Genomic DNA, 112,041 nt, shown 5'->3' with positions numbered 1-112,041 from the left:
CGGCCAGAAGGGCATGGACCAGGTCGGCACGCTGCGTTGGGACGGTGCGGTTGCCCAGGCCCGCATGGAAAACCTGCTGTCGTCGAACTACACCGATGCCAAGGTCGATGGCGTGCTCTCGCCCTATGACGGCCTCTCGATCGGCATCATCTCGGCGCTGAAGGGCGTCGGCTACGGCTCGGGCGACATGCCGATGCCGGTTGTCACCGGTCAGGACGCGGAACTGCCGTCGGTCAAGTCGATCCTCGCCGGCGAACAGTATTCGTCGATCTTCAAGGATACGCGCGAACTGGCAAAGGTCACCGTCGGCATGGTCAATGCGATCATGGACGGCAAGGAGCCGGAAGTGAACGACACCAAGACCTATGAAAACGGCGTCAAGGTCGTTCCGTCCTACCTCTTGAAGCCGGTTGCCGTCGACAAGTCCAACGTCAAGGACGTGCTCGTCAGCTCGGGCTACTACACCGAAGACCAGATCAACAACTGATCTTTTTGAGCATGGGGGCCCGCGCGACGGCGCGGACCCCTTTTATCCAGATGACGGAGCCGGTACTCTCTCGCAGACTGCCGCTGGAATGACTGAACATGGACAATATCATTCTTGAAATGCGTGGCATCACCAAGACGTTTCCGGGCGTCAAGGCGCTGGACAATGTCAGCTTCAAGGTCCGCGAAGGTGAAATTCACGCACTCGTCGGCGAAAACGGCGCCGGCAAGTCGACGCTGATGAAGGTGCTGAGCGGCGTCTATCCCGCCGGCACCTATGACGGCGAGATCTACTATGACGGCGAAGCCCGCCGCTTCTCGACGATTTCCGACAGCGAAGACCTCGGCATCATCATCATCCACCAAGAACTGGCGCTGGTGCCGCTGCTTTCGATCGCCGAGAACATCTTCCTCGGCAACGAGATCGCCAGCAACGGCGTGATCCACTGGCCGCAGACCTTCGCCCGCACGCAGGAGCTCCTGAAGAAGGTGGGCTTGAGCGAATCCCCGGCAACGCTCATCACCGACATCGGCGTCGGCAAGCAACAGCTGGTCGAGATCGCCAAGGCGCTATCGAAGAAGGTGCGGCTGCTGATCCTCGACGAGCCGACCGCCTCGCTCAACGAAACCGATTCCGATGCGCTGCTGAAGCTCCTGATGGAGTTTCGCACGCAGGGCATGACCTCGATCATCATTTCGCACAAGCTGAATGAGATCCGGCAGGTCGCCGACCAGATCACCATCCTGCGCGACGGCGGCACGGTCGAGACGCTCGACTGTCACAGCGAAGACATCGGCGAAGACCGCATCATCAAGGGCATGGTCGGCCGTGCGATGGAAGACCGTTATCCGCCGCGCGAGCCGAATATCGGCGAGACGTTGCTGGAGGTGAAGAACTGGAATGTCTTCCACCAGCATCATCGCGACCGGCAGTTCCTGCATGACGTCAATTTCACCGTGCGCGCCGGCGAGGTCGTCGGCATCGCCGGGCTGATGGGCGCAGGGCGCACCGAAACGGCGATGAGCCTCTTCGGCAAGTCTTGGGGCCACAAGATCACCGGTGAGGTGACGATGCGCGGCAAGCCTGTCGATGTCAGCACCATTCCGCGGGCGATCGATGCGGGTCTCGCTTACGTTACCGAGGACCGCAAGCAACTCGGCCTCGTGCTGATCAACAACATCAAGGAGAACACGACGCTCTCCAACCTGAAGGCGGTTGCCTCGAACGGGGTCATCGACGACCGCAAGGAAGCGAAGGTCGCCTCCGACTATCGCTCGAAGCTGCGCATCCGTTCGCACTCGATCTATCAGGAAACGGTCAACCTTTCGGGCGGCAACCAGCAGAAGGTCGTGCTGTCCAAATGGCTGTTCACCAATCCGGAAGTTCTCATACTCGACGAGCCGACACGCGGTATCGATATCGGCGCGAAATATGAGATCTACTCCATCATCAACCAACTTGCCGCCGAGGGTAAAGGCATTCTGATGATATCATCGGAAATGCCGGAGCTGCTTGGAACCTGTGATCGCATCTACGTCATGAATGAGGGCCGCATCGTCGCCGAGCTCTCGAAGGCGGAGGCGAGCCAGGAATCCATCATGCGTGCCATCATGCGTTCAGGGGAGAAACACTAATGGTCGCCGATACGAGCACCCAAACCAACAAGCCCTCGATCGGGGACTATCTCAAGAACAATATCCGCGAATACGGCCTGCTCGTCGCGCTTGTCGTGATCATGCTGTTCTTCCAGTTCGTGACCGACGGCGTGCTGTTCAAGCCGGTCAACATCACCAACCTGGTGCTGCAGAACTCGTTCATCGTCATCATGGCGCTTGGCATGCTGCTGATCATCGTCGCCGGCCATATCGATCTGTCGGTCGGGTCGATCGTCGCCTTCATCGGGGCGATTTCGGCGATCATGCTGGTCAAGTGGGGTCTGCCGGCCTTTGTCGTCATCCCGGCCTGTCTGATCGTCGGCGGCATCATGGGGGCGGCCCAGGGCTATTGGGTTGCCTACCAGAAGATCCCGTCTTTCATCGTCACGCTTGCCGGCATGCTGGTTTTCCGCGGGCTCACCTATGTCGTGCTCGGCGGCCGCCCGATCGGCCCGTTCCCGAAGGAGTTCCAGCTGCTGTCGACCGGCTTCGTTCCGGATTTCCTCTATTTCCTCAATCCGGCACCCGAGACCATTCAGAACATGGTGGCACTCATCGCGGTCATCGCGCTCGTCGGCTACGCTATCTACGCGGGGCTTCGCGACCGCAAGATCAACGAGCAGCACGGCACGGAGAACGAGCCATTCGTCTTCTTCGCGGTGCAGATGGCGGTGATCGCTGCCGTGGCGCTGTTCATCGGTTTCCAGCTTGCGACCTATCGCGGCCTGCCGAACGTGCTGATTGCCATGGCCGTTCTCATCGCACTCTACACCTTCATCACCACGCGCTCGACGATCGGCCGCCGCATCTATGCCATGGGCGGCAACGTCAAGGCGACCAAGCTCTCGGGCATCAATACCGAGCGGCTGACCTTTTACACCTTCGTCAACATGGGCGTGCTGGCGGCACTTGCCGGCATGATCATCACCGCCCGCCTCAACTCGGCAACGCCGAAGGCCGGTGTCGGCTTCGAGCTTGACGTCATCGCGGCCTGCTTCATTGGCGGCGCCTCGGCATCCGGCGGTGTCGGCAAGATCATCGGCGCGGTGATCGGCGCCTTCATCATGGGCGTGATGAACAACGGCATGTCGATCATGGGCATCGGCATCGACTACCAGCAGCTGATCAAGGGTCTCGTCCTGCTCGCTGCCGTCTTCTTCGATGTCTACAACAAGAACAAGGGTTGAGCCGAAAGCCATAAGACCCGACGCGAACCAGTAACATTCACCGGCAGCCGCGGTTGCCAGGATCGGCGGATTGGCCCGCTGGAATTGGGTGGTGAAAGTCACCCACGGGGACGCTTTTGCCTTGAGAAGGCGAAAACTGCGACCCGAACGACGACAGGAAGGACAGGATCGTGCTGATTTCGCAGATCAGGAACGAAGACGGATCGATAACGGTTGCGGTGCGTTTGCCCGGCGAAACCGCGCATGCGATCAAGGGCGCTGCAAGCGTCTATTCCCTGGCGATGGAAGCGGCCAATGCCGGGCGCAGCCTGAAGGAGACGATCGAGGCCAAGGGTCTCGGGGCGACCGTCGATCTCGACAAGGCCTATGCGGAGGGACGCTTCCTGCCGCCGATCACCCATCCGGATCCGGCGCATCTGCACCTGACCGGCACGGGCCTCACCCATCTCGGCTCCGCCGCGACCCGCGACGCCATGCACAAGAAGACGAGCGAGGCGGCCGAGGAAACGCTGACCGACTCGATGAAGATGTTCCGCATGGGGCTCGAAGGCGGCAAGCCGAAGGCCGGCGAGATCGGCGTGCAGCCGGAATGGTTCTACAAGGGTAACGGCACCAGCGCCGTGGCCCCCGGTGCTCCGCTCGTCTCGCCCTCCTTCGCGGAGGATGGGGGTGAAGAGCCGGAAATGGCCGGCATCTACGTGATCTCCGACAAGGGCGTGCCGTTCCGCATCGGTTTTGCCGTCGCCAACGAGTTCTCCGACCACAAGACCGAGAGGGTCAACTATCTCTGGCTGGCGCATTCGAAGCTGCGGCAGGCGAGCTTCGGTCCGGAAATCCGCGTCGGCGCAGCACCGGAAGATATCCGCGGCATGTCCCGGATCCTGCGTGGCGGCAAGGTGCTGTGGGAGAAACCGTTCCTGTCTGGCGAAGCCAACATGTCGCACAGTTTCGCCAATCTCGAGCATCATCATTTCAAGTACGAACTGTTCCGCCAGCCGGGTGATATCCACGTTCACATGTTCGGGACGGCGACGCTTTCCTTCGGCGACGGCATTCGCACCGAGGAAGGTGACGTGTTCGAGATCGAGGCGTCGGGCTTCGGCCTTCCGCTCCGCAACGCCCTTGCCATCGCCGCGGAAGAACAGGTCGCCATAAGCCAGCTCTGACACATCTCCTAAGCGCGACCGTTCACGAGGAACGGTCAAGCGCCTTTATCAAGGAGGCTCGAAGCCTATGACATTGCACCAGAACCTGATTGCCGGCGAGTGGGTCGGCGGTGACGGGGTTGCCAACATCAACCCGTCGAACACCAATGACGTGGTGGGCGAATATGCCCGCGCCTCGGCTGACGATGCGCGGGCAGCGATCGCGGCGGCCAAGGCGGCGTTTCCCGCCTGGTCGCGCTCCGGCATCCTCGAGCGCCATGCGATCCTGAGGAAGACCGCCGACGAGATCCTCGCCCGCAAGGACGAGCTCGGAAAGCTTCTGTCGCGCGAGGAAGGCAAGACGCTGGTCGAAGGCATCGGCGAGACCGTGCGCGCCGGCCAGATCTTCGACTTCTTCGCCGGCGAGTGCCTGCGCCTGGCAGGCGAAGTCCTGCCGTCCGCCCGGCCCAATATCGGCGTCGAGATCACCCGCGAGCCGGTCGGCGTCGTCGGCATCATCACGCCCTGGAACTTCCCGATCGCCATTCCCGCCTGGAAGATCGCCCCGGCGCTCTGCTACGGCAACACCGTCGTCTTCAAGCCGGCCGAGTTGGTGCCCGGCAGTTCCTGGGCGATCGTCGACATCCTCCATCGCGCCGGCCTGCCGAAGGGGGTCTTGAACCTCGTCATGGGCAAGGGCTCGGTCGTCGGCCAGGCGATGCTCGACAGCCCCGATATCAGCGCCATCACCTTCACCGGCTCGGTCGGCACCGGCAAGCGGGTCGCTGCCGCCTCCGTCGAGCACAATCGCAAGTACCAGCTGGAGATGGGCGGCAAGAACCCCTTCGTCGTGCTCGACGACGCCGATCTGTCGGTGGCGGTCGAGGCGGCGGTCAATTCCGCCTTCTTCTCCACCGGCCAGCGCTGCACCGCGTCCTCGCGCATCATCGTCACCGAAGGCATTCACGATCGTTTCGTGGCGGCGATGGGCGAACGGATGAAGGGGCTGACGATCGACGATGCGTTGAAGGCCGGCACCCATATCGGCCCGGTGGTCGACGAGAGCCAGCTCAACCAGGACACCGACTACATCGCCATCGGCAAGCAGGAAGGCGCGAAGCTGGCCTTCGGCGGCGAGCTTCTGAAGCGCGACACGCCCGGCTTCTATTTGCAGCCGGCGCTGTTCACCGAGGCGACGAACGCGATGCGGATCAGCCGGGAAGAGATCTTTGGGCCGGTCGCCGCCGTCATCCGCGTCAGGGATTACGACGAAGCGCTCGCCGTTGCCAACGACACGCCCTTCGGCCTGTCCTCCGGCATCGCCACCACCAGCCTCAAGCATGCGACCCATTTCAAGCGCAACGCCGAAGCCGGCATGGTGATGGTCAACCTGCCGACCGCCGGCGTCGACTTCCACGTGCCCTTCGGCGGCCGCAAGGGCTCGTCCTACGGCTCGCGCGAGCAGGGACGCTATGCCGCCGAGTTCTACACCACCGTCAAGACGGCCTACTCCCTGGCTTAAGGGAAGCCGTGCAGGGCCCGCGTGATCTGCGCGGGCTGCTCAAGGAAGGAAAAGATGAAGAAGAAAGCTGAGTGGCCACGCCGGCTCCGTTCCCAGGAGTGGTTCGGCGGTACGGGCAAGAATGCCATCATGCATCGCTCCTGGATGAAGAACCAGGGCCTGCCCGCCGATACGTTCGACGGGCGGCCGATCATCGGCATCTGTAATACCTGGTCGGAGCTGACGCCGTGCAACGCGCATCTGCGTGACCTTGCCGAGCGGGTGAAGCGTGGAGTCTACGAGGCGGGCGGCTTCCCGGTCGAGTTTCCGGTCTTCTCCGTCGGCGAAAGCACGCTGCGCCCGACGGCGATGATGTTCCGCAATCTTGCGGCGATGGACGTGGAAGAGGCGATCCGCGGCAATCCGGTCGATGGCGTCGTGCTGCTCGGCGGCTGTGACAAGACCACACCGAGCCTGCTGATGGGGGCTGCCAGCGTCGATATCCCGGTCATCCTCGTCTCCGGCGGCCCGATGCTGAACGGCAAGTGGCGCGGCAAGGACGTCGGTTCCGGCACGGCGATCTGGCAATTCTCGGAAATGGTGAAATCCGGCGAGATGTCGCTGGCGGAGTTCATGGATGCGGAGCAGGGCATGGCCCGCTCGGCCGGAAGCTGCATGACAATGGGCACCGCTTCCACCATGGCCTCGATGGCGGAAGCATTGGGAATGACGCTGCCCGGCAATGCGGCAATCCCCGCGGTCGACGCACGTCGGCGGGTGATCTCGCAGCTTTCCGGCCGCCGCATCGTCGAGATGGTCAAGGAGGACCTGAAGCCCTCCGACATCCTGACGAAGCAAGCCTTCGAAAATGCCATCCGCGTCAACGGCGCCGTCGGCGGCTCGACCAACGCCGTGCTCCACCTCCTGGCGCTTGCCGGCCGCATCGGCGTCGACCTGACGCTCGACGACTGGGATCGCCTCGGCCGCGACGTGCCGACGATCGTCAACCTGCAGCCGTCGGGCAAATACCTGATGGAGGAGTTCTACTACGCCGGTGGCCTTCCGGTCGTGATCAAGGCCGTCGGCGAAATGGGCCTCTTGCACAAGGAGGCGCTGACCGTCACTGGCGATACGATCTGGAACGACGTCAAGGATGCGGTGAACTACAACGACGACGTCATCGTGTCGCGCGACAAGGCGCTGACCAAGTCCGGCGGCATCGCGGTGCTGCGCGGCAATCTGGCGCCGAAGGGCTGTGTCCTGAAGCCGTCCGCCGCTTCGCCGCACCTGATGCAGCACAAGGGCCGTGCCGTCGTGTTCGAGAGCATTGAGGACTATCACGCCCGCATCAATCGCGATGATCTCGATATCGACGAGACCTGCATCATGGTGCTGAAGTATTGCGGCCCGAAGGGTTATCCCGGCATGGCCGAGGTCGGCAATATGGGCCTGCCGCCGAAAGTCCTGAAGAAGGGCATCACCGATATGATCCGCATTTCCGATGCGCGCATGTCCGGCACGGCCTATGGCACGGTCATCCTGCACACCGCACCGGAAGCGGCCGATGGCGGTCCGCTGGCGCTCGTGCAGAATGGCGACATGATCGCCGTCGACGTGCCGGCTCGCACCATCCACCTCGAGGTTTCGGATGAGGAACTGGCTCGCCGTCGCGCAGCCTGGGTGTCGCCGGTGAAGCCGCTTGCCGGCGGCTATGGCGGCCTCTACGTCAAGACGGTCATGCAGGCCGATACCGGCGCGGACCTGGACTTCCTCGTCGGTCCGCGCGGCGCGGAAATTCCGATGAACCGCGACAGTCACTGATTTTTCTGGCTGCTGGAATGCAATGCCGCACCGCTTGTCGGTGCGGCATTTCCATTTGTCATCCAACCGGTCGAAAGGGTGCGCAATCTTTGCGCGCCTTCGATGGCGCGCCATCGCGAAAGTTACTGGCCCTATGACTGGCTTTGACTCTGGCTTTGCTGCTGTTCGACCGTCACCGATACTTTGAGCGTCTCCTTGGCTTCGCCATGGATCAGGCCCGATATGGGCGCGGCGTCGCGGTAGCAGAGGCCAGAAGCGATCCGGACATAGCGGTCGTCGGGGCAAATCTTGTTGGCGGCGTCGAAGCCGACCCAGCCCAGTCCGTTCAGATGAATTTCCGCCCAGGCGTGGCTCGCCGTCTGGTCGGGCTGACCCTCCATCATCAGATAGCCCGAGATGTAGCGGGCCGGCAGGTCGAGCGAGCGCGCAGCCGCGATCAGGATATGGGCGTGGTCCTGGCAGACGCCGCTACCGCTTTCCAGCGCATCCTCGGCCGTCGTCTCCGCATGGGTCTCGCCGGGCTTGTACTCCACCGCCTCGTGGATCGTCGCCATCAGCGCATGCATGCGGGCAAGATCGGTTTCGCCCTCGGCGGATTTCGCCAGTTCCCGGATCAATTTGCCGGCCTTGGTCAGAGGCGTCTCGCGGGCATAGAGCCACAGCGGCACGTAGGACTGATGCGGACCGAAGACGCCGGCGCGGTCCTCCGTATGCACCTCGCCAGAGGCCGTGATGCGGATCGCCTCGCGGTCGCCGTCGACGCTGACCAGGTGAACCCGATTGCCGAAGTGATCGTCGTAGCTCACTTCGATCGCGGCGCCATCGACGAGCGTCTGCCAGCCGAGCACGGTCTGGCCAGGCTGGGTCAGCGGCGTCAACCGCAGGCGCTGCAGTGCATATTGCACGGGCTCGTCATAGTGGTATTCGGTCGTGTGGCTGATCTTCAGGTGCATGCCATCCTCCCGAACTCAATAGAACCGGTAGCCGTCGGAGATTTCCTGTCCCAGACGGTTGTTGTGGCTGATGAAGTCTTCGAGATATTCGTGCAGACCCTGGTCCATGATGTCCTTGATGGACTGGCTGCGCAGCGATGCGAGCGTGCGGTCGGCCGTGTCGTGGGCGGCGTGGCGCTCGCCATATTCCCGCTCGAGATAGCCGAGGTTGCTGGCGATCTTTTCGTAGCAATAGGCAAGCGAGCGCGGCATGCGGCCATTGGAAATCAGGAAGTCGGCGATGTTGGCTGGCCGGAGCTCTGCATCATAGACCCAGCCATAGGCGCGGTGCGCCGAGACCGACCGCAGGATCGATTCCCACTGCACATTGTCCATGGACGAGCCGACGGCGGCGACCGCCGGCAGGAGTACGTAGTATTTCACGTCGAGGATCCGGGCGGTGTTGTCGGCCCGCTCGATGAAGGTGCCGATGCGTGAGAAGTTGAAGATCTCGTTTCGGAGCATCGTGCCGTGGAAGGCGCCGCGAATAAGGCCGGCTTGCCGCTTGATCGTGTCGATGATCTCCGGCATGTCGGTCGGGCGCGCCCTCTTGGAAAGCATCGCCTTCATCTCGAGGTAGCATTCGTTGGTCGCTTCCCAGGTTTCGCGGGTGAGCGCGGTGCGCACCATGCGGGCGTTGTGGCGGCCTGCCTCGATGCAGGACATCACGCTCGACGGATTGGCGCGGTCGCGCAGCAGGAAGTCGATCGCGTCGATGCTCGTCAGCTTGTCGTGCACCTCGTCATAGTTTTCACGCACGCCGGCGCTTTGCAGCACGCCGTCCCAATCGTCTTCGCTCGCTTCGCTGCGCGTCAGCGACATGCGCAGGCCGGCGTCGATCAGCCGGGCGCCGTTTTCCGCGCGCTCGATGTAGCGGAACATCCAGTAGAGGCCGTTTGCAGTTCTTCCCAGCATCTCTCAGTCCTCCAGCACCCAGGTGTCCTTGGTCCCGCCGCCCTGGCTGGAATTCACGACCAGCGAACCGGCCTTCAGCGCCACGCGCGTCAGGCCGCCGGGGATGATCTGCACCTTGTCGGAGACGAGGACATAGGGGCGAAGGTCGACGTGCCGGGGCGCAATGCCCTTGTTGACGAGGATCGGCACGGTGGAAAGGGAAAGCGTCGGCTGGGCGATGTAGTTGTTGGGGCGGCTCTTCAGCTTTTCCGCGAAGACGGCGCGCTCCTTCCTGGTCGCCGTCGGCCCGACCAGCATGCCGTAGCCGCCGGAACCGTGCACTTCCTTGATCACCAGCTCTTCCAGGTGTTCGAGCACGTATTTCAGGCTCTGCGGCTCGGAACAGCGCCAGGTGGGCACGTTTTCCAGGAGCGGCTTGCGGCCGGTATAGAACTCGACGATCTCGGGCATGTAGGAATAGATCGCCTTGTCGTCGGAAATCCCGGTGCCTGGGGCATTGGCGATCGTGATGTTGCCGGCGCGGTAGACGTCCATGATGCCGGGAATGCCGAGTGCTGAATCCGGGCGGAAGGTCAGCGGATCGAGGAAGTCGTCGTCGACGCGGCGGTAGAGCACGTCGATCGCCTCGTAGCCGCGGGTCGTACGCATCTTCACCTTGCCGTCGATGACGCGCAGATCCGAGCCCTCGACGAGTTCCACGCCCATCATGTCGGCGAGGAAGGCGTGTTCGTAGAAGGCGGAGTTGTAGATGCCGGGCGTCAGCACCGCGACGCGCGGCTTGCCGCTGCAGCCGGGAGGGGCGAGCGAAGCGAGGCTCTGGCGCAGCAGGTAGGGGTAGTTCTCGACCGGGCGCACGCGGTTCTGATGGAAGAGTTCCGGGAACATCTGCATCATCGTTTCGCGGTTTTCCAGCATGTAGCTGACGCCGGACGGTGTGCGCGCATTGTCCTCCAGCACATAGAACTGGTCTTCGCCGGTGCGCACGATGTCGGTGCCGACGATGTGGGTGTAGACGCCGCCCGGCGGCCTAAAGCCGATCATCTGCGGCAGGAAGGCTTCGTTCCTCTCGATCAGTTCGCGCGGGATGCGGCCGGCGCGGATGATTTCCTGCTTGTGGTAGATGTCGTCGAGGAAGGCGTTGAGGGCGATGACCCGCTGTTCGATGCCCTGGGCCAGCTTGCGCCATTCGCGGCCGGAGATGATGCGGGGGATGAGATCGAAGGGGATGAGCTTTTCGGAGCTGTCTGCGTGTCCGTAGACCGCGAAGGTGATGCCGGTTTTGCGGAATATGTTCTCGGCTTCCTTGGATTTCGCTATGAGCCGATTTCTGTCCTGGCTGGCATACCATTCATGATAGGTCGAATATGGCTGGCGCGGACTGCTGTCCGCATTCATCATTTCGTCAAATGCCAAAGGCGTGGTCCCCTTATTTTTGACCATTTGAGTACAACGCTGGTTGCAATGCAAGAAGCGTGCTCAGTCGCCTGAAAAGAAAATTGACGCCTGTTTGCGGGGGAAACTGCCCAACAACCGGGCAGCGGGATGCAGCCGCCGAAAAGCTGCGGCGGCTGCACGGCTACAAAATGTGCACATGCCCTAAAATTGGACTTGGGTTTCGAGGCTAACCGAGACCCAGGCAGGCGATTGCGAGCGCCGACAGAATGCAGAGCACGAGGAGCGAGAGCAGGGCAGCGGCACTGGCGCGCGGGCCGGCATTGGCGAGCGTGCGGATGTCGACCTCGAGGCCGAGTGCGGCCATGGCGATGACGGTCAGCCAGGTGGAGGCCTTCACGGCGCCTGTCGCGAGCGGATCGGAGATTACGCCGCTGTTGCGGGCGATGGCGACGGCCAGGAAACCGAGGATGAACCAGGGAACGAAGTGGGCGACGGTGGCGAGGCGCGAACCCGTTTCACGGCGCTCGCCCGGCATGGATCCAGACTCGGCATCGCGGCCGCCGATCAGCGAGAAACAGAAGACGACGGGGCCGAGCATCAGCACACGCACGAGCTTGACGAGCGTGCCGACCTGGACCGAGAGCGAACTGAAAGGGCTGGCAGCGGCCAGCACCTGCGGTACGGCGTAGACCGTCATGCCGGCAAAGACGCCGTAGCCCTGCGGCGTCATGCCGAGCCAGCCGCCGACGAAGGGCAGAGACAGGACGACGGCGATGCCGAGGATGGCGGTAAACGAGATGGCGGCTGCCACCTCTTCGCCGCGGGCGCCGATCGCTGGGGCAACGGCCGCGATGGCGGAGTTGCCGCAGATGGCGTTGCCGCAGGCGATCAGTGTCGCCAGGCGTTTCGGCAGGCCGAGCAGCCTTGCGATCAGGTAGCCGGTCGAGATCGACAGCAACACCATGGAGACGACGGTAGCGAGCAGCGTCGGCCCGCTCGCGGCGATCGCGTCGAAGCTCAGCATGGCGCCGATCAAGACGATCGCGGTCTCCAGCAGAACCTTGGCGGAGAAATGGATGCCGGAGAGGAAGCGGGCGCTGGGCGTCCAGATGGTGCGGACGATGGCGCCAAGAAGAATGGCAAGAACAAGGGCCTCCAGCCAGGCCCGACCTGTCCAGCGCCACTCGATCCATTCGAGGCCGATGGCCGCGAGCGCGACGAGACAGCAGAGGAATAGTCCCGGAAGAATACACGTCAGGCGGGAAATGGAGGACGAAAAAGTGAAGCGAAATGTAGGATGCAATCTCGACATGGCGCGCAACCTACGCCGATCCATGAATCAGTCTAACGGATTATTCTTGTCATTCTGATCGATTTTTGAGATTGATCTGCCATGACACTCGATCAGCTTAGAATCTTCGTCGCGGTCGCCGAGCGCCTGCACATGACCAAAGCCGCCGAGGCGATGAACGTCACCCAGTCAGCGGCAAGTGCTGCAATCGCCGCGCTCGAAACCCAGCACGACGTGCGGTTGTTCGATCGGGTCGGCCGCGGCTTGGCGCTGACGGATGCCGGCAAGGCGTTCCTGCCGGAGGCGAGGGCGGTCCTCGCCCGGGCGACGGCAGCGACTGCCTGTCTCAACGATCTCTCGCAGCTTCGCCGCGGCGAACTCTCGATTGCCGCAAGCCAGACGGTTGCGAGCTACTGGCTGCCGGCGCGCCTCGCCCGCTTCACTCACGACTATCCGCAGGTCGACGTGAAGCTGACCGTGCGCAATACGGCCGTCGTCGCCGAAGCAGTGGAGGAGGGGACCGCACAGCTCGGCTTCGTCGAGGGCCGCGTCGATGGCGCCAAGCTCGACCATCGCCGCGTCGCGATCGATCGCATCGCGGTCTACGCTTCACCCGCGCATCCGCTCGTCGGTGCCCCGGTCAATCTGGCGATGCTGCTTGCGGCGCGTTGGGTACTGCGTGAAGAGGGGTCTGGTACGCGGGCAATGTTCCTGCAATCGATGGCTGATCATGGAGCGGACCTCGAGGGGGTGAAGATCGAGCTCGAATTGCCTTCCAACGAAGCGGTGTTGACGGCTGTCGAAAGCGGTCCATTCGTGACGGCCGTCTCCCGGCTTGCCGCCCAGCCCTTCGTCGACAGCGGCCGGCTGGTCGAGCTGCCATTCGGACTGGCGGAGCGCAGCTTCGAACTGCTGACGCATCGTGAAAGGCAGTTCAGCCGCGCGGCGCGCGCCTTCGTGGAACTGCTTTGAAGCAAGCCCGTTCACATCGACGATTGCCATTCGACGTAACCGGTCGATAATTGAGAGATCCTCGACTCGAAGAGGTGATCATGGCATTCGAAATCGTGGAAAGACCCGCGCAGCGGATTGCCGGCGCCTTCTGGGAAGGCACGTTCGTCGAGGCTGCCGATGGCGCCGTGCGCCGGCTGATTACCGAGGTGCAAGGGCATCATCGACGCCTTCACCCCAGGGATCATGCGGCCTTGGTCGGTCTTTCCTGGAACGATCGCCCGGACGGCTTTCGTTACCTCGTCGGCTATGTCTCGGACAAGGCCGAAACAACGATTCACCCCGGGCACGTCGACCTGCCGGCCATGCGCTTCGCCACTGCCCTGCATCATCCGGACAGCGGCGACGCTTTCGTGCACTATCAGAAGATGTTCGATTGGATTGCGGCCGAGGGCTACGCAGTCGATACCGCCCTGCTGCACTATCGCGAGGAGTACGAACCCGGATTCGTCTCGCTGTCGCTTTCCTCGCTGCGGCTGATGGTTCCGATTGGCTGATGCTTGCCATCAGAAAAATTGTTTTGACCATCAACAGGGTCGCGGCTACCTGCTTGAGTGCTCAAATCACAGGGATTTGAGCCGAAATCAACGGCAGATCAAAGTGTTACAGCGGCTTGGAGCTATTCCGGAGGGCGCGTTGCACTGCTCTGCCGTCTGCCACCGTCATCCTGATAGGCCCATCATGCTCGCCCGCCTGGCTCCCGCCATCTTCGTTCTGCTCTGGTCGACCGGCTGGGTCGTCGCGAAATATGCGGCCGCTTACGCCGATCCGCTGACCTTTCTGGTGCTGCGCTATACGCTGGCGATCGCGCTCTTCATCCTGTTCTGTGTCGCGACCGGCGCCCGATGGCCGAAATCCCTGGCGACAGTGGGTCACGCCGTGGTGTCGGGCATGTTCCTGCATGGGCTTTATCTCGGGGCGGTCTGGTGGGCGATCGGCGAGGGCGTGCCCGCCGGCATTTCCGGCATCATTGCCGGCCTGCAGCCGCTGATGACGGCGGTCGCCGCCGCCTTCGTCATCGACGAAAAACTGACGACCCAACAGAAGCTTGGGCTGGTGCTCGGCTTCTTCGGCATAGTGCTCGCCGTGCTGCCGAAGGTGCTGGCGATCGATACCGGCGCGACGCCGATCCATCTCCTGCCCGTCATCGTCAACGTGCTCGGCATGGGCGCCGTCACCTACGGCACGCTCTACCAGAAGCGCCATCTGCAGAGCGGCGATATCCGCACCATCGCGGCGCTGCAATATCTCGGAGCGCTGATCGTCACAGTCCCGCTGGCGCTGCTGCTGGAGGACCTGCATGTCACCTGGAATCTTCAGGTCGTTGCGGCGCTCGCCTGGTCGGTGCTGGGGCTTTCGATGGGGGCGATCGCGCTGCTGCTCTATCTCATTCGGCGTGGCCAGGTGTCGCGCGCGGCGTCGCTGATCTATCTCGTGCCGCCGCTTGCGGCCGTGCAGGCGGCCATTTTCTTCGGCGAGGCGCTGACCCTGCCGATGATCATCGGAACGGTGATCGCCGTTGCCGGGGTCTATCTCACCAACCGCAAACAGCGGGCATAAAGCATGTCGCCCAAAATGTGCGGCGGTTTTGCGATAACCACACGCGAATAACCAAAAACTGAAACGGCGGGCCGAAACAACCCGCCGTCCGTATCGATGATCTTCGGAGATCAGCCCTGGTGGCCGCGGCTGCCACCGGCGCCGCGGCGCATGCCCTGGCCACCGTCGCGGCGCTCGCCGCCAGCGCGGTTTTCGTTGCGGCCGCCATGGTTGCGGTCGCGCCGTTCGCCCTGCTTCTGGCCGGGGCGACCATGGTGCTTCTTGCCTTCGTGGTTGCGGTTACCCTCGCCACGGCCGTCGTTCTGCGGATGGCCATGGTCGCGGCGCTCCTGCTTCTGCGGGCGGCGTTCGTCGCGCAGCAGGTCATCGCCGGTGAAGCCGCTGGTGACGGCAATTGGTTCGCCGGCCGGGCGTTCACGACGCGGGCGACCGCCGTTCTGATGCTGGCCGCCGCCGTTGCCCTTGCGATGGCCATTGCCACGGCCGCTGCGGCCCTTGGCGGCGCGAGCCTGGTCGGCCGGCGCTTCGCCGCTGGCAACGGCGATCGAGATGCCCATCAGCTTCTCGATGTCACGCAGCAGGCGGATTTCGTCCGGGGCGCAGAAGGCGATCGCGATGCCGTCGCGGCCGGCGCGGGCGGTGCGGCCGATGCGGTGAACATAGGCGTCGGGCACTTCCGGCAGGTCGTAGTTGTAGACGTGGGTGACGCCGGGAATGTCGATGCCGCGGGCGGCGACGTCGGTTGCGACCAGCACGCGGATTTCGCCGTCACGGAACGCCTTCAGCGCGCGCTCGCGCTGGCCCTGGCTCTTGTTGCCGTGGATCGAAGCGGCCTTGAAGCCGACGTGGTCGAGATGCTTCATCAGCTTCTCGGCGCCATGCTTGGTGCGGCTGAAGATCAGCGACAGGCCGTCCGGATTATCGGTCAGCGACTGCTTGAGGATCTGCGTCTTCAGGTCCTTGCCGGGCACGAAGTGCACATACTGCTCGACCTTGTCGGCGGCCTTGCCCGGAGGCGTGACCTCGACCTTGACCGGGTTGGTCAGATATTCACCCGCGAGATCCGCGATCTGCTTCGGCATGGTGGCCGAGAACAGCAGCGTCTGGCGGTTCTTCGGCACGAGCTTGGAGATCTTGCGCAGGTCGTGGATGAAGCCGAGGTCGAGCATCTGGTCGGCTTCGTCGAGCACGAGGTAGCGCCCTTGCGTCAGCGTCACAGCCTTGCGGGCGACGAGGTCGAGCAGGCGGCCCGGTGTTGCGACCAGGATATCGACGCCGCGGGCGAGCTGTTCGGTCTGCTTGTTGATGGAGACGCCACCGACGACGACGCCGATCTTCAGCGGAGACTTCCTGACGAAGAGCTTGAGGTTGGCAGCGATCTGGTTGACCAGTTCGCGGGTCGGAGCGAGCACGAGGGCGCGGATGTTGCGAGGATCGGGGCGCCTTCCTTCGGCAACGAGCTTTTCGATCATCGGCAGGCCGAAGGCGGCCGTCTTGCCGGTGCCGGTCTGGGCGAGACCGATGAGATCGTTGCCCTTCAGCACCTGCGGAATGGCCTGCGCCTGGATCGGCGTCGGTTTTTCGAAGCCGTTGGCGGACAGGGTGTCCAGAATGTGCTGGGAGAGGCCGAGATCTTTAAAGGTGGACAAATGCATATACCTTTTGGGGGCGCCAAACGCATTCGCCGGAACCGCATCCTTGCTGTTCCGGTGTCGTTCGGCGTCAAGAACCCCGCGTGAATTGGGAACTTGTGGGTTAAAGAAAGTCGTCAAGCGCCTATGCTATGCCGCCTAGTGCGGCGATGGGTGCGCTATACCTTCTTCACGGCTTTCAGAGGTTGCCGAGGGCGCGCTCACGCGGCGGCCGGAAGGTGACGCTGGGCACCATGTCGTTGGTTTGGACGAAAAAGTCAAGCTGCATCTTTTCGCAGGTGCGAAATGAGATCTACTCCAGCGCGAGTTCAAAACCGGCTTCCGCCGCTTCCTGTCCGTTGACGAGGATGACGATGCGGTGCGTGCCGGCATAGTAGCGGCGCGTCGTGATCGGCCGGATCGCATGGCGTTTCTCGATCTCGATCGAGCCGCCGGGCGCGAGCGTCGCCGATGTCCATTTGAAGACTTTGGGTGACGTCGAGCCATTCGCCTTGCGATGATGCACCGCGTAGTCGATCATCACCTTTTGGCTGGTTTTGGCCTGATGGCTGATCGCAAGGCGCAGGCCGAGGCTTTCGCCGCGCACGATTTCGGAGCGGTCGAGAGAGAGATGGGCATGGATGCGGCTCGGAGCGGCGAAGCCGAAATTCGAAAGCGCGGCCGAATGCCCCTGTTTCAGGAGCGTGCGCGAGGCGTGGCGCAGAAGCTGGCGGCGCTCCGGCGACGCATCGCCGATATGCTCGGCGACGAAGGCAGCCACCATGTCCGGGTGGTCCTTGGCGATGTCGTTGAGGCTGTTGGCGACCGACCGGCGCACATAGTCTTCGGGGTCGTCGAGGAGCGCCGTCAGGATCGGCAGGATCGGTTTCGGATCGCGGATGAGTTTCGGCAGACGCATTGCCCAGGGCAGGCGCGGCCGCGTACCTTCGCTCGCCAGCCGCCGGACGTGATGGTTGGCGTCGCCGGACCAGGTCCGGATCGTTGCCAGTGCGCGATCCTGGTCGTGATCGATGAAGACGCGAATGCCGAACTCGCCGGTGAAATGCGGCGTTAGGGCGCGCAGCAGCGATAGCGACAGGTCAAAGTCCCCGAGACCGCGCAGGGCGACAAACTGGCTGACGGGCAGGAGCGCCCAGCCGTCGATACCGGGAACGCCATCCCGGGGCAGGCAAGCCGCGAGAATCTCGGCGGCTTCGGCAAACGGCTGCGGCAAGGTCTCGACGAGCGCGTCGCGGATCTTGAGCGAACGCTGCATCAGTTCCAGCGCTTCGAGACCGTCGCCTGCGAGCCGCAGGAATTTTTCCCGATCGAAGGCGTTGGTGTCGCGGGCGATCCGGTCGGCAATGTCCATGACGACCCCGGGGTGCAGCAGGTTCTTCAGCGGCTCGGCCATTGTCAGGCAGTCCTTCCCTCGTTTCTCTGGCCCCTCGTCTCTCTGGCCGCTCAGATCTTCTGGCCGTCGGTAAAATGCTGCACCAGCATGACCGCACTGATCGTTGCCGCATAAGGCGCAAACTCCGGATCGACCCGAACGCGCTCGCCGGCCGATCGGGCGGCCTCCAGCGTCTCCCATTCGACCAGATCTGCAAACATTCCCGACGTCTCGCACGAATCGACCGCGCGCCAGGAGATGAAGCCAGGATAGCGGGAAACGGCTTGCATCGCCCGGTGGCGCGTGGCTGTCGCCGCGGGTTTGTCGAGGACGATGCAAACGGCAAGCTCGAGGATGTGATCGCTGGTCATGTTCATGCTCCATGTCTGTTGGAGCTTGATTTAGCACAGGGCAACTGACAGCCTTATGGCCATAGTCGATGGTCGCATGCTTGTGCGTGTCGGGCGGCCGCTGTAGCCCTTCAAACGTGCGGCAAGATGGCGAAGGAGGCCACGCATGAGACCTGCCGACCGGCTCTTTCGCATCATCCAGCTCATGCGCGCCACCGGGCGGGCGATGACGGCGCGTGAGATCGCCGAGAAGATGGAGGTCGCTCAACGGACGATCTACCGCGACATGGAGCATCTGATCGCCTCGGGCGCTCCGATCGATGGCGAGCGCGGCGTCGGTTATCTGCTGCGCGGGGCCTTCGACGCGCCGCCGCTCGCCTTCACCTTCGAGCAGCTCGAAGCGCTCGCCTTCGGTGCCCGGGCCGTGCAGATGCTGGGCGACGGGCGGCTTGCCCAGTCGGCGCGCGAGGCGATGGAGAAGATCGCCCACGGTCTGCCTCCCGAACACCGCCAGCGGCTGACGGCGGCACCGCTTCGCGCCTTCCGCTCGGCACTCCAGCCGGAACCGCCGGCATTGCTCGGCGATCTCCGTCAGGCGATCGCCGAGAGGCGCAAGCTTCGGCTCGCCTATGACAGCCTCAAGGACGAGCACTCCGAGCGTACCGTCTGGCCGCTCGGCCTCAGCGTCTTCGGTCATAACTGGCTGCTGACCGGCTGGTGCGAGCTGAGGTCGGACTTCCGGGATTTCCGGGTCGACCGGATCAGTTCGCTTGAGGTCGAGCGCGAGCGCTACGAGGCGATGCCCGAGCGCAGCTTCGAAGCCTATCTTGCACGGATGTAGATGCAACCGCGGGCGCAAACAATTGGCGCGGAAGCGTGCCGCCGATGGAACCGAACCGAGCCTCGTGCGTTTCTTTAAAGGGCCTTTTCGGCCCAACACGATCCACAGCTTTCACTGGGAGACAATCGTGCAGAACCGGACATGGATATTGGTCGCGGACGGCAACACCGCGCGCATCGTCAAGGGCGTTAATCTCTTGAAAGAGTGCCGCCAGCGACCGGACGAGGAGACTTTTCACACCGAACCCAAGCGCGTGCAGGACATCATGGCCGACAAGCCGGGTCGGTCGCACACTTCGGTCGGATACGGCCGATCCGCAATGGAATACAAGAGCGATCCCGTTCGCGAGGAGCAGCAACGCTTCGTTGCCGACGTGGCTGAAAAACTGGAGAGCTACGCCGCCGACCATGCTTTCGACAGCCTGGTGATCTGCGCGGCTCCAAAGACGCTCGGCGATCTCAGGAAGCACCTCTCTGCGCACGTCCGGGAGCGGACGGTCGCCGAGATCGACCGCAATTGCGTCGCTGCAACCACCGAGCAACTGATCGCGACAGCGCGGGCCGCAGTGTTCCCCTAAGCCCGGCGAGGCTGCGCTTTCGCAACGTTCACTGCATCTCTTGGGGGCGTCCCGTCAGAAGTCCGTCGGGACGCCGCCTTCCGCCTTGCGCTTGGCGACGAAGGCATCGAGCTCCTCCTCGATCGCCGGGTCGAGGGGCGGACGCTCGTATTCGTTGAGCTTCTGCTTGAAGATCCGGTTGGCGTGGTCGTAGGTTGTCGGCCGTCCGGCTTCGGTCCAGGTCTCGAAATTGCGCCAGTCGGAAAGGATGGGCGAATAGAAGGCCGTTTCGTAGCGCTGCAGCGTGTGTAACGTACCGAAGTAGTGGCCACCGGGGCCGACGTCGCGCACGGCGTCGAGGCCGAGCGCATCCTCGCTGACATCGAGCGGCGCCAGATATTCCGCCACCATCTGCAGCATGTCGACGTCGAGGATGAACTTCTCGAAGGAGGCCGTGAGTCCGCCTTCGGTCCAGCCGGCGGCATGCATGACGAAATTGCCGCCCCCTTGCGTCAGCGCCCAGAGCGACATCGCCGACTCGTAGGCCGCCTGGGCATCGAGCGTATTGGCGGCATTGGTGTTCGAGGTGCGGTAGGGAATGTTGTATTTGCGCGCGAGCTGGCCGCCGGCGACCACCGCCTTCATATATTCGGGCGTGCCGAAGGCCGGCGCGCCGGTCTTCATGTCGACATTCGAGGTAAAGCCGCCATACATCACGGGCGCCCCGCGCCGGACCATTTGGGTGAAGGCGATGCCGCAGAGCGCTTCGGCATTCTGTTGCACCAGGGCGCCTGCGATCGTCACGGGGGCCATGGCGCCGGCCAGCGTAAAGGGCGTGACCACCACCACCTGATTGCGCGAGGACATCTCGATGATCCCTTGCAGCATCGGTCCGTCGAGGCGCAGCGGCGAGGAGGTGTTGATGATGGTGAAGAGCGACGGCTCGCGTTCCATCTGCTCCATGGAAATGCCGCGGCCGATGCGGGCGATCTCGATGCCGTCGGTGTTGCGCTGCCGCCCGAGCGAATAGACGTGGAAGACCTTGTCCGTCAGCTTCACCATGTCGGAGAGGCAGTCGAGGTGGCGCACGGATGCGTGCAGGTCCACGGGCTCGACGGGATAGCCGCCGGTCGTGTGGACGATGTCGTAGGACTGGGCGAGCTTCACCAGCTTGCGAAAGTCTTCGTGGTTGCCGGTGCGGCGACCGCCGTCACGATCGGCGACGAAAGGCGCGCTGGCGATCTGGGCGAAGACGAGATTGTTGCCGCCGATCGCGACGTTGCGCGCCGGGTTGCGGGCATGCATGGTGAAGGAGGAGGGGGCTGACGCGACCATCTCCATGATCAGGCCGCGGTCGAAGCGCACCCGGTCGGTGCCGGGCATCACGTCAGCGCCGGCAGCCTTCATCCGGTCACGCGCTTCCGGCAGGATGATGTCCATGCCGATCTCTTCGAGGATGGTCAGCGACGCGTCATGGATCGCCTCGAGCGCATCTTCCGAAAGGACCGTAGATTTGCTCAACATATTGACGAGATTGAGATATTTTCCGCCTGTTGACTTGCGGGCCCGTTCGGCCCCGCGGCCGCCCGGCCTGCGTCGCCGCTCCAGCGGCGTCGAAGCCGCATCGCCGGTTGCTGCATCGGGAAACTGATCGTTGTTCATGATGGTCCCACCGCGTTGCCGATGGGTGTGTGTCGCAGATTCTCGGTGGCGATGGCCCGCCATTTGCGACAGTTCAGTTCTCTCGTGGAGTAAATCGTTCCCGCTGACGCATTTTCGCAGTCCAATGGCGCAACCGTTCAAGACGGGTCGAAATCGGGGGGTAAGGCGATTTAGGGGCGGTCGCCCCGCAGCATCTCGCGCTTGCCGGCAAAACCCTTGCGCTTTTCAACGACGAAGCCGGCGGCCTGGAGATTGCGGCGGACGAAGCCGGCGGCCGCGTAAGTCGCGAAGCTGCCGCCTGATGCCGTCTTTTCGAAGACGAGCCGCATCAGCTCTTCCGACCACATGTCGGGATTGCGCGAGGGGGCGAAGCCGTCGAGATACCAGGCGTTGAACCGGTCTTCAGCCCGGGCAACGCCCTCGAGCGCCGGGCCGCAGACGACGGTGAGGGTGACACCGTCGCCAAAGTCGATGTGGACGTCACCGTCGGGGCTTGCCGGCCAGCGGGAGACCAGGGCCTGCCGTTCCGCGTCGATCTCCGGCCAATGGCTCAACGCGCGGGAAATCTCGTCGGCGGCCATGGGAAATCGCTCGAACGAGACGAAATGCAGGCGGTCGCCGGCGCTCGCGGTCATTTTCCACTGGCGCCATGTCTCGCAGAAATTGAGCCCGGTGCCGAAGCCCAGTTCGCCGATGCGGAACGTGCCCGCGCCGACCCAGCGATGCGGCAGGCCGTTGCCGGAAAGGAAGACGTGGCCGCATTCCAGCCGGCCATCGGTACGGCAATAAAAGTGATCGCCAAACTCCCGGGAATAGGGCATATCGCCCTCGTGCCAATCGAGGTTTTGGTGCGCCGGGGGCTCGAACGGGTCTGCGGGTCCTGTCATGGCGAAGGCGATAATCCGCCGGCCGGAGAAGGTCAATCGATGAGCGAGCTTTTGGTCGTCGGCGGCGGCATCATGGGGCTGTGGGCCGCCCTTTCCGCGGCGCGCAAGGGCATGGAGGTGCGGCTCGTCGAGCAGCAGGCGATCGGCGCCGGCGCGAGCGGCGGCCTGCTGGGCGCGCTCATGCCGCATATGCCCGACCGCTGGAACGCCAAGAAGCAATTCCAGTTCGATGCGCTGGTGTCGCTCGAGGAGGAGATCGCGCAGCTCGAAGCAGAAGCCGGGATGTCGACCGGCTATCGGCGCACCGGGCGGCTGATGCCGCTCGCCAAGCCGCATCTGCGCGACATCGCGCTCCGGCACGAGCAGGACGCGCGAAAGCAATGGCGCGCGGGCGACCGGCAATTCTTCTGGCATGTCCAGGAGAATGGACCGGGGGGTTGGCCGACCGGGGAGGCAACGACGCACGGCGTCGTTTTCGATACGCTGGCCGCGCGGGTGTCACCGCGTCGAACGCTGTCGACCCTGCGCGCCGCCCTGTTGCAGTTCTCCAATGTTCAGATCGAGGAAGGCTCAGGCGTGCGTGCCATTCTCCCGGCGCACGGCCGGATCGAGCTCGACGATGGCGGTCGACACAGCTTCGACCATTGCATCATCGCTGCCGGCATCGGCAGTTTCCCGTTGATCGATGCGGTGTCAGGCCCGCTGAAAACGACGAGCGGCACGGCCGTCAAGGGACAGGCCGCGCTCTTGCGGGCAGAGGTGGACCCCGCCTTGCCGGTCATCTTCACCGACGGAGTCTATATCATCGCCCACGACGACGGCCATGTGGCGGTGGGCAGCACCAGCGAAAACAGCTTTGCCGATCCATTGTCCACGGACGAACAGCTCGACGATCTGTTGCGGCGCGCCATCCTCCTAGCGCCGCGTCTGGCGGATGCCCAGGTGGTCGAGCGCTGGGCAGGGCTCAGGCCAAAGTCAGCGGGGCGCGAACCCATCGTCGGCCGGCATCCTGATCATTCGAACATTTCCGTGCTGACCGGCGGCTTCAAGGTCAGCTTCGGCATCGCGCACCGCCTCGCGCGATTTGTCGTCGACGAGATCGCCGGCATTCCGACGATCGACATTCCCGAATCCTTCCTGAGCCGGAATCACTTGGAGGCGCTGCGCGAGGAGCATCTATAGGGCTGGATCGAGGAGGGGCTCCGCCCGCCGGCGGACGCCCGTTCGGACAATCGAAAATCCGACCTTACATCCAGTAGGGCACGCCGTAGTAGTCGGAGACGCGGCGGCCGTTTTCCCCGTTCCAGTCGTATTCCTCGTCGCCGCGATACTTCGGTGCGCGCTCCACCTGATCACGCGTCACGTCGGTGCGGTAGCCGCCGAGGTTTTCGTCATAGGTCAGCTTCGCCCAGGGCAGCGGATAGTGATCTTCGCCGATGCCGAGAAAGCCGCCGAAACCGAGCACGGCATAGGCCACGCGACCGCTGCGCTTTTCGATGATCACGCGCTCGATCGAGCCGATGTGCTTGTTGTCGGCGCCATAAACCTTCGTGCCTTCAACCTTGTCGCTCGCGATCAGGTCATGGGTTTCCTTGATTCCGGCGTCCTGCAGGCTTGCGTTGTAGTCGCTCACGCTTCTTCTCCATCCTTGATTGTTACCTTGAAGGAACGGCCCCTGGGCCGGATGGTTCCGATGTCTCGACGCAAACCGGTGGCGTCGGGCTGTTTTGCCCGGCCCACTTCGTCATTCTGTCACGCAAATCACCTAAGACGCGGCCAATGGATCATCATGAAGTAATCTCATGAGTTTGGGCGGGATGCGGGCGGAAATCGTACGTGTTTTCCTCATCCGCTCAAGGACAACCGGAGCCACCGATGCGCTACGCCATTTGTTTCACACCGCCGATGGCCGACCCGCTTTCCGCGGTTGCCGCAAGCTGGCTGGGGCGCAACGTCTATTCCGGCGAGCCGACGGAGCTGCCGTCGGTTGCCGGCCTGAGCTCTGCCGACATTGCCTACCACACGGCCGTGCCGCGCCGCTTCGGTTTCCATGCGATGATGATGTCGCCGTTCCGGCTGCACCCGGACATGACGGAATCGCAGCTCCTGAAGGCGCTCATGCACTTTGCCGGCGCGCAGACGCCGTTCGAAACCGACCGGCTGGAAGTCGCCCGCATCGGCCGGTGCCTCGGCCTGATGCCGCAGGTGCCGAGCACTGCCATGCACCTGCTGGCAGCCAATGTCGTGCAGGAGTTCAATGCCTTTCGCGCACCGCTCAGCGAAGACGAGATCGAGCGTTCCGATCCGGACCGGCTGACCGCGCCGCAATTCTCCAATCTGCACCGCTGGGGCGCTCCTCACGTCATGGACGAGTATCGCTTCCATATGCTGCTCACCGGCCCGCTCGCCCCGGACGCGCTGCGTCAGGTCGAGGCGCCGCTTCGCGACCTGTTCGAACCGCACCTGGCGACACCGCTTGCCATCGGCAGCCTCGCTCTCTTCGTCGAGCCGGAGACCGGCGCACCCCTGCGCGTGCATTCGCAGCACCCGCTCGGCAAGATCTCCACCAATGCGCGCACCGAACGCGCCAAACGTGTTGCCGCCGATCCCTCCCTTGGTCCAGGATCGATCCGGCCCTTGCCGCTCATCGTTGCGGCATTGATGGCGCAGCGTTAACAAGAGCGCGGTTCCCCATCTTCCTCTCCCTCCGACATCGCTGCCCGGCGCTCCCCACGGGTGGATTTCGGTATCGACAATCCGGCCGGCGGTGATACCGTTCTGGAAAAATCGAAGGGTGATTTCATGTCTGAGACGAAGTATCCACGCGACCTCGTTGGCTACGGCCGCAATCCGCCGAAGGCAAACTGGCCGGGCGATGCGCGCATTGCCGTGCAGTTCGTGCTGAACTACGAGGAGGGCGGCGAAAGCTGCATTCTCGATGGCGACCCGGCGTCTGAATGTCTGCTGTCCGAGATCGTCGGCGCACAGCCCTGGCACGGCCAGCGTAACCTCAACATGGAATCGATCTACGAATATGGCGCCCGTTCCGGCTTTTGGCGGCTGTGGCGCATGTTCACGAGCCGCAACGTGCCGCTGACCGTCTATGGCGTGACGCTTGCCATGGCGCGCAACCCGGAGGCGGTTGCGGCGATGAAAGAGGCCGGTTGGGAGATCGCCAGCCACGGCCTGCGCTGGCTGGAATACAAGGACTTCCCGGAAGAGGTCGAACGCGAGCATATCCGCGAGGTCGTGCGGCTGCATACGGAATTGACCGGCGAGCGCCCGCTCGGCATCTACCAGGGCAAGCCCTCGGCCAATACGCTGAAACTGGTGCTGGAAGAGGGTGGCTTTCTCTATTCCTGCGATTCCTACGCCGACGAGTTGCCCTATTGGGTGCCGGGTCTGCCGGCGGACAAGCCGCACCTGATCATTCCATATACGCTCGATGCCAACGACATGCGCTTTGCCACCAATCAGGGCTTCAACTCCGGCGACCAGTTCTTCACCTACCTCAAGGACACCTTCGACGTGCTCTACGAAGAGGGCCGCCAGGGCGATGCCAAGATGATGAACATCGGCCTGCATTGCCGGCTTGTCGGTCGCCCCGGCCGGGCCGCCGCGCTCGCCCGCTTCATCGATTACGTCATGTCGCACGACAAGGTCTGGGTGCCCAGGCGCATCGACATCGCCCGCCATTGGTACCAGCACCACAAGCCGGAAGGGGCGCTTTGATGTCCGACCGCGACGCCTTCGTCGCTCGATTCGGGGGGGTGTTCGAGCATTCGCCCTGGGTGGCCGAACGCGCCTTCGATCGCGCCGCGACGACGGGTCTGACGGCGGGCAACGTGCATTCGGCGCTCTGCCAGGCCTTTCGTGCGGCGCTGCCGCGCGAAAAGCTGGAGGTCTTGCGCGCCCATCCCGATCTTGCCGGCAAGCTGGCGATCGCGGGCAAGCTGACGGCGGACTCGACGGCGGAGCAAGCGTCTGCCGGCCTCGACCGGCTGACGCCCGAGGAGCATCAGCGCTTCACCGCGCTCAACGACGCCTATACACAGAAATTCGGATTTCCCTTCATCATCGCGGTGAAGGGGCTCACCAAGGGGCAGATTCTCGCCGCCTTCGAAAGCCGCATTGACAATTCGCCCGAAGAGGAATTTGAAACCGCTTGCGCGCAGGTGGAAAAAATCGCCCGCCTGCGGCTGCAGTCGATGCTTCCTGGAGACGAATATGCCTGACAAAACCGTTCGATACGCGCTCTCGCGCACTGGGGAGGCCGTCGAACTGGAACTGATATCCGCAAGCGCGGCCCCCTCTCATGAGGCCAAGGTCTGATGTCGCGCCTGCTTGAGATCGAGCCGCTGACGCGCGACGCCTTTGCACCCTTCGGAACCATCATCGAAGCGGATCCGGCGACGATGCGCCACATCAACGGCGGTAACACGGAACGCTTTCACGGGCTGGCGCGCGCCGATGTGGTCGGCGACGGCGCCAGTGTCATCATCAACATCTTCCGTGGCCAGCCGCGCGCGTTTCCCTATGCCGTGACCATGATGGAGCGCCATCCGCTCGGCAGCCAGAGCTTCTCGCCGCTCGACGACCGCCCCTGGCTCGTCGTTGTCGCCGAAGACGAGGACGGGCGCCCGGGCAGGCCGAGGGTATTCCAGGCGAGCGGTCGGCAGGGCGTCAACTATGGTCGCAATGTCTGGCATCATCCGCTGATGTCGGTCGGCGCCGTCAGCGATTTCCTAATCGTCGATCGCGAAGGGCCGGGCAACAATCTGGAAGAATATTTCTACGACGAGCCTTTTGTCATTCCGAGCCCAGTCTAGCGGGTTGGACGCCCGCATGCCGCGCCAGCAGAAAGAGGATGCCATGAGCAGCACCGGCCGCCTGACGACCCATGTTCTCGACACCGCACTCGGCAAGCCGGCCGAAGGTCTGCGCATCGATCTCTATTGGCTCGAAGGCGAGGAACGGCAACTGATCCGCACCGTTCACACCAACAGCGATGGGCGCGTGGACGGGCCGATGGTCGAAGGTGTCGGTTTCATGGCCGGCAATTACGAATTGGTCTTCCATGCGGGTGACTATCTGCGTCGCACCGGCGTGACGCTGCCGGAGCCGGCCTTCCTCGACCGCATCCCCTTGCGCTTCGGCATCGCCGATCCGGCCAGCCACTATCACGTGCCGCTGTTGCTCTCGCCCTATGGGTACTCGACCTATCGGGGAAGTTGAGGGCTTAACGCGCTTCCTGGCCGCTCGTCCGTTGCTTGGCGAGAGGCTCATCCCACTCTCCCTCATCCTCGCCCTTGTGGCGGGGATCCAGCGACCCGACGTCCGTCGGGTCGAAGAACCTCTTCAGCCCAAGGACTTGGGCTGGCTGGATCCCTGTGACAAGCACAGGGAAGAGGGAGGTCTGGGAAGTGGCTAGGGCACAGCGACCTGACGTCGCGCCCGCGTCTCAATCCGCCAGAATGCTGCGGTCGACGTCGTTGATATCGCGCTTGCCGCAGAGCGCCATGGTGATGTCCATCTCCTTGCGGATGATTTCCAGCGCCTTGGTCACGCCCTCCTTGCCCATGGCGCCGAGGCCGTAGAGGAAGGGGCGGCCGATATAGGTGCCCTTGGCGCCCATGGCGACGGCCCTCAGGACGTCCTGGCCGGAGCGGATGCCGCCGTCGATATGCACCTCGATCTGGTGACCGACCGCATCGACGATGCGCGGCAGCATGCTGATCGAGGAATGGGCGCCGTCGAGCTGGCGGCCGCCATGGTTGGAAACGATGATCGCGTCGGCGCCGGTCGCGGCCGCCATCTTGGCGTCTTCGGGGTCAAGAATACCCTTGAGGATCAGCGGCCCGCCCCAACGCTCCTTGATCCAGGCGACATCCTTCCAGGAGAGTTGCGGATCGAACTGTTCCGCCGTCCAGGCGCCGAGCGAAGAAAGGTCAGTGACGCTCTTTGCGTGGCCGACGATGTTGCGGAAGGTGCGGCGCTTGGTGCCGAGCATCTTCATGCACCAGCCGGGGCGCGTCGCCATCTGCCAGAGATGCTTGGGCGTCATTTTGGGCGGTGCCGAAAGGCCGTTGCGCAGGTCCTTGTGACGCTGGCCGAGGATCTGCAAGTCGAGCGTCAGCACCAGCGCCGAGCATTTCGCTGCCTTGGCGCGGTCGATCAGGTTCAGCACGAATTCGCGCTCGCGCATCACGTAGAGCTGGAACCAGAAGGGCTTGGTGGTGACCGAGGCGACGTCCTCGATCGAGCAGATGCTCATGGTCGAGAGCGTGAAGGGGACGCCGAAGGCTTCGGCCGCCTGGGCTGCCAGCATCTCTCCGTCGGCATGCTGCATGCCGGTGAGGCCGGTCGGGGCGAGCGCCACCGGCATCGAGACCTTCTGGCCGATCATCGTCGTTTCCAGCGACCGGTTGCTCATGTCGACCAGCACCCGCTGGCGCAGTTTCACCTTGGCGAAATCCTCCTCGTTGGCGCGATAGGTGCCTTCGGTCCAGGCGCCGCTGTCGGCATAGTCGAAGAAGAGCTTCGGCACGCGGCGCTTGGCAAGAGCCTTGAGGTCGTTGATTTCGAGGATTTGCGTCATGGAAACGGCCTTCATCAATGGACGACTGCCGAGCCATTATCATGTTTGCCGGAGGCTTGTTAATAGCCAGATCGCGGAGAGGTCAATTTTCTTGACCTCTCCGCACTTGGCGCGTCACGCGGCGGCGAGTGCCGATTTCGCCGGCTTGCCGGCGACATAGGTTTCGACGATCGCGCGGTCGTCGCCCATGGTCTGCAGCAGGAAGAGTTCGTCAGCCAGTGAATTGACCACTTCGGCCCGGAGCGCCATCGCCGGCGTCGCCGCCATGTCGAGCACGACGAAATCGGCGTCGGTTCCAGCTTCGAGCGTGCCGATCCTGTCGACGAGCGAGAGTGCCTCGGCGTTGCCGCGGGTCATCATGAAGAAGCTGTCGAAGGGGTTCAGCCGCTCGCCCTGCAACTGCAGGATCTTGTAGGCCTCGTCGAGCGTCTTCAGCATGGAATAGCTGGTGCCGCCGCCAATGTCGGAGGCGACCGAGGTGCGAACCGGCTTGTCGCGGCGGGTGAGTGCGCGCAGCGGAAAGAGACCGGAGCCGAGGAAGAGGTTGGAGGTCGGGCAGAAGACGGCGACGGAACCGGTTTCGCTCATCGCATCCGCCTCGCGCTCCGAGAGATGGATGCAATGGCCGAAGAGGCTTTTCGGCCCGAGCAGGCCATAGCGCGCGTAGACGTCGGTATAGTCCTTGGCTTCGGGATAGAGATCGCAGGTAAAGGTGATCTCGTCGCGGTTTTCCGAAAGATGGGTCTGGACGTGCAGGTCGGGGAACTCGTGCACGAGCGACCTGGCAACCTCCATCTGTTCCGGCGTCGAGGTGATGGCGAAACGCGGCGTGATCGCCACGTGGTTACGGCCCTTGCCGTGCCAGTCGCGGATCACCGCGCGGGTTTCGTCGTAGCTCATCTCAGGCGTATCGAGCAGCCCTTGCGGCGCGTTGCGGTCCATCATCACCTTGCCGGCGACCATGCGCATGTCGCGGCGGAGCGCCTCGGCGAAGAAGGCATCGGCGGAGGCCTTGTGCACCGAGCAATAGGCGGTTGCCGTCGTCGTTCCGTGCCGCACCATCTCATCGAAGAAGCGCGTCGCAATGCGTTCGGCATGGGCGGTTTCGACGAAGCGGCATTCCTCCGGGAAGGTGTAGGTGTTCAGCCACTCCAGCAGATTGGCGGCATAGGAGGCCATCACCTGCATTTGCGGGAAATGCAGGTGCGTGTCGATGAAACCGGGAACGATCAGGTGCGGGCGGTGATCGATTTCCGCCACGCCTTCCGGAGCGCCCGCCTTGATCGCGGCGTAGCCGCCGCTGGCAATGATCTGCCCACCTTCGACGAGCAGCGCGCCGTCGCTCTCGTAGTTATAGGCGGCGCTGTCGTCGATCGCCGTTGGCGCGCGATGGAAGCTTAAGAGTCGGCCGCGGATGAGGGTGGTTGTCATTGTGTCGTGCCTTCCTCGACGGCGCTTTCGAACCAAGCTGTCAGAAGCTGGCGCTCGTCCGTCGTCATGTCTGTTGCATTCCCGGGCGGCATCGCATGGCTGCGCCCGGCCTGGATATAGATTTCACGGGCATGGGCGGCAATCTCCGCATCGCTTTCCAGCACCACGCCGTTCGGTGCGCGGGTGATGCCCTCGTAAACCGGTTCGGCAGCATGGCACATGGAACAGCGGGTCGAGACCGTATCCTTGACGGCGGCGAAGTGGGCATTCTGAGCGAACAAGGCAAAAGCCGGCGCAACTTCCACCTTTTCCGCACCGGTCAGAACCTTCGGAACGGTCGAGAGCCACATGATCAGGATGAAGATGAGCGCGGTGACGAGCCAAGTCCAGGTCGGTTTGCCCTTGCGGGCGTGGGTGGTGTTGAACCAGTGGCGGATGGTGACGCCCATCAGGAAGACGAGCGCCGCGATGATCCAGTTGAACGCAGTCGCAAACGCCAGCGGATAGTGGTTCGACAGCATGAAGAAGATGACGGGAAGCGTCAGGTAGTTGTTGTGGAGCGAACGCTGCTTGGCTTGCGCTCCGAGCCTCGGATCCGGCGTGCGGCCGGCGATCAAATCCGCGACGACGATCTTCTGGTTGGGGATGATGATGAAGAACACGTTGGCCGACATGATCGTCGCGGTGAAGGCGCCAAGATGCAGGAAGGCGGCGCGGCCCGTGAAGATCTGGGTATAGCCCCAGGCCATGGCGACGAGCGCCACATAGAGCAGCGCCATCAGTCCCCAGGTGTTCCGGCCGACCGGCGATTTGCACAGGAGATCGTAGAACAGCCAGCCGACGCCGAGCGAGGCGAGCGAGATCAGGATCGCGGTCGTTGCGGAAATGTCGAGCACGTGGCGGTCGATCAGGAACAGATCGGCGCCGCCGTAATAGACGACACAGAGCATGGCGAAGCCCGAAAGCCACGTCATGTAGGATTCCCATTTGAACCAGGTGAGATGCTCGGGCATCGAGGCCGGCGCCACCAGGTATTTCTGGATGTGGTAGAAGCCGCCGCCATGGACCTGCCACTCCTCGCCATAGGCGCCAACGGGCAGGTGATCGCGCTTCATCAGGCCGAGGTCGAGCGCGATGAAATAGAAGGATGAGCCGATCCAGGCGATGGCCGTGATCACGTGCAGCCAGCGCACGGCAAAGGCCAGCCATTCCCAGGCAATGGCGAACTCGTACATTCAGATCCCCTTTTGTCTCCGCTCTAGATCACGTTTATGATTTTGGGTCGGATCGACCCAAAATCATAAACGTGATCGATTCTAATAAGTTAGAGCGAGATGCGGGCGGAAAACCGCACACACTTTTCCTAATCCCGCTCCAGCACTTTGATCCCAGAGCATCTTTCGGCTTTCAAGTCATTCCGACCTGAAAGGCGGATGCTCCAGCACCTTGCGCAAAAACAACGGAGGGGAAAAGGGGCTTGTGAACCCCTCAAGCCCTATTTGCTTGCAGGAACTGCGGCGGGCAGAGCTCGCCGAGGATCCAGTCGCGGAAGATCCGGATCTTCGGCGTGTTGCGGCGGGCGTGCGGATAGGCGAGCCAGTAGTCGCAACCGTCGCTGCAGCGCAGATCGAACGGCTGGTAGAGGCGGCCGAGCGCCACATCGTCCGGATAGAATTCCGGCGTCAGGATCGCGACCCCTTGGCCTGCGACGGCAGCGCGCGCCTCGAAGGATTGCGCGCCGAGCCGGCTGTGCGGCCGCCCTTCGAGATCCGGATCGTCGACCCCGGCCGCCTTGAACCACATCCGCCACCAGGGATCGCCGGCATCGATGATCCTGAGTTTCAGCAGGTCGCGCGGCTCGTGCACGCCGCCGATGGTTTCGGCAAGTGCCGGGCTCAGCATCGGGCTGAATTCCACGCGCATCAGCGGGTGTGTGTCGAGGCCGGGCCAGACGCCGGCGCCTGAGCGGATCGCGAGATCGGCCGGCTCCCGGGTGAAGTCGGTGAGCGAGTCGCTCGTCGTCAGCCGGACGGCAATATTGGGATGGGCGAGTTGGAAGCTGCCGATGTTGCGCGCAAGCCATTGCGAGGCGAAGGTCGGCGTCGAGCTGATCAGCAGCGCGCTGTCGATATCGCCGCGGGCGTTGGATACGGCTTCCTGCAGCATTTCGAAGGCTTCGGTCACACGCGGGGCCATGCGTTGGCCGACTTCCGTCAGCGAGATCTGGCGCGGGCGGCGCAGGAACAGCGGCTCGCCGACATTCTCCTCGATCAACTTGACCTGGTAGCTGACGGCCGTCTGGGTCATGCCCAGCTCTTCACCGGCCTTGGTGAAGCTGCCGAGTCTCGCGACCGCTTCGAAGACCCGCAGCGCATTCAGAGGAAACTGCTTCGACATCTTCATGGATAAGTTCTCTTGATGCATGCAGACGGATGTTCGATTGGATTTCGATCCTCCTCCACGGCATCCTCCAAGTCAACTTCCCAAGATGAACAGGTGCTGAGATGACTTGCGATACTTTCGAACGTACTGAAAGAAAACCATTTCTTTCCCTCGAGCCGGTCGCCCGGCTCACGGCCGCCCTGTTCGGCGGCCTCGTTGCCCCCAAGCCGATGCTGGATGTCAACGCGCTCTCCGATCACATGAAGAGAGACATGGGTTTCATGGATGTTCACAGCCCCCGCGGCGACGACGAGGAGGCGATGGCCAATGCTCGCCGACTGCTCAGCATCAATGAACTTCCGCGGCTCTAGAGGCCGTGCGTTCTGTTTCCAGAGCGTCTTTCCGCTTCCGGCGATTCCACTTGCAAGCGGGATGCCCGAAACACCGGATTGATGGCCGTCAGGCGCGCCGAAGGCGTTCGACGGCCATCAGCACACGCTCCGGTGTTGCCGGCGCGTCGAGCCGCGGGCATTCGCGGTAATCCGCGACACTGGCCACCGCCATCGACAGGGCTTCCAGTACCGAGATTGGCAGCATGAAAGGCGGCTCGCCCACCGCCTTGGAGCGACCAATGGTTTTCTCGACGTTGCTCGACCATTCGGCAAGCCTGACATTGAAGATCTTCGGCCGGTCGGAAGCGAGCGGGATCTTGTAGGTGGAGGGGGCGTGGGTGCGCAGCCGACCCTTGTCGTCCCACCACAGTTCTTCCGTCGTCAGCCAGCCCATACCCTGCACGAAACCGCCCTCGATCTGGCCGAGATCGATCGCCGGGTTGAGCGAGCGGCCGACATCGTGCAGCACGTCGACGCGATCGACCATGTACTCGCCGGTCAGCGTGTCGATCGAGACCTCCGAAACCGCGGCGCCATAGGCGAAATAGTAGAAGGGCGTGCCGCGGCCGGTGGCGCGATCCCAATGGATCTTCGGCGTCTTGTAGTAGCCGGCGGCCGAAAGCTGGATGCGGCCCATATAGGCCTGCTTGATGAAATCGGGGAAGGGCACCAGCTCCTCGCCGATCTTCACGTGGTTGGCCACGAAGCTGACATTGTCCGGCGTCGTCTGCCAGCGCTCGCAGGCGAAGCTCATCAGCCGCTCCTTGATCTGGCGTGCGGCGTCGAAGGCGGCCATGCCGTTGAGGTCGGAGCCGGAGGAAGCGGCGGTCGCCGACGTATTCGGCACCTTGCCCGTTGTCGTCGCGGTGATGCGGACGCGATCGAGATCGACCTGGAAACTGTCGGCGATCACCTGCGCCACCTTGATGTAGAGGCCCTGGCCCATCTCGGTGCCGCCATGGTTCAGGTGGATCGAACCGTCCTGATAGATATGCACCAGAGCGCCTGCTTGGTTGAAGGCGGTCATGGTGAAGGAGATGCCGAACTTCACCGGCGTCAACGCAATGCCCTTGCGGATGACGCGGCTCGTCCGGTTGAAGTCGAGGATTGCCCGGCGGCGCGCCTGATAGTCCGCACTCTCCTCGAGTTCGGCGACGATCTGCGCGATGATGTTGTCTTCGACCTGCTGGTGGTAGGGAGTGGTGTCGCGGCCGGAGCCCTTCTCGCCATAAAAGTTCAGCTTGCGGATCTCGAGCGGGTCCTTGCCGAGCTGATAGGCGATCTCTTCGATGATGCGCTCGCCGCCGAGCATGCCCTGCGGCCCACCGAAGCCGCGATAGGCAGTGTTCGACACCGTGTTGGTCTTCAGCGGTTGCGACGTGAGCTTCACATGCGGGTAGAAATAGGAGCTGTCCGCGTGGAACAGGGCCCGGTCGGTGACCGGTCCGGAGAGGTCAGACGAGTAGCCGCAGCGCGCCGCATAATTGGCATGGACGGCGTGGATGCGGCCCTCGTCGTCGTAGCCGACGTCATAGTCGACCAGGAAGTCGTGACGCTTGCCGGTTGCCGTCATGTCCTCGTCGCGGTCCGGGCGGAACTTGACGGCGCGTTTGAGCTTCTTCGCCGCAACGGCTGCAAGCACTGCAAACTGGTTCCCTTGTGTTTCCTTGCCGCCGAAGCCGCCGCCCATGCGGCGCACGTTCACCGTCACCGCGTTCGAGGGCACGCCGAGCACGTGCGAGACCATGTGCTGGATTTCGCTCGGATGCTGGGTCGAGGACCAGACGGTAACCTCGTCGTCCTCGCCGGGAATGGCGAGCGCGATATGGCCTTCGAGGTAGAAATGCTCCTGGCCGCCGATCCGCATGCTGCCTTTGAGCCGGTGTGGGGCCTTTTCCAACTCCGCCTCGGCGTCGCCGCGCTGCAGGATCAGCGGCTGCGTCACCAGGTCGCCGCCATGGGCGACAGCGTCGAGAATGTCGGTGACGTGCGGCAGGTCGCGGTAGGTGATCTTCGCCAGCCGCGCGGCCCGGCGGGCAATGTCGCGGGTCTCTGCAATCACGGCAAAGGCCGGCTGACCGTGGAACTGCACCAGCCCATCGGCGAGCACCGGCTCGTCGTGCCGGTGGCTGGGGCTGATGTCGTTGGAATGCGGCATGTCCTTGGCGGTCAACACCAAGACGACGCCGGGTACGGCGACGACGGCCGAGAGGTCCATGGCTATGATTTCCGCGTGCGCCCGGTCGGTCATGCCGAGCGCGCCATGCAGAGTGCCTGCCGGTTCGGGCATATCGTCGATATAATCGGCCGTGCCGGCCACATGCTTGTGGGCGCTGTCATGGCGCTGCGGCGCATGCATCTCGCCGCGGATCGCCTTGCGTTCCTCGAAGGTGGATTTGTCCATGGCTATCTCTCTCCCGTGGCGTAACGCACCAGTTGCGCAGGCTCGCCGCCGCTTTCCAGGAAGAAGCGCATCAACAGGTTCTTCGCCGCCAGCATGCGATAGTCGCTGGTGGCACGCCAGTCGGTGAGCGGCTGGTAGTCGGTCTCGAAGGCCGGCTGTGCCGCATGGATCGTTTCCTCGGTCCATGGCTTGCCGATCAGCGCCGATTCCACGGTCGTGGCGCGCTTCGGCGTGGCGGCCATGCCGCCGAAGGCGACACGGGCAGAGCGGACAACGCCATCTTCCACCGATAGGCGGAAGGCGCCGAGCAGGGCGGAGATGTCCTCGTCCCGGCGCTTGGAGACCTTGTAGGCGGCAAAGAGATCCCCGGCCGGCAAGCGCGGCACGAAAATGCTTTCGACGAATTCGCCCGGTTGGCGATCCTGCTTGCCATAGGCGATGAAGAAGAATTCGAGCGGCAGCGTGCGCCGGCCCTTGGTCGAGCGCAGCGTCACGGTGGCATCGAGCACGATCAAGGGCGGCGGGCTGTCGCCGATCGGCGAGCCGTTGGCGATGTTGCCGCCGATCGTGCCCATGTTGCGCACCTGCTCGCCGCCGATCCGGTTGATCAACGGGCCGAAGCCGGGATGGATCTTGGCGAGGGCCGAAAAGGCGGCGGTATAGGTGACGCCGGCACCGATCGTCAGGCCGGCTTCGGTCTCTTCGATGCGCTGCAGTTCGGCGATGCCATTGATGAAGATGACCGGGTTGATCGGCCGCATCTGCTTGGTCACCCAGAGGCCGACATCGGTGCAGCCGGCAGCGACCGTTGCCCCCGGATTGTCGGCGAGTGCGGCGGCCAGGCCGTCGCTGTCCGCCGGCACGATCAGACAGTTTTCGCCCTGGCGAATGGTGATGGTTTCGGCGGGTATCAGCGCCTTGAGCCTCGCGGTGACTGCTTCGCGCTCCCTGGTGATCGGATCGAAGACGGCGGAGGGCCGCGCCTTCGCGGCCGCTTCCGCGGCGCGCACGATCGGCTCGTAGCCAGTGCAGCGACAGAGATTGCCTTGCAGCGTCTTTTCGATATCGGAACGGCTCGGGTCGTCGTTCGCAAGCCAGAGGCCATAGAGCGACATGACGAAGCCGGGCGTGCAGAAGCCGCATTGCGAGCCGTGGAAATCGACCATCGCCTGCTGCACCGGATGCAGCGTGCCGTCCTTGCCGGCGAGATGCTCGACCGTGACCACATGCGTCGCCTGCAGCGAGCCGAGGAAGCGGATGCAGGCGTTGACGCTTTCATAGACGAGCGCATCGCCCGCGAGCCGCCCGACCAGCACGGTGCAGGCGCCGCAGTCACCCTCGGCGCAGCCTTCCTTGGTGCCGGTCAGCCGGCGCTCGAGCCGCAAATAGTCGAGCAGGGTCGTGGTCGGCGCGATATCCGAAAGCGAGACCTCGCGGTCGTTGAGGATGAAGCTGATCGTTCCATTCGACTGGGCCATGCCATTCATTCCCTGCGGCTGCATTACCTGAAATCACTTTGATTTTAGGTGGTTATGCAGAAAAGCAAAGGGCCGAAGAAACTTTTGCCTGCTCCAGGGGCGTGCCTATTGCGCCGTCCAGCCGCCGTCCATGGAAACATGGGTGCCGGTGATCTGGGCCGCGTCGTCGCCGGCGAGATAGACGGCGAGGGAGGCGACCTGTTCGACGGTGATGAACTTCTTGGTCGGCTGGCCCTTCAGCATCACGTCGTTGATCACCTGCTGCTCGGTGATGCCGCGGGTGCGCGCCTGATCCGGGATCTGCTTTTCGACGAGCGGCGTCAGCACGTAGCCGGGGCAGATCGAATTTACGGTGATGCCGTTTTCCGCGACTTCGAGCGCCACGGTCTTCGTCAGGCCGAGGACGCCGTGCTTGGCCGCGACATAGGCCGCCTTGAACGGCGAGGCGACGAGGCCATGGGCGGAGGCGATGTTGATGATGCGGCCCCAGCCTTTCGCCTTCATGCCGGGAATGGCGGCGCGGATCGTATGGAAGGAAGAGGAGAGGTTGATCGCAATGATGCGGTCCCATTGCTCGATCGGGAAATCCTCGACTTTCTCCACATATTGAATGCCGGCATTGTTGACGAGGATATCGACGCTGCCGAAGCGCTCGGCGGCCGTCGCGATCAGATCGGCGATCTCGGCCGGCTTCGTCATGTCGGCGCCATGATAGACGACTGTCCCGCTCGTCAGTGCGCCGACGTCGTCGGTCGCTTGTCTGATTTCATCGGGGCTGCCGAAGCCGTTCAACACGATGTTGGCGCCGCCCTTGGCGAAGGCCTTGGCGATCGCAAGCCCGATGCCGCTCGTAGAACCGGTGATGACCGCTGTTTTCGTCATTGCTGCTCTCTCCCTTTGCGGCGCCGCGGACTGCCCTTTGTTGCGGCGCAACAGCGCCAGCCTACGCGTAAAACCGCGGCGCTGACAATTGTGTTTTTTGCCCTCGGCCCCCAGACTTCGTGGCAAGATTGGCGAAGTGGATTGTTTGCGTTTTGTTTTCGTTTGACATTCGTTTTGCCATCGTATTGAAGTTTTCGAAATGACGTCCCGCCCTTGAGGAAGGGCGACGAATACATTTGGGTGCGGCCGGGGAGGGGCATATGGGCGGATATATTCTCGCGATCGATCAGGGTACGACCTCGAGCCGTGCGATCATCTTCGACGGTCGGCAGCGGGTCGTCGGTGCCGGGCAGAAGGAATTCAAGCAGCACTTCCCGAAATCCGGCTGGGTCGAGCACGATCCCGAGGAAATCTGGCAGACGGTCCTTTCGACGGTCCAGGAAGCGATCGCCAAGGCAGGTATAACCGCTGGCGACCTCTCGGGCATCGGCATCACCAACCAGCGCGAGACCGTCGTCGTCTGGGATCGCGAAACCGGCAACCCTATCCACAATGCGATCGTCTGGCAGGACCGCCGCACCGCCGCCTATTGCGACAAGCTCAAGAAGCAGGGGCTTGAAAAGACCTTCGCCAAGAAGACCGGCCTGTTGCTCGATCCCTATTTTTCCGGCACCAAGCTCAACTGGCTGCTGACCAATGTCGAGGGCGCGCAGGCGCGCGCGACCAGGGGCGAGCTCTGCTTCGGCACGATCGACACCTTCCTCATCTGGCGGCTGACCGGTGGCAAATCCTTCGCGACCGACGCCACCAATGCTTCGCGCACGCTTCTCTACAATATCGCCGAGAACGCCTGGGATGACGAGCTGCTGAAGATCCTCGAAGTGCCGCGCGCCATGCTGCCGGAGGTCAAGGACTGCGCTGCCGATTTCGGCGTCACCGATCCGGCGATCTTCGGCGCCGCTATTCCGATCCTCGGCGTTGCCGGCGACCAGCAGGCGGCGACGATCGGCCAGGCCTGCTTCAAGCCGGGCATGCTGAAATCCACCTATGGCACCGGTTGCTTCGCACTGCTCAACACCGGCAAGGACATGGTGCGCTCGAAGAACCGGCTGCTCACCACCATTGCCTACCGGCTCGACGGCGAGACGACCTATGCGCTGGAAGGTTCGATCTTCGTCGCCGGTGCTGCCGTGCAATGGCTGCGCGACGGTCTGAAGGTCATCAAGGCCGCACCCGATACCGGTACGCTCGCTGAAAGCGCCGATCCGACGCAGGAGGTCTATCTGGTCCCGGCCTTCACCGGTCTCGGCGCGCCGCACTGGGATCCGGATGCGCGCGGTGCGATCTTCGGCATGACCCGAAACACCGGCCCGGCCGAGTTTGCCCGCGCTGCGCTCGAGGCCGTCTGCTACCAGACGCGCGACCTGCTGGAGGCGATGCACAAGGACTGGCGCAGCAACGGCAAGGAAACGGTGCTGCGCGTCGATGGCGGCATGGTTGCGTCCGACTGGACGATGCAGCGGTTGTCCGATCTGCTCGACGCACCGGTCGATCGCCCCGTCATCCTCGAAACGACCGCGCTCGGCGTCGCCTGGCTCGCCGGCGGCCGCGCCGGCGTCTGGCCGAAACAGGAAGCGTTCGCCCAGTCCTGGGCGCGCGACCGTCGCTTTGAGCCGGCCATGGACGAGAAGACGCGCAAAGCCAAGCTTAGGGGATGGCGCAACGCCGTGAAGCGCACGCTGAACTAACAGCGCGGGCGAGACGCGGTTTTCAGCCGTAACATCCGGTTCTTCCGCCAATCATCCGACACAGGCTCCATTCATGTTCATCCGGGAAACACAGCGTTTCCCGGATGAACATTTGCTGCTCCTGCGCGCGGCAACTATCTGTTGTCACAACAGAAACAGGACGGGCATCATGGAACTCGGGCTTTACACTTTCGCGGATGTCGATCCGACTGCTGAAGAAAAGGGCAAAGAGGGGCAGCGCCGCCTCAAGAACCTTCTCGAAGAAATCGAGCTCGCCGATCAGGTCGGGCTCGACGTTTTCGGGCTCGGCGAACATCATCGCCCTGATTATGCGGCCTCCGTACCATCTGTCATTCTGGCTGCCGCCGCCGCCAAGACGAGGAATATCCGGCTGACCAGCGCCGTCACGGTGCTGAGTTCGGACGATCCCGTGCGCGTCTTCCAGCAGTTCTCGACCCTGGACCTGATCTCCAGTGGTCGCGCCGAGATCATGGCGGGGCGCGGGTCCTTCATCGAATCCTTCCCACTCTTCGGCCAGTCGCTCGACGACTACGACCAGCTTTTTGCCGAGAAGCTCGATCTCCTGATCGCGCTGCGCGACAGCGAGAAGGTCACGTGGTCGGGAGAGATGCGGCCGGCGATCCATGATCGCGGCGTCTACCCGCGGCCGCTGCAGGACCCGTTGCCGCTCTGGATCGCCGTTGGCGGCACGCCGCAATCGGTGGCGCGCGCCGGCGCGCTCGGCCTGCCGGTAGCGCTTGCGATCATCGGCGGCGAACCGCGCCGTTTCGCGCCACTCTTCGACCTCTACCGCGAGGCCGCGCGCCGCGCCGGCCAGGATCCGGCCAAACTGAAGACCAGCATCAACGTGCACGGCTTCATCGCCGACACGACCGATCTGGCTGCCGACCAGTTCTACGGGCCGCAGGCGGAAGTGATGAACCGCATCGGCCGCGAGCGCGGCTGGGGACCGACGAACCGGGCGCATTTCGACCAAGCGCGCGGCCCGAGCGGCAACCTCTTCCTCGGCGATCCGGAGACGGTGGCGGCGAAGATCGTCGAGAACTGGAAAGTCTTCCGCAACGATCGCTTCCTGCTGCAGATGGCGATCGGACCGATGCCGCACGACCAGATCATGCGCGGCATCGAACTCTACGGCACCAAGGTGGCACCGCTGGTGCGCCAGGCAATGGCGGAAGAGAAGGCGGCGGCGCCGGCCGTCTGACCTGCAACGCGGGGTTTCAGGACTCGATTGCCGGCCGTCCCGTTCGGCGCTGGCGTAACGTATGGCGACACGCTACATGTGGGCGCGAAAGCGAGACACGGATGACCCTGAACAACGAAGAAGATCTGCTGCGGCTGAAGGAAATCGGCCGCATCTGCGCCAATGCGCTGCAGGCAATGGGCGAGGCGCTCGAGCCCGGCATCACCACGGCGGAACTGGATGCGATCGGCCGCAAGGTGCTGGAAGAGGCCGGCGCACGCTCGGCGCCAGAGCTTTGCTACAATTTCCCCGGCGCCACCTGCATCAGCGTTAACGAGGAAATCGCCCACGGCATTCCCGGCAGCCGGGTGATCCAGGCGGGCGATCTCGTCAACATCGACGTCTCGGCCAAGAAGGATGGCATCTTCGCCGACACGGGCGCTTCCTTCCCGGTGCCGCCGGTCAGCGTCGCCATCGACAGGCTCTGCCGCGATGGCAAGCGGGCGATGTGGGTCGGCCTCAAACAAGTGCGTCCCGACCAGCCGCTGGCGGCCATCGGCAACGCGATCGGCGACTTCGCCCGCAAGAACCGCTATTCGCTCGTCACCAATCTCGCCAGCCACGGCATCGGCCGCTCGCTGCATGAAGAGCCGACCGAGATCGCCACCTGGCCGGACCCGCGCGAGCGCCGCCGGATGACCGACGGTATGGTCTTCACCGTCGAGCCCTTCCTGTCCATGGGTGCGCAATGGGCCGAAGGCGGCAATGACGACTGGACGCTCTACAGCGACCCGCGTGCGCCGACGGTGCAATACGAGCACACCGTCGTGGTCACGCGCGGCGGGCCGCTGGTGGTGACGCTGCCCGGCTAAAGCAACGCCAGGAAAAGTGCGAAGCGGTTTTCCGTCCGGCGTTGCGTCTTACAAGGGCAACGCCAGGAAAAGTGCGAAGCGGTTTTCCGTCCGGCGTTGCGTCTACAAGGACAACGCCAGGAAAAGTGCGAAGCGGTTTTCCGTCCGGCGTTGCGTCTTACAAGGACAACGCCAGGAAAAGTGCGGTTTCCCGTCCGGCGTTGCGGGCAGGTTTCGGGGGCGCCGGTCCCTGTAACCCATTGAAGTCGTTCGATCGTTCGATTTCTTCAATAGGTCCTTCAATTATTGTCATTTGTGAGGGCCCTTGTTGCAGTGCAATAAAAGGGCATGACCACGCTCGACAGACCGCTCCAGACCAGCATCTCCGCCACGGCCACTGCAGGCGCTATCGCCATGGCTGTCGCCATGGGCTTTGGCCGTTTCTCCTACACGCCGATCCTGCCGGCGATGATGGCCGATCTCGGCCTCTCACCGGGTGACGCCGGCCTCATCGCCTCGGCCAACTTCGTCGGCTATCTGGCCGGTGCCATTCTCGCTGCCTATGGCTGGGCGCATGGGCATGAGCGGCGGATCGGGCTGGCGGCGCTCATCGCCACGACAGCTCTGCTTGCGGCGATGGGGCTCTCGTCCTCCGTCGCCGTGCTGGCGCTCATCCGCTTCCTAGCCGGCCTTGCCAGCGCCTTTGCCATGATCTTCATCTCCGGCATCGTGCTTGGCCATGGCCTGCTTGCGCGGTCGGAGCATGTGTCCGCCGTCCACTTTGGCGGCGTCGGCCTCGGCATCGCATTTTCCTCGCTCTGCGTCTGGGCAAACCCGCTTGCGGGGCATGCTGACTTGACGACTTCGATGGGCGATTGGTTCACCGGTGCCCTCGTTGGGCTGGTCGGGACCATTTTTGTCGCAGCGCTGCTGCCCGGCGTTCCTTCGTCCGGTGGGGGCACGGTGCGCGAGAAGCCGCTTGCCTGGACACGACCGCTCACGGTGGTGACGTTCACCTATGCACTGTTCGGCTTCGGCTATGTCATCACCGCCACCTTCCTTGTCGCCATGGCGCGGGATCCCAGCGGCGGCCACAGCATCGAGTTTCTCGCCTGGCTGCTGACCGGCCTTGCCGCAGCGCTCTCCGTCCATCTCTGGCGCTTTGCCGTCCCGCGGCTCGGTCTGGCCGGTGTCTACGCGGTCGGCCTTTTGGTCGAGGCAGTAGGCCTGGTGCTGACGGTTGGACTGCCCTTGCCCTATGCGCCGCTTGCCGGCGGGCTGATGCTTGGGGCTACCTTCATGATGATAACCGCCTATGGCCTCCAGATCGGCCGACGGCTCGCGCCGGAAAGCCCGCGCAAGGCGCTCGCCCTGATGACCGCCGCCTTCGGTATCGGCCAGATCATCGGCCCGCTGGTTGCCGGCTGGCTTGCGGAGCGCACCGGCAGCTTCGCCGCGCCGACCTTGATTGCGGCCGTCGTCCTCTTCCTATGCAGCGGCGTCATCCTTGTCGAACTGAAGCGGATTTCAGGGGCGTTGAAGTATTGACCAGCGCCAACGGCGGCCAAAAATCCGTCGCCTGATGCTCGCGTTCGCGATGATGAAATAACAGTAAGGTTTGTATTACCGGATTGTTGACGAAGCCGCTTTGCCGTAGTTTCGGCGCATCGGTGGGCGTATCTCGCGTCAACCTACAACAGTCGATCACGATGGTGGCTGCAAGCCATCGTGAAAAAAAAACGAAAGTGCCGTACCTTGCTCGAATCCTTCTTTCCGAAGCCGAAGCTGTTCTTCCCTTCCGTTGTTCTGTGGTCGCTATTTCTGGTCGCCTTCTGGTACACCGCCGGCGAGCAAATGGGAGCGGTGTTCGGTCTGCCGCCCTTGGCAGGCGAGGCGCCCATCGGTCTTGGGCATTTCTTCACGACGGCGTCAGTTTGGTTCTACATATATTTCACTTCGAGCATGGCGCTGTTCTGCCTGTTCTGGCAGTTTTACGCCGCCGATAATCCGTGGCGGAAATGGTCCGTCTGGGGATCGGCATTTATCGTTTTTACTGTCTATTTCTCCGTCGACATCAGTGTTGCGCTCAACAACTGGCGCCGCCCTACGTTCGATAGGATCGTCGAGGCGCTGAAAGCACCGAACACGGTACAGGCCTCGGAAATATACGGTTACGCGCTCATATTCTTCGAACTGGCCAGCGTTTATATCGTTTCGGCGGTGCTGATCAGCTTTTTCACCAGCCACTACCTGTTCCGCTGGCGAAACGCGATGAACGACTACTACTATGCGAAGTGGTCAAAGGTCCGCCATATCGAGGGTGCCTCCCAGCGTATCCAGGAAGATACGATGCGCTTCGCAACCACCGTCGAAGGGTTGGGCGTCCGGCTGATCGATTCGCTCATGACTTTGATCGCCTTTTTGCCGGTGCTGCACGCACTTTCGGCCAACGTCAAGGAACTGCCGATCGTCGGCGCCGTGCCCTATCCCCTCGTGTTGGCGGCGATTTTCTGGTCGCTTTTCGGCACGGTGCTGCTTGCCGTGGTCGGCGTAAAGCTGCCGGGGCTCGAATTCCGCAACCAGCGCGTCGAGGCTGCTTACCGCAAGGAACTCGTCTACGGCGAAGATCACCCGGACCGTGCGCTCCCCCCGACCGTCACGGAACTATTCAGTAATGTGCGGAAGAACTATTTCCGCCTCTATTTTCATTATATGTATTTCAACGTTGCGCGATATTTCTATCTGCAGACGGATAACATCTTTCCGCTTTTCCTGATGGTTCCGGCAATTGTGGGAGCGACAATCACCTATGGGCTTTTTCAGCAGATCCAGGGTGCGTTCTCGCAGGTGACGAGCTCGTTCCAGTACCTCGTCAATTCTTGGCCGACCGTCATCGAGCTGATTTCCATCTATAAGCGCCTGCGCGCCTTCGAAGCGGCAATCGAAGAGGAGCCGCTGCCGCAGATCGATCAGCAGTTCATCGAGGCCGGCGGAAGGGAAGAGTTGGCGCTCTGACTCGTGCTCGGAGCGTGTCGCGTGACAGCGAGTCGCGCGGCGCGCTCAGTCCCGCGCTGCATATCGGCTGAGGCTATGGAACCGAGTGAGCGATATGTCCCAAGTTAGAAGGCGGAGCGATCCGCCTTCTTTTTTGCCTGCTCGATCATCGGCAAGGCCTGGGCATAACTGACACAGGCAACGTCGGACTTTCCACAGACTTCCGTCAGCAAACGATCGAGGGCGCGCCAATAGGCGCCGCCGTTCATCTCGACGAAATGGAAGCCGAGCTGCAGGGGAATTCGGTCGCCGCCATATTCGCGGTCGAAGGCTTTCCTGTAGGCCTCGTAGGTGCGCTCCTCGAAGCGCGCGCTGTCCTTCTTGTTCTCGATACCCATGGAGTGGCGGACGAAGAGATTGTAGTCCATGCCGATGACCGGGCGCTGTGACGGTCCCTCGGGGATCAGCGGCAAGCCGAAGCGCGGCAACCCGTCCTTGGCCGTCGGCCAGCCCGGTCCCTTGGTCACCAGGCTGGCGTCATAGGTGAAGCCCGTTTCCTTCAGGGCCGGCAGCAGACCGTCGCTCAGCGAGAGATAGGGAGCACGGAAACCCTTGACGTCGGCCTTGGCGAACTCGGCCCAGCCCTCGGGCTCCGCCTCTGGCCTCTCCGCCTTCTTCCAGGCGTCGCGGAGCGCAGTGTTGAAGGTCGCGAATTCGCTCTGCCAGTCGGCCTTGCTCCAGCCCTTGCCGTCGAAATGGCCGCAGGCGTGGCTGGCGATATCGTGGCCATCGAGATGGGCCTGCCAGATATGACCGGCGCGAACCGCAATCTCCTCGCGGCTCTGGGCGAAGCCGACATTCGAGCGGCCGGGCTTCTGGCCCGGCGGCCTATAGATCTCCTTGCCGTCGGCCCTGGTCATCAGGAAGGTGCAGGAGAGAAAATAGGTGAAATGCGCGCCGGTGTGCTTCGCCATCGCCAGGCTCTTTTCCCAAAGCGCATTGTCATGGGCGCCGTCGAAAGAGACGATGACGAGCTGCAGGTCAGCGGTGGGGACGGTGGCCGGCGTCGCCGGTTCGGAGCGCGCAAGCGCAGGTACCATGGCAAGGGAAAAGGCGAGAGATATACGAATCATGATCAACTGCAGCGAGGAAATTTTCGTCGCAGATGGTTCGAAATTGCGGCAATCCTTTGATCGGGCTGGAAAAAGGACGCCATCAAGGCTACTCCATAGCCACCCGGGCCAGAATCGGTCCAAGGGCGAATGGCATAAAAAATCAAAGAGCTACAGCGACTCAAGCGCGCCTGCCCGGCACGCGGACGCTGTCTTGGTCCGATATCTCGAACAAAGCGGTGGCCCCATGGCGATACTCGTTCTCGGCATCATCATCTTTCTCGGCATGCATCTCATCCGCGTGGTTGCGCCCGGTTTGCGGGCTAGCGTCATCGAGAGCCGCGGCAAGGGAACCTGGATGGGGATTTATGCGCTCCTCAGTCTCATCGGCCTCTGTCTGATCATCTATGGCTTCGGCCAGGCCCGCAGTGAAACGGGCATGCTCTACGATCCGCCGGTGTTCCTGCGCCACATTGCGCTTCTGCTGATGCTTTTCGCATTTGTCTCCCTGGCTGCAGGCTTCCTGCCGGCGGGCCGCATTGCGGTGGCGTTGAAGCATCCGCAGATCCTGTCGATCAAGCTCTGGGCCTTCGCGCATCTGCTCGCCAACGGCGAGACATCTTCCGTCCTGCTGTTCGGTTCGTTTCTCGCCTGGGGCGTGATCCTGCGCATCTCGCTGAAGCGCCGCGAGCGGGCAGGGGAGCGCGTGCTGCCGGTGTTCAAGTCATCGACGAACGACGTGTTGGCAATCGTCATCGGCCTCGTCGGCTATGTGCTGTTTACCTGGAAGTTTCACGAGTGGTTGATCGGCGTCGCGCCGGTGGTGATGGGCTAAATCACGTCGGCCCCCTTACAAGCGCCGCAAAATCGGGTAGAAGGCGCAAAATCCATGAGAGCGCGGTGCGTGGGCAAGAACGCATCGCGCGTGCTCGAACAGTTTGAGATCGTGCGCTGTTCCCGTCGATGACGGTCGGGATGGCGCATCAGTGGGCAGGCAAGGCCGGGGCAGTAGATGGCGAACCAAGACGACAGCTTTATCCGCGAGGTCAATGAGGAACTGCGTTCCGACCAGATGAAGAATATCTGGGCGCGTTTCGGCGGTGTCATCGTCGGGATCGCCGTGCTCATTGTCCTCGGAACCATCGGCAAGGTCGGATTCGACTACTGGCAGGAGGGGGCCTCGTCGAAGTCGGGCGACGCCTTCCTGCAGGCGCTCAATCTCGCCAAGGAAAACAAGACGGACGAGGCGCTTGCTGCCTTGAACGCGCTGGAGAAGGACGGCTACGGCGCCTATCCGGTGCTGGCGCGCCTGCGCGCGGCGACGCTTCAGGCCCAGAAGGGCGACACCGATGCGGCGGTAAAGGCATTCTCGGCGATTGGCAGGGACGGCAGCGTACCGGCGGCCATCCAGGACGCGGCGCGGCTGCGTGCCGCCTATCTGCTGGTTGACGTCGGCAGCTACGACCAGGTTTCGGCCGAAGTCGAGCAACTCGCGACGCCGCAGAACAACATGCGTCATTCGGCGCGCGAAGCGCTCGGGCTTGCGGCCTACAAGGCCGGTGATTACGCCAAGGCAAAGACCTGGTTTCAGCAGATCGTCGACGATCAGCAGAGCCCGCGCAACGTCGCCGGCCGCGCCCAGATGCTGCTCGACGTGATCACCGCCAGCGGCAAGGCCTGACGTTTCGCCCATCCGCCATGTGGACGGGCACAGGGTGCACGACCCTTTCGAATCAGCGCATGATCCCAAAATCGATCTCGATCTTGGGGTTGTGCGCTAAAGCATTTAAAGCAGTTCCAGCAAAAGTGCGCAGCGGTTTTGCGCCTGGAATTGCACGAGGAATCAGACGGAGCGGTTCCCCTGAGGAACGCTCCGGCGCCGCCTCAATGCGGCGGAGAACGAAATTACGAGCGCGGCCCGCCCAAATCGGCTGCCGCGCTCCAAGCGGAAACGGATAGATCCATGAGCTTCACCGTCGCCATCATCGGGCGTCCCAATGTCGGCAAGTCCACCTTGTTCAACCGTCTGGTCGGCAAGAAGCTGGCGCTTGTCGACGATACGCCAGGCGTTACCCGCGACCGTCGGCCGGGCGACGCCAAGCTGATCGACCTCAAGTTCCGCATCATCGACACCGCCGGGCTCGAACAGTCGCCGCCCGACAGCCTGCAGGGGCGCATGTGGGCGCAGACGGAAGCCGCGATCGACGAGGCCGATCTCACGCTGTTCCTGATCGACGCCAAGGCCGGCTTGACGCCGGCCGACGAGACATTGGCCGAGATGCTGCGCCGTCGTGGCAAGCCCGTCATTGTCGTCGCCAACAAGTCCGAGGCGCGCGGCTCCGACGGCGGATATTACGACGCTTTCACGCTAGGCCTCGGCGATCCTTGCCCGATTTCGGCCGAGCATGGCGAAGGCATGCTCGACCTGCGCGACGCCATTGTCGCCGCGCTCGGGGAAGAGAGAGCCTTCCCGCCCAGGGAAGACGTGGCGGAGACCGACGTCGATATCCGTCCAGCCGGTGCCGGGGAGGGGGCCGAGGACGAGGAGGCCGAGCCGGCCTATGACGAGACGAAGCCCTTGCGCGTGGCGATCGTCGGCCGTCCGAATGCCGGCAAGTCGACGCTGATCAACCGCTTCCTCGGCGAGGACAGGCTTTTGACCGGGCCGGAAGCCGGCATTACCCGCGATTCCATTTCGGTCGAATGGGAATGGCGCGGCCGCACCATCAAGATGTTCGACACGGCCGGCATGCGCCGCAAGGCCAAGGTGCAGGAGAAGCTGGAAAAGCTCTCGGTCGCCGATGCGCTGCGCGCGATCCGCTTTGCCGAAACGGTCGTCATCGTCTTCGACGCGACCATCCCTTTCGAAAAGCAGGATCTGCAGATCGTCGATCTCGTGCTGCGCGAGGGCAGGGCGGCAGTGCTCGCCTTCAACAAGTGGGACCTAGTCGAGGACTGGCAGGCGGTGCTTGCCGACCTTCGTGAAAAGACCGAGCGGCTGCTGCCGCAGGCACGCGGCATCCGCGCCGTGCCGATTTCCGGCCACACCGGCTATGGCCTCGATCGGCTGATGCAGGCGATCATCGAGACGGACAGGACCTGGAACCGCCGCATCTCCACCGCGCGGCTCAACCGCTGGCTGGAATCGCAGCAGATCCAGCATCCGCCACCGGCCGTGTCCGGCCGCCGCCTGAAGCTCAAATACATGACGCAGGTGAAGGCCCGCCCGCCGGGCTTCATGATCTCCTGCACGCGCCCCGACGCGCTGCCGGAATCTTACGTGCGCTACCTGATCAACGGTCTGCGCAACGATTTCGACCTGCCGGGCGTGCCGATCCGCATGCATTTCCGCTCGGGTGACAACCCCTACGAATCGAAGGCGAAAAAGCGGCGTTAAAGCAGTTCCAGGAAAAGTGCGAAGCGGTTTTCCGTTCGGAACTGCGGAAGACAGGCAAGCAGTTCCAGGAAAAGTGCGAAGCGGTTTTCCGTCCGGAATTGCGTGACCAAAGCAAAGCTGAAAGCGATCCTGCCGCTCAAGCGACAGGCAGCTTTTCCTTGGGGACGAGCGCCCCATGATGGCCGATAACACCGGCGGCAACGCTTGCTGCAAAGGCGGCGGCCTCGGCCGATTGAGCACCGGCGACCAGGCGGGCGACGAAGGCACCGTTGAAACTGTCGCCGGCGCTGGTCGTGTCGACGACATGTTCGACCGGCATTGCGGGCACGTGCTGGAGGGGGGCATCCCCGAAGGCGAGCGTCACGCCCTTCTCGCCATCTTTCACGACGACATTGGCGGCGCCGAGGCCCTTGTAACGCGCGATCGTCGCTTCGATCGAGGCGTCGCCGAAATGGGTGACCTCGTCGTCGAAACTCGGCATGACGAGGCTTGCCGCGCGGGCGCCATCGGTCAGCGTCCGGCGCATGCGTTCGGCGTCGTCCCAAAGCCGCGGGCGAATATTGGGGTCGAAGACCACCAGCTTGCCGGCGGCTTTCGCGCGACGCAGCTCCGAAAGCAGCGTCTCCCCCGCATCGGGAGCAAGGATCGCCAGGGTGATGCCGGAATAGAGGATGAGGTCGGAGGTCTCGATCGCGCGCCGCAGATGATCGGCATCGTCGGCCAGCAGCTTGGCGGCCGAGTGCGAGCGCCAGTAGGAGAAGCTGCGCTCGCCGTCCTTCAGGTGGATCATGTAGAGCCCGGCCGAACGGTTCTCGATCCGGCGCACGGCAGAAGTGTCGATCCCTTTTTCCGCCATGAAGGCTAGCATCTCGTCCGAGACGGTATCGGTGCCCACGGCGGAGCAATAGGCGACGGTCCAGTCGGCGGGCATGAACAGCCGCGCATAGTAGGCGGCGTTGAAGGTGTCGCCGGCATAGCCTTTGCGCAGCAGCCCGCCTTCCGCCTGCATGAGCTCGACCATGCACTCCCCGATCGCAAGCATCTTCCCGGCCAACGGCTTTCCTCCTCGCAAGATTTCGCCTGAGACGGGATAAGGGGCTCCGCCGCTCTCGGCAAGAGATTGTTTCCGGTGGCGTACGTGACGATGGAAGACGGCGTTTACTGATCCGCCGAGCAACGCTACACCTTTGCGGGCGGACCGTCTTCAAGGGGGCATTCATGACGTCTCGGCAGGTATCGGGTGACGATTGGTGGCGCGGCGCGGTGATCTACCAGGTCTATCCGCGCTCCTTCCAGGATACCGACGACGACGGCATCGGCGATCTGAAGGGCGTCACCCGACGGCTGGCGCATATCGCCTCGCTCGGCGTCGACGCGATCTGGCTGTCGCCGTTCTTCACCTCACCGCAGGCCGACATGGGCTACGACGTATCGGACTATTGCGACGTCGACCCGATGTTCGGGACGCTCGCCGATTTCGACGAGATGCTTGGCGAGGCCCATCGTCTCGGCCTCAAGGTCATCATCGATCAGGTTATCTCGCATACGTCCGATCGCCATCCCTGGTTCATCGAAAGCCGCTCGGACCGGACGAATCCGAAGGCCGATTGGTATGTCTGGGCCGATCCGAAGCCGGACGGCACGGCGCCCAACAACTGGCTGTCGATCTTCGGCGGGCCGGCCTGGGAATGGGACGGGGTGCGCAAGCAATACTACATGCACAACTTCCTCGGCTCGCAGCCAGACCTCAACTTCCACAATCCCGCAGTCCAGGATGCCGTGCTCGATGCCGCCCGCTTCTGGCTCGATCGCGGCGTCGACGGCTTCCGCCTCGATACCGTCAACTTCTATTTTCACGACCGGCATCTCAGGGACAACCCGCCGCTCGTTCCCGATCCGGACGCAACCAGCAACGATGCGCCTGACGTAAACCCCTACGGCATGCAGGACCATCTCCACGACAAGAGCCAGCCCGAAAACATCGCCTTCCTCCAGCGCTTCCGGGCGCTGCTCGACCGTTACGAGGGGCGCATGACCGTCGGCGAAGTCGGTGATGGCGCCCGCTCGCTGAAGACCGTAGCCGCCTATACCGGCGGCGGCGACAAGCTCAACATGTGCTACACCTTCGATCTGCTCGGTCCGGACTTTACAGCGCGGCATATCCGCCGCTGCGTCGAGAATTTCCAGAAGGTGGTCACCGACGGCTGGGTCTGCTGGGCCTTTTCCAACCATGACGTGACGCGCCATGTCAGCCGCTTCGCCCGGAACGAGGCCGAGCGGGAGAGGGTGGCGCGGCTGGCGATCACGCTGCTTTCCAGCCTGCGCGGGTCGATCTGTCTCTATCAGGGCGAAGAACTGGGGCTTCCGGAGGCGGCGCTTGCCTTCGAGGACCTGCGCGATCCCTATGGCATCCGCTTCTGGCCGTCCTACAAGGGCCGCGACGGGTGCCGCACGCCGATGGTCTGGGAAGAGGCTGCGGCCAATGCCGGCTTCTCCGCTGGCAAGCCCTGGCTGCCGGTGCCGGCTGAACACCGCCGCTTGGCCGTGGACGCGATGGCCGCGGGCGTGGATACGACCCTCGACCACTACCGGGCGACGCTCGCTTTCCGCAATGCACAACCGGTATTGCGTGATGGCGCGATGCGTTTCCTCGACACGAACAGCGACCTCTTGGCCTTCGTTCGCGAAAAGGACGGCGAGCGCCTGCTCTTCGTCTTCAACCTCACTCGCGAGCCGCAGGTGTTCCTGCCGCCCGCTCCGGTGCACCCCCTGGATTTGCCCGGATATCCGGCGCGCCTCGAAGCCGGTAGCATTCAGCTCTCCGGATTGTCGGCCTTCTCAGGGAAATTCTGATGCGCGTCTTGTTGATGGATGGTGAAACCATCGGCCGCTGGATCGAGATGCGTCTGGCACTCTGGCCAGATACGCCGGAAGCGGAGCATCGCGCCGAGGTCGAATCCTCCCTTGCCGAACGCGATCGCTATGCGTCGTTCCTATGCGAGGACGAGGCGGGGGTCGCCGCGGGCTTTGCCGAGGCGTCGATCCGCAGGGACTATGTCAACGGCTGCCAAACCTCGCCCGTGGCCTTTCTCGAAGGGATTTACGTGTTGCCTCGGTATCGCCGCCGTGGCGTGGCGCGTGCGCTGATCACCGCGGTGGAACGCTGGGCGACGAGCCAGGGATGCCAGGAGCTTGCCTCCGACACGGCGACCGACAATCTCAGGAGCCAGAGCCTGCACATGGCGCTCGGCTTCGAAGAGACGGAGCGGGTCGTCTATTTCCGCAAGGAGCTGGCGCCCGCCGCGGCGGACAATTGAGCGCTCCAGCGGCCAGAGGCGGGCCTCAGCCGATCAGCATGAACTTGTCGACGTCGACCAGCCCGCGGTCGGAGATCTTCAGGTGCGGGATGACCGGCAGCGGCAGGAAGGCGAGCTGCAGGAAGGGCTCTTCCAGCGTGGCTCCGAGCGCGAAGGCGGCGTGTCTCAGGTGGTGCAGGGTATCGCGCACGGACTCGTAGGGCTCCAGGCTCATCAGGCCCGCGACCGGCAGCGCGATCTCGCCGGTCACCTTGCCGTCTTCGACGACGACGAAACCGCCCTTGATTTCGCCGAGCCGGTTGGCGGCGATCGCCATGTCCTCGTCGTTGACGCCGACGACGCAGATATTGTGGCTGTCATGGCCGACGGTCGAGGCGATTGCGCCCTTCTTCAGCCCGAAACCCTGGACGAAGCCGTTGGCGTGATTGCCGTTGACGCCGTGGCGTTCGATGACGGCCACCTTGATGATGTCGCGACCGAGGTCGATGCCGGTCTGGTTGCCGACGGCCGGCAGGCGGTAGCGGCGGTGTTCGGTGATGATCTTGCCGGGGAGCACGCCGATGACCGAACTGTCGCCATCGGTCACGGGGATGCCGAAGGCGCTGGCATGAACCTGGCCGGCCTTGACGCTGTCGAGCCCAACGGGCGCAACCGGATTGCGAGTGGCAAAGAGCGCGTCCGTGACGCGCCTTCCGCCTGAGAACACCATCTCGGCTTTGCAGTTTTCCAGGCTGTCGACGACCACGAGATCCGCGCGCCAGCCGGGGGCGACAAGGCCGCGGTCGGAGAGCCCGAAGGCGCGGGCGGCCGAGATCGAGGCGGCGCGATAGATCGCCAGCGGCTCGACGCCGGCGGCGATGGCCGTGCGGATCATGTGGTCGAGATGGCCCTGCTCGGCGATATCGAGCGGATTGCGATCGTCGGTGCAGAGTGCCAGATGCGGTGACAGGCGTTCGGTGATGATCGGCATCAGCGCATTGAGGTCCTTCGAGACCGAACCCTCGCGCACGAGGATGTGCATGCCCTTGCGGATCTTCTCCATGGCTTCTTCGGCACTGGTGCATTCGTGGTCGGTGCGGATGCCGGCGGCGAGATAGCCGTTCAGATCCTTGCCGGAGAGCAACGGCGCGTGGCCATCGATATGGCCGTTCTGGAAGGCGTCAAGCTTGGCGAGACAGACGGGATCCTTGTGGACGACGCCGGGGAAGTTCATGAACTCGGCGAGGCCGATGACCTTGGGATGATGGCGGAAGGGCAGGAGCCTTTCGATCGGCAGGTCGGCGCCCGACGTTTCCAGGTGCGTTGCCGGCACGCAGGAGGAGAGCTGGACACGGATATCCATGATCGTTTCCTGGGCCGAATCCAGGAAGAACTGAATGCCCTCGGTGCCGAGCACGTTGGCAATTTCGTGCGGATCGCAGACGACGGTGGTGATGCCGAGCGGCAGGACGCAGCGGTCGAACTCGTGCGGCGTGACGAGCGAGGATTCGATGTGCAGATGCGTGTCGATGAAGCCGGGTACGACGATGCGGCCGGTGATGTCGATCTCCTCGCGCCCCTCGTAGCTCCCGAAGGTGCCGACGATGCGGTCGCCGGAGATCGCAATGTCGGAGGCGACCAGCTCGCCGGTCACGAGATCGAAGAAGCGCCCGCCCTTCAAAACGATATCGGCCGGTTCGCGTCCGACGCCCTGATCGATATAGCGTTCCAGCGCTTCGGACATGGGGCAACTCCAGTTCTTGTGTGCATCGAGCCACCGGTCTGGCTTCCGTAGCGACCGTGCTTCGGCTCCGCGTGGCAGATAAGAGTAACCCTCTCCCCGTCGCCGGGGAAAGGGTCATTGATGGTCGGCGCGAGGCCGGATCAGATGTTGTTGTTGAGAACGGCGCGCAGCTTGCCGAACAGCTCGTCGATCTGGGTCTTGCTGATGATCAGCGGCGGCGACAGCGCGATGATATCGCCGGTGGTGCGGATCAGCAGGCCGCTCTCATAGGCCTTCAGGAAGGCGGAGAAGGCGCGCTTGGTCGGCTCGCCCGCGATCGGCTGGAGCTCGATCGCACCGATCAGGCCGAGATTGCGGATGTCGATGACATTTGGGCAATCTCTCAGCGAGTGCAGCCCGTCTTCCCAGTAGGGGGCGAGCTCGGCAGCGCGCGTCAGCAAGCCTTCTTCCTTGTAGGTATCGAGCGTGCCGAGGGCGGCGGCCGAGGCGATCGGGTTACCGGAATAGGTGTAACCGTGGAAGAACTCGATCATGTGCTCCGGACCGTTCATGAAGGCATCATGGATCTCGGAGGTGACGAAGACCGCGCCCATCGGGATGACGCCGTTGGTCAGGCCCTTGGCAGTGGTGATGATGTCGGGCTTCACGTCGAAATACTGTGCGGCAAAAGGCGTGCCGAGGCGGCCGAAACCGGTGATGACTTCATCGAAGATCAACAGGATGCCGTGCTTGGTGCAGATGTCGCGGAGCTTCTGCAGGTAGCCCTTCGGTGGGATCAGCACGCCGGTGGAGCCGGCCACCGGCTCGACGATCACGGCGGCGATGGTGGAGGCGTCATGCAGGGTCACGATGCGCTCGAGCTCGGTGGCGATGTCGCCGCCATGTTCCGGCTCGCCGCGGGTAAAGGAATTCTGCGCCGGCAGATGGGTGTGCGGCATGTGGTCGACGCCGGTCAGCAGCGTACCGAACATCTTGCGGTTGGAGACGATGCCGCCGACCGAGACGCCACCGAAGTTGACGCCGTGATAGCCGCGCTCGCGGCCGATCAGCCGGAAGCGCGAGCCGTCGCCCTTGGCGCGGTGATAGGCGAGCGCCACCTTCAGCGCCGTATCGACCGATTCCGAGCCGGAATTGGTGTAGAGGACGTGGTTCATGCCTTCAGGCGCGATGTCGACCAGGCGGTTCGCAAGCTCGAAGGCCTTGGGATGGCCGAGCTGGAAGGCCGGCGCATAATCGAGCTCGCCCGCCTGTTCGCGAATCGCCTCGGTAATCTTCGGGCGACAATGGCCGGCGTTTACGCACCACAGACCCGCCGTCCCGTCCAGAACCGTACGACCGTCATGGGTCGTGTAGTACATATCCTTGGCGCCGACGAACAGGCGCGGTTCCTTCTTGAACTGCCGGTTCGCGGTGAACGGCATCCAGAAGGCGCGCAGATCGTTCGGGGTGTTGAGACGGTTCGACATTCCAGTTCTCCTCGGTCCGTTTTTCGTCAGGCGCTCGCCGCCCGCATTTTTTACCCTTTGGTCAAACTATCAGCGCCCCGGGAGGCGTCAAGCCTTGGAAGCCCCCCACAGAGAGCCTTCGGGGTGGCGAATTTTTGTCTCGGGGCTGGATATTTTCTCTAGCTTAACTTGTTTGCGTCAACGCTGCGTTGCCATGCCTTGCCGGGTCCATGGCCGCCTGTGAATGGGTCTTCGCGCCTGCGGCCCGGCTGAGCCACTTGGGAGCTTGGACGTGTCTCGGTTCGGGATAGTACACGCGGCAATTGCCGCGCTCTTCCTGCCTGCCCCGGCTGCTGCTGCCGAACTGATCGCCGACGGTCGCTTCGAAAAGGGGCAGGACGCGTTCTGGGCGAGCGACGGATTGACGCTCGAGCGAGAGAGCGGGCAGCTCTGTGTCGAGACCCGGGGCGGAGGAGAGGTCTGGAGCCAGATCATCGGCGTCAATGGATTGAAGCTGGTGCCGGGACATGTCTATCGCCTCTCGGCTAAAGTTATCGCCCAGCCGGCGCGCGCGATCCTGGCAAGAGTTCAGCGAGCTGCAGATCCCTGGACTGCCGTTGCCGAATTTACGATGCCGGGGTCACCCGGTGGCACCTCGTTCCCGGTCGACTTTGAGGCAAGAGTACCGGAAGAGGCGCAGTTTGTGATGCCGCTCGGGGGTGGAGTGGCCGGCCGCCTCTGTCTTGACGACGTATCGTTGGTCGTGACCGGCGCCGTCCTGCCGATGGCAAGGCGAGCGACCAAGGGACCTGCCATTCGCGTCAACCAGTTCGGCTACTTCATCAGCGGACCGAAGCGCGCGACCGTCGTTGCCAATACGAAGCGGCCGATGGATTTCCAGTTGCTCGATGCCAAGGGCGACGTCGTCGGCAAGGGCCGGACACAACCAAGCGGATTCGATCCGATGGCGGGCGTCGAAACCCAGGTCGCGGATTTCTCATTCTTCGCAACGGCTGGAGACGGCTATCGTCTGGTGGCCGGCGACTGGGCGAGCGATCGTTTTTCGATCGGCGATGATCTCTATCACCGCCTGCGCGTCGATGCCCTGTCCTGGTTCTATCCGCAGCGAAGCGGCGTCGAGATCAAGGCGGCGATTGCCGGCAAGGCCTACGCCCGCTCTGCCGGCCATATAGGCGTGGCGCCGAACCAGGGCGACAAGGCGGTCGCATGCCTCAATGGCAAGCGAGCCGAAGCGCTCTACGGCGGCTGGTCCTGTTCCTATCGGCTGGACGTTTCCGGCGGCTGGTACGACGCCGGCGACCACGGCAAATACGCCGTGACCGGCGCTTTGTCGGCGGCGCAACTGCTTGCCGCCTACGAGCGCGGCCGCGTCTATGCCACGGGGTCCCCGGTGACCCACGACGGTCTCTCGCGCATTCCCGAAAACGGCAACGGCATGCCCGACATTCTCGACGAGGCGCGGTGGGAGCTCGAGTTCCTGTTGCGCATGATGGTGCCGGATGGCCAGCCGCTCGCGGGAATGGTGCACCACAAGGTCCATGACATCGCCTGGACCGCGGTGCCGATGCTGCCCGGCGACGACCCGCAGCCGCGGGCGCTTCACCGTCCGTCGACTGCCGCAACGCTCGACGTCGCAGCCGTCGCGGCTCAGGGCGCCCGGCTTTTCGCCGGTCCGGATCCGACGTTCTCGGCGCGGTTGCTTGCGGCCGCACGCAAGGCCTGGGTGGCGGCCAATGCCAATCCGACACTCTTCGCGCCAAGATCGGACGGACTTGCCGGCGGCGGCGACTACGACGACGACAGCATTTCTGACGAGTTCTTCTGGGCGGCGGCCGAGCTCTATCTGACGACCGGTGACGACGCCTATCTCGACGTGCTGCGGGCGTCGCCGCTTTGGGCGGCCGATACGCTTTCTCCCGGCGGCGCCTTCGACTGGCGCAACGTCGCAGGCTTTGCACGGCTGCAACTGGCCCTTTATGGCACCCGGTTGCCGGACGGCGACCGTGACGCGATCAGGAACTCGGTGCTTTCGGCAGCGCGCCACTTCCTGTCGCTGCAACAGACAGAGCCTTTCGGTGTCGTCTACCGACCCGAGGACCGGCGTTACGGCTGGGGATCGAACCAGCTGATGCTGCAGAACATCATCGTGCTCGCGGCCGCTTTCGATCTCTCCGGCGAGAAGGCCTTTCTCGACGGTGCGCGCGAGGGCATGGATTACATTCTCGGCCGCAATGCGTTGGCCCTAGCCTATATCACCGGCTACGGCACGCGCGCGGCCAAGAACCAGCACAGTCGCTGGTACGCGCACCAGCGCGACCCGCAGCTGCCGAACCCGCCGGCTGGCTCTCTCGCCGGCGGCCCCAACTCCACCCTTGTCGATGACGTCGCACGGCAGCGCTTGAAGGGCTGCGCGCCGCAGACCTGCTATGCCGATGATATCGAAGCCTATGGATCCAATGAAATCGCCATCAACTGGAATGCGCCGCTCGTCTATGTCGCGTCGTTCCTCGCCGATGCGCGCTAGGAGAGTGAAAGCGTGACCGGAATAGCCTTCGTCGGAACCGGCTTCGTCGCCGACTATTACATGACGACGCTTGCCAATCATCCGCAGCTCCGGCTCGTCGGCGTCTGGGATCGCGATGCGGAGCGTCTCGATGCCTTTGTGCGCTACTGGAAAGTTTCGGCCTATGCTTCGCTGAATGCGGCGCTCGCCGATCCCGCCGTCTCGATCATCGTCAATCTGACGACGCCGGAAAGCCATTACAGCATCAACTACGCCGCTCTCTCCGCCGGCAAGCATGTCTATTGCGAGAAGCCGCTGGCAATGACGGTCGAGGAGGCGAGCGAACTGGTGGAGCTTGCCCGCGAGCGTGCACTCGTGCTTGCCGGCGCGCCTGCCAATGGCCTCAGCGATGCGCAGGCGCTCTGTGCGGACCTGCTTGCAGCCGGGACCATAGGCAAGCCGCGGCTGGTCTATGCCGAGATGGAGGATGGCCCGGTCTTCAAGGCGAACTGGCGCGCCTGGCGCAGCCGCTCAGGCGCCCGTTGGCCGGGCGTGCACGAATTCGAGGTTGGCTGCACGCTCGAGCATGCAGGCTATGCCGCAAGCTGGCTCGTCTCGCTCTTCGGACCGGTCGCCGAGGTCAGCGCCGTTTCCGCTCTGACCTTTCCGGACAAGGGCCCCGGAACCGAGACGCTGGCGCTCGGTCCTGATTTCTCGGTGGGGTGTCTCACCTTCCACTCCGGCGTGACGGCGCGCGTCACCTGCGGCCTGGCGGCGCCACGCGACCGGTCGTTGACGATCATCGGCGACAAGGGAACTATCGTCGTTCGCGACCTCTGGGACAATCGTTCGCCCGTTCATGTGGAGGCCTTCGGCGCCAGGCGCTCGCTTGTGCATCGCGGGCTCGACTGGCTGGAATGGAAAATGGGGCGCAAATTGCCTGTCCGGCTCTATCCCGGAACGAAGGTGCGCTACGCCAAGGCGTCGTCCGGGCCCGCCCTTCCGGCCTTTCCGTCGCAGATCGATTTCGTGCGGGGGATCGCAGTCCAGGCCGACGCGATCAAGTGCGGCGAAACACCGTTTTTCTCCGGCGCGACGGCGCGGCATCTGACCGAGGTCGTGCTCGCGCTCAACAGCGGCTGGAGGGACTATCGTCCGCTCGATCTCTAGGGCGCCGTGCGTTCCGGTGAACGCACAAAGGACGCTCCGAAACTTTTCCGAAGGGCGGTCGCCGGCGTGTCGGGCAGAAGGTTCAGGCCAGGGGTGCCTTGGCGCGGATCGTCTCGATGATTTCCAGAGCTTTGATGCTGTGCGAAAGCGGCATCAGCGGATGCTCACGCCGACCCTGCAGAATGGCCGCGCTGGCGGCCTCGATCTCGAATTGCAGGCCGTTGCCGGGAAATGCATGGTCGAAGCGTTCGAGACCGGGTAGCGGGATCCGCCGAGCGACCTTGAAAAGGGTTTGCCCTGTCGATGCCAGCAGCCTGCGCGCCGGGGCGGTGGTGCCGACGAACAGGCGGTTTGCCTTCAGGAACGGCGCGTCAATGGCAAGTGTGCCGCGGTCGCCTTTGATGACGAAGCGATTGTCGCCGCTTCGATCAAATCCGCAGCGGAGTTCGGCATCGAAAGCGGTGTAATCCAGACGAACGTCTGCCGAGACATCAACGCCGGTCGGCGCGCTTCTCCAGGTACCGACAATCGACTTCGGGTGGCCGAAGAGGTTCAGGCAGAGCGCGATCGGATAGATGCCGAGATCGAGCAGCGAACCACCGCCCAGCGTCGGATCGAAGAAGCGGCTGCCGGCATCGAACGGCTTTTCATAGGCGAGTTCCGCCCGGACGCGCCTGATGGTGCCAAGCCTCTCTTCGCGAAGGAGCATGCGAAGCTCGGCGATCGCCGGCAGGAAGCAGGTCCACAGCGCTTCCATCGCGAAGGCGCCGCTGGCAGCGGCAGCTTCCGCGAGGACGCGCGCATCAGCGACGCATGTGGTCAGCGGCTTCTCGACCAGCACGGCCTTGCCGGCAGCAAGGGCCAAGGCGGCATGCTCGCGGTGCACCGCATTGGGTGAGGCGATGTAGATGGCATCGATGTCCGGTGCTTCCGCCAGGGCCTGGATATCGTGATAGCTGCGGATGCCGCCATAATGCGTGGCGAAAGCATGCGCCCTCTCGGCACTGCGGGAGGAAACGGCGGCAAGCGTGGCATTACCCGCGAACCGCAAATCCGCTGCGAAGCTGTTCGCGATTGTGCCGGTACCGGCAATGCCCCAACGGACCCTGTCACGCATACCCTAATGTCCGCTTTTCAGGCTGATCTGTCGGGCGCATGGTGCCGTGGAAGTCTCAAGGCCCGGTAAACGGCGGAGGTGAGGCAAGCCGCCCGTCACGGGCTCGTTGCGATTCCTTGGAAAAGAATAAGCCCCGCGCGATTTCTCGTGTGGGGCTGTTCGAACGGGTCCGCAGAGCGAACCGAATATCAGGCCGACTTGCGGACCATAGTCTTTTCTGCGGTGGCGTTGGGTTCGTCGCCGTAGATTTCGTTGAGCGTGCCTAGAATCCGCATCACTGCGTCGGATGAGCTCGAATAATAGATGGTCTGCGCATCGCGGCGGGTGCTGACGAGATTCTGGGCACGGAGCTTCGAGAGATGCTGGGAGAGAGCCGACTGGCTCAGCCCAACCTTGTTGGCCAATGCGCCGACCGCCATCTCTTCCTTGACGAGGGAATCGAGAATGAGAAGGCGCTTAGGGTTTGCCATGGCCGAGAGGAAACCGGCTGCTACCTCGGCTTCATCGTGTTTTTCAGGCGAAAGTGGCTGCATTGCGTGCTCCATGCGAAAATTACATCACACGTAGTTATGGTTGACGAAGCACGATAATTAGTCGTGACGCATAAAAGGGCAACCACCCACTGCAAGAAATGGGGGTAGGTCTTTTGCGATTAACCGTAAAGTTCACGCAAAATTGCCCGTAAATTGGAACTGTCTTCGATTGGCACGGAAAATTCAAGGCGCTTCAGCCGATCGCCATCGGCGAGATCGATGCCGGCAGCGTCGATCCCAACGATCTTCCAGTTGCCTTGCGGAGCGTTGCAGAGTTTGACGGCATAGTGCTGCACGGCGTCCGAATGATCCGCATTCATATGCTCGATCGCGCTTGCTTCCTTGGCGGCGAGCGAGGCTATGGCGGGCGTGTCGATCAGCAGATCTTCCGCCGTCAGGACATAGGCGCGACCGAAACCGCCGTTGAGGCTGGCGCGCAATGGTTTCAGCCGGAAGAAGCCGAAGTCGGGAAAATCCACGTAGAGCTTCGACTTCGGGTGACGGCGAACGAATCGCTCACGGATGCGGGCGTGGGTTTCGCTGTCGCGGCCGACCTGTTCGGCGGCGCACTGCACGGTGAGACGCGGATGTGCCAGTGGATCGCCTTTGCCGGGCTCGCCCGTCAGCAACGAGGCGCGGTTGTCGGCAAGCAGTGCCTGGGTGTGGGTCGAGAGCCTGGAGATCAGGATCACCGGCACGCCGTCGACATCCGTGCCGACGAGAACGCGGCTGACGAAGGGAAAGCCGCCGCTTTCCGGTTCGATCGCGGCGAGCGAACCGCTGCGGGCGCCCCGCAGAAGGGTGCGGGCGAGGGTGCGGGCCTCGTCATCGGTGTCGCGCAGTACGTTCGGCTTGTCGCTCATGTCTTCAACCTCCCTGTCATGCTATCACGGCGTCGCGCGTCGTATCAGACGCGCAGAGGTCGCAGCGGCACTTTGAAGGACTGCATGTTGCTTCGGTCGGTTACGACTTAGGGAAACATGCAGGAACAAAAAGCCCGGAGCGGAGCCCCGGGCCTTTATTGGCTTGCTGAGCGGTTTCGTCAACTTTTGCTGCGGTGGCGCGTCAATCCCTGAACGATATCCTGGGCATCGATGGTGCCGACCACCGAACCGTTGTCGACGACGCCGATGCTGCCCGGCTGGCGGGACATGGCGTCGAGAATATCGACGAGTGGGGTCGTCGGCTTGGCGGTGGCGGTAACGCCGGCAACCGTTGCGCCGCGCTGTACGCCGGTCTGCATCACGTCCTTGGCGGTCAGCATGGTGATCGGGTTCATGTGCTGAACGAAATCCGCGACATACTGGTTGGCCGGATTCTTGACGATATCCTGCGGCGTGCCGCACTGGATGATGCGCCCGCCTTCCATGATCGCAATGCGGTTGCCGATGCGGAAGGCCTCGTCGAGATCGTGGCTGACGAAGATGATCGTCTTCTTCAGCCGCCGCTGGAACTCGAGCAGTTCGTCCTGCAGACGGGTGCGGATCAAGGGGTCGAGTGCCGAGAACGGCTCGTCCATCAGAAGGATCGGCGCGCCGGTGGCAAAGGCGCGGGCAAGTCCGACGCGCTGTTGCATGCCGCCCGAAAGCTCGTTGACCTTGCGCCCCGCCCATTTCGTCAGGTTGACGAGTTCGAGCTGTTCACCGACACGCGCCTTGCGCTCGGCGTCCGGCATGCCGGCAAGCTCGAGGCCGAAGCCCACATTGTCGGCAACGGTGCGCCACGGCAGCAATGCAAACTGCTGGAACACCATCGAGACCGTGTGCATGCGGAAGTCGCGCAACGATTTCGCATTGGTCCGGTAGGGATTGAGCGGTCCGTTCGAGGTCTTCACCTCGACGTCGCCGCGCACCACAGGGGCGAGGCCGTTGACGGCGCGCAGAAGCGTCGACTTGCCGGACCCCGAAAGTCCCATCAGCACGAGGATTTCGCCCTCGGTGATTTCGAGTGATGCGCCGGCGACACCCAGCACGAGCCCGGTTTCGGCGCCGATCTCGTCGCGGGTCTTGCCCTGATCGACCATCTGCAGCGCTGTCTGCGGGTTGTTGCCGAAGATGATATCGACATTCTTGAAAACGACGGCGTTGGTCATGCGCCTTCTCCTTCGTCGGACGAGCGGAAAAGGCGGTCGAGAATGATCGCCAGGATGACGATGCAGAGGCCGGCTTCAAAGCCCTTGGCGACGTTGACGGAGTTCAGCGCGCGCAGAACCGGAACGCCGAGACCATTGGCGCCGACGAGTGCGGCGATAACCACCATCGACAGCGACAGCATGATCGTCTGGGTAAGGCCGGCCATGATCTGTGGCATGGCGAAAGGCAACTCCACCTTGCGCAGCACCTGGCCGGGCGTCGCGCCGAAGGCCTGGGCTGCCTCGACGAGCGACGGCGGTGTCGAGATGATGCCGAGGCGGGTCAGGCGGATCGGCGCGGGGATCGCGAAGATCACGGTGGCGATGAGGCCCGGGACCATGCCGAGGCCGAAGAGAATCAGCGCCGGGATCAGGTAGACGAAGGTCGGGATCGTCTGCATCAGGTCGAGGATGGGCCGCATGACGGCATAGACCCAGGCCCGGCGGGCGGCGGCGATGCCGAGCGGCACGCCGACGGCCATGCTGACGAAGCTGGCGGCGAGCACCAGCGCCAGGGTTTCCGTCGTTTCCTTCCAATAGCCCTGGTTGATGATCAGCAGCAGGCCAAGGCCGGTGAACAGCGTGACGCCGAGCGAGCGGCGGAACCACCAGGCAGCCGCCGTGATGACGGCGACGATGATCAGCGGGTGCGGGGTCTGCAGCACCCAGAGCAGCACGGCAACGACGCCGGAGAGGAAGCGGGCGAGTTGGTCGAAGAAGAGTTCGAAATTGGTCGTCAGCCAGTCGACGAACGCCTTGGCCCAGCCGCCGATGGGGATGCGGTTATCGGTCAGATATTCCACGAAGGTAGATCCGTTTCGTCAGGTCAAAATGTGCGCATGACGCGGTGAAAAAAGGCGGGGTCTTTCCCCGCCTTGATGCCGATCAGAGGCCGAGCGCGGCCTTGACCGCGGCGAGCCCATCGCCGCCGTCCTTGGCGGTCACACCGGCAAGCCACGGATCGATCGCGGTCGGATTGGCCTTCAGCCATTCTTCCGCAGCCTTGTCCGGCTCCTGCCCGTCGTTCAGGATCTTGCCCATGATCTCGTTTTCCATCTGGAGCGAGAACTTCAGGTTGGTGAGCAGCTTGCCGACGTTCGGGCATTCGGTCGTGTAGCCGGCACGCACGTTGGTGAAGACTTCCGCGCCGCCGTAGTTGGCCCCGAAGATGTCGTCGCCGCCCGAGAGGTAGGTCAGCTTGAAGTTGGCGTTCATCGGATGCGGTTCCCATCCGAGGAAGACGATCGGCGAGCCGTCCTTTTCGGCACGGGCGACCTGGGCGAGCATGCCCTGTTCGGAGGATTCGACCACCTCGAAGCCCTTCAGGCCGAAGGTATCCTTGTCGACCATGTCGATGATCAGGCGGTTGCCGTCATTGCCGGGCTCGATGCCGTAGATCTTGCCATCAAGCGCGTCCTTCTTGCTGGCGATATCCTTGAAGTCCTTGATGCCGAGCTCGGCACCCTTGGCGTTGGTCGCCAGCGTGTACTTGGCGCCGACCAGGTTCGGGCCGAAGGATTCGACCGACTTGTCGTCAAGATAGGGGCGTATGTCGTTTTCCTGGGTCGGCATCCAGTTGCCGAGGAAGACGTCGATGTCCTTGTTCTTGAGCGAGGTGTAGGTGACCGGAACCGAGAGAACCTTGATGTCGGTCTCATAGCCGAGGCCCTTGAGAACCGTCGACACCGTCGCGGTGGTTGCAGTGATGTCCGTCCATCCGACATCGGAGAAACGGACGGTTGCACAGCTTTCCGGCTCGGCAGCTGCAGCCTGCCCAGCGGTAAGCGCGACGACCGAAACGGCGCACGCCAGCATCAGTTTGAGAGAGAGTCCTTTTTTCATTGTCGTTCCCCTGCCTCTATTATTGTTTTAGCCAAACACCATTGGATAGCGAATTCAAGCGCCTTGATGTCGAAGGAAGTGTATTGCGTCAATATGCTGACGGGGTGCACGATGCGACGCTGAATGTCGCAATGTCCACGAAATGATCGAGTCCGGCGAAAAACTGTGGGTGCCGCAAAGACGCTCTGGCCTTCCCGGACAAGCCTCGTCATTACCCGGGAGACGGAAACCGGACACGGTGAAGATGGCCAAACTCTATTTCAGCTATGCGACGATGAACGCCGGCAAGAGCACGATGCTTTTGCAGGCCTCCTACAACTACCAGGAGCGCGGCATGCGCGTGGTTATGCTGATCGCCGCGCATGACGACCGGGCAGGGGTGGGCCGCATCTCGTCGCGCATCGGCCTTGCCTCCGACGCCATTCCGTTCCATGGCGACGATGACCTCTATACGCTGATAGAAACGCTCCATTCCGATGGCGCCGGCGAGATCGCCTGCGTGTTCGTCGACGAGGCGCAATTCCTCAACGAGGGGCAGGTCTGGCAGCTCGCGCGCGTCGCTGACCGGATCGGCATTCCCGTCATGGCCTACGGCCTGCGCACGGATTTTCAGGGCAAGCTGTTTCCGGGCTCGATGGCGCTGCTGGCGATCGCCGACGAGCTGCGTGAAGTGCGCACCATCTGCCATTGCGGCCGGAAGGCGACCATGGTCGTGCGCCTCGATGGCCAAGGCAAGGTCGTCCGCGAGGGCGCCCAGGTCGACGTCGGCGGCAACGAAAAATATGTCTCCTATTGCCGGCGTCACTGGGACGACCTGATGCGTTGCGAATGAGTGCGGCGGCCTACGACGCCGCGTCCTATAAGACGCAGACTCCGTCGCACGTTGAATCGCCGCATTCACGGTGCCATTGTGGCTCTGTCTTCTCTCCGTGAGGTCTTCCATGTCGCGCCTGGTTGCCGGTTTTCTCCTCTGTCTCTGTCTTGGAGCACCGGCCGCCGAGGCCGGTGGCGATGCGACCGCGGGGGCGGCGGTGTTCCGCAAATGCGCGACCTGTCACACGGCGAGCGAACCGGTCAATCGGGTGGGGCCGAGCCTCATGGGGGTCGTCGGCCGGCCGGCGGCATCGGTTCCCGACTACAGCTATTCTGAGGCGATGAAGACTTTCGGCGCCGAGGGACATGTCTGGGACGAGGCGACGCTCGGCGAATATCTCCTGAGCCCCAAGGCGATGGTCGGCGGCACGAAGATGAGTTTTCCCGGCCTCAAGAAGCCTCAGGATATTGCCGACGTGATTGCCTATCTCAAGGCGCCGACGGCTGCCAAATAGGCAATGCCTTCGATATCTCAAGCACTTCGCTGCAACGCCTGATCGAAAAAAGCCGGCGAGAAAGGCTTGTTCTCTTTCCGCAAACACCCTTTATATAACTGCAATCGAAGGCTGAATAATTCGGCCGGGCTGGCGCGTTTGGCCGGGGTAGATCGAGGGGCAGGACATGGCGACTCTTCAGAATTTTGATGCGGAGATCGAGAAGACGAAAGGCGTCGTCGAACAGATGCGCGGCAAGCTCGAGCAATCCGGTGTGGTGCTGGAGCAATTCGCCAAGGCCGAGACCAAGCTCGGCGACGTCAACTTCGACATCGAGAACGCCCGCATCCAGGACGTGATCAACCAGCAGAAGGTGATGGAAGCCAACATCGCCGACCTGATCATCGGCCTCGAGGATGCGACCAACGTCTTCGGCTCCGAATTCGAGAGCATGAAGAGCTATTCGGGCTACGAGAAGTTCATCGGTATCTTCTCCAAGCAGAAGATGCAGCGCATGCGCACCGACCGCGTACGCAACATGTCGCTCGCCGGCAACCTGCAGGAGCTGCTCTCGAAGTCCGACATGATCGTCGGCATCCTCAAGGAGCAGAAGTCGATCCTCGACCAGCGCTACAAGACCTCGGAGCAGAGCCTGATCCAGGTGATCGAGCGCCGCAAGGGCACGATGGCGAACCTCGAAGCCGTGCAGAAGCGGATCGAGGAACTGAACCCGCTGCTGCTCGACATCGAGAACCGTATTGCCGCTTCTACGGAGCAGAAGGTTCGCACCGAGCTCGAAGGTGAACGTTCCGCGCTTGCGACCGAATACAACGAGAAGCAGGCTAAGGAGCAGGAACTGCTTGCCGAGAGCCAGACGCTCGAGCGCTACACTTCGATGTTCCAGACCTTCGTCGATTCGCTCAACAACCAGATCGCCGCGCAGAACACGCTGATCAACAAGCTGACGATCGATACCGAGCAGCGCATCGTGCTCTACAAGGCGCTGGAAGACTCCTTGAAGACGGCTGCCCAGCAGGACGTCGCCCACAAGATCAACACGCTCGGCAGCCAGGTCGACACGGCCGCCGAAGAAACGATGGCCGGCATTGGCGCCGCGGCGCAGCGCCATATCGGCGATCTCCTCGAAATGCACGAAAAGAACATGCTTTCGACGCAGGATATCCAGCGCCGCAAGAAGCTCGCCGACGATGCCTTTGCCCGCCGCTTCCAGGCGGTGATGGATAAACACAACACTGCCAACTACGTGAAGCAGTGATCGGCAGGCGCATGATCGGAACCGAGTTTGCCGGCTGGCACGCGCCACGGGGATTTGCATGAAGGTCGCGGCTTCATCCGCTGTCGCACAATATTTCGCGTCGATCCACGCGGCGCTTGCCGGGCTCGAACTCTTTCTCGGCGACCGCAACTCGCCGCTTTACCGCAACACGGTCGTCGGCGAGGTCATCGTTCCCTATCTCGCGCGCTTGAAAGCCTCGATCGACTGCTGGGAAAACCGGATCGGCTTCGTCGACCAGTTTCGGATATCGCGCGCCGAAAGCGGTTTTCCTGTCTTCCAGAACGTGCTGGAACTGGAGAACGACCGCCAGACGGCGGCCAAGCGCCTGGCCGACATTCCCTCGGCCGATGCGCTGCGCGACGAGATGGTCGATTTCATCCTGAGGCAGAAGGCCTTTCCGGAGGCGCTGCAGACGCGCATGGCCGAGCGGCTCTATCTCGAGCAGATCGGCAAGGGCGAAATCTTCTCGCCCTTCATCCTGCCGGAAACCATCCGCGTCGCCGTCAATTCCAAGACGATGCGGCCCTATTACGTGGTGAGCTGGGGGGCCTTTGACGGCGCCAACACCTTGCCGATGATCTATATGGCGACGATCGAAGATTCGTCCGAGAAGATCGTCGAGATGCTGGTGACCGAGGATGGCAAGCTCAACCCGCAGGTCGAGATCCCGCTGCCGGTGGGTGGCCTGCTCAATCCGGACCTCGCCAGCCGCTTCGACGATTTCGCCTCCAAGAACAGCAGCTATTCGCTGACGCCGGTGACGATTGCCACCAATCTTGACAGGGATTTCGACGAACTGCACCCGAAGCAGCTTCGCCGCATCGTGCTCGGTCCCTTCTATTCGGCGGGGATCACCGAGAACAATGCCCGCATCAACGACATCCTCTCCAAGGTGCGCAAGACCGAGAATGCCTGGCTTTTGACCTGGACGGTGCAGGAGGTCTTCTCGAAGGCGGAACGGCCTGCCAAGCGCGGCTTCTGGTCGACGACGCCGGCGCAGGAGGAATTCCACATCGATACCGCCAATCTGGAAGCGACGCGCATGGGGGTCTCCTCCTACGAGAAACATGCGCTGGTGCCGCATGACGCCTATCAGGCGCTCTATGCCGCCGGCGAGGCTGAACAGGTGTTCGGCGACTACAAGGTCCACGTCATTTCCGGAAACCAGGTCGTGAGCGAGGTTTGACGATGACACTCAATACGGGGCTGACGACGCTGCACGAGGATGACATCGCCAAGCACCAAGCGGTGGCGCAGGGGCTGGTAACCAAGCTGATCATCCTGGAGCGCGAGGATGGATCCGCCGGCACGTCGCTTGCCGGCACCGGCCGGCGCTTCGTGTCGACGGTCTCGACCGGTGGGCAGCGGCGCACGCGCGAGGTCGAGCTGACCAAGACCATCCAGGCGGTGCGCCAGGGCGACCCGATGCTGTCGCCGGCCCAGCACGCCGTGCTTTATCGCACGCGCCGCGGCATCCAGGTGGCGCTGGCCGTCGCCGACGTCTTCGCCCGCCAAACGCACCTTGAACAGCTCCAGGCGAAGAACGCCACCGCACCGCTTGGGGGAGACGAGGCAACCCAGTTCAAGGCGCTGCTCTCAGCTTCTGCTTATGTCGCCGCTTTCACGCTTGCCGCCTATCTCGGCTCGACGCTATCGGGCGAGGGCGAGCCGGTCGACGATGCGGTCGAGCCCGACTTCCTGTTCGATACGCCGCAGGACGCGCTGAAGAGCCTCGTTTCGGCGCTCGATCGCAGCATTGCCGGGGCCCCCGATGATCTGGCGCTGACCGCCCGGGCACGTGCCTTATCGCGCGTGGCGATCGAAGGGCTGATCGCCCGCAAGGCGCGCTTCACCGGCCTGCAAAGCTTCGAGACCGTGCATATCCGGCTCGACCAGGACGATTTCACGCTGAACGGTTTCGACGTGGCACCCGGCCAGAAGCGCAAGCCCCTGGTCATGACCTTCAAGAAGCCGGAGGAGATCATCGGCAACCACATCGCCAAGTATCAGGCGCTGAAGCTTGCCAAGATGTTGATGGCCTATGACTTCGACCGGCAGATGAACCCCTTCGTCGAACTCGGCGGCTTTCTCTTCACCTTCATCGGCGACGGCATGCCGGGTACCGGCAAGACGATCCTGATCCAGATGCTCGCCGGCATGCTCAACGATTATTGCCAGGTCGCCGGCTACGCCTTCCACTACGAGAATTTCGGCGTCGACCAGATCTCCTCCTACCAGGGCAAATCCGGGCAGAACTGCAAGGAGTTCGTCAACAACGTCATGAACCCGCGGGCGATCGGCTTCGGCACGATCGACGATGTCGACCAGGTGGCGGCGAAGCGCTCCGATGATCGGGCCTCCGCCGGCCAGCACGAAGTGACGGCGGTGCTGATGGAAAGCTTTGCCGGCGCCTCGACGGTAGTGCGCGGCAATTGCACCTTCGGCATGTTCTCCAACTATCCTGAAAATGTCGACGATGCGCTGCGCCAGCGCGCCGGCGCCCGCTGGCTGGTCGACGGGCCGCAGACGGAAGACGACTATATAGACATCTTCGCGCTGCTCGTCGGCAAGAACCACAAGATCCCGCTCGGCGAGCACCAGCTGTTCGAGGGCCAGGAGCTCAAGCGCGCGGTGTCGCAATCGTATGCCGAGCATTCGCGGCCGAAGGAGGATGGTCTGGTCGCCGTCTGGGAGCGCTACGAGAAGGAGAGGGGCAAGATCGCTTCGCTCGCCGATGTCGGTGCCTACCTGCACATGATCAAGGGGGCGGAGCCCCGCTTTACCGGCCGGGCGATCAAGAACATCACCGATGCGATCAAGCTGCGCGCCATGGATGTCGAGCTTCCGGATGACTGGTTCAAGGATGCCGGCTCCTTCATGCACAAGGGCTACGACGAGAAGAAGGCGATGATCGAGGCGCTGCGCGGTCCGATCACCATCGAGATGGTGCTGCAGGAGATCAACCGCTACGCCGACAGCGAATTCCGCTACACCGACAAATCCGACGATGCCGCCGTCACCGAGATCATCCGCCGCGAGCGTCAGCGTGAAAAGGCGATCCGCGAGATCGAGGCGATGAAGCGCGAGGGCCGGTGGCAGGGGTGATTGTGTCTGACGGCAATTATGTCTGTGCCATGCCCAGTTCCGGAAGGCGGCTGCGGGGCACGACGCCGTCCCCTCTCCCCGCCTGCGGGGAGAGGGCTAGGGTGAGGGGCAGCCATTGAGAGGGGCGAACGCGAAGGAAACTGAGCGTGCCCGGCTTCTGAGGCGTTCGGACAACGAGGCGGAAGCGGCCATGTGGTCGGAATTAAGGGGCCGGCGCCTCAACGGCTACAAGTTCGTGCGGCAGTTTCCGATAGGCCGCTACTTTGCTGATTTTGCCTGCCGGGATCACCAACTCGTCGTCGAAGTCGATGGCAGTCAGCACGCGAATAGGAGTAGCGATTCAATTCGCGATATGTACATGGTGGCCAATGGATGGAGTGTTGTTCGCTTCTGGAATACGCAAGTCCTTAGGGAACGAGCGGCGGTCCTGGAGACAATTGTTGCCATTCTGGAGAAGCGGTTGACAGATGAAGTGAGGGCACCGGATTTGACGTTCATTCCGGCGGGTGGAAGACATGATTAAGCTACGGCGAGTTGCCCCTCACCCTAGCCCTCTCCCCGCAGGCGGGGAGAGGGGACGTGGCCCACGCGGCGTTTGCGGTGCGCGATGCGGCCTACGCGGCACCTACGCTAAAGGGGATGTCGCATGAAACGCCTGCTTGAAGCGGAATTGATCTATGGGCGGTTGCTCGATATTTCCGAGCCGCATCTGATCGCGCGCTACAACAAGGCGCTCGAAGGCTTCGGCCTGCGGCCGACGGCACTCACGGCCTTCAGCATCGACATGACCGGGTTTTCGCCCGAAATCGCCGAGGAACTGGGCGACCGCGATTATCTCGACCCGAACCGCGTCAACCGCCGCTTCATCATCGTGACGCCGGAACAGGCGGAGCTGCCGGTCGTTCACACCAGCTTTTCCAATACCGCAGCGCTGATGCATGAATTCTTCAACGCCAACAGCCGCGCGATCAACGCGGTGACGATCAAGGATGCGCTCTACGGCGAGATCGAGGATTCGGTTTCGATCGTCGACGACATCGATGATCTGCTGTCGATCAACGAGGTGCGCTTCCGGGTGCTGTCGGCCGAGGACATGCTCGGCAAGGCGGCCGAGTTGCGCGGGCTGGTCGACCGGCTGAAGAAGGTGCCGACAGCCTGGTCCGATGACGAGATGCTTACCCGCATGGTCGAGCTCGCCAAGCTGACCGGCGATATCCGCCAGAACGCGCTGGTGCCGGATCAGCTCGTCTTCCGCCACGAAGCCTACTGGGCCAATCATTTCGGCGGCGTCTACGTCTTCCTCGACGACAAGACGACCACCGTCATCTGCGACCCCTCGGTTCCCGGCTTCCGCCGGTCGCGGCCCTGGCAGGTGAGTTACATCGCCATCAGCGACCACGCCCGGATCTACGATTTTCTCGCTTCGACCAAGCGGCTGCAGTTGCCGCAGGCCTCCTGGGTCGAGGACTCCGGCCTCTACCAGCATCGCGCCGACATGGTCGTGCGCGGCCTGATCAATGAAAGCGACCCGACGGCCGATCTCGCCAACGCCGATCGGATCTGGCTGCAGACCTGGATGCACCGCAATGCGGCCGCCGTCGCCAGGGACGGAGCCTATCCGTTCCTGCAGGAGATGATCCGCACCGTCGCTGCCACCGGCACGATCAAGATGCAGGATGTCGCGCCGGCGAACCGCTTCCTGCTGGTGCGCGCGGCCCCGACCCATCCTGATCAATGGCTCGTCAACCGCCTGATTTCCCAGCTCGTCCCTCGCGATTTCGTCTCCCGCTTCGTCTTCGACAAGCAGGGCTTCTATGACGCCTATGAGCGTTATAGCGAAAGCTTCAAGGCCTATGTTGTGGCGACGCTGACGGGGTCATATCTCAAGGACAAGGCGGCCTTCCGCCACAAGCTTTACGGCCTCAGAGAGGAATAGGACATGTTCGACCCGATCGTTGCGTTTTTCCAGCGTGTCTTTACCGCGATCGGCCGCGGCATCGGGCTTGCCGTTGCCTGGTTGCTCTGGCCCTTCATCGCACTCGGCAACTGGTATCGGCAGCGAAGCTGGATCATCAAGGGACCGATCGGCATCATCCTGCTCGGGCTGATCCTCTTCTATGGCTATTTCATCTGGCAGACCCAGGCCTGGACGAATTTCAACGAGGACTATGTCGACCGCTACAAACTGGCCGAGCGCAAGGTTCCTGCCGGCTCGCCGATGAGCGGGCCCGGCGCGACGACTGGACAGTCGGCTGCGGGCGGCGCCAGCAATCTCGCGGGCGTTGCGGGGCAGCCGCGGGAATCGACGCCGGAAGCGCTGTCGGCCGTGCAATTGCCGGCCGGCACGGTCTGCCAGACATCGGCGATCGTCGATGTCACCGCCGACCTCATCGATTTCAATGTCAACGAGAATGCCTGGATCTCGTCGATGCTGCTCTACAAGCTCGGCTTCTTCGGGCTCGACTGGGACGACACGCCCTGGCTCGACAACAAGGCGTCATTCCAGCGCGGCGTCAATCAGGCGATCCGCCGTACTTCGGTCGAGCTGGTCGATTCGCTCGGTCGCGTGCGCGGTACGTCCGGCATCAACAACGACCTGCAGCGGGCGCGCGGCAACCTCCAGTTCGACGAGGAGACCTGGTATTTCGGCCTGAACCCGTTTGGTCCGAAGACGCCGACGCCGAGCTTCTATCGTGCGGCAATGAAGGACCTGCGCTCGTTCAACACCTCGCTCAGCAAGTGCGAAGCGATCTTCGACGGCCGTTCCGACAACCTCGTCGAGTTTCTCGATCGCGTCGCCAACGACCTCGGCAACACCTCGGCGATCCTTCGCGAGCGTTCGGAAAACCACAATGGCGGCTGGTTCGACACCCGCGCCGACGACCGCTTCTGGTTCGCCTATGGTCAGCTCTATGGCTACTACGGCATCCTATCGGCAGCCGGTGCTGATTTCGAGAACGTGGTTGCCCAGCGCGGGCTGACGCCGATCTGGACCGAGACCATCAAGCAGTTGCGCGCCGCCTTGCGCATCCAGCCGTTCATCATCTCCAATGGTGAGGAGGCCGGTTGGATCATGCCGACGCATCTGGCGACCATGGGCTTCTACATTCTGAGGGTGCGCTCGAACATCGTCGAAATGCGCGATATTCTCGCCCGCTAATGTGAAAGAGGGCGGTCGCCGACGGCCGCCCTTGCATGCGTTCATAACGCGCCCGAAATGGAGCGAACAAGAAAAGAACCAGGGAGGAGCATGGCATGACGGAGGTGAAGTCGGATATCGAAATCGCGCGCGCGGCCAGGAAGAAGCCGATCCTGGAAATCGGGGCGGCGCTCGGAATACCAGCCGAAGACCTGCTGCCCTATGGACACGACAAGGCGAAGATCGGTGCCGATTTCATCGCGCGCCAGCGCGAGAAGAAGAATGGCCGGCTGATCCTGGTGACGGCGATCAATCCGACGCCGGCCGGCGAAGGCAAGACGACAACCACAGTGGGTCTCGGCGACGGCCTCAACCGCATCGGCAAGAAGGCGATCGTCTGTATCCGCGAGGCCTCGCTCGGCCCCTGTTTCGGCATCAAGGGCGGCGCCGCTGGCGGGGGGTATTCCCAGGTCGTGCCGATGGAAGACATAAACCTGCACTTCACCGGCGATTTCCATGCGATTACGTCGGCCCACAATCTGCTCGCCGCGTTGATCGACAACCATATCTACTGGAGCAATGAGCAGAATATCGACGTCCGCCGCATCGCCTGGCGGCGGGTGATGGACATGAACGACCGGGCGCTGCGTCACATCGTCGGCTCGCTCGGCGGCGTCGCCAATGGCTATCCGCGCGAGACCGGCTTCGACATTACCGTCGCCTCCGAGGTGATGGCGATCCTTTGCCTGGCGACCGATCTTAAGGATCTCGAACAACGGCTCGGCAACATCATCATCGGCTATCGGCGCGACAAGAGCCCGGTCTTTGCCCGTGACATCAAGGCCGATGGCGCGATGACGGTGTTGCTCAAGGACGCGATGCAGCCGAACCTGGTGCAGACGCTCGAAAACAATCCCGCCTTCGTGCACGGCGGTCCCTTCGCCAACATTGCCCATGGCTGCAATTCGGTGATCGCGACGACGACGGCGCTGAAGCTCGCCGACTACGTGGTGACCGAAGCCGGTTTCGGCGCCGATCTCGGCGCGGAGAAATTCTTCGACATCAAGTGCCGCAAGGCGGGGTTGAAGCCAGACGCCGCAGTGATCGTCGCGACGGTCCGGGCGATCAAGATGAACGGCGGCGTCAAGAAGGACGATCTCGGCAAGGAAAACCTGGAGGCGCTGCGCAGGGGCTGCGCCAATCTCGGGCGGCATGTGCAGAACGTCAAGAAATTCGGCGTGCCGGTCGTCGTCGCGATCAATCACTTCACCTCCGATACCGAGGCCGAGATCCAGGCGATCAAGGACTACGTCGCGACGCTTGGCGCCGAAGCGGTGCTCTGCCGGCATTGGGCCCAAGGGTCTGCGGGCATCGAGGAACTGGCGCGCAGGGTTGCAGAACTCGCCGAAGCCGGCCATTCGCAGTTCTCGCCGCTTTATCCCGACGACATGCCGCTCTTCCACAAGATCGAGACGATCGCCAAGGACATCTACCACGCGAGCGAAGTGATTGCCGACAAGACGGTGCGCGACCAGTTGCGCACCTGGGAGGAGCAGGGCTATGGCCGCCTGCCGATCTGCATGGCGAAGACGCAATATTCCTTCTCCACCGATCCGAACCTGCGCGGCGCGCCGACCGGCCATACGGTCCCGATCCGCGAGGTGCGGCTTGCGGCCGGCGCCGGCTTCATCGTCGTCATCACCGGTGAGATCATGACGATGCCCGGCCTTCCCAAGGTGCCGTCGTCGGAGAAGATCTTCCTGAACGAGCAGGGCTACATCGAGGGCCTGTTCTAGGCGCGCTTGCTTGCCGACGGCCCGACGAAAACAACGCCGCGCTTCCGGTGGATGCGCGGCGTTGTCATGCCTGCATTTCTATTCGCTTCCGCAGTAGGAACTACGCCCTGAGGCTGAGATAATCCGCCTTGCCGATCGGGACGCCCTTGTGGCGCAGGATGTCGTAGGCCGTCGTCAGGTGGAAATAGAAGTTCGGCAGCACGAACCGCAACAGATACTCTTCACCCGTGAGCGTCACTTTCAGCGTCGGGAAATTGAGGACGACCTCGCGGCTGGCACTGTCCTCCAGATCGACCGGACGGACCGTTTCGAGGAAGGCAACGGTGTTGGCGATGCGCTGGCGCAGTTCGTCCACGGTCTTTTCCTCGTCCGGGAAGCGGGGCACCTCGATCGAAGTCAGGCGGCCGACGAGGCCCTTGCTCGTATCGCTGACGCGCTGCACCTGGCCGGCCAGCGTCAACATGTCCGGCGCCAGCCGGGCATTGACGAGGTCGTCGGAGGAGATGCCGTTGTCGCGCGCGAAAGCCTCGGCCTTGTCGAGCAGTTTGGTGAGGACACCGAGCCCGCGGATGAGAGCGGGAATGGAGAGCTGATACATCGTCAATGCCATGACAATTATCCTTGAAACTGGGCGCAAAACGGGTGGATTTCCTCGCACCTGTATTTGGTAGCCCGGGCCCGTTCCTGCAAGGCGGGCGATCCGGTATCTTTGCGGGCCATGGAGCGCTGGCAAGAGGTAATAGGACGCAGGCCTGCTGCTCTGGCCAGGACATAGGGTCTCGTGCATTGATCGAAAGCGAACGCCGCCCGTCTCATAAGACCCGCGGCGCTGCAGAAAAGACCATGGACACCGCGATGACACCACAGGATTTGCAGACCTATCTTCACGCCCATATCCCGCTTTCGGCGGCGATGCAGGTTCATGTGGACGACGTAACGGATGACCATGTTCGGCTCTCTGCTCCCTTGGCGCCAAACATCAACCACCGTGAAACGGTGTTCGGCGGCAGCGCCTCGGCGCTCGCGATCCTTTCGGCCTGGTCGCTCCTGCATGTGCGGTTGCGCAACAGCGGCATGGCGGCCCGCCTGGTGATCCAGAGCAACCGGATGGACTATTTGAAACCCGTCGCCGGTGCCTTTGCGGCCCGCTCGTCGCTGGCAGACGCCGCGCAATGGCCGAGCTTTCTGCGATTGCTCGAACGGCGGGGCAGGGCGCGCGCCGTGGTCGTTGCCGATCTCCTTGACGGCGACGCCGTGGCCGGCCGCTTCGAGGGTGAATTCGTCGCCCTCGGATATGGCAAGGACTGAGCGGCGACGCCCCTCGCAATGGTCCTCGCCTAACGGCAGTAGCGATAGTCGTTTCGACGGTCGATGACGTCGAGATGCAGGTGGGTTTCGTGGGCGACATCGCTGCCGGGATCGAGCACGGTCTTGAAATACAGACAGGCGGAGGCGGTGACCGCGCGCTGGAACGCGCCTTCCATCGTGCCGTCCTCATCGCGCGGCTGGATGGCGATCGTCGTTCCGTCGCTCAAGCTGAAGGACGCGATGTCGACGGCATTGCCGTGGGCATGTTCGGAGATCTTGCCTGTCATCGCATTGTTGCGCAGACGACAGATATAGGTCGATGCTTGGTTCAGCGCCTTGATCTTGATGGTCTTGGCGAAGGCGACTTCGGCAGCCGGCTGGGCGGTTTCCTTCGTCCAGCGTGCCAGCGCCAGCGCCGTTTCGCACCGCATCAGTCCCTTGGGCGCGAGCGTGACGTCAGGCAGAATGCTGGTGACCTCCAACGGCTTGTCGATGCCGCAGCCCTTGCCGTCGTCGATGCGCTTGGCTTCAACGAATGTCGCCCCGACCGCCCTCAAGTCGGTCAGGCATTTCGCATATTCGGCTGCATTCTCCGTTTCGACCGGTGGATAGACGATTGGCGCCGGCGCCGGCACGGCATCCTTCTTCTCGTCGGCGCGCTGGTCCTTTTCGTCCGCCACCGGCTTCTCGTCCTTTGCCGGTTGCTCGTCTCCAGCCGTCGGCTTCGGCTGTGGGACGGGTCGCTCGCCGTTGCCTGCCGGCGGCTCTCGCGTCGTTGCGCTCTTGGCATCGTCCGCCGGCTTCTTGTCGGGCGTTGGAACAGACTGCTCGGTCCCCGCATCTGTTGGCGGCCTTTTTGCAGGGATGGGGCCGTATTTCGGCAGGCTGGCGCCCGTCAGGATCAGGAATGACAGCAGGATCAAGGGGAAAGAGCGACGCATCCAGTTCCTTTCTTGCTGCCCGCACAGCGGGCTTCGAGCGGAGGGAACGCGCGGAACCGGATCTGGTTTCATGGGATCACGATGATTTGGGTGGGTCGACCGAAATCATAAACGTCACCGATTCCAACGAATTAGAGCCGGACGCGGGCGGAAAGCCGCAGCATTTTTCCTCGTCCGCTCCGGCTTCTCCCGGCAAAAGCGTTGCAGTTCGGCAACGCCTCGAATTGCCGCAACCCCACAAATTGTGGGGAGGATCTTTGTATGTTGACAAATATACTCATGTTTTTTATGCGGCATAAATGAGGCGACGACATGTCGCAACGCCCAGAACGCGCCCAGCCAGCCCCTTGAGTTTGCCGCTCAACAGCAAGCCCGGCCTCGAACCTCAAAGGATTGGTCCATGCTCACCCGGCATCGTCGCCAGGCCCTCTTGGCTTGCACGACAACTCTTGCAATTTCAGTCGCCACCGTCGCCTTCGCCCAGAGCGCGACTACCCAGGCAAAGCCGGAAGAGAAAAAGGCCGAGGAGACCAAGAAGGGCGAAACCTACCTGTCGCCGATCGTTGCCAAGGGCTCGCGCACCGCTGACCCCTATGCCAAGGCCGGCCCGGTCAGCGTCGTCACGTCCGACCAGATCGACCTGCAATCCGGTCTCGAGACCGACGACCTGCTGCGTGGCGTTCCCGGCACTTCGACCGCAAACAACCCGCAAAACCCGGGCGTCGCCGTGAACATCCGCGGCTTCGAAGGTTCCGGCCGTGTCAACATGATGATCGACGGTGTCCGCCAGAACTTCCGTTTCACCGGCCATGAAGCCCAGGGCTTTGCCTATTTCGATCCGGCATTCCTGTCCGAGATCGACGTGACCCGCGGCGCCGTCACCGGTGTCGGCGGTGGCGCGCTTGCCGGTGCGGTCAATTTCAAGACCTATGACGTCGAAGACCTGATCCAGGACGGCAAGAACTACGGTGGCATCGCTTCGGCCACCTACGGCAGCAACGAGGCCGGCTGGTCGGAGTCGCTGATCGGCGCCTACCGTTTCAACGACGTCTTCTCGGTGCTCGGCGGCATCAGCAAGGCCGACCCCGGCAACTACGACAACGGCAATGGCGTAAAGGTGCCCTTTACCGAGGAAGACCTGCTGTCGGGTCTGTTGAAATTCGAGGTGACTCCGGACAAGGACCACACGTTCAAGCTCACCGGCATCACCTATGACAACGACTTCTTTGCGAACTCCTACTTCCAGAACGTGAAGAATGAGACCGTTTCGGCGAGCTATTCCTACACGCCGGACAACGAGCTCATCGACTTCAAGGCCAATGCCTATTGGAACCGGCTGAGGATGAAGTACGACGCGAATATTACCGGCGGCGGCTCGGCTGCCGGCCGTCGCATCACCGACACCGGCAAGGGTTTCGATATCTCGAACACCTCGCTGTTCGATCTCGGCGATGTCTCGGTCAAGGCAAACTACGGCGTCGAATACTTCCGCGATGACTACGACGTCATCAACAGCGCGGCACGCCCGGCCGGCGGCGTCAACGGCAGCGGCACCAATGCCACGACCGGTGTCTTCAGCAACACCACCTTCACCTACGGCATCGTCGACCTGACGGCCGGCCTGCGTTGGGATCACTTCAGCCTGGATGGCTCCGGTGCCGTCTCGGCCGGCAACCCGATCGGCCTGCCGGCGGGTCCGTACACGGTCGACAAGTCCGATGGGCGTCTCAACCCAAGTGTCACGGTTGCCCTCAACCCGACCGACTGGTTCCAGCCCTATGTAACCTATGCCGAGACTTCGCGTTCGCCGACGGTCAACGAAACCTTTGCCGGCGGCTCCCACCCGGGCGGCTTTCAGATGTTCTTCCCCAACCCGTTCCTCGAGCCTGAACTCTCGAAGGGCTGGGAAATCGGTGCCAACTTCACTTTCGACGGTTTGCTGGATCCCAGTGACAGCCTGCGCCTGAAGGCCAATTATTTCCACAACCGCATCGACAATTACATTACCGCTGCTCTTCGCAATGGGGGTAGCCAGGTCTTCTTCGTCAACAATCCGGGCAAGTCGACCGTCCAGGGCTTCGAGCTTCAAGCGGCCTATGATGCCGGCTATGTCTTCGGTGATCTCGCCTATACCTACACCGAGAGCGATCTGCCTTCCCAGGTCAACGGTTTCGGCGTGCAGAGCTACCTGCCTGACAACATCATCAGCGCAACGCTCGGTGCGCGCTTCCTCGAAGACCAGCGCCTGACGGTCGGCACGCGGCTCTATGCCGTATCGAACGCCTTCGTCGGCGAGATCAACCGCACGCCGCCGAACGTTCCGGGCTACGGCCTCGTCGACCTCTTCGCGAACTACAAGTTCGAGAACGGTTTCGAGGTGACGGCGACGGTGACGAACCTCTTCGACAAGACCTACACGCCGTCGTCGAGCACGATTGCCGGCAGCACGATCGATACGGGCCGCGGCCGCACCTTCCTGGTGACGGCGAAGGCGAAGTTCTGATAGTATCGGATCAACTCCAGTCGGGCGGCTCGCAAGGGTCGCCTCTTTTTTTGCCGCAACCGCCGCAATTGCCGTCGCTTTCCCGCTTGCGCGTGGCATAAACCCACGCTAACACTTTCGCCCATGGAAAACGCACGCAACATTTCGATCTGGTGGTGGGCTCGCTGAAGCGGCCTTGACCAGTCATGCGTGATTGAGAGATGAAGCCGCCCGGAGATTTCGAGGCGGCTTTTTTCATGTTTGGGCCGCTCAAGGACCGGGCTTTTACGGAGCGAGGCGAATGGCAACGGTAATTCTCGAAGACGGAGCGGAGAGCTACACCACCAAAGGCGGCATCGTGGTGACGCGCAGGCGGCGCGAAGCTTCCTATGGCCAGGCGATTGCGAGCTATGTGGACAAGCTCGATGAACGCCGCGGCGCGGTGTTTTCCTCCAACTATGAATATCCCGGCCGCTACACCCGCTGGGACACGGCCGTCGTCGATCCGCCGCTCGGCATCTCCTCCTTCGGCCGTTCGCTCTGGATCGAGGCCTATAACGGCCGCGGCGAAGTGCTGCTGTCGATCATCGCCGAGCATCTGAAGACCGTTTCCGACGTCACGCTCGGCGCTTCGACCAGCCGTCGCCTGGATCTGACGATCAACGAACCGGATCGTGTCTTCACCGAGGAAGAGCGCTCGAAGATACCGACGGTGTTCAGCGTGCTTCGCGCCGTCACCAATCTCTTCCATTCGGCCGAGGATGCGAGCCTCGGCCTCTATGGTGCCTTCGGCTACGATCTCGCCTTCCAGTTCGATGCGATTGAGTTGAAGCTCAAGCGCCCGGACGACCAGCGCGACATGGTGCTGTTCCTGCCAGACGAAATTCTGGTCGTCGACCACTATGCCGCCAAGGCCTGGATCGACCGCTATGACTTCGCCAAGGATGGCCGCACCACCGAAGGCAAGGCGGACGAGATTGCGCCGGAACCGTTCCAGACGGTCGACACTATCCCGCCGCATGGCGACCATCGTCCCGGCGAATATGCCGAGCTCGTCGTCAAGGCGAAGGAGAGCTTCCGCCGCGGCGATCTCTTCGAAGTGGTGCCCGGCCAGAAATTCTATGAGCGCTGCGAGAGCAAGCCTTCGGAGATCTCCAACCGGCTGAAGGCGATCAATCCGTCGCCCTATTCCTTCTTCATCAACCTCGGAAACCAGGAATATCTCGTCGGCGCCTCGCCGGAAATGTTCGTGCGCGTTTCCGGTCGCCGCATCGAAACCTGCCCGATCTCCGGCACGATCAAGCGCGGTGACGACCCGATCGCCGACAGCGAACAGATCCTGAAGCTCTTGAACTCGAAGAAGGACGAATCCGAACTCACCATGTGCTCGGACGTCGACCGCAACGACAAGAGCCGTGTCTGCGTGCCGGGCTCCGTCAAGGTCATCGGCCGCCGCCAGATCGAGATGTATTCGCGCCTGATCCACACGGTCGATCATATCGAAGGACGCCTGCGCGACGACATGGACGCCTTCGACGGCTTCTTGAGCCATGCCTGGGCGGTGACGGTCACCGGTGCGCCGAAGCTCTGGGCGATGCGCTTCATCGAAAGCCATGAGAAGAGCCCGCGCGCATGGTATGGTGGCGCCATCGGCATGGTCGGCTTCAACGGTGACATGAACACGGGCCTGACGCTGCGTACGATCCGCATCAAGGACGGCATTGCCGAGGTGAGGGCAGGGGCGACGCTGCTCTACGATTCAAACCCGGAAGAAGAAGAAGCCGAAACCGAACTGAAGGCCTCCGCCATGATCGCTGCCATTCGTGACGCGAAATCCGCCAACAGCGCCAAGGCAAGCCGCGACGTTGCGGCGGTTGGCGCCGGCGTCAACATCCTGCTCGTCGATCACGAAGACAGCTTCGTTCACACGTTGGCGAATTATTTCCGCCAGACGGGTGCGACGGTCACGACGGTGCGCACGCCGGTGGCCGAAGAGATCTTCGATCGCGTCAAGCCGGACCTCGTGGTGCTTTCGCCTGGACCGGGCAATCCGAAAGACTTCGATTGCAAGGCGACGATCAAGAAGGCGCGGGCGCGCGACCTGCCGATCTTCGGCGTCTGCCTCGGCCTGCAGGCGCTGGCCGAAGCCTATGGCGGGGACCTGCGCCAGCTCGCGATCCCGATGCACGGCAAGCCGTCGCGCATCCGCGTGCTGGAACCCGGCATCGTCTTCTCCGGCCTCGGCAAGGAAGTGACCGTCGGCCGTTACCACTCGATCTTCGCCGATCCGTCGAGCCTGCCGCGTGATTTCATGATCACCGCCGAAAGCGAAGACGGCACGATCATGGGCATCGAGCACACGAAGGAACCGGTGGCCGCGGTGCAGTTCCATCCGGAATCGATCATGACGCTCGGTGGCGACGCCGGCATGCGGATGATCGAGAACGTCGTGGCGCACCTTGCCAAGCGCGCCAAGATCAAGGCCGCGTGACCGCGGGGCTTTCCGCTTTCAGGTGGAAGAAGGCGGAGACGACACCCAGCAAACCATCGGGGGCGCTGCCTCTGCGATAGAGGCGGCGCCTTTTCCTTGCGCCTACCGCGCCGCCTCCATCGCCGGCACGCTCTCGCAGCGATCGGCGAAGAGCCGCTCGCTCAGGAAGTCGACGAAGACGCGAACCTTCGGGGAAAGGTGGCGGTTCGACGGCCAGAGGATATGGAACTGGCCGGGGGCATCGAGATAGGCGTCGAGCACGGTGCGAAGCCTGCCTTCGCTGAGGGGACTGCGCGCCAGGAAATCCGGCATGCAGCCAATGCCGAGTCCACTGAGGACGGCGCCACGCAGAGCTTCCATGTTGTTGCAGTTGAGCACCGTCTTGATGTGCGGTTCGGGTCCGCCTGATGGCAGTTCGATCGGCCATTCCTGCAGCTTCCGGCTGTTGGGAAAGCGAAACCGGACCGCATGGTGTCCGTCGAGATCGCGCGGGCATTCGGGCGTACCATGCTCATCGAGATAGGCGGGGGCGGCGCAGAGCAGCAGCTGGAACGGTCGCAGCGCCCGGGTCATCAGCCGCGAATCCGGCAGGATGCCACTGCGGATGGCGACATCGATTTCCTCGTCGATCAGATCGACGATCCGATCGTTGAAATCGAGGTCGAGCTCGACTTCGGGGTAGCGCCGCACGAATTCCGGCAGCACCGGCAGCAGCAGATGGTAGCTGACGATCGGAACGCTGACGCGCAGCCGTCCGCGCGGCATGGCCACGGCCTGAGCCAATGAAGCCTCGGCGTCGTCGAGATCATCGAGGATGCGGCGGCAGCGCTCGTGAAAGAGGCGCCCCTCTTCGGTCAGCCTGATGCTGCGCGTCGAGCGCTGCAGCAGGCGGACGCCGAGTTCTCTTTCGAGATTGGTCACGGCCTTGCCGACCGCGGAGGCGGACAATCCGAGCACGCGCCCGGCGGCGACGAAGCTGCCGAGATCGGCGGCGCGCACGAAGGCGGTCAATCCGCTCAAGCGATCCATGGTCTCTCCATTCGAGCGTTTTCTTCCTGTCTGACCGGCGTGGTCGCCCGGTTTTTATCGGATTATGTCGAAACTATCCTGCGTCGGTCAACGATACTCATGCGATAGCGATCTTCAGCCGGAGGCTTCCACGAAGCCTGCATGGGTATCTTCCTTGCTTGAACGGATGGATGGCATGAGAGAAGAAATCCGAGATGCGCACGAACGCCGCTTCGTGCTTTTGGCCGTTTGCTGTGCGGCCGCGGCGATGCCGCTCACCTTCACCGGACCGGCCGTGGCGCTGCCGGCGATCAGCCGTAGCCTGGGTGTCGACCCGATTGCGCTCAACTGGGTCACCAATGCCTTCATGCTGACATTCGGCAGTTCGCTGATGGCGGCGGGGGCAATGGCCGACAGCTTCGGCCGCAAGCGCGTGTTCCTTGGCGGCCTTGCCGCCTTCCTGCTGTTTTCGATCTGCCTGGCCTTCGCGGGTGATATCGTCTGGTTCGATGCTCTGCGGGCGCTTCAGGGCATCGGGGCGGCTGCGGCGTTTTCCGGCGGCATGGCCTCGCTCGCCCAGCAGTTCGACGAAGGCGAGCGGGTCAGGGCCTTCAGCCTCGTCGGCGCCAGCTTCGGCGTCGGCCTTGCCTTTGGCCCGATCGCCTCCGGCCTCATGGTCGAGGTCTTCGGCTGGCCGGCGATCTTCGTGCTCGTCGTCGCACTGGCCGGCGTCTCGCTGGCGTTCGGCGCGGTGTTCCTGCGCGAAACGCGCGATCCGGACGCTGCCGGTCTCGACTGGAGGGGTGCCGCGCGCTTCACGGCCGCGCTGACGTGCCTCACCTTCGGGATCCTTCAGGGGCCGGAAAGCGGCTGGAGCCATCCCTTCGTGATCGCGATGCTCGCCGCAGCGGTGCTCTTCTTCTTGGCGTTCTGGCAGATCGAGCAGAGGGTAGCGCGGCCGATGCTGGATCTGACGCTCTTCCGTTACCCGCGCTTCGTTGGCGTGCAACTGCTCGCGGCGGCTCCGGCTTATGGCTTCGTCGTTTTGCTCATCCTGCTGCCAGTGCGCTTCATCGGGATCGAGGGCATGAGCGCGGTAGCCGGCGGGCGGATGATGATCGCCATGTCCGCACCCCTCTTGATCCTGCCGATCGTTGCCGGCCTCTTGACGCGCTGGTTCGCGCCGGCCGCGATCTGCGGGGCAGGATTGCTGCTCTCGGCGGCTGGCCTGTTCTGGCTGAGCCGGTTTCCGGTGGGTTCCGAGCCGGTCACGCTGCTCGCGCCTCTGCTGTTGATCGGCCTTGGCATCAGTCTGCCCTGGGGCCTGATGGACGGGCTTGCCGTCAGCGTCGTGCCGAAGGAGCGCGCCGGCATGGCGACCGGGATCTTCAGCACCACGCGCGTTGCCGGTGAGGGGGTGGCGCTGGCGGTGGTCACCGCGGTGCTTTCGGCCCTCACGGCCTCCAACCTGGGCGCAGAGGCCGGCAAAAATACCGTCTCGATGGCGCAGCGCATGGTAACAGGCAATGTGGCGGACGCGGCGCTGCTCTCGCCTCAGACATCGAATGCGGCCCTGCTGCAAGCCTATGGCGACGCATTCAGCACCTTGCTCTGGCTGTTGACCGGAGTGACCGTGCTGACGGCTGTCGTCGTGTTCCTTTTCGTCGGCCGCGGCGGAGAGGCTGTAAGCGGCGACGAAGGCGACGCCGATGCGATGCCCTTCGATACCGTGCCGCTCGGCGAAATCGGGTCGAGCCGAACCAATCTTTGACAAGCGGCGTTTAATCCCTCATATGGTCTCCAGCAACCGCCTGCGCGAAAATTCGCGCGGGCGGTTTTGCGTTTGAATGGGCTTGCGTTTGCAACTCGTTTGCATCTGCATGAGGAATGAGAATGACGACTGGAACCGAAAACCGTACCGTGCTCCGACTGGCCTTCTGGGGCATAGCACTCTCGCTCGCCGTGCTCGGCCTGAAGTTGCTCGCCTGGTGGCTGACCGGTTCGGTCGCGCTTCTGTCCGATGGGCTGGAGTCGACGGTCAACGTGATCGCGGCGGTGATCGCCTATGCGATGATCGGCTATGCGGCAAAGCCCGCCGATGCGGGGCATCCCTTCGGTCACCACAAGGCGGAGTATTTTTCGGCCGTCATCGAAGGCGTGCTGATCGTCGTCGCGGCACTGCTCATCGTCTGGGAGGCGGTGCCGGCGATCCTGTCGCCGGTGCTGCTCGAGGCGCCGGCGCTCGGGCTCGCGATCAACTTCGTCGCCGGCGTCATCAACGCCTTCTGGGCCTATGTGCTGATCCGCGCCGGCGCGCGCCATCGCTCTCCTGCGCTCAGCGCCGACGGCCACCATATCCTTTCCGATGTGGTGACCTCGGCCGGCGTGCTCGTCGGCCTTGTTCTCGCCATCGCCACCGGCTACGCGATCCTCGACCCGCTGCTGGCGGTGGTCGTTGCCTGCAACATCCTGTTCCAGGGCTGGAAGGTCATCTCCCGTTCGATCGACGGCTTGATGGACCGGGCGGTTTCGGGTGAAGAGGAAGAGGCGATCAAGCAGGCGATCGCGGCCAATGCCAAGGGATCGCTCGGCGTGCATGACCTCAAGACCCGCCAGGCTGGCCCTGCGATCTTCGTGGATTTCCACATGGTCGTGCCGGAGGCTATGCCGGTCGGCGAGGCGCATGATATCTGCGACAGGATTGAGGATGCGATCCGCGCGGTGCATCCGGGTGCCAGGATCGCGATCCATGTGGAGCCGGAAGGTGAAAAGGCGCACGGCGTGCGCGTCAAGACGACGTCGGCACGCCACTGAAAACACAAACGGCCATATTTCTCTTGAACCGCAAGAAGGTTTCCTTCTTAAGGCAGTTCTGATTTAAGGGCCGCAAACGAGGCGGGTCGGCGCGGTGCGAGCCAGAACCGATCACGCTGATGCGCAAATGTTCTCACGGAGCAACAAGCAAATGAGCAAGACCGACGTATCCGGCCTTTCGCAACTGGGCGCGAAGGTCGATCTACCGCAAAGCCCGGAAGAGGCGGTGCTGGAACGGGTGCCGAGCGGCAACCAGGGCAAGGACTATCTGGTGCGCTTCACCGCGCCGGAATTCACCTCGCTCTGCCCGATGACCGGCCAGCCGGATTTCGCTCATATCGTCATCGACTATGTGCCGGACGAGTGGTTGGTGGAATCGAAGTCGCTGAAGCTGTTCCTGCATTCCTTCCGCAACCACGGCGCTTTCCACGAGGATTGCACGATCGAGATCGCCAACCGGCTGGTTTCGCTGCTTTCGCCGCGCTGGCTTCGCATCGGCGCCTATTGGTATCCGCGCGGCGGCATCCCGATCGACGTCTTCTGGCAGACCGGCAAGCCGCCGGAAGGCTTGTGGCTGCCCGACCAGGGCGTGCCGACCTATCGCGGTCGCGGCTGAATCGAAAATGGCGGGCCTACAGCGCCGCGCGTCTTATCAGACGCGCAAGGGTCAGTGTAGGACTTTGATTGCTGCATGTCTTCGTCCTTAAATCGAGGTCGATTTAAGGAGACATGCAGTGGCCCGCCATTTGCCCTTCTCCGGGTGATCCAAGATCAGGCGAAGATCAGGGCGGCGCCGGCAAGGGCCGTGAGGCCGCCGAGGATGCGGGCCAGCAGGCCGTTGCCGGAAAGGTGCCGAAGCGCGACCCCGAGGCCGATGCCCGCCGCGTGAAGAGCCGCAGTGGCGGCGATGAAGCCGGCCGAGAAGGCAAGCGCGCCGGCGCTGCCGAGTTCGCCGCCATGCGCATGCCCATGGAAGAGGGCGAAGACGCCGACGATTGCTGCCGATGCAGCCGTGTCGAGACGCACGGCCATGGCGACGAGCAGGCCGAGCGCCACCACGGAAGCAAGAATTGCCGGCTCGACGAAGGGGAGTGTGACGCCGGCCACTGCCAGCACAAAGCCCGCCGTCATCATGGCGACGAAGGCCGTCGGCACGACCCACAAGGCGCGGCCGCCGATCTGGGCGGCCCAGAGGCCAACGGCGACCATGACCAGGATGTGGTCGACACCGAGAAGCGGATGGGAGAAGCCGGCGGCAAGCGAGCCGTGTTCGGCCGGATTGAGATGGGCGAAGGCGGGTGCGGCCGAAGCCGCCAGCGCCGCCGCAGCGATCAGGATGCGTCTGTTCATGCGTGTTCCCCGTGGATCGGCGGAGCCTGGGAGGACGGCCCCGTCCTGCGATTGTTTGACGCGGTTGATCCTATTCGTCTTTATGGACCTGTCTATACGGCATTTGGCGATAGCAGTTTTTACCATAAGCATAGTCCGCCCTGCCGCTATGTTGCCCCTTCCGTTTGTTGCATTGTTTTCGGGGCCGAGTCGCATTATCTGATTTTGACTGTGAATTCATGAGACGCCGGAGAAATACGGATGAACGACAACGACGACGAGGACGACAAGAAGATTGAATTGCCGCTCGGCAAGGAAACGGAGGCGAACCTTTTCAAGTCGCGTTCGATTTTCATCTACGGCACGATCAACCAGGAACTGGCGCAGAAGGTCTGCTCGCAGCTCGTGGCGCTTGCCGCGGCCAGCGACGAAGACATCCGCATCTTCGTCAATTCGCCGGGCGGCCATGTCGAGTCGGGTGACAGCATCCACGACATGATCAAGTTCGTGAAGCCGAAGGTCTGGACCATCGGCACCGGCTGGGTCGCTTCCGCCGGCGCACTGATCTATGTCGGCGCCGCGAAGGAACGCCGCATCTGCATGCCGAACACGCGCTTCCTGCTGCATCAACCGTCCGGCGGCACCCGCGGCATGGCTTCGGACATCGAGATCCAGGCCCGCGAAATCATCAAGATGAACGAGCGCCTGAACAAGATCTTCTCCGAAGCGACCGGCCAGCCGGTCGAGAAGATCGCCAAGGACACCGACCGCGACTACTGGCTCTCGGCTGAAGAAGCCAAGGCCTATGGTCTCGTGTCGCGCATCATCACGTCGGCTGCGGACATCTGAGTTCGCCTCAGTCGAATGGATATCGAGGGCACCGGCATCGCGCGGTGCCCTTTTTGTTTTGCTGCGGCCTTCGCGCATTGCGACGCTTGCTCCCGTCCGGCAAGCCGTGTATAGGCTTTGACCATGACCAAGGCAGACGCATATCGGATCGCCTCGATCCCCGCCGGACACGATGACAATCGTGCGCCGTTGCGCGCCTTCGCATCGCTTCTTCTTCTCGGCCTTACTCGCGGTTGCCGGGTTCGCTGAGGAGCGCCCGGCGGCCGAAAAGCCGCGCCGGCAGATGCTCCTCGAATCCATCAAGAGTTTTAGGAAAAAGGCGCGTTCGACGCGATGCTGTAACGCTTTAGGTCTGCTGCATGATTTTGTCCTTAAATCGCTTTCAGATTTAGGGAATTGTGCAGCAGCCATCGCAATCCGATCTCCGATCGGTTATGGCAAGGCGGCCAGGACGCTCAGTGATGAAGAGAAGCTGCAATGATCCAGAAATCGCACCCCGTTAAGATTGGCATGCCGGAAGCGGCGGTGAAGTATCAACCCTATCCGCAGATCGCGCTTGCCGACCGCACATGGCCGTCGAAGACGATCACCAAGGCGCCGATCTGGTGCTCGGTCGACCTGCGCGACGGCAACCAGTCGCTGATCGACCCGATGGGCCACGATCGCAAGGCCCGCATGTTCCAGCTGCTGCTGGACATGGGCTTCAAGGAAATCGAGATCGGCTTCCCCTCGGCGTCGCAGACCGACTTCGACTTCGCCCGCTGGTGCATCGAAGAGGGCAACGTTGCCGAGGACGTGTCGTTGCAGGTGCTGGTGCAGTGCCGACCCGAGCTGATCACCCGTACATTCGAAGCATTGGAAGGCGCCCACAAGCCGATCGTGCACTTCTACAATTCGACCAGCGAACTGCAGCGCCGTGTGGTCTTCGGCAAGGACGTCGCCGGCGTCAAGCAGATCGCCACCGATGCCGCCAAGATGATCACCGACATGGCGGCCAAGGCCGGCGGCGGCTACCGCTTCGAATATTCGCCGGAGAGCTTCACCGGTACCGAGCTCGAAGTGGCGCTGGAGATCTGCAACGCGGTCACCGAAATCGTCAAGCCGACACCCGACAACAAGCTGATCCTGAACCTGCCGTCGACCGTCGAGATGGCGACGCCGAACATCTATGCCGACCAGATCGAGTGGATGTGCCGCAACCTCGACAACCGCGAAAGCCTGATCATCTCGCTGCACCCGCATAACGACCGCGGTACCGGCATCGCAGCCACCGAGCTGGGTCTGATGGCCGGCGCGGACCGCGTCGAAGGCACGCTGTTCGGCAATGGCGAGCGGACCGGCAACGTCGATGTCGTCACGCTGGCGCTGAACATGTTCACGCAAGGCGTCGACCCGCAGCTCGACTGCTCCGATATCGAGCGCATCAAGGAAGTCTACGAGTACTCCAACCAGATGGTCATTCCGGAGCGTCATCCTTATGTCGGCGAACTGGTCTATACGGCCTTCTCCGGCTCGCATCAGGACGCGATCAACAAGGGCATGAAGGCGATCAAGACCGCCAACAAGCCGCTCTGGGAAGTGCCCTACCTGCCGATCGACCCGCGCGACGTCGGCCGGTCCTACGAGGCGATCATCCGCATCAACTCGCAGTCGGGCAAGGGCGGCATCGCCTACATCCTGCAGGAGGATTACGGCATCAACCTGCCACGCAACCTCCAGGTCGAGTTCCGCGAGGACATTCAGCGCATCACCGACGAGGAAGGCAAGGAGCTGCCCTCCAAGCGCATCTACGAACGCTTCATCGAGCGTTATGTCGAGCAGCCGGGCGCGCGCATCAAGTTCGTCGATCACCACACCTACCCGGTGGGCGAACACAAGGGCCTGCGCGTGGTCGCGGCCGAGATCACCGACAATGGCGAGGTCAAGCGCATCGAAGGCAAGGGCACCGGCCCGATCGACGGCTTCATCAATGCGCTGTCGATCTATCTCGGCATCGACCTCTCGGTCGCCGACTATTCCGAGCACTCGCTGCAGCACGGCTCCAACGCGGCGGCAATCGCCTATGTCGAGATGGAGCATCCGGGCGGAAAGCTGTTCGGTGCCGGCATCAACACCAACATCGTCGCCGCCTCGCTCGAAGCGATCGTATCGGCGGCAAACCGGGTCCTGGACATGAAGCGCGGCTGATCGGCGCGTCAGGCGAGCAAGCAATAGGCCGTACCGGCAAGCCGGTACGGCCTTTTCGTGCCATGAATTCGATTGTGACTTACGCCTTGAAAGGACGCCGCTTTTTCCAGAAACGGCTTCAGATCGTCGCAGCGGCCGCCTCGGCGATGTCCTGCATTCCCACATGGGCGGAAGGCCCGACGAGCACGAAGGAGGCGCCGCCCCTCTGCCAGGAGACCATGCCGAGATCGTCGCGGATGCTCTCGTCGAAATTGTCCGACTGCGGGCCGGTGGTGTTCTTGAGGAAGCAGATCGCGAAAATCTCGCCCTCGGCGCTGCGGTAGACGAGCTGTGCCACGGGTTTGCCGTTGGCCACCAGCAGGCGAGCGCCTTCGAAGGTCAGGCCCTTGCCGCCGAGCTGCGGAATCTTGAAGGGAACGCCGACGCTGGACGCAAGCCAGGTCTCGATCTTGGGGGCCTCGGAGGCGGGAACCTCGACGAGATGTTCCTTCTGGCGCGAATAAACGCGGTGATAGTCGGCGATATCATCCAGCCAGCCGCGCGCGGCGGCCACTTGGGCCGGTTCGCCCACATTGTTCGCCGCGCCGATGATGAAGCCGGCCGAACCGCCGAGCAGTACCAGCGCCACCGACGCAGCAAGCACGCGCGGCCAGATACGCACATTTCGGACGCTGGCGGCCGTCGCCGTCACGCGTTCGGTCTTGGGGCTGACACCGGGACCCTGCTTGATTTGTCGTACCAGGGCCAGCGGCACCGGATCGTGCAGAAAATCCTCAAAAGCCGTATCGCCGAACCTGCTGCCGGCCTTCAGCTTTTCGAACAAGGCCTTGGCGTCCTCGTCACGGGCGAGAAGCGCTTCGAGTTCAGTTCGTTCCGCTTCGCCGACCTCGCCGTCGATATAGGCGGACAGGCGAACTTCGAGTGCGTGACCCTTTGTCTGTTGCAACGGTCAGGCCCTCCTTTCGGTATTCTCGGAGATCAGGGCGGCAAGCCTGAGACGCGCGGTCGACAGCCTGCTCATGACGGTGCCGATGGGAATGCCAAGGATGTCGGCCGTCTCGCGATAGCTGTGGCCTTCGACGTTGACCAGCAGGAACACGCTCGCAAGCCCCTCGGGCATCGACAGGATCATTTTCTGCAACTGATTGGCGTAGACGGCCTTTTCGGCCGACGGCGCGATGCTGAGCTCGTCCTGGCCAAGCGCATCGACCGTGCCGCTGCCGGCGCGGACCTTGCGCTTGCGAATCTCGTCGACCCAGAGGTTGCGCGTCATCGCATAGATCCAGCTCTCCAGACGGCCTTCTCCGTTCCAGAGGTGGCTGCGCGTAATCGCGCGCTCGCAGGCTTCCTGAACGAGGTCGTCGGCATCGTTGGCATTGCGCGTCAGCGTCATCGCGAACCGACGCAATTTGGGCAGGAGGCTGACCAAGTCGCGTCTGAAGTCCTTCGTTTCTGCCGCTGGACGCATTGCTCTTCCAAGTGAAACGTGCCGGATCGTGCGTTTATTCGCGGTGCGGGGCACGAGCCGAATTGTATGAAACATTTGCCCCTTAGTCTGCAAGGGAAGTGCCGGAACGGAAAGCAAATTCTGCTGTTTCTTGGCCTCTTTTCCCAAAAAGCTTTTGCTTGCCGGCGGCCGTTAACCAAGGTCCTCGTTACCGTAAACTGCAGCGGCGCCCGGAGATCGCGTCAAAGTTCGGCCCGAATCTGGCCGGACCTCATGGCACAACTGCAGGTCGATGTCGGGGACACGCCAATGAACGCACAGCATCGGAACAGGATGTATTTTGCCAGGTTTGCCGGGAGGCGTCGTGGCGGAGGCTGCCTCCGGGGAGCCGCTGCGGTCATCTGCACGGTTGCCCTGGCTCCGTTGCTTGCGGGGCTCGCTGCCTGCCAGAGCGCTGAAGTCATCGAAACCGGATCGCTATCGTCCTACAAGGATTTCGTCGCCAGCAACGGGATGGTGACCAAGACGAAATATCGGGTCGATGCCGCCGCGACCAAGAACGTAAAGACGGTGCACGTGATCCCGACGACCTTCGCGGCCGATGCCGATCTCGACAAGCTTGGAGATCCCCAGAGGAAGCTGGTGGCGACGGCGATTGACCGCTCGCTCTGCGAAGCATTGAGTGCGCAATTCGACGTCGTGCCGATATCGAAGCCGGCGGATATGGCCGTGCGGTCGGTGATCAGCAAGGTCAAATCGACAAATGCCGTCGTCGCGGGCGTGTCGACCGTCACCTCGGCGGTCGCGCCCGTTCCCGTTCCGCGCATTCCGATCGGTCTCGGAAGCCTCGCGGTCGAGGCGGAGGCTTTCGATACGAGGGGCAAGCAGATCGCCGGGCTGACCTGGGCGCGCGGTGCCAACATCCTCACCAATGGCTCGCGCGCATCGACGGCAGCCGACGCCTTTGAACTCGCCGGAGATTTTTCAGGCGATTTCAGTGCGCTGCTGGAAAAATCGGGCGACCCGATGAAAACCGATTTCGAACTGCCTTCGATGAAGAAGGTCAAGAACAGCGTCGCCTATGCGGTGACCGGCAAGCCGTCCGATCCGGATTGCGCCGTTTTCGGAAAAGGATCCGGTCTCGGCGGCATCGCCGGTGGCGCACTCGGCCTGCCGCCGGAATGGTCGGAGAAGAAGAACGGGAGCGCGCCCATTGCAAGCGGTGGCGGCGGAGGCGCAAAGAAGAGCTAGAAACCAATGCGGGGCGCCTCTCGTGCCCTCGGCTGAACGCAAGGCGGGTCCGTCGCTTGGCAATCGAGGTGGCGCCCAGCGCCACCCCATGCTGCCGTTGGTCAGTATTGGCGAATGCCGCCCAGCGACTGCAGCAGGGCGCGGTATGCCCAGGTGTTTTCGCCGCCGCGATCGCGGATCTCGACGAGTTGCACGCGGGCTTCCTCGACGTGTCCCTGTTCGATCAGCGCCTGGCCCATGTAGGAGCGGGCGAGGATGTAGTTCTCGTCGGCCTGGAGCGCACGTTTGTAGAACTGCATGCCGAGTTCCATGCGGCCGGCCTTGCGGTTGGCATAGCCGAGATAGTTGAGCACGCGGGCGCTCTTCTGGTCCTTGACCGCGCCGAGCACCTTGATGGAATTCTCATACTGGCCGGCATAGGCGAGCTCGCGGGCGGCCTGGAACAGGATATCGTCGCTGAGGTCGCTTTTCTTGGCGTTGACGCAGGCATTCTTCTTTGCGTCCCACACCTTGCCATCCGTGCATTCGCTGGTCGTCTTGGTCTTCTTGGGCGGTTCGCTGGTGTCTTCGCCGGCGGCCATCACGGCCTGCGCCATGAAGCTGGTTGCGCCGGCCACAATCATGGCACCAAGCAGGCTCTTCCGGTACATCATGCCATCTCCCGTTCCTCGCGCATGCCCTCGAAAGTCAGCGCATCGTTTCAAATTGATCGGATGTCCTTGACGCCCCGAAAGGAGGTGAACCACCATCGGCCGATCCACCCACGAAGATGCCAGAACACAGGGCACGCCACCGGTAAACGGTGCGCGACCGGCGTATGACGCATGAATACGGGAATTTATTCGCCGGGCGATGAATATTCTGCGAAGCGGATCCGCCTGACAGCTTCAGAAACGCGTCGTTTCGGCGAGCGTCAGCGTGGTTGCGTCGCTGTTCAGCGCGTAGCGCTCGCGCGTGAGGTGCCAGTTTCCAGGTTCGCCCACGACGGTGAACAGGTTGTAGGCCGCCGGCGGCTTGTGGCCGTCGGGTCCCTGCGAAGCGGAGGCGATGCCGACGACCGGGACGGGAGCCTCTGGCCCTTTGAGCCAATAGACGGTGTTGAGGTGAGTGTGGCCGTGAATGACCAGTTCCGCGCCACCCGACGAAATCGTCGCGGCAAAGCGGCGAATGCCGATCATGCGCTTGTGCATCGAGGTCGCGCCGCGGATCGGCGGGTGATGGATCATGACGATGCGAAAGAGGCCGGCCTCGCCGGCGGCCCTGAGCATGTTGACGGTCGCGCGTGCCTGCCGCTGGCCGAAATAACCGCTTGCAGCAAAAGGGGGCGTCGCGACGGCGGTCGAGCAGCCGATCAGTGCGACGGGCCCTCGCACCCGCATATAGGGAAAGCAATGGTACCGGTCATGCCAATGGGCGGGCGCATCGTCGCCCCGCATATAGGGGTACCAGGCACGGGTGGTCTTCTCGTAAGCACCCGGCACATAGGCGTCGTGGTTGCCGGGCACCACGGAAATGTTCTCCGGCTTGCCTGCATCCTCCAGCCATTCGGTCACGGCCTTGATCTCCAGCGAAGACGCCAGGTTCACGAGGTCCCCGGTGATCGCCAGGTGGTCGGGATCCTTCTTCTCGATATCGGCCAGCAGGGTGTCGAGCGTGCCGGTGAAGAGATGCCGGCTGCGGTTGCGGTGCCAGTTGACGAAACCGGTGATGCGCTTCGACGCGAGTTCCCGCAGCGACAATTCGGGCAGGGGGCCGAGATGGACATCGGATATATGGGCAAGTTTGAACATCGCCCCCGTCTAGCGCATATTCCGGTCGAGGGGAATCAGGTCGCCCGATGAATCGCGTGCGGCCGAAAACTGAGAAGGACGAGACGACTGAACGACGAACGGCCACCGGAGATGCGGCGCTGGTATCTCCGGCTCCTGATGCGGCTCGCGCATGGCTATTACGCATTTGCGCGCGGCATGACGATGGGCGTGCGCGCTGCCTGTTTCGATGACGAGGGCCGGGTCTTTCTGGTTCGCCATTCCTATCTGCCGGGCTGGCACCTGCCGGGCGGCGGACTCGATCGCGACGAAGCTTCGATCGACGGGCTGCTGCGGGAGTTGCGCGAAGAGGGGAACCTGGAGGTAACGACGCCGCCGGTTCTGGTCCAGGTCTATTACAACAGGCGCACGAGCCGCCGTGACCATGTCGTCTTCTATCGTTGCAACGGCGTCAGGCAGACTGCGCCGAAGGCGCCGGACCTGGAGATTGCCGCGAGCGGCTTCTTCGCGCTCGACGCGCTGCCGGAAGAGACGACGCCGGCGACACGCCGCCGGCTTGCGGAACTCGCCGGCAGCGCTGCTTTCGACCTTTACTGGTAGGCGATCGATCTACGGCCGCTCGCGTCCGTGCGGGGAGGCGAGGTCGAGCACCGGCCCCACCGGCACGACGCCGGTCGGGTTGATGGTCGTGTGGCTGCGGTAGTAGTGCTCCTTGATGTGGCGCATGTCGACTGTCTCGGCCACGCCCGGCACCTGGTAGAGTTCCCGAAGGTAACCCTGAAGGTTCGGATAGTCGGCGATCCGGCGAATGTTGCACTTGAAGTGGCCGACATAGACCGGGTCGAAGCGCACCAGCGTCGTGAACAGGCGCCAGTCGGCCTCGGTGAGGCGGTTGCCGATCAGGTAGCGGTGCGATGCAAGGCGTTCTTCCAGCTTGTCGAGCCGGGCGAAGAGCGCGGTGACGCTCTCTTCATAGGCGGCCTGCGTGGTGGCGAAACCCGCCTTGTAGACGCCGTTGTTGACGTCGTTGTAGACGTCCGTATTCATCGCATCGATCTCGTCGCGCAGTTCTTCCGGGTAGAAGTCGAGGGTCGAGCCGGTGAGTCCATCGAAGGCGGAATTGAACATCCGGATGATTTCGGAGGATTCATTCGAGACGATGGTGTTTTGCTGCTTGTCCCAGAGAACCGGCACGGTCACGCGGCCGGAGTAGTGGGCATCGGCGCGGGTATAGATCTGCCACAGCGCCTTCGATCCGAAGAGATGGTCGCTCGTGCCGATCCCGCCTTCCCTGAACTCCCAGCCCTGGGCGAGCATCAGCGGATCGACGACCGAAACGGAGATGAGGTCCTCGAGCTTCTTCAGCTTGCGGAAGATCAGCGTGCGGTGCGCCCAGGGACAGGCGAGCGAAACATAGAGATGATAGCGACCGGCCTCCGCCTTGAAGCCGGCGTCACCGCTCGGGCCCGCCGATCCGTCTGCCGTCACCCAGTTGCGGAACTGCGAAGCGCTGCGCTTGAAATGGCCGTTCGTTGCCACGGTATCGTACCAGACGTCCTGCCAGACGCCGTCCACCAACCTGCCCATCTTGAAATCTCCTTCGTGATCCTTGCCATCATAGATAGCGCTTCCAGCGGCGTCCGATAGATAGCGAATTGGGAACAGTGCGTTTTAGGCTTTGACAGAGGGCATTTTTCTGATATCGGCGATCTCACGACTTTTTTCGTGTTGGAAGATACCGCACTGATGATGTTCTCGGGAAACCTGCGACGACGCTGATGCTGCCAACGCCCTATTTCGGGCGAAGCCATCCCTATGTCTGTCCGCATTCTGGTTCCCGTTCCCATGAAAAAGCACGATCTCGTCTACCTGACCGAAGACGCGTCTCATGACGCAGCCATCGAAATCATCAACGAAGAAGCCTTCGGCCCCGGCCGGTTCGCCCGGGCGGCCGCACGGATTCGCGAGCAGGGACCGCATGATCGGGCGCTGTCCTTCATCTGCGCCGACAACGGCGAGACGATCGCCTCGGTCAGGATGACGCCGGTCATGGCCGGTTCGGTCAAAGGTCATCTGCTCGGGCCGCTCGCGGTGCGGCCATCGCACAAGAACCGGGGCATCGGCCGGGAACTGGTGCGCATCGCCGTCGAAGCGGCACGGCGGAAGGGGTCGCAGGCGGTGATCCTCGTCGGTGATCCGCCTTATTACCAGCCGCTCGGCTTCGAAAAGGTCCGCTACGGCGCCCTCGAGTTTCCGGGACCGGTCGATCCCGTGCGGGTGCTCGTCGTGCCGATGGCAGACGACGTGCATGCCGGCCTTGCTGGCGTCATCGGCTGGCGGGACGATGCGGTTGTGCCGGCCGTGGCGCTCGATCTGCCGCTTGCGGTCTGACGCTGACGCTATCCGGCGGCGAGCGATTTCTTCAGGAAAACCCGGGTGCGGCCGATGGGGAAGTCAGGCAGTTCACCGAAGGCCCGGTAGCCCTGGCGTTCGTAAGCGCGCCGGGCTTGCGGATTGAAGGTATCGATCCAGGCGCTGTGGCAGCCGCGGCTTCGAGCCTCGTCCTCCGCTGCCTGGAGCAGCTTGCCGGCGAGGCCTTGGCCGCGCAGATCCTCCGGCAGCCACAGCCATTGCACGAAGAGCCACCCCCAGCCGGTGTAACCGTTCAGGCCACCACGTTGCCCCTTGGCATCGGGACCGCCGATCAGAACGGCGAGCGGTCGCCGCTCCGACGGGCCGACATTGGCGGCATTGAAGGCCGTCAGGCCATTGCCGATCGTTTCCAGCGCCTCGGGCGAGGGCGCTTCCGTTACCTCGAACATCGCAGACCTCTTATGTGCGGTGCATGCTGAAGACTTCGAGGCGATCCGCGCCCACGTCCTTCTCATCGAGTCGTCAGCCGAGGCGCTCGTAGAAGGCCCGCTTGCCGGGAAGGGCGCAGAGATGAACGGCGCCGGCCCCGGTATCGAGCGCCGCACAGGCGGCTTTCAGCACGATATCGCCGCCGATGCCGAGCCCACGGAACGGCGGGTCGACCCAGACGGCCGCCACCCAAGGGGTGAGGTTCGGCCGCTCCTCAAGGTCCGAGGCAATCACCGAGGCGGTGCCGACGAAGCGATCTCCGGCGTGCGCCACCAGGCAAAGGGATTCTGCGCCATCGGCGAGGCTCTCCTCGAGCAGGCCGGTGATATGGCTCAGCGGGAAGCCCCGAGGCTCCCACCAGGAGCGCCAGATACGGTCGGCCACCGTACCGAAGAAATGCGGTGCGTCGCGAAGGTCGCTGACGACAATGGTCCGATCGGTCATCGTCCCTCGCGATACCAGGTGGCGGAGATCAGGAAGAGCAGGGCCGCAAGCCCGAGAAGTCCGGTGAACAGCGGCAGCGAATTGATGCCCTTCAATACGGTTTCGTCGGTCATGCGGATGGAGAGGCGCTGATCGTCTGCCGACCTTATCGAGCCCCTGACCGGCAGCACCGTCGGCAGGTCAAGCGGGCCATCGGCGCTTGCGAGACGCCGCACCAGCCCCTTGGTCTTCTCCGCCCAGGGGCGCAGCTTGTCCTCGGTCGAAATCGCCGCCTTGAACTCCGGCGCATTGGGATCGCCGACATGGGCAAGGGCCGTGAGTTCGCCATTGGTCATCTCGAACAGGCCGGTCTCGGTCGTGGCGAGTTCTGCCGAATAGAGGCCCGGCTGACGCTCGGTCAGCTTCACGTCCTGCTTTTTGCCCGACGGGGAAACGAGAGAAACGGGACCGGGATCGCCATCGATCGTCTGGCGGGTGATTTCCAGCGTCCGGCCCCGGGCGCGTGCCGTCAAGGCTTCTTCCTCGAGCGACGGCTCCTGCATCAGCCAATGGGCGGTGCGGCGATAGAGCGAGACGTGCGGGCCGCCGCCTTCGAAGCCGCGGGCCCAGAGCCAGCCCTGGTCGGAGAGGAGCATGGCGACGCGGCCCTTGCCGACGCGGTTGAGCACGAGCAGCGGCTTGCCGTCGGCCGCTTCCATCACCGTATTGCCCTGCGGCCTGTTGACATCGACCGTGCGGAACCAGCGGCCCCAGTGCGGCGGCTCGCTGTCGGAGCCTTCAAGGCCGCGGGTGACCGGATGTTTCTTCCCTTCCGCCGACAGGCGGGGGAAGAAGGCCTTGTCGTTCATGACGCCCGTGGGCGCGGCCGGAAGCACGGCCGAGAGCGGTGTTGCGGCGATCGAATCGTCGCCGGCATGTTCCGGTCCGGCGGCAATCAGAAGCGCGCCGCCGTTCTCCACATATTGCGCGATGTTGTCGTAGTAGAGGATCGGCAGCAGGCCGCGATGCTGATAGCGGTCGAGGATGATCAGGTCGAACTCGTTGATCTTGTCGACGAACAGCTCGCGCGTCGGGAAGGCGATCAGCGACAGCTCGTTGATTGGCGTGCCGTCCTGCTTTTCCTGCGGACGCAGAATGGTGAAGTGCACCAGATCGACCGCCGCGTCGGATTTCAGCAGGTTGCGCCAGGCGCGCTCACCGGCATGCGGTTCGCCGGAAACAAGCAGCACGCGAAGGTTTTCGCGAATGCCGTCGAGCACGTGCACCGCGCGGTTGTTGGCCGTGGTCACTTCGCCGGGAACCGCGTCCACCGCAAATTCAAGCACGTTGTTGCCGCCGCGCGGCACTTTGAAGCTGAAGGGAACGTCGGTGCCCGGCTCGGCCCTTTCCCGGGCGATTTCATTGCCGTTGAGGCGGATGCTCACTTCCGCCGTCCCGCCGGGTGCGGCGCCGTCGTCGACGACCCGGAACGAAAGCTTCTGCTCTTCGCCGACGATGCCGAAGCGCGGCGGGTTGATGAGCTCGACGCGCCGGTCGAATTCATCAGGCTTGCCGGTGATCAGGCTGTGAATCGGGGCGTCGAAACCCAGCTTGCGGCCGACGTCGGGCACGTCGTGGATCTGGCCGTCGGTCACGAAGATGGCGCCGCCGATGCGCGCCGGCGGAACGTCGGCGAGCGCAGTCGCGAGGGAGGAGAAGAGATTGGTCGCCGGCGAGACGCTCGCCGGATCGGACCTGGCCTCGATGATACGGGGCTCGATCAGCGGTATCGCCGCCAGCCGCGCCTTCAGGCCTTCGACCGCGCGATCGGTCTGCGCGGTGCGGTCGCCATTCTGCTGGCTCTGGCTGCGGTCGACGACAACAGCGACGATCGTCGATAGCGGATCACGCAGCTCGACGAAGATGGAAGGGTTGGCGATCGCCAGGGCGAGCGCGGCCAAGGCGAGGGCGCGCAGCCAGACGCCGCGTATCTTTCGCCACAGGCCATAGCCGATGAACAGGGCCGCGACGACCAGAAGCGGCACGAAGAACATCAGCGGAAGCAACGGAGCAAAACCATAGGTCATCGATCGGCCCTCACTGCCCAAGCCTCTGGAGGAGGTCCGGCACATGAACCTGATCGGACTTGTAGTTGCCGGTCAGCATATACATCATGATGTTGACGCCTGCCCGATAGGCATATTCGCGCTGCATTTCGTCCGGCGGAACCGTCGGCAGAAGCGGCGCGCCGTTGGCGTCCACGGCCCAGGCGCCGGCGAAATCGTTGCCGGTGATCATGATCGGCGTGACGCCGTCACCGCCGCGCACCGGTCGGTTGCTCTGTTCCTCGGCGCCGTTGGGCGCGGATTCCACCCACAACTGGCTCTCGGTGTAGCGGCCGGGAAAATTCGAAAGCAGGTAGAAGGCCTTCGTCAGGACGTGGTCGGTGGGCACCGGTTCCAGCGGCGGAATGTCGAGACCGTTCAGCATCTCCTGCAGGCGCTGCACGTTGGGGCTGTCGCCTGCCGCCGACGGCGTGAGCGAGGAGAACTGGTCGCGCGTGTCGAAGAGAACGGTCCCGCCGTTGCGCATATAGGCGTCGATCCTGCTCATCACTCGGCTGCTCGGCATCGGCGCCGTGGCGGATACCGGCCAGTAGATGATCGGGTAGAAGGCCAGCTCGTCCTGTTCGAGGTCGATGCCGACAGGCGCGCCCGGTTCGAGAGCCGTGCGATAGGTCAGGTAGTTGCTCAGGCCGACGAGGCCCTGTTCCGACAGTCGGTCGACCTCGGCCTCGCCGGTGATGACATAGGCGAGGTGGGTCGTGTCGAGGCGCTGCAATGTCTGCTCGTCGCTCGGCTGGTTATCCTGCGCCTGCGCGATGGTGGGCGCCAGCCCCGCAAAGCCAAGCGTTGCGAGTCCGAGCGTGGCGAGCACCGCTGCGGTGGCGGCGCCACGGCTTCCGCGGCCGCGCAATCCTGCAAAGCCGCCGGCCATGTAAAGTACGATCAGCGTGTCGATGAGGAAGAGCATCAGCGCCAGCCCGAAGAGATACGGGCGGATAGAGAAGGGGCGCGCGCCTTCCAGCCCCTCCGCGCGTTCGCTGACGAGGTTGCCTCTGATCGGAGCGAGGCTGCCGCCGTCGGGAAGAAGATTGTTGGCAACGAAGCCCTCTTCCGAGCCGTAGAGGCCGGGCGGTGTGTCTGCGGAAACGGTCGGGGCAATGCCGGGGGCGATCTCCAGCGGCCGGGCACTGCCGGTCTCGGCGGTCAGTTCGCCCCGGGCGTTCACCAGGCGATAGGGCGGCAGGGTCTCGGACTTGCTCGTCTGGTCGCCGGCGATGCCGCCGGCACGGGAAAGCTGGATGGACCGCCGCAGCATGTCGACGAAGGAGCCTGAAATCGGCAGGTTCGACCAGCCCGGGTCTGCGCTCACGTGGAAGAGCACGATGCGGCCGCGTCCGCGTTCGGCTGTCGTGACCAGCGGCGTGCCATCGGCGAGGTTGGCCCAGGTCCGTTCGGCGAGGTCTGGTGTCGGCTGTGCCAGCACCTGGCGTTTGACAAGCACATCGCGCGGATGCTCGAGACCGGCAAAGGGGCTGGAAGACGGGTAGTCGGCAAGCGGCTGCGGCTCTGACCAGGAGAGCGCGCCATCGAGGGAGCGTTCGCCTTGCCTCAGCACGACGGGGACCAGCGGGTCATCGGCAGGCGCACCGGCCAGTCTCGGGCCGGCAAAGCGAACGAGCATGCCGCCGTTCTCCAGCCAGCGCGTCACCAGCGGATAGCTTTCGTCCGGTAGCCGGCCGACGTCGGCCACGACAAGAATCGAGGGATTTTGAGCGAGAAGTTCGGCAATCGCCTTGCCGATCGCTTCCTCTCGCGGCTCGACCAGGTCGGCATGCGGTTCGAGCGCCCGCTTGATGTAGTAGAGCGGCGAGAGCAGCGGCTGCGACTGGTGAACCTCGCCGCTCAGCAACGCCACGCGACGGCGGCGATTGCCGTCGTCGAGCAGGTGGATGCCGCCCGCCGTCGCCTGGCCCTCGATCGTCAGGCGTGCGAAGTCGTTGCGCAGCTCGAAGGGCGCCCTCAGAAGAGCGTTCGCCGTCGTGGCGCCTGCACCGAAGCGGAGTTCGCCTTCGGCAATGGCGGTGCCGCGCGCGTCACGGGCAAAGACGTAATAGGCCCGTGGCTCGCCAAGCGGCAGCCGCGATGCCGTGACCCGCATGCCTTCGTTTTCGTTGGTCGTGGACGTCAGCGCGATGGCGCTTTCCGCATTGCCTTCGATCCGGCGAACGTTGGCCGCGCCGATCTCCGCCACTTGCCGCATCGTCTGGCCGTCCCCGGTCTCGATCCCGTCACTGAGGAAGGCAAGCGTGCCAGGCGGCGAGCTCGAAAGGGCGGCTTTCATGGCAGCGAGCGCGGGGTCGCGCATGGCCGGCAGCGGTTGCGGCTGCGCCGCGGCGAGACGATCGCGCGCAGTGGTGGCCGAGGCCGGAGTCGCGTCGTGCTGCCGGTCGGTCGTGAAGACGATCGAAACCGGCAGATCCTTCGCTTCCGCATCGTCGATGAGCGCATTGGCGGTCTCGACCCGCCGATCCCAATCGGAGACCGTCGCCCAGCTGTTGTCGATGACGAGGGCGAGCGGACCAGCGGAGGAAAGCGTGTTCTGTCGCGGGTTGAACACCGGGTCGGCGATCGCCAGGATCACCGCGGCGGCCATCAGCATGCGCAGCAGCGTCAGCCACCAGGGGCTTTGCGCCGGGGTTTCCTCGCGCTTCATCACGGAGGCCAGGATGCGCAGCGGCGGGAAGACTTCGGCCGCGGGCCTTGGCGGCGTCATGCGCAGCAGCCACCATATGACGGGTAGGGCGACTAGGGCGGCGAGGATGGCGGGGTTGGTGAACAGGAAGGGCAAGCCGCTCATAGCTGGCCCCCATGTGTCGCGCGTCCCGGCATGCCGGAGAGGTAGGTGTGCACGGCGACGAGCGCCTCCGATGCGGGCCGGTCGGTTCTGTGCGGGATGAAGGTCCAGCCGAGATGGCGGAGCGTCGCGCCCAGGCCGTCGCGGCGGCTGACATAGGCGCGCTGATAATCCTCGCGCAGCGCTTCGGCACGGCCAGCCGTCAGTTTCTCGCCGGTCTCCGGGTCGGTGAATTCGGTGCGGCCGCTATAGGGGAATACCTCTTCGGCCGGGTCGGCGATCTCGACCACATGGCCGCGCAGCCCGCGCCGTGCCAGCGGGCCGAGGCGATCCATGATCTTTTCCGCCGGATCGAGAAAATCGCCGATCAGCACGAGATCGCTGGCGTTGCGGATCATCCCGGTATCGGGGAGGCCTTCGGCCAGCGGGCTCAGCATGATCGCGGTCGCCAGCCGTTCGGCGGCGTTGCGCGCCGAGATCGGTTCCATGATGCCGGGGCAACCGATGCGTTCGCCGGAGCGCGCGAGGATTTCCGCGAGCGCCAGCATCAGCACGAGCGCGCGGCTTTCCTTGGAGACGGCGCCGAGATTCGACTTGTACATCATCGACGGGGAAAGATCCGCCCACAGCCATATGGTATGCGCGGCCTCCCATTCGCGGTCGCGGACATAGGTGTGATCGTCGCGGGCCGAGCGGCGCCAGTCGATGCGCGACATGCTCTCGCCGTCGCTATAGGGCCGGAACTGCCAGAAGTTCTCGCCGATGCCGCGCTTGCGCCGGCCATGCCAGCCGGAAATCACCGTATTGGCGATCCGCCGCGCTTCGACCAGGCAATCGGGAACGAGCATGGCGCGCTGTTGGGCGCGCGAAAGCACTTCACCAGCGGGAGTACGCGAGACTATGTGCCCGACGGTGGCCATGCCTTAGCCCCTGGCCTGTTTCACCAGGTCGGCGATGACGTCGCGCACGGTCATGCCTTCGGCGCGGGCAGCGAAGGTCAGCGCCATGCGGTGCTGAAGCACGGGTTCGGCGAGCGCCAGGATGTCGTCGATCGACGGCGCCAGGCGGCCGTCATAGAGCGCGCGAGCGCGGGCGCAGAGCATCAGCGCCTGGCCGGCGCGCGGGCCGGGACCCCAGGCGACGTTCTTGTCGGTCGCGGCGTTGCCGTTGCCCGGACGGGCAGAGCGCACCAGCGACAGGATCGCATCGACCACCTTTTCGCCGACCGGCATCTGACGGATGAGGCCCTGGATCTGCTGAAGCCGCGCGGCGTCGATGACCGGGTGGGCGGCCGCTTCGCCGACGCCGGTGGTCTCGAGCAGGATCTGCCGCTCGGCGGAAAGCTCCGGATAGCCGACGTCCACCTGCATCAGGAAGCGGTCGAGCTGCGCCTCGGGCAGGGGATAGGTACCTTCCTGCTCCAGGGGGTTCTGGGTGGCGAGCACGTGGAAGGGCTGGGGCAGGTCCTTGCGCGCGCCTGCAACGGTGATGTGGTACTCCTGCATTGCCTGCAGCAGTGCCGATTGCGTCCGCGGCGAGGCGCGGTTGATCTCGTCGGCCATCAGCAACTGCGTGAAGATCGGGCCGGGAATGAAGCGGAACGAGCGATGGCCGGCCGCATCCTGGTCCATCACTTCGGAGCCGAGGATGTCGGAAGGCATCAGGTCGGGCGTGAACTGCACGCGGCTGGAATCAAGGCCGAGCACCGTGCCGAGCGTGGCGACGAGCTTCGTCTTGGCAAGACCGGGAACGCCGACGAGCAGGGCATGGCCGCCGGAGAGAACGGCGAGCAGGGTCTGCTCGACGACGCTTTCCTGGCCGAAGATGACCTTGCCGACTTCCGCACGCACCCGGGCGATTTCTCCGAGTGCGCTTTCGGCTGCGGCGACAATCGCCTTCTCGTCGATCGCGTCGGCCGCGCCTTTCATCACAGTCATGGTCGTACTCCCCGGTCGCCCGTTGTTAAACCGAATCGCCTACAGCGCCGCGCGTCTTTATAAGACGCGCAAAGGTCGCTGTAACATTTTGAGCTGCTGCATAATTTTGTCCTTAAATCGATTCCGATTTACGGAATTATGCAGCAGCCGGGATTTCAGTTGCCAAATTCCAATTTAGACCCTGCCGGACGGCTGACAAGTCGGCGCCGACGCACTATCTCGTGAGATATCAAAGGTCTCGATGCAAAAATCGGGGTCAAACGGGACGGAACAATGGCAGAAGCCGAAATTCAGCAAACCGGCGATGCCGCCGGACTGGCGGCACTGATTGCGCGTGCCGCCGGGCAGACCGGCGAAAAGGCGCGCGGCCTGCCGCCGGTGGATCGTTGGAATCCGCCGTTCTGCGGCGACATCGACATGGAGATTCGCGCCGACGGCACCTGGTTCTATCTGGGCACGCCGATCGGCCGGCAGCCCCTGGTCAGACTGTTCTCCACCGTTCTGCGCAAGGACGAGGACGGGCGCACCTATCTCGTGACACCTGTGGAAAAGGTCGGCATCCGCATCGTCGATGCCCCCTTCGTCGCTGTCGAGATGAGCGTCACGCATGGAGAGGCGGGCCAAGTTCTGACCTTCCGCACCAATGTCGGCGACGTGGTCGAAGCCGGGCCGGAGCATCCGCTGCGCTTCGTCATCCACGGCGAGAACCGGGAGTTGAAGCCATATCTGCATGTGCGCGGGCGCCTGGAGGCGCTGGTCTCCCGGCCGGTGATGTATGACATCGTCGAACTCGGCGAGACGCTTGAAGTCGACGGCGCCGAGATGTTCTGCGTGCGCTCCGCCGGCGCCGTCTTCCCGATCATGCCGGCGGCCGAGCTGGAAGCGCTTTCCCGATGAACCGGCGTCTCTTCTCCGCTGACGAGTTCCGTCGACGCGCGCTGACCCAGATGGGCGGGCCGGTGGAAACCGCCTGGCGCGACCATGGCGACTTCCTGCTCAATCCCGGCATGGTGCCTTATCTGGAGACGCTGCATCTGAAGGACGCCGCCGTCCTCGTGCCGGTTGTCGACGATGGCGACGATGCGAGCGTCATCCTGACCCAGCGTACCACCAGCCTTCGCAAGCATTCCGGCCAGGTGGCTTTCCCCGGCGGCGCTGTCGATCCCGAGGACCGGTCCGTCGAGGTGGCGGCGCTGCGCGAAGCGCAGGAGGAGATCGGTCTCGATCCGCGCTTCGTCGAAACCATCGGCCGGCTGCCGCATTACATGGCGATGTCCGGGTTTCGCATTACCCCGGTGCTGGCGGTGGTGAAACCCGGCTTCGAACTGACAGCCAATCCGGACGAAGTCGAAAGCGTCTTCGAGGTGCCGCTGTCCTTCCTGATGAACCCGAGCAATCACGCCCGCGGGCGCGGGCATTGGCAGGGCGAGGAACGGCATTTCTACCGAATGCCCTATGGCGACTACAACATCTGGGGTATCACCGCCGGCATTCTCCGCATGCTCTATGAAAGGCTTTACGCATGACTTCCGTTGCCGGCGAAGGCTGGTTCTCATCGCCCTCTCTCCGCCGCGTCTTCGAGGTCCTGAACGTCGAGGGCGGCGAGGTCCGGGTCGTCGGCGGCGCCGTGCGCAACAGTCTGATGGGCCTGCCGGCCGGCGACATCGACATGGCGACCACCTGGAGTCCGGAAGACGTGTCCGAGCGGGCGAAGGCGGCAGGCATCAAGGTGGTGCCGACCGGCATCGATCATGGCACGGTGACGCTCGTCATCGACGGAACGCCCTTTGAAGTCACGACGCTCCGCCGCGACGTTGCGACCGATGGGCGCCGCGCGGAAGTCGCCTTCGGCACCGACTGGAAGGCGGACGCGGAGCGGCGGGATTTCACCATCAACGCACTCTATGCGAACGATCGCGGCGAGGTGTTCGATGACGTCGGTGGGCTGGCGGATATCAAGACGGGCACGGTACGTTTCATCGGCGATGCTTCCGAGCGGGTCGCCGAGGATTACCTGCGCATCCTGCGTTTCTTCCGGTTCTTCGCCCATTACGGCAGCGGCCGGCCGGATGCCGATGGCTTGCGCGCCTGTGCGAGAGCGCGTTCGAAGCTTGCAACGCTTTCGGCCGAACGGGTCTGGGCCGAAACGAAGAAATTGCTTTCCGCCGCCGATCCCGGCCGCGCGCTGCTCTGGATGCGCCAGGCCGGCGTGCTGACCGAGATTCTGCCGGAAACGGAGAAATGGGGCATCGACGCGATCCCGGACATCGTTGCCGCCGAGCGGGCCTTTGGCTGGACACCGAGCCCGCTCCTGCGCCTGGCCGCAATCGTGCCGCCGGACGAGGAGCGGCTGGAGGCGATGGCGGAGCGTCTGCGTCTGTCGAAGGTCGAGGCCGCCTATTTCGGCCGCTGGGCCAAGGCGCCGGCGGTCCCGGCGACGACCTCCGATACGGCGCTCGACCGGCTGCTCTATCGTCATGGCGCCGAGGGGATTGTCGTAAGACTGCGGCTGGCGTTGGCAACCGCGCGGCGCAAGTCGGAAGGCGACCCGGCGCTGTTGTCCGAAACCGCGGCGCTGCGCCGGCTGCTGGCGCGTGCCGAAGCCTGGAAGCGGCCGAGCTTTCCATTGAATGGCGGTGACGTGCTGAAGGCCGGCGTGCCGGCCGGCCCAAAAGTGGGGGAAATCCTCGGCGAACTCGAAAACCTCTGGATCGAGCGCAACTTCACTCTCGACCGGGCAAACCTCGTCGCCCGGCTCGAAGCCATGGTGCGGCTAGACTGATCTGACTGGCTTACGCCGCCTTGAGGACGGTTTGCCCCGCCTAGAGGACGGCTAGGCCGCCTTGGATTCGTCGGTGATCCGGGCCTTGATGTTTTCGATCATGTTTTCGCGGATGATCGTCTCGCCGTGCGTTTCGCGCATGTGCTCCACGACGCGGCGCACGATTTCGGCATCGTTGTCGGCGCGCGTGTGCCATTCGCAACCCGGGACGAGTGAACCGCATTCAAACAGGCGCATGGTGCTTCCTTCCTTGTGTGAGTTTGATGCGAGAGCGCGGTGCGCCAGCCGGGCGACCGCGCAAAATAGAGTAGCATCAACCCCCGAGGCGGCCAAATTGTTCCAGCCGGGCGCGCGAGAAGAAAGCATTATCGACAAGCGTGCTGATGGTGTTATGGGTTTGCGGTAACAAGAGACGCAAAGGCCCATTTGCCCATGACCACCACCGTTCAATCGGAACTGATCTCCGCCATCCGGAACATTCCAGATTATCCGAAGCCGGGCGTGATGTTTCGCGATATCACCACGCTGCTCGGTAATCCACGCGCCTTTCGCCGCGCGATCGACGAGCTGGTGCATCCCTACGCCGGTACGAAGATCGAAAAGATCGCCGGCATCGAGGCGCGCGGTTTCATTCTCGGTGGCGCCATTGCACACCAGCTTTCGTCGGGTTTCGTGCCGATCCGCAAGAAGGGCAAACTGCCGCACGACACCGTGCGCATCGCCTACAGCCTGGAATACGGCGTCGACGAGATGGAGATGCACAAGGATGCGATCCGACCGGGTGAAAAGGTGATCCTCGTCGACGACCTGATCGCTACCGGCGGCACGGCGGAAGCCGCTACCAAGCTTCTGAAGCAGATGGGCGCCGAAATCGTAGCGGCCTGTTTCGTAATCGATCTGCCCGAACTCGGCGGCCGCAAGAAGCTCGAAGCGCTCGGCGTCAATGTCCGGACGCTGACCGAATTCGAAGGCCACTGATCAGTCCAGCGATTCCTGCATGTCGCCTTGGATCGACCTCGATTTGGGGACGAAGAGAGGCAGCAAATCGGCGACCTTCGCGCGTGTGACGAGACGCGCGGCGCCGTAGAGCGGGCGAGAGCTGCACCTCTTTCTCGTCTCCGCGCTAGAACCGATTGATCGTCCGCAACATCAGCTGCACTTCACGCTGTGTTGCCGGTGGCAGTGTTTCCACTTCCTTCTGCCAGAAGCGTTCGGCTTCCGGCGGCTCTTCTTCCCAGCTTCTGACCGATGTCTGGTTGTCGTCTATGACGACACGACGGTGACCGCCGAGACGCATATATTCGTCCGCCAGTTCGCGGACATGGGTTTTTTCCATGGCTGCTCCTCCGCTACGAGCGGTTCATCACCCTCGGACCGCCGGAGACGCGGCCGACGGCGCGCGACCTCAGTTGCGAACGGAGAGTCTACCTCTGGTCAGCGGCGAATTTATGGAGGCGCGACAGTTCAAGGTGCTGCAGCGATCTTGGCGCCTCTTAAGAGAAGCATGGCGCTGCAGGCGGGCCGCCGCGTCAGACGAACTCGATCACCTTGCTCTCGAAGCGGATCACCGCCTCGCCATGCTGGTTGTCGCCCTCGCACAGGATCGTGTTGATCCGCCAGCCGGGTTTCGAGTTGAGCGAGCGGCTTGCGAGGAAGGTCACGAAATAGGTGACGGTGTCTCCGGCATAGACCGGCTTCAGCCACTTGAGGTCGCGGAAGCCGGGTGAGGGGCCGAGGTTCGGTGCGCGCAGCCCCTCGGCGGCAAGCCGGCGCTGCTCGTCTTTCCAGAACCGGACAAAGCATTGCATCCATCCGGCTGAGGTATGCCAGCCCGATGCGCAGAGCCCGCCGAACAGCGAATGCCGCGCCGCTTCTTCATCGAGATGGAAAGGCTGCGGGTCGAAGTCGCGAGCGAAGCGGACGATGTCCTCGGCCGTGAAAGTCAGGTTGCCGATGGCAGTTTTTGCCCTGGCGGCGTAAAATTCTTCCATCGTCGTCATCAGGCCTGGCCCTTCTCGCGGGCGCGAAAGAGAACCGTGCATTCGGAGATCGCCACGGGCTCACCCGCCTGGTTGGTGATTTCGTTGCGGAACTTGACGATGCCGAGATCGGGCTTCGACCGCGAGCGCCGCGCCTCGAGCACGAGGCTGAAACCGGTGAGGACGTCTCCAGCGATAACCGGTTTCCTCCAGTCCATGAAGTCGATGCCGGGTGAGCCCTGCGACGTCGAGTTGCCCATGAAGGCGTCGAGCATCATACGCATGCCGACGGCGCTGGTGTGCCAGCCGGAAGCTGCAAGACCGCCAAGGATGCTGCGCTTTCCTGCTTCCTCGTCGAGATGCATCGGCTGCTGGTCGAACTCGCTGGCGAAGGCGATCATCTCCGCCGGCTTCATCTCGACCGGTTTGTAGTCGAAGCGCCGCCCTTCGGAAAAATCCTCGAAATACAGCATGCCTGAGTGGCCCCGTCTGATTTGTTGCCGCCTTACCTACTGCATAATTTCGCGGAGCGGAATCGATTTGAGCGGGACGGCTGGATGCCGGCCTCAACGTCGTCGGCATCCTCCGGCAGCGACTGCGCCGCTTGGTCATGGACCTGCTGCCGGAAACGATTGCGGCGCGGTTGCATGTCGCGCCGTAGTGCCGAGTTCGTCGCGCGCTGCACTCTTTGCATCGCGCCGGGCCTTTGATCCTGTGCGTGTCGCGCAAGACCGCCGCAACACTTACGTGTTGAAGCGGAAGTGGATGACGTCGCCGTCCTGGACGACGTATTCCTTGCCTTCGTCGCGCGCCTTGCCGGCTTCCTTGGCACCGGTTTCGCCGCCGAGCGCGATGTAATCGTCATAGGCGATGGTGTTGGCGCGAATGAAGCCGCGTTCGAAATCCGAGTGGATGACGCCGGCGGCCTGCGGCGCCTTGGTGCCGCGCTGGATCGTCCAGGCCCGGGTTTCCTTGGGGCCGACGGTGAAATAGGTGATGAGGTCGAGCAGCTTGTAGCCGGCGCGGATCAGGCGGTCGAGACCGGCTTCTTCCAGGCCGAGCGCGGCGAGGAATTCCTTGGCCTCTTCATCCGGCAGCTGCGCCACTTCCGACTCGATGGCAGCCGAAATCACGACGGACTCGGCGCCCTGGGCCTTCGCCATTTCGGCGACGGCACGGGTGTGCTCGTTGCCGTCGGCGGCGTCACCTTCGGCGACGTTGCAGACATAGAGAACCGGATGCGCGGTCAGGAGGTTCAGCCCCTGCAGGATGCGCAGTTCTTCGGCGTCGAGCCTCGAAAGCAGGGTGCGGACCGGCTTGCCTTCGCGCAGCAGCTTCAGCGAAGCCTCCATGATCGGAAGCTGGGCCATCGACTCCTTGTCCTTGCCGACGGCGCGCTTGCGGGTCTGCTCCGTACGGCGCTCCAGGCTATCGAGGTCGGCCAGCATCAGCTCGGTCTCGATCGTCTCGGCGTCGGCGACCGGGTGGATGCGGCCTTCGACGTGGGTGATGTCGTCATCCTCGAAGCAGCGGAGCACGTGAACGACGGCGTCCACTTCGCGAATGTTGGCGAGGAACTGGTTGCCGAGGCCTTCGCCCTTGGACGCGCCGCGCACCAGGCCGGCGATGTCGACGAAGGAGATGCGCGTCGGGATGATTTCCT

Annotated in this window: 103 protein-coding genes (2 of these 103 running past the window's edge); 56 read left to right on the top strand and 47 right to left on the bottom strand. The window is 63.3% G+C overall.

Going from position 1 to position 112,041, the window contains the following annotated elements; all coding sequences use genetic code 11:
* From chvE to araD, 6 genes are all read left to right on the top strand, one after another.
* A protein-coding gene (gene chvE / locus BHMPCIPO_RS15015; RefSeq protein ID WP_173517495.1) for a multiple monosaccharide ABC transporter substrate-binding protein crosses the window boundary here: on the top strand, positions 1–487 show its 3' portion. 581 nt of this gene lie to the left of the window's left edge; 487 of the gene's 1,068 nt are visible here — the last part of the coding sequence; its start codon lies beyond the left edge, outside the window; it ends in the stop codon at positions 485–487.
* A 98-nt stretch (positions 488–585) separates the two neighbouring features.
* Positions 586–2,121: a multiple monosaccharide ABC transporter ATP-binding protein gene (mmsA, locus tag BHMPCIPO_RS15010; RefSeq protein ID WP_173517494.1), complete on the top strand. Its 1,536-nt coding sequence runs from the start codon at positions 586–588 to the stop codon at positions 2,119–2,121.
* Positions 2,121–3,329, top strand: a complete 1,209-nt coding sequence (gene mmsB, locus BHMPCIPO_RS15005) for a multiple monosaccharide ABC transporter permease (protein WP_173517493.1) — start codon at positions 2,121–2,123, stop codon at positions 3,327–3,329. The genes mmsA and mmsB overlap by 1 nt, the downstream gene beginning before the upstream one ends.
* 170 nt (positions 3,330–3,499) lie before the next feature.
* Complete coding sequence (gene araD1 / locus BHMPCIPO_RS15000) at positions 3,500–4,495, top strand: AraD1 family protein (protein WP_173517492.1); 996 nt, start codon at positions 3,500–3,502, stop codon at positions 4,493–4,495.
* Positions 4,496–4,562: 67 nt separating this feature from the next.
* A complete protein-coding gene (locus BHMPCIPO_RS14995; RefSeq protein ID WP_173517491.1) occupies positions 4,563–5,996 on the top strand; it encodes an aldehyde dehydrogenase family protein in 1,434 nt (477 codons plus the stop codon).
* 54 nt (positions 5,997–6,050) lie between these two features.
* Entirely contained in the window at positions 6,051–7,796 is a 1,746-nt protein-coding gene (gene araD, locus BHMPCIPO_RS14990; RefSeq protein ID WP_173517490.1) for an L-arabinonate dehydratase, read from the top strand.
* 131 nt (positions 7,797–7,927) lie between these two features.
* On the opposite strand, the gene BHMPCIPO_RS14985 is transcribed toward araD, so the two are convergent.
* From BHMPCIPO_RS14985 to BHMPCIPO_RS14970, 4 genes are all read right to left on the bottom strand, one after another.
* Entirely contained in the window at positions 7,928–8,749 is an 822-nt protein-coding gene (locus BHMPCIPO_RS14985; protein ID WP_173517489.1) for a transglutaminase family protein, read from the bottom strand.
* Positions 8,750–8,764: 15 nt separating this feature from the next.
* A complete protein-coding gene (locus BHMPCIPO_RS14980; protein WP_173517488.1) occupies positions 8,765–9,703 on the bottom strand; it encodes an alpha-E domain-containing protein in 939 nt (312 codons plus the stop codon).
* Between the two features lie 3 nt (positions 9,704–9,706).
* A complete protein-coding gene (locus BHMPCIPO_RS14975; RefSeq protein ID WP_173518185.1) occupies positions 9,707–11,101 on the bottom strand; it encodes a circularly permuted type 2 ATP-grasp protein in 1,395 nt (464 codons plus the stop codon).
* 223 nt (positions 11,102–11,324) lie between these two features.
* A complete protein-coding gene (locus tag BHMPCIPO_RS14970; protein WP_173517487.1) occupies positions 11,325–12,410 on the bottom strand; it encodes a YeiH family protein in 1,086 nt (361 codons plus the stop codon).
* A gap of 81 nt (positions 12,411–12,491) precedes the next feature.
* Here BHMPCIPO_RS14970 and BHMPCIPO_RS14965 point away from each other — a divergent pair, with 81 nt between their 5' ends.
* The 3 genes from BHMPCIPO_RS14965 to BHMPCIPO_RS14955 all read left to right on the top strand — a co-directional run bounded on the left by BHMPCIPO_RS14965 (position 12,492) and on the right by BHMPCIPO_RS14955 (position 14,960).
* The gene (locus tag BHMPCIPO_RS14965; protein WP_173517486.1) at positions 12,492–13,361 is read left to right on the top strand and encodes a LysR family transcriptional regulator; all 870 of its coding nucleotides are present in this window, start codon (positions 12,492–12,494) and stop codon (positions 13,359–13,361) included.
* Between the two features lie 80 nt (positions 13,362–13,441).
* Positions 13,442–13,897: a GyrI-like domain-containing protein gene (locus tag BHMPCIPO_RS14960; protein WP_210266457.1), complete on the top strand. Its 456-nt coding sequence runs from the start codon at positions 13,442–13,444 to the stop codon at positions 13,895–13,897.
* A gap of 184 nt (positions 13,898–14,081) precedes the next feature.
* On the top strand, positions 14,082–14,960 hold the full coding sequence (locus BHMPCIPO_RS14955) for a DMT family transporter (RefSeq protein WP_173517485.1): 879 nt from the start codon (positions 14,082–14,084) through the stop codon (positions 14,958–14,960).
* Between the two features lie 110 nt (positions 14,961–15,070).
* On the opposite strand, the gene BHMPCIPO_RS14950 is transcribed toward BHMPCIPO_RS14955, so the two are convergent.
* The 3 genes from BHMPCIPO_RS14950 to BHMPCIPO_RS14940 all read right to left on the bottom strand — a co-directional run bounded on the left by BHMPCIPO_RS14950 (position 15,071) and on the right by BHMPCIPO_RS14940 (position 18,355).
* Positions 15,071–16,609, bottom strand: coding sequence for a DEAD/DEAH box helicase (locus BHMPCIPO_RS14950; RefSeq protein WP_173517484.1), 1,539 nt, complete (start codon positions 16,607–16,609; stop codon positions 15,071–15,073).
* 295 nt (positions 16,610–16,904) lie between these two features.
* On the bottom strand, positions 16,905–18,005 hold the full coding sequence (locus tag BHMPCIPO_RS14945; RefSeq protein WP_173517483.1) for a DNA alkylation repair protein: 1,101 nt from the start codon (positions 18,003–18,005) through the stop codon (positions 16,905–16,907).
* A 50-nt stretch (positions 18,006–18,055) separates the two neighbouring features.
* On the bottom strand, positions 18,056–18,355 hold the full coding sequence (locus BHMPCIPO_RS14940; protein WP_173517482.1) for a hypothetical protein: 300 nt from the start codon (positions 18,353–18,355) through the stop codon (positions 18,056–18,058).
* Between the two features lie 145 nt (positions 18,356–18,500).
* Here BHMPCIPO_RS14940 and BHMPCIPO_RS14935 point away from each other — a divergent pair, with 145 nt between their 5' ends.
* Entirely contained in the window at positions 18,501–19,175 is a 675-nt protein-coding gene (locus BHMPCIPO_RS14935; protein ID WP_173517481.1) for a helix-turn-helix transcriptional regulator, read from the top strand.
* Between the two features lie 127 nt (positions 19,176–19,302).
* Positions 19,303–19,752, top strand: coding sequence for a host attachment protein (locus BHMPCIPO_RS14930; protein WP_173517480.1), 450 nt, complete (start codon positions 19,303–19,305; stop codon positions 19,750–19,752).
* Between the two features lie 54 nt (positions 19,753–19,806).
* Here BHMPCIPO_RS14930 and BHMPCIPO_RS14925 read toward each other — a convergent pair whose 3' ends face one another.
* Both BHMPCIPO_RS14925 and mnmC2 read right to left on the bottom strand, forming a co-directional pair.
* Positions 19,807–21,393, bottom strand: a complete 1,587-nt coding sequence (locus tag BHMPCIPO_RS14925) for a trimethylamine methyltransferase family protein (RefSeq protein ID WP_173517479.1) — start codon at positions 21,391–21,393, stop codon at positions 19,807–19,809.
* Between the two features lie 170 nt (positions 21,394–21,563).
* Positions 21,564–22,280, bottom strand: a complete 717-nt coding sequence (gene mnmC2 / locus BHMPCIPO_RS14920; protein WP_173517478.1) for a tRNA (5-methylaminomethyl-2-thiouridine)(34)-methyltransferase MnmC2 — start codon at positions 22,278–22,280, stop codon at positions 21,564–21,566.
* 39 nt (positions 22,281–22,319) lie between these two features.
* On the opposite strand from mnmC2, the gene BHMPCIPO_RS14915 reads away from it, so the two are divergent.
* The gene (locus tag BHMPCIPO_RS14915) at positions 22,320–23,462 is read left to right on the top strand and encodes an NAD(P)/FAD-dependent oxidoreductase (protein ID WP_173517477.1); all 1,143 of its coding nucleotides are present in this window, start codon (positions 22,320–22,322) and stop codon (positions 23,460–23,462) included.
* A gap of 64 nt (positions 23,463–23,526) precedes the next feature.
* Here BHMPCIPO_RS14915 and BHMPCIPO_RS14910 read toward each other — a convergent pair whose 3' ends face one another.
* Complete coding sequence (locus BHMPCIPO_RS14910) at positions 23,527–23,913, bottom strand: PRC-barrel domain-containing protein (protein ID WP_173517476.1); 387 nt, start codon at positions 23,911–23,913, stop codon at positions 23,527–23,529.
* Between the two features lie 242 nt (positions 23,914–24,155).
* Here BHMPCIPO_RS14910 and BHMPCIPO_RS14905 point away from each other — a divergent pair, with 242 nt between their 5' ends.
* From BHMPCIPO_RS14905 to uraH, 5 genes are all read left to right on the top strand, one after another.
* On the top strand, positions 24,156–24,956 hold the full coding sequence (locus BHMPCIPO_RS14905) for a DUF1045 domain-containing protein (RefSeq protein WP_173517475.1): 801 nt from the start codon (positions 24,156–24,158) through the stop codon (positions 24,954–24,956).
* Positions 24,957–25,082: 126 nt separating this feature from the next.
* The gene (gene puuE / locus BHMPCIPO_RS14900; RefSeq protein ID WP_173517474.1) at positions 25,083–26,012 is read left to right on the top strand and encodes an allantoinase PuuE; all 930 of its coding nucleotides are present in this window, start codon (positions 25,083–25,085) and stop codon (positions 26,010–26,012) included.
* Positions 26,012–26,515 carry a 2-oxo-4-hydroxy-4-carboxy-5-ureidoimidazoline decarboxylase gene (uraD, locus tag BHMPCIPO_RS14895; protein ID WP_173517473.1) on the top strand — a complete coding sequence of 168 codons (504 nt, stop codon included), beginning with the start codon at positions 26,012–26,014 and terminating at the stop codon, positions 26,513–26,515. Before puuE ends, uraD begins: the two co-directional genes overlap by 1 nt.
* Positions 26,516–26,611: 96 nt before the next feature.
* The gene (locus BHMPCIPO_RS14890; RefSeq protein ID WP_173517472.1) at positions 26,612–27,109 is read left to right on the top strand and encodes an ureidoglycolate lyase; all 498 of its coding nucleotides are present in this window, start codon (positions 26,612–26,614) and stop codon (positions 27,107–27,109) included.
* 43 nt (positions 27,110–27,152) lie between these two features.
* Positions 27,153–27,515: a hydroxyisourate hydrolase gene (gene uraH / locus BHMPCIPO_RS14885; RefSeq protein ID WP_173517471.1), complete on the top strand. Its 363-nt coding sequence runs from the start codon at positions 27,153–27,155 to the stop codon at positions 27,513–27,515.
* A 226-nt stretch (positions 27,516–27,741) separates the two neighbouring features.
* Here the strand turns inward: uraH and BHMPCIPO_RS14880 are convergent, their stop codons facing one another.
* From BHMPCIPO_RS14880 to BHMPCIPO_RS14865, 4 genes are all read right to left on the bottom strand, one after another.
* Positions 27,742–28,878, bottom strand: a complete 1,137-nt coding sequence (locus BHMPCIPO_RS14880; protein ID WP_173517470.1) for an alpha-hydroxy acid oxidase — start codon at positions 28,876–28,878, stop codon at positions 27,742–27,744.
* 114 nt (positions 28,879–28,992) lie between these two features.
* Positions 28,993–30,309 carry a guanine deaminase gene (gene guaD / locus BHMPCIPO_RS14875; RefSeq protein WP_173517469.1) on the bottom strand — a complete coding sequence of 439 codons (1,317 nt, stop codon included), beginning with the start codon at positions 30,307–30,309 and terminating at the stop codon, positions 28,993–28,995.
* Positions 30,306–31,544 carry a urate hydroxylase PuuD gene (gene puuD / locus BHMPCIPO_RS14870; RefSeq protein ID WP_173517468.1) on the bottom strand — a complete coding sequence of 413 codons (1,239 nt, stop codon included), beginning with the start codon at positions 31,542–31,544 and terminating at the stop codon, positions 30,306–30,308. The genes guaD and puuD overlap by 4 nt, the downstream gene beginning before the upstream one ends.
* Before the next feature lie 253 nt (positions 31,545–31,797).
* Entirely contained in the window at positions 31,798–32,712 is a 915-nt protein-coding gene (locus BHMPCIPO_RS14865; protein ID WP_173517467.1) for a LysR substrate-binding domain-containing protein, read from the bottom strand.
* A gap of 101 nt (positions 32,713–32,813) precedes the next feature.
* Here BHMPCIPO_RS14865 and BHMPCIPO_RS14860 point away from each other — a divergent pair, with 101 nt between their 5' ends.
* A complete protein-coding gene (locus BHMPCIPO_RS14860) occupies positions 32,814–33,062 on the top strand; it encodes a hypothetical protein (protein ID WP_173514885.1) in 249 nt (82 codons plus the stop codon).
* Between the two features lie 88 nt (positions 33,063–33,150).
* Here the strand turns inward: BHMPCIPO_RS14860 and xdhB are convergent, their stop codons facing one another.
* From xdhB to BHMPCIPO_RS14845, 3 genes are all read right to left on the bottom strand, one after another.
* Positions 33,151–35,487, bottom strand: coding sequence for a xanthine dehydrogenase molybdopterin binding subunit (xdhB, locus tag BHMPCIPO_RS14855; protein ID WP_173517466.1), 2,337 nt, complete (start codon positions 35,485–35,487; stop codon positions 33,151–33,153).
* Between the two features lie 2 nt (positions 35,488–35,489).
* Complete coding sequence (gene xdhA, locus BHMPCIPO_RS14850) at positions 35,490–36,965, bottom strand: xanthine dehydrogenase small subunit (protein WP_173517465.1); 1,476 nt, start codon at positions 36,963–36,965, stop codon at positions 35,490–35,492.
* Between the two features lie 105 nt (positions 36,966–37,070).
* Positions 37,071–37,847 (bottom strand): 3-hydroxybutyrate dehydrogenase, encoded by a 777-nt coding sequence (locus BHMPCIPO_RS14845; RefSeq protein WP_173517464.1) that lies wholly within the window; start codon positions 37,845–37,847, stop codon positions 37,071–37,073.
* Positions 37,848–38,107: 260 nt separating this feature from the next.
* Between BHMPCIPO_RS14845 and glpK the strand changes: the two genes are divergently transcribed.
* From glpK to sbmA, 5 genes are all read left to right on the top strand, one after another.
* On the top strand, positions 38,108–39,595 hold the full coding sequence (gene glpK / locus BHMPCIPO_RS14840; RefSeq protein ID WP_173517463.1) for a glycerol kinase GlpK: 1,488 nt from the start codon (positions 38,108–38,110) through the stop codon (positions 39,593–39,595).
* 169 nt (positions 39,596–39,764) lie between these two features.
* A complete protein-coding gene (locus BHMPCIPO_RS14835) occupies positions 39,765–40,820 on the top strand; it encodes an LLM class flavin-dependent oxidoreductase (protein WP_173517462.1) in 1,056 nt (351 codons plus the stop codon).
* Between the two features lie 101 nt (positions 40,821–40,921).
* Positions 40,922–41,671, top strand: a complete 750-nt coding sequence (map, locus tag BHMPCIPO_RS14830) for a type I methionyl aminopeptidase (RefSeq protein ID WP_173517461.1) — start codon at positions 40,922–40,924, stop codon at positions 41,669–41,671.
* Positions 41,672–41,998: 327 nt separating this feature from the next.
* The gene (locus tag BHMPCIPO_RS14825) at positions 41,999–43,198 is read left to right on the top strand and encodes an MFS transporter (RefSeq protein ID WP_173517460.1); all 1,200 of its coding nucleotides are present in this window, start codon (positions 41,999–42,001) and stop codon (positions 43,196–43,198) included.
* 207 nt (positions 43,199–43,405) lie between these two features.
* Positions 43,406–44,665: a peptide antibiotic transporter SbmA gene (gene sbmA / locus BHMPCIPO_RS14820; RefSeq protein WP_173518183.1), complete on the top strand. Its 1,260-nt coding sequence runs from the start codon at positions 43,406–43,408 to the stop codon at positions 44,663–44,665.
* Positions 44,666–44,769: 104 nt separating this feature from the next.
* On the opposite strand, the gene BHMPCIPO_RS14815 is transcribed toward sbmA, so the two are convergent.
* On the bottom strand, positions 44,770–45,777 hold the full coding sequence (locus tag BHMPCIPO_RS14815) for a polysaccharide deacetylase family protein (protein ID WP_173517459.1): 1,008 nt from the start codon (positions 45,775–45,777) through the stop codon (positions 44,770–44,772).
* A 226-nt stretch (positions 45,778–46,003) separates the two neighbouring features.
* On the opposite strand from BHMPCIPO_RS14815, the gene BHMPCIPO_RS14810 reads away from it, so the two are divergent.
* The 3 genes from BHMPCIPO_RS14810 to der all read left to right on the top strand — a co-directional run bounded on the left by BHMPCIPO_RS14810 (position 46,004) and on the right by der (position 49,153).
* Complete coding sequence (locus BHMPCIPO_RS14810; protein ID WP_173517458.1) at positions 46,004–46,591, top strand: NnrU family protein; 588 nt, start codon at positions 46,004–46,006, stop codon at positions 46,589–46,591.
* 177 nt (positions 46,592–46,768) lie between these two features.
* Positions 46,769–47,437, top strand: a complete 669-nt coding sequence (locus BHMPCIPO_RS14805) for a tetratricopeptide repeat protein (RefSeq protein WP_173517457.1) — start codon at positions 46,769–46,771, stop codon at positions 47,435–47,437.
* Between the two features lie 282 nt (positions 47,438–47,719).
* On the top strand, positions 47,720–49,153 hold the full coding sequence (gene der, locus BHMPCIPO_RS14800) for a ribosome biogenesis GTPase Der (RefSeq protein ID WP_173517456.1): 1,434 nt from the start codon (positions 47,720–47,722) through the stop codon (positions 49,151–49,153).
* Between the two features lie 136 nt (positions 49,154–49,289).
* Here der and BHMPCIPO_RS14795 read toward each other — a convergent pair whose 3' ends face one another.
* Positions 49,290–50,207, bottom strand: coding sequence for a sugar kinase (locus BHMPCIPO_RS14795; protein WP_173517455.1), 918 nt, complete (start codon positions 50,205–50,207; stop codon positions 49,290–49,292).
* Positions 50,208–50,371: 164 nt separating this feature from the next.
* On the opposite strand from BHMPCIPO_RS14795, the gene bglA reads away from it, so the two are divergent.
* Both bglA and aac(6') read left to right on the top strand, forming a co-directional pair.
* The gene (bglA, locus tag BHMPCIPO_RS14790) at positions 50,372–52,006 is read left to right on the top strand and encodes a beta-galactosidase BglA (protein WP_173517454.1); all 1,635 of its coding nucleotides are present in this window, start codon (positions 50,372–50,374) and stop codon (positions 52,004–52,006) included.
* Positions 52,006–52,470 carry an aminoglycoside 6'-N-acetyltransferase gene (aac(6'), locus tag BHMPCIPO_RS14785; RefSeq protein ID WP_173517453.1) on the top strand — a complete coding sequence of 155 codons (465 nt, stop codon included), beginning with the start codon at positions 52,006–52,008 and terminating at the stop codon, positions 52,468–52,470. The genes bglA and aac(6') overlap by 1 nt, the downstream gene beginning before the upstream one ends.
* Before the next feature lie 25 nt (positions 52,471–52,495).
* Here aac(6') and ade read toward each other — a convergent pair whose 3' ends face one another.
* Both ade and aptA read right to left on the bottom strand, forming a co-directional pair.
* Positions 52,496–54,193 (bottom strand): adenine deaminase, encoded by a 1,698-nt coding sequence (gene ade / locus BHMPCIPO_RS14780; RefSeq protein ID WP_173517452.1) that lies wholly within the window; start codon positions 54,191–54,193, stop codon positions 52,496–52,498.
* A 140-nt stretch (positions 54,194–54,333) separates the two neighbouring features.
* Positions 54,334–55,659 carry an omega-aminotransferase AptA gene (gene aptA / locus BHMPCIPO_RS14775; protein ID WP_173517451.1) on the bottom strand — a complete coding sequence of 442 codons (1,326 nt, stop codon included), beginning with the start codon at positions 55,657–55,659 and terminating at the stop codon, positions 54,334–54,336.
* A gap of 271 nt (positions 55,660–55,930) precedes the next feature.
* Here aptA and BHMPCIPO_RS14770 point away from each other — a divergent pair, with 271 nt between their 5' ends.
* Positions 55,931–58,183, top strand: coding sequence for a glycoside hydrolase family 9 protein (locus BHMPCIPO_RS14770; RefSeq protein WP_312033033.1), 2,253 nt, complete (start codon positions 55,931–55,933; stop codon positions 58,181–58,183).
* Between the two features lie 60 nt (positions 58,184–58,243).
* Complete coding sequence (locus tag BHMPCIPO_RS14765; RefSeq protein WP_210266579.1) at positions 58,244–59,332, top strand: Gfo/Idh/MocA family protein; 1,089 nt, start codon at positions 58,244–58,246, stop codon at positions 59,330–59,332.
* An 82-nt stretch (positions 59,333–59,414) separates the two neighbouring features.
* On the opposite strand, the gene BHMPCIPO_RS14760 is transcribed toward BHMPCIPO_RS14765, so the two are convergent.
* From BHMPCIPO_RS14760 to BHMPCIPO_RS14735, 6 genes are all read right to left on the bottom strand, one after another.
* On the bottom strand, positions 59,415–60,449 hold the full coding sequence (locus tag BHMPCIPO_RS14760; protein WP_173517448.1) for a Gfo/Idh/MocA family protein: 1,035 nt from the start codon (positions 60,447–60,449) through the stop codon (positions 59,415–59,417).
* A 188-nt stretch (positions 60,450–60,637) separates the two neighbouring features.
* Positions 60,638–60,982 (bottom strand): ArsR/SmtB family transcription factor, encoded by a 345-nt coding sequence (locus BHMPCIPO_RS14755; protein WP_173517447.1) that lies wholly within the window; start codon positions 60,980–60,982, stop codon positions 60,638–60,640.
* A gap of 119 nt (positions 60,983–61,101) precedes the next feature.
* Entirely contained in the window at positions 61,102–61,845 is a 744-nt protein-coding gene (locus tag BHMPCIPO_RS14750; RefSeq protein ID WP_173517446.1) for a HugZ family pyridoxamine 5'-phosphate oxidase, read from the bottom strand.
* Between the two features lie 179 nt (positions 61,846–62,024).
* Complete coding sequence (gene choV / locus BHMPCIPO_RS14745) at positions 62,025–63,074, bottom strand: choline ABC transporter ATP-binding protein (protein WP_173517445.1); 1,050 nt, start codon at positions 63,072–63,074, stop codon at positions 62,025–62,027.
* Positions 63,071–63,916, bottom strand: coding sequence for a choline ABC transporter permease subunit (gene choW, locus BHMPCIPO_RS14740; RefSeq protein WP_173517444.1), 846 nt, complete (start codon positions 63,914–63,916; stop codon positions 63,071–63,073). Before choW ends, choV begins: the two co-directional genes overlap by 4 nt.
* Positions 63,917–63,998: 82 nt before the next feature.
* Entirely contained in the window at positions 63,999–64,955 is a 957-nt protein-coding gene (locus BHMPCIPO_RS14735) for a choline ABC transporter substrate-binding protein (protein ID WP_173517443.1), read from the bottom strand.
* A 244-nt stretch (positions 64,956–65,199) separates the two neighbouring features.
* Between BHMPCIPO_RS14735 and BHMPCIPO_RS14730 the strand changes: the two genes are divergently transcribed.
* From BHMPCIPO_RS14730 to BHMPCIPO_RS14690, 9 genes are all read left to right on the top strand, one after another.
* Positions 65,200–65,787, top strand: coding sequence for a thymidine kinase (locus BHMPCIPO_RS14730; RefSeq protein WP_173517442.1), 588 nt, complete (start codon positions 65,200–65,202; stop codon positions 65,785–65,787).
* Positions 65,788–65,896: 109 nt separating this feature from the next.
* The gene (locus BHMPCIPO_RS14725; protein ID WP_173517441.1) at positions 65,897–66,283 is read left to right on the top strand and encodes a c-type cytochrome; all 387 of its coding nucleotides are present in this window, start codon (positions 65,897–65,899) and stop codon (positions 66,281–66,283) included.
* 166 nt (positions 66,284–66,449) lie between these two features.
* On the top strand, positions 66,450–67,538 hold the full coding sequence (locus BHMPCIPO_RS14720; protein WP_173517440.1) for a coiled-coil domain-containing protein: 1,089 nt from the start codon (positions 66,450–66,452) through the stop codon (positions 67,536–67,538).
* A 58-nt stretch (positions 67,539–67,596) separates the two neighbouring features.
* On the top strand, positions 67,597–68,745 hold the full coding sequence (locus BHMPCIPO_RS14715) for a hypothetical protein (RefSeq protein WP_173517439.1): 1,149 nt from the start codon (positions 67,597–67,599) through the stop codon (positions 68,743–68,745).
* 2 nt (positions 68,746–68,747) lie between these two features.
* Positions 68,748–70,664 carry an AAA family ATPase gene (locus BHMPCIPO_RS14710; protein ID WP_173517438.1) on the top strand — a complete coding sequence of 639 codons (1,917 nt, stop codon included), beginning with the start codon at positions 68,748–68,750 and terminating at the stop codon, positions 70,662–70,664.
* A gap of 115 nt (positions 70,665–70,779) precedes the next feature.
* Positions 70,780–71,187, top strand: coding sequence for an endonuclease domain-containing protein (locus tag BHMPCIPO_RS14705; RefSeq protein ID WP_173517437.1), 408 nt, complete (start codon positions 70,780–70,782; stop codon positions 71,185–71,187).
* A gap of 123 nt (positions 71,188–71,310) precedes the next feature.
* Positions 71,311–72,600, top strand: coding sequence for a DUF6638 family protein (locus BHMPCIPO_RS14700; protein ID WP_173517436.1), 1,290 nt, complete (start codon positions 71,311–71,313; stop codon positions 72,598–72,600).
* Between the two features lie 3 nt (positions 72,601–72,603).
* A complete protein-coding gene (locus BHMPCIPO_RS14695) occupies positions 72,604–73,824 on the top strand; it encodes a DUF2333 family protein (RefSeq protein WP_173517435.1) in 1,221 nt (406 codons plus the stop codon).
* A 95-nt stretch (positions 73,825–73,919) separates the two neighbouring features.
* Complete coding sequence (locus BHMPCIPO_RS14690) at positions 73,920–75,599, top strand: formate--tetrahydrofolate ligase (RefSeq protein ID WP_173517434.1); 1,680 nt, start codon at positions 73,920–73,922, stop codon at positions 75,597–75,599.
* A gap of 100 nt (positions 75,600–75,699) precedes the next feature.
* Here BHMPCIPO_RS14690 and BHMPCIPO_RS14685 read toward each other — a convergent pair whose 3' ends face one another.
* Entirely contained in the window at positions 75,700–76,209 is a 510-nt protein-coding gene (locus BHMPCIPO_RS14685) for a DUF1993 domain-containing protein (protein ID WP_173517433.1), read from the bottom strand.
* A gap of 245 nt (positions 76,210–76,454) precedes the next feature.
* Here BHMPCIPO_RS14685 and BHMPCIPO_RS14680 point away from each other — a divergent pair, with 245 nt between their 5' ends.
* Positions 76,455–76,907: a thioesterase domain-containing protein gene (locus BHMPCIPO_RS14680; protein ID WP_173517432.1), complete on the top strand. Its 453-nt coding sequence runs from the start codon at positions 76,455–76,457 to the stop codon at positions 76,905–76,907.
* Between the two features lie 29 nt (positions 76,908–76,936).
* On the opposite strand, the gene BHMPCIPO_RS14675 is transcribed toward BHMPCIPO_RS14680, so the two are convergent.
* A complete protein-coding gene (locus BHMPCIPO_RS14675) occupies positions 76,937–77,848 on the bottom strand; it encodes an extensin family protein (protein WP_173517431.1) in 912 nt (303 codons plus the stop codon).
* Between the two features lie 400 nt (positions 77,849–78,248).
* On the opposite strand from BHMPCIPO_RS14675, the gene BHMPCIPO_RS14670 reads away from it, so the two are divergent.
* The 3 genes from BHMPCIPO_RS14670 to BHMPCIPO_RS14665 all read left to right on the top strand — a co-directional run bounded on the left by BHMPCIPO_RS14670 (position 78,249) and on the right by BHMPCIPO_RS14665 (position 82,821).
* Positions 78,249–80,351, top strand: a complete 2,103-nt coding sequence (locus BHMPCIPO_RS14670) for a TonB-dependent receptor domain-containing protein (RefSeq protein WP_173517430.1) — start codon at positions 78,249–78,251, stop codon at positions 80,349–80,351.
* 123 nt (positions 80,352–80,474) lie between these two features.
* Positions 80,475–80,519, top strand: coding sequence for a trpE operon leader peptide TrpLE (gene trpLE / locus BHMPCIPO_RS32580; RefSeq protein WP_178385070.1), 45 nt, complete (start codon positions 80,475–80,477; stop codon positions 80,517–80,519).
* 112 nt (positions 80,520–80,631) lie between these two features.
* On the top strand, positions 80,632–82,821 hold the full coding sequence (locus BHMPCIPO_RS14665) for an anthranilate synthase (protein WP_173517429.1): 2,190 nt from the start codon (positions 80,632–80,634) through the stop codon (positions 82,819–82,821).
* 102 nt (positions 82,822–82,923) lie between these two features.
* On the opposite strand, the gene BHMPCIPO_RS14660 is transcribed toward BHMPCIPO_RS14665, so the two are convergent.
* Complete coding sequence (locus BHMPCIPO_RS14660; protein WP_173517428.1) at positions 82,924–83,850, bottom strand: LysR family transcriptional regulator; 927 nt, start codon at positions 83,848–83,850, stop codon at positions 82,924–82,926.
* Between the two features lie 175 nt (positions 83,851–84,025).
* Between BHMPCIPO_RS14660 and BHMPCIPO_RS14655 the strand changes: the two genes are divergently transcribed.
* The 3 genes from BHMPCIPO_RS14655 to queF all read left to right on the top strand — a co-directional run bounded on the left by BHMPCIPO_RS14655 (position 84,026) and on the right by queF (position 87,259).
* Complete coding sequence (locus BHMPCIPO_RS14655; RefSeq protein ID WP_173517427.1) at positions 84,026–85,600, top strand: MFS transporter; 1,575 nt, start codon at positions 84,026–84,028, stop codon at positions 85,598–85,600.
* A 116-nt stretch (positions 85,601–85,716) separates the two neighbouring features.
* Positions 85,717–86,643: a cation diffusion facilitator family transporter gene (locus tag BHMPCIPO_RS14650; protein ID WP_173517426.1), complete on the top strand. Its 927-nt coding sequence runs from the start codon at positions 85,717–85,719 to the stop codon at positions 86,641–86,643.
* 151 nt (positions 86,644–86,794) lie between these two features.
* On the top strand, positions 86,795–87,259 hold the full coding sequence (gene queF / locus BHMPCIPO_RS14645) for a preQ(1) synthase (protein ID WP_173517425.1): 465 nt from the start codon (positions 86,795–86,797) through the stop codon (positions 87,257–87,259).
* Between the two features lie 155 nt (positions 87,260–87,414).
* Here the strand turns inward: queF and BHMPCIPO_RS14640 are convergent, their stop codons facing one another.
* Positions 87,415–87,993 carry a HupE/UreJ family protein gene (locus BHMPCIPO_RS14640; RefSeq protein ID WP_173517424.1) on the bottom strand — a complete coding sequence of 193 codons (579 nt, stop codon included), beginning with the start codon at positions 87,991–87,993 and terminating at the stop codon, positions 87,415–87,417.
* 240 nt (positions 87,994–88,233) lie between these two features.
* On the opposite strand from BHMPCIPO_RS14640, the gene BHMPCIPO_RS14635 reads away from it, so the two are divergent.
* From BHMPCIPO_RS14635 to leuA, 3 genes are all read left to right on the top strand, one after another.
* The gene (locus BHMPCIPO_RS14635; RefSeq protein ID WP_173517423.1) at positions 88,234–88,821 is read left to right on the top strand and encodes an ATP-dependent Clp protease proteolytic subunit; all 588 of its coding nucleotides are present in this window, start codon (positions 88,234–88,236) and stop codon (positions 88,819–88,821) included.
* A gap of 172 nt (positions 88,822–88,993) precedes the next feature.
* Positions 88,994–89,302: a hypothetical protein gene (locus BHMPCIPO_RS14630; RefSeq protein WP_173514884.1), complete on the top strand. Its 309-nt coding sequence runs from the start codon at positions 88,994–88,996 to the stop codon at positions 89,300–89,302.
* Positions 89,299–91,008 carry a 2-isopropylmalate synthase gene (gene leuA / locus BHMPCIPO_RS14625; RefSeq protein ID WP_173517422.1) on the top strand — a complete coding sequence of 570 codons (1,710 nt, stop codon included), beginning with the start codon at positions 89,299–89,301 and terminating at the stop codon, positions 91,006–91,008. The genes BHMPCIPO_RS14630 and leuA overlap by 4 nt, the downstream gene beginning before the upstream one ends.
* 118 nt (positions 91,009–91,126) lie before the next feature.
* Here the strand turns inward: leuA and BHMPCIPO_RS14620 are convergent, their stop codons facing one another.
* Positions 91,127–91,954 (bottom strand): anti-sigma factor family protein, encoded by an 828-nt coding sequence (locus tag BHMPCIPO_RS14620; RefSeq protein WP_173517421.1) that lies wholly within the window; start codon positions 91,952–91,954, stop codon positions 91,127–91,129.
* Positions 91,955–91,957: 3 nt separating this feature from the next.
* The gene (locus BHMPCIPO_RS14615) at positions 91,958–92,476 is read right to left on the bottom strand and encodes an RNA polymerase sigma factor (protein ID WP_173517420.1); all 519 of its coding nucleotides are present in this window, start codon (positions 92,474–92,476) and stop codon (positions 91,958–91,960) included.
* Between the two features lie 288 nt (positions 92,477–92,764).
* On the opposite strand from BHMPCIPO_RS14615, the gene BHMPCIPO_RS14610 reads away from it, so the two are divergent.
* Positions 92,765–93,706 carry a DUF3313 domain-containing protein gene (locus tag BHMPCIPO_RS14610; RefSeq protein WP_173517419.1) on the top strand — a complete coding sequence of 314 codons (942 nt, stop codon included), beginning with the start codon at positions 92,765–92,767 and terminating at the stop codon, positions 93,704–93,706.
* Positions 93,707–93,807: 101 nt separating this feature from the next.
* Here BHMPCIPO_RS14610 and BHMPCIPO_RS14605 read toward each other — a convergent pair whose 3' ends face one another.
* Both BHMPCIPO_RS14605 and BHMPCIPO_RS14600 read right to left on the bottom strand, forming a co-directional pair.
* Positions 93,808–94,356 (bottom strand): tetratricopeptide repeat protein, encoded by a 549-nt coding sequence (locus BHMPCIPO_RS14605; RefSeq protein ID WP_376741661.1) that lies wholly within the window; start codon positions 94,354–94,356, stop codon positions 93,808–93,810.
* Positions 94,357–94,593: 237 nt separating this feature from the next.
* Complete coding sequence (locus BHMPCIPO_RS14600; RefSeq protein ID WP_173517417.1) at positions 94,594–95,496, bottom strand: metallophosphoesterase family protein; 903 nt, start codon at positions 95,494–95,496, stop codon at positions 94,594–94,596.
* Positions 95,497–95,607: 111 nt separating this feature from the next.
* Between BHMPCIPO_RS14600 and BHMPCIPO_RS14595 the strand changes: the two genes are divergently transcribed.
* On the top strand, positions 95,608–96,075 hold the full coding sequence (locus BHMPCIPO_RS14595) for an NUDIX domain-containing protein (protein ID WP_173517416.1): 468 nt from the start codon (positions 95,608–95,610) through the stop codon (positions 96,073–96,075).
* A gap of 9 nt (positions 96,076–96,084) precedes the next feature.
* Here BHMPCIPO_RS14595 and BHMPCIPO_RS14590 read toward each other — a convergent pair whose 3' ends face one another.
* A complete protein-coding gene (locus BHMPCIPO_RS14590) occupies positions 96,085–97,062 on the bottom strand; it encodes a glutathione S-transferase family protein (protein WP_173517415.1) in 978 nt (325 codons plus the stop codon).
* A 258-nt stretch (positions 97,063–97,320) separates the two neighbouring features.
* Between BHMPCIPO_RS14590 and BHMPCIPO_RS14585 the strand changes: the two genes are divergently transcribed.
* Positions 97,321–97,866: a GNAT family N-acetyltransferase gene (locus BHMPCIPO_RS14585; protein ID WP_173517414.1), complete on the top strand. Its 546-nt coding sequence runs from the start codon at positions 97,321–97,323 to the stop codon at positions 97,864–97,866.
* A gap of 8 nt (positions 97,867–97,874) precedes the next feature.
* Here BHMPCIPO_RS14585 and BHMPCIPO_RS14580 read toward each other — a convergent pair whose 3' ends face one another.
* The 6 genes from BHMPCIPO_RS14580 to BHMPCIPO_RS14555 form a co-directional block, all read right to left on the bottom strand.
* Positions 97,875–98,297, bottom strand: coding sequence for a GNAT family N-acetyltransferase (locus tag BHMPCIPO_RS14580; RefSeq protein WP_173517413.1), 423 nt, complete (start codon positions 98,295–98,297; stop codon positions 97,875–97,877).
* Between the two features lie 73 nt (positions 98,298–98,370).
* On the bottom strand, positions 98,371–98,781 hold the full coding sequence (locus tag BHMPCIPO_RS14575) for a GNAT family N-acetyltransferase (protein WP_173517412.1): 411 nt from the start codon (positions 98,779–98,781) through the stop codon (positions 98,371–98,373).
* Positions 98,778–100,847: a hypothetical protein gene (locus BHMPCIPO_RS14570; protein WP_173517411.1), complete on the bottom strand. Its 2,070-nt coding sequence runs from the start codon at positions 100,845–100,847 to the stop codon at positions 98,778–98,780. The genes BHMPCIPO_RS14575 and BHMPCIPO_RS14570 overlap by 4 nt, the downstream gene beginning before the upstream one ends.
* 10 nt (positions 100,848–100,857) lie before the next feature.
* Entirely contained in the window at positions 100,858–103,683 is a 2,826-nt protein-coding gene (locus BHMPCIPO_RS14565) for a DUF4159 domain-containing protein (protein ID WP_173517410.1), read from the bottom strand.
* Positions 103,680–104,600: a DUF58 domain-containing protein gene (locus tag BHMPCIPO_RS14560; protein ID WP_173517409.1), complete on the bottom strand. Its 921-nt coding sequence runs from the start codon at positions 104,598–104,600 to the stop codon at positions 103,680–103,682. The genes BHMPCIPO_RS14565 and BHMPCIPO_RS14560 overlap by 4 nt, the downstream gene beginning before the upstream one ends.
* 3 nt (positions 104,601–104,603) lie before the next feature.
* A complete protein-coding gene (locus BHMPCIPO_RS14555; RefSeq protein ID WP_173517408.1) occupies positions 104,604–105,617 on the bottom strand; it encodes an AAA family ATPase in 1,014 nt (337 codons plus the stop codon).
* 273 nt (positions 105,618–105,890) lie between these two features.
* On the opposite strand from BHMPCIPO_RS14555, the gene BHMPCIPO_RS14550 reads away from it, so the two are divergent.
* From BHMPCIPO_RS14550 to BHMPCIPO_RS14540, 3 genes are read left to right on the top strand one after another with little or no spacing between them, the layout of a single operon-like run.
* Positions 105,891–106,514: a DUF1285 domain-containing protein gene (locus tag BHMPCIPO_RS14550; protein WP_173517407.1), complete on the top strand. Its 624-nt coding sequence runs from the start codon at positions 105,891–105,893 to the stop codon at positions 106,512–106,514.
* Positions 106,511–107,143, top strand: coding sequence for a CoA pyrophosphatase (locus tag BHMPCIPO_RS14545; RefSeq protein ID WP_173517406.1), 633 nt, complete (start codon positions 106,511–106,513; stop codon positions 107,141–107,143). Before BHMPCIPO_RS14550 ends, BHMPCIPO_RS14545 begins: the two co-directional genes overlap by 4 nt.
* Positions 107,140–108,399, top strand: coding sequence for a CCA tRNA nucleotidyltransferase (locus tag BHMPCIPO_RS14540; RefSeq protein ID WP_173517405.1), 1,260 nt, complete (start codon positions 107,140–107,142; stop codon positions 108,397–108,399). Before BHMPCIPO_RS14545 ends, BHMPCIPO_RS14540 begins: the two co-directional genes overlap by 4 nt.
* Before the next feature lie 51 nt (positions 108,400–108,450).
* Here the strand turns inward: BHMPCIPO_RS14540 and BHMPCIPO_RS14535 are convergent, their stop codons facing one another.
* Positions 108,451–108,636, bottom strand: a complete 186-nt coding sequence (locus BHMPCIPO_RS14535) for a DUF1059 domain-containing protein (protein ID WP_173517404.1) — start codon at positions 108,634–108,636, stop codon at positions 108,451–108,453.
* 195 nt (positions 108,637–108,831) lie between these two features.
* Here BHMPCIPO_RS14535 and BHMPCIPO_RS14530 point away from each other — a divergent pair, with 195 nt between their 5' ends.
* On the top strand, positions 108,832–109,377 hold the full coding sequence (locus BHMPCIPO_RS14530) for an adenine phosphoribosyltransferase (RefSeq protein WP_173517403.1): 546 nt from the start codon (positions 108,832–108,834) through the stop codon (positions 109,375–109,377).
* 145 nt (positions 109,378–109,522) lie between these two features.
* On the opposite strand, the gene BHMPCIPO_RS14525 is transcribed toward BHMPCIPO_RS14530, so the two are convergent.
* From BHMPCIPO_RS14525 to ychF, 4 genes are all read right to left on the bottom strand, one after another.
* Positions 109,523–109,735 (bottom strand): hypothetical protein, encoded by a 213-nt coding sequence (locus BHMPCIPO_RS14525; protein WP_173517402.1) that lies wholly within the window; start codon positions 109,733–109,735, stop codon positions 109,523–109,525.
* A 193-nt stretch (positions 109,736–109,928) separates the two neighbouring features.
* Positions 109,929–110,399 carry a MaoC family dehydratase gene (locus tag BHMPCIPO_RS14520; RefSeq protein WP_173517401.1) on the bottom strand — a complete coding sequence of 157 codons (471 nt, stop codon included), beginning with the start codon at positions 110,397–110,399 and terminating at the stop codon, positions 109,929–109,931.
* Positions 110,399–110,851, bottom strand: a complete 453-nt coding sequence (locus BHMPCIPO_RS14515) for a MaoC family dehydratase (protein ID WP_173517400.1) — start codon at positions 110,849–110,851, stop codon at positions 110,399–110,401. The genes BHMPCIPO_RS14520 and BHMPCIPO_RS14515 overlap by 1 nt, the downstream gene beginning before the upstream one ends.
* A gap of 270 nt (positions 110,852–111,121) precedes the next feature.
* Positions 111,122–112,041: the 3' portion of a redox-regulated ATPase YchF gene (gene ychF, locus BHMPCIPO_RS14510; protein ID WP_173517399.1), read on the bottom strand. The gene runs 184 nt beyond the window's last position; only the last 920 of its 1,104 coding nucleotides appear in the window; its start codon lies off the right edge, out of view — the gene reads right to left on this strand; it ends in the stop codon at positions 111,122–111,124.

The organism is Ensifer sesbaniae, assembly GCF_013283665.1.
GTDB lineage: Bacteria > Pseudomonadota > Alphaproteobacteria > Rhizobiales > Rhizobiaceae > Ensifer > Ensifer sesbaniae.
This window is presented reverse-complemented; position numbering and strand designations above follow the sequence as displayed.

What these genes read in the sequence shown, in the direction of transcription:
- BHMPCIPO_RS14965 (WP_173517486.1), top strand. Translation starts at nt 12,492, where the DNA reads ATGACACTCGATCAGCTTAGAATCTTCGTCGCGGTCGCCGAGCGCCTG.
- BHMPCIPO_RS14655 (WP_173517427.1), top strand. Translation starts at nt 84,026, where the DNA reads ATGAGAGAAGAAATCCGAGATGCGCACGAACGCCGCTTCGTGCTTTTG.
- BHMPCIPO_RS14535 (WP_173517404.1), bottom strand. Translation starts at nt 108,636, where the DNA reads ATGCGCCTGTTTGAATGCGGTTCACTCGTCCCGGGTTGCGAATGGCAC.
- bglA (WP_173517454.1), top strand. Translation starts at nt 50,372, where the DNA reads ATGACGTCTCGGCAGGTATCGGGTGACGATTGGTGGCGCGGCGCGGTG.
- BHMPCIPO_RS14560 (WP_173517409.1), bottom strand. Translation starts at nt 104,600, where the DNA reads ATGGCCACCGTCGGGCACATAGTCTCGCGTACTCCCGCTGGTGAAGTG.
- BHMPCIPO_RS14665 (WP_173517429.1), top strand. Translation starts at nt 80,632, where the DNA reads ATGGCAACGGTAATTCTCGAAGACGGAGCGGAGAGCTACACCACCAAA.
- xdhB (WP_173517466.1), bottom strand. Translation starts at nt 35,487, where the DNA reads ATGGACAAATCCACCTTCGAGGAACGCAAGGCGATCCGCGGCGAGATG.
- BHMPCIPO_RS14815 (WP_173517459.1), bottom strand. Translation starts at nt 45,777, where the DNA reads ATGATTCGTATATCTCTCGCCTTTTCCCTTGCCATGGTACCTGCGCTT.
- BHMPCIPO_RS14710 (WP_173517438.1), top strand. Translation starts at nt 68,748, where the DNA reads ATGACACTCAATACGGGGCTGACGACGCTGCACGAGGATGACATCGCC.
- BHMPCIPO_RS14890 (WP_173517472.1), top strand. Translation starts at nt 26,612, where the DNA reads ATGTCGCGCCTGCTTGAGATCGAGCCGCTGACGCGCGACGCCTTTGCA.
- BHMPCIPO_RS14880 (WP_173517470.1), bottom strand. Translation starts at nt 28,878, where the DNA reads ATGACGCAAATCCTCGAAATCAACGACCTCAAGGCTCTTGCCAAGCGC.
- glpK (WP_173517463.1), top strand. Translation starts at nt 38,108, where the DNA reads ATGGGCGGATATATTCTCGCGATCGATCAGGGTACGACCTCGAGCCGT.
- der (WP_173517456.1), top strand. Translation starts at nt 47,720, where the DNA reads ATGAGCTTCACCGTCGCCATCATCGGGCGTCCCAATGTCGGCAAGTCC.
- BHMPCIPO_RS14685 (WP_173517433.1), bottom strand. Translation starts at nt 76,209, where the DNA reads ATGGCATTGACGATGTATCAGCTCTCCATTCCCGCTCTCATCCGCGGG.
- puuE (WP_173517474.1), top strand. Translation starts at nt 25,083, where the DNA reads ATGTCTGAGACGAAGTATCCACGCGACCTCGTTGGCTACGGCCGCAAT.
- BHMPCIPO_RS14805 (WP_173517457.1), top strand. Translation starts at nt 46,769, where the DNA reads ATGGCGAACCAAGACGACAGCTTTATCCGCGAGGTCAATGAGGAACTG.
- BHMPCIPO_RS14615 (WP_173517420.1), bottom strand. Translation starts at nt 92,476, where the DNA reads ATGCGTCCAGCGGCAGAAACGAAGGACTTCAGACGCGACTTGGTCAGC.
- map (WP_173517461.1), top strand. Translation starts at nt 40,922, where the DNA reads ATGACCCTGAACAACGAAGAAGATCTGCTGCGGCTGAAGGAAATCGGC.
- BHMPCIPO_RS14550 (WP_173517407.1), top strand. Translation starts at nt 105,891, where the DNA reads ATGGCAGAAGCCGAAATTCAGCAAACCGGCGATGCCGCCGGACTGGCG.
- xdhA (WP_173517465.1), bottom strand. Translation starts at nt 36,965, where the DNA reads ATGGCCCAGTCGAATGGAACGATCAGCTTCATCCTCAACGACCGCGAG.
- BHMPCIPO_RS14755 (WP_173517447.1), bottom strand. Translation starts at nt 60,982, where the DNA reads ATGCAGCCACTTTCGCCTGAAAAACACGATGAAGCCGAGGTAGCAGCC.
- guaD (WP_173517469.1), bottom strand. Translation starts at nt 30,309, where the DNA reads ATGACAACCACCCTCATCCGCGGCCGACTCTTAAGCTTCCATCGCGCG.
- BHMPCIPO_RS14925 (WP_173517479.1), bottom strand. Translation starts at nt 21,393, where the DNA reads ATGAACAACGATCAGTTTCCCGATGCAGCAACCGGCGATGCGGCTTCG.
- puuD (WP_173517468.1), bottom strand. Translation starts at nt 31,544, where the DNA reads ATGTACGAGTTCGCCATTGCCTGGGAATGGCTGGCCTTTGCCGTGCGC.
- BHMPCIPO_RS14635 (WP_173517423.1), top strand. Translation starts at nt 88,234, where the DNA reads ATGAACGACAACGACGACGAGGACGACAAGAAGATTGAATTGCCGCTC.
- mmsA (WP_173517494.1), top strand. Translation starts at nt 586, where the DNA reads ATGGACAATATCATTCTTGAAATGCGTGGCATCACCAAGACGTTTCCG.
- BHMPCIPO_RS14590 (WP_173517415.1), bottom strand. Translation starts at nt 97,062, where the DNA reads ATGGGCAGGTTGGTGGACGGCGTCTGGCAGGACGTCTGGTACGATACC.
- BHMPCIPO_RS14940 (WP_173517482.1), bottom strand. Translation starts at nt 18,355, where the DNA reads ATGACCAGCGATCACATCCTCGAGCTTGCCGTTTGCATCGTCCTCGAC.
- BHMPCIPO_RS14750 (WP_173517446.1), bottom strand. Translation starts at nt 61,845, where the DNA reads ATGAGCGACAAGCCGAACGTACTGCGCGACACCGATGACGAGGCCCGC.
- BHMPCIPO_RS14865 (WP_173517467.1), bottom strand. Translation starts at nt 32,712, where the DNA reads ATGAAGATGTCGAAGCAGTTTCCTCTGAATGCGCTGCGGGTCTTCGAA.
- BHMPCIPO_RS14545 (WP_173517406.1), top strand. Translation starts at nt 106,511, where the DNA reads ATGAACCGGCGTCTCTTCTCCGCTGACGAGTTCCGTCGACGCGCGCTG.
- BHMPCIPO_RS14555 (WP_173517408.1), bottom strand. Translation starts at nt 105,617, where the DNA reads ATGACTGTGATGAAAGGCGCGGCCGACGCGATCGACGAGAAGGCGATT.
- BHMPCIPO_RS14700 (WP_173517436.1), top strand. Translation starts at nt 71,311, where the DNA reads ATGAAACGCCTGCTTGAAGCGGAATTGATCTATGGGCGGTTGCTCGAT.
- BHMPCIPO_RS14630 (WP_173514884.1), top strand. Translation starts at nt 88,994, where the DNA reads ATGACAATCGTGCGCCGTTGCGCGCCTTCGCATCGCTTCTTCTTCTCG.
- BHMPCIPO_RS14955 (WP_173517485.1), top strand. Translation starts at nt 14,082, where the DNA reads ATGCTCGCCCGCCTGGCTCCCGCCATCTTCGTTCTGCTCTGGTCGACC.
- BHMPCIPO_RS14730 (WP_173517442.1), top strand. Translation starts at nt 65,200, where the DNA reads ATGGCCAAACTCTATTTCAGCTATGCGACGATGAACGCCGGCAAGAGC.
- BHMPCIPO_RS14575 (WP_173517412.1), bottom strand. Translation starts at nt 98,781, where the DNA reads ATGACCGATCGGACCATTGTCGTCAGCGACCTTCGCGACGCACCGCAT.
- BHMPCIPO_RS14520 (WP_173517401.1), bottom strand. Translation starts at nt 110,399, where the DNA reads ATGACGACGATGGAAGAATTTTACGCCGCCAGGGCAAAAACTGCCATC.
- BHMPCIPO_RS14845 (WP_173517464.1), bottom strand. Translation starts at nt 37,847, where the DNA reads ATGACGAAAACAGCGGTCATCACCGGTTCTACGAGCGGCATCGGGCTT.
- BHMPCIPO_RS14570 (WP_173517411.1), bottom strand. Translation starts at nt 100,847, where the DNA reads ATGACCTATGGTTTTGCTCCGTTGCTTCCGCTGATGTTCTTCGTGCCG.
- BHMPCIPO_RS14995 (WP_173517491.1), top strand. Translation starts at nt 4,563, where the DNA reads ATGACATTGCACCAGAACCTGATTGCCGGCGAGTGGGTCGGCGGTGAC.
- BHMPCIPO_RS14935 (WP_173517481.1), top strand. Translation starts at nt 18,501, where the DNA reads ATGAGACCTGCCGACCGGCTCTTTCGCATCATCCAGCTCATGCGCGCC.
- BHMPCIPO_RS14975 (WP_173518185.1), bottom strand. Translation starts at nt 11,101, where the DNA reads ATGATGAATGCGGACAGCAGTCCGCGCCAGCCATATTCGACCTATCAT.
- BHMPCIPO_RS14650 (WP_173517426.1), top strand. Translation starts at nt 85,717, where the DNA reads ATGAGAATGACGACTGGAACCGAAAACCGTACCGTGCTCCGACTGGCC.
- BHMPCIPO_RS14600 (WP_173517417.1), bottom strand. Translation starts at nt 95,496, where the DNA reads ATGTTCAAACTTGCCCATATATCCGATGTCCATCTCGGCCCCCTGCCC.
- BHMPCIPO_RS14945 (WP_173517483.1), bottom strand. Translation starts at nt 18,005, where the DNA reads ATGGCCGAGCCGCTGAAGAACCTGCTGCACCCCGGGGTCGTCATGGAC.
- BHMPCIPO_RS14515 (WP_173517400.1), bottom strand. Translation starts at nt 110,851, where the DNA reads ATGCTGTATTTCGAGGATTTTTCCGAAGGGCGGCGCTTCGACTACAAA.
- BHMPCIPO_RS14640 (WP_173517424.1), bottom strand. Translation starts at nt 87,993, where the DNA reads ATGAACAGACGCATCCTGATCGCTGCGGCGGCGCTGGCGGCTTCGGCC.
- ade (WP_173517452.1), bottom strand. Translation starts at nt 54,193, where the DNA reads ATGTCCGAAGCGCTGGAACGCTATATCGATCAGGGCGTCGGACGCGAA.
- BHMPCIPO_RS14810 (WP_173517458.1), top strand. Translation starts at nt 46,004, where the DNA reads ATGGCGATACTCGTTCTCGGCATCATCATCTTTCTCGGCATGCATCTC.
- choV (WP_173517445.1), bottom strand. Translation starts at nt 63,074, where the DNA reads ATGACCAACGCCGTCGTTTTCAAGAATGTCGATATCATCTTCGGCAAC.
- uraD (WP_173517473.1), top strand. Translation starts at nt 26,012, where the DNA reads ATGTCCGACCGCGACGCCTTCGTCGCTCGATTCGGGGGGGTGTTCGAG.
- BHMPCIPO_RS14970 (WP_173517487.1), bottom strand. Translation starts at nt 12,410, where the DNA reads ATGTCGAGATTGCATCCTACATTTCGCTTCACTTTTTCGTCCTCCATT.
- BHMPCIPO_RS14715 (WP_173517439.1), top strand. Translation starts at nt 67,597, where the DNA reads ATGAAGGTCGCGGCTTCATCCGCTGTCGCACAATATTTCGCGTCGATC.
- aptA (WP_173517451.1), bottom strand. Translation starts at nt 55,659, where the DNA reads ATGTCGAACCGTCTCAACACCCCGAACGATCTGCGCGCCTTCTGGATG.
- BHMPCIPO_RS14605 (WP_376741661.1), bottom strand. Translation starts at nt 94,356, where the DNA reads ATGTACCGGAAGAGCCTGCTTGGTGCCATGATTGTGGCCGGCGCAACC.
- BHMPCIPO_RS14980 (WP_173517488.1), bottom strand. Translation starts at nt 9,703, where the DNA reads ATGCTGGGAAGAACTGCAAACGGCCTCTACTGGATGTTCCGCTACATC.
- BHMPCIPO_RS14835 (WP_173517462.1), top strand. Translation starts at nt 39,765, where the DNA reads ATGGAACTCGGGCTTTACACTTTCGCGGATGTCGATCCGACTGCTGAA.
- BHMPCIPO_RS14670 (WP_173517430.1), top strand. Translation starts at nt 78,249, where the DNA reads ATGCTCACCCGGCATCGTCGCCAGGCCCTCTTGGCTTGCACGACAACT.
- BHMPCIPO_RS14565 (WP_173517410.1), bottom strand. Translation starts at nt 103,683, where the DNA reads ATGAGCGGCTTGCCCTTCCTGTTCACCAACCCCGCCATCCTCGCCGCC.
- BHMPCIPO_RS14825 (WP_173517460.1), top strand. Translation starts at nt 41,999, where the DNA reads ATGACCACGCTCGACAGACCGCTCCAGACCAGCATCTCCGCCACGGCC.
- BHMPCIPO_RS14760 (WP_173517448.1), bottom strand. Translation starts at nt 60,449, where the DNA reads ATGCGTGACAGGGTCCGTTGGGGCATTGCCGGTACCGGCACAATCGCG.
- leuA (WP_173517422.1), top strand. Translation starts at nt 89,299, where the DNA reads ATGATCCAGAAATCGCACCCCGTTAAGATTGGCATGCCGGAAGCGGCG.
- BHMPCIPO_RS14525 (WP_173517402.1), bottom strand. Translation starts at nt 109,735, where the DNA reads ATGGAAAAAACCCATGTCCGCGAACTGGCGGACGAATATATGCGTCTC.
- BHMPCIPO_RS14860 (WP_173514885.1), top strand. Translation starts at nt 32,814, where the DNA reads ATGACTTGCGATACTTTCGAACGTACTGAAAGAAAACCATTTCTTTCC.
- BHMPCIPO_RS14985 (WP_173517489.1), bottom strand. Translation starts at nt 8,749, where the DNA reads ATGCACCTGAAGATCAGCCACACGACCGAATACCACTATGACGAGCCC.
- BHMPCIPO_RS14735 (WP_173517443.1), bottom strand. Translation starts at nt 64,955, where the DNA reads ATGAAAAAAGGACTCTCTCTCAAACTGATGCTGGCGTGCGCCGTTTCG.
- araD (WP_173517490.1), top strand. Translation starts at nt 6,051, where the DNA reads ATGAAGAAGAAAGCTGAGTGGCCACGCCGGCTCCGTTCCCAGGAGTGG.
- BHMPCIPO_RS14540 (WP_173517405.1), top strand. Translation starts at nt 107,140, where the DNA reads ATGACTTCCGTTGCCGGCGAAGGCTGGTTCTCATCGCCCTCTCTCCGC.
- mnmC2 (WP_173517478.1), bottom strand. Translation starts at nt 22,280, where the DNA reads ATGACAGGACCCGCAGACCCGTTCGAGCCCCCGGCGCACCAAAACCTC.
- uraH (WP_173517471.1), top strand. Translation starts at nt 27,153, where the DNA reads ATGAGCAGCACCGGCCGCCTGACGACCCATGTTCTCGACACCGCACTC.
- BHMPCIPO_RS14660 (WP_173517428.1), bottom strand. Translation starts at nt 83,850, where the DNA reads ATGGATCGCTTGAGCGGATTGACCGCCTTCGTGCGCGCCGCCGATCTC.
- BHMPCIPO_RS14585 (WP_173517414.1), top strand. Translation starts at nt 97,321, where the DNA reads ATGAAAAAGCACGATCTCGTCTACCTGACCGAAGACGCGTCTCATGAC.
- BHMPCIPO_RS14690 (WP_173517434.1), top strand. Translation starts at nt 73,920, where the DNA reads ATGACGGAGGTGAAGTCGGATATCGAAATCGCGCGCGCGGCCAGGAAG.
- BHMPCIPO_RS14765 (WP_210266579.1), top strand. Translation starts at nt 58,244, where the DNA reads ATGACGACGCTTGCCAATCATCCGCAGCTCCGGCTCGTCGGCGTCTGG.
- BHMPCIPO_RS14680 (WP_173517432.1), top strand. Translation starts at nt 76,455, where the DNA reads ATGACACCACAGGATTTGCAGACCTATCTTCACGCCCATATCCCGCTT.
- queF (WP_173517425.1), top strand. Translation starts at nt 86,795, where the DNA reads ATGAGCAAGACCGACGTATCCGGCCTTTCGCAACTGGGCGCGAAGGTC.
- BHMPCIPO_RS14915 (WP_173517477.1), top strand. Translation starts at nt 22,320, where the DNA reads ATGAGCGAGCTTTTGGTCGTCGGCGGCGGCATCATGGGGCTGTGGGCC.
- BHMPCIPO_RS14905 (WP_173517475.1), top strand. Translation starts at nt 24,156, where the DNA reads ATGCGCTACGCCATTTGTTTCACACCGCCGATGGCCGACCCGCTTTCC.
- BHMPCIPO_RS14725 (WP_173517441.1), top strand. Translation starts at nt 65,897, where the DNA reads ATGTCGCGCCTGGTTGCCGGTTTTCTCCTCTGTCTCTGTCTTGGAGCA.
- BHMPCIPO_RS14960 (WP_210266457.1), top strand. Translation starts at nt 13,442, where the DNA reads ATGGCATTCGAAATCGTGGAAAGACCCGCGCAGCGGATTGCCGGCGCC.
- BHMPCIPO_RS14675 (WP_173517431.1), bottom strand. Translation starts at nt 77,848, where the DNA reads ATGCGTCGCTCTTTCCCCTTGATCCTGCTGTCATTCCTGATCCTGACG.
- BHMPCIPO_RS14530 (WP_173517403.1), top strand. Translation starts at nt 108,832, where the DNA reads ATGACCACCACCGTTCAATCGGAACTGATCTCCGCCATCCGGAACATT.
- BHMPCIPO_RS14610 (WP_173517419.1), top strand. Translation starts at nt 92,765, where the DNA reads ATGAACGCACAGCATCGGAACAGGATGTATTTTGCCAGGTTTGCCGGG.
- BHMPCIPO_RS14595 (WP_173517416.1), top strand. Translation starts at nt 95,608, where the DNA reads ATGCGGCGCTGGTATCTCCGGCTCCTGATGCGGCTCGCGCATGGCTAT.
- mmsB (WP_173517493.1), top strand. Translation starts at nt 2,121, where the DNA reads ATGGTCGCCGATACGAGCACCCAAACCAACAAGCCCTCGATCGGGGAC.
- BHMPCIPO_RS14720 (WP_173517440.1), top strand. Translation starts at nt 66,450, where the DNA reads ATGGCGACTCTTCAGAATTTTGATGCGGAGATCGAGAAGACGAAAGGC.
- BHMPCIPO_RS14580 (WP_173517413.1), bottom strand. Translation starts at nt 98,297, where the DNA reads ATGTTCGAGGTAACGGAAGCGCCCTCGCCCGAGGCGCTGGAAACGATC.
- BHMPCIPO_RS14695 (WP_173517435.1), top strand. Translation starts at nt 72,604, where the DNA reads ATGTTCGACCCGATCGTTGCGTTTTTCCAGCGTGTCTTTACCGCGATC.